Source organism: Flammeovirga yaeyamensis, assembly GCF_018736045.1.
GTDB lineage: Bacteria > Bacteroidota > Bacteroidia > Cytophagales > Flammeovirgaceae > Flammeovirga > Flammeovirga yaeyamensis.
On the sequence record NZ_CP076132.1, the window covers coordinates 1,092,844 to 1,208,186 of the forward strand.

General features: G+C 35.2%; 93 protein-coding genes (2 of these 93 only partly in view). 49 read left to right on the forward strand and 44 right to left on the reverse strand.

Annotation, left to right across the window (positions count from 1 at the left end; genetic code table 11):
- From KMW28_RS04220 to KMW28_RS04240, 5 genes are all read left to right on the forward strand, one after another.
- On the forward strand, positions 1-2,268 hold the final stretch of the coding sequence (locus tag KMW28_RS04220) for a starch-binding protein (RefSeq protein ID WP_169664285.1). The gene continues 3,747 nt to the left of window position 1, outside the view; the window shows 2,268 of its 6,015 coding nt (coding positions 3,748-6,015); its start codon lies off the left edge, out of view; it ends in the stop codon at positions 2,266-2,268.
- Positions 2,269-2,467: 199 nt separating this feature from the next.
- The gene (locus tag KMW28_RS04225; RefSeq protein WP_169664286.1) at positions 2,468-4,372 is read left to right on the forward strand and encodes a helix-turn-helix domain-containing protein; all 1,905 of its coding nucleotides are present in this window, start codon (positions 2,468-2,470) and stop codon (positions 4,370-4,372) included.
- A 212-nt stretch (positions 4,373-4,584) separates the two neighbouring features.
- Positions 4,585-5,688, forward strand: a complete 1,104-nt coding sequence (locus tag KMW28_RS04230; protein WP_169664287.1) for an Mrp/NBP35 family ATP-binding protein — start codon at positions 4,585-4,587, stop codon at positions 5,686-5,688.
- Positions 5,689-5,719: 31 nt separating this feature from the next.
- The gene (locus KMW28_RS04235) at positions 5,720-5,980 is read left to right on the forward strand and encodes a NifU family protein (protein WP_066210010.1); all 261 of its coding nucleotides are present in this window, start codon (positions 5,720-5,722) and stop codon (positions 5,978-5,980) included.
- A gap of 115 nt (positions 5,981-6,095) precedes the next feature.
- Positions 6,096-6,842, forward strand: coding sequence for a class I SAM-dependent methyltransferase (locus KMW28_RS04240; protein WP_169664288.1), 747 nt, complete (start codon positions 6,096-6,098; stop codon positions 6,840-6,842).
- Between the two features lie 165 nt (positions 6,843-7,007).
- Here KMW28_RS04240 and KMW28_RS04245 read toward each other — a convergent pair whose 3' ends face one another.
- Positions 7,008-8,300 (reverse strand): aminopeptidase P family protein, encoded by a 1,293-nt coding sequence (locus KMW28_RS04245; RefSeq protein WP_169664289.1) that lies wholly within the window; start codon positions 8,298-8,300, stop codon positions 7,008-7,010.
- Between the two features lie 138 nt (positions 8,301-8,438).
- Between KMW28_RS04245 and KMW28_RS04250 the strand changes: the two genes are divergently transcribed.
- From KMW28_RS04250 to KMW28_RS04290, 9 genes are all read left to right on the forward strand, one after another.
- A complete protein-coding gene (locus KMW28_RS04250) occupies positions 8,439-9,983 on the forward strand; it encodes a S8 family serine peptidase (protein ID WP_169664290.1) in 1,545 nt (514 codons plus the stop codon).
- Between the two features lie 17 nt (positions 9,984-10,000).
- On the forward strand, positions 10,001-10,573 hold the full coding sequence (locus KMW28_RS04255; RefSeq protein ID WP_169664291.1) for a hypothetical protein: 573 nt from the start codon (positions 10,001-10,003) through the stop codon (positions 10,571-10,573).
- Between the two features lie 230 nt (positions 10,574-10,803).
- Positions 10,804-11,082: a hypothetical protein gene (locus KMW28_RS04260; protein WP_066210004.1), complete on the forward strand. Its 279-nt coding sequence runs from the start codon at positions 10,804-10,806 to the stop codon at positions 11,080-11,082.
- 420 nt (positions 11,083-11,502) lie between these two features.
- The gene (locus KMW28_RS04265) at positions 11,503-13,317 is read left to right on the forward strand and encodes a DEAD/DEAH box helicase (RefSeq protein WP_169664292.1); all 1,815 of its coding nucleotides are present in this window, start codon (positions 11,503-11,505) and stop codon (positions 13,315-13,317) included.
- A gap of 175 nt (positions 13,318-13,492) precedes the next feature.
- A complete protein-coding gene (locus KMW28_RS04270) occupies positions 13,493-13,879 on the forward strand; it encodes a GtrA family protein (RefSeq protein ID WP_169664293.1) in 387 nt (128 codons plus the stop codon).
- Between the two features lie 401 nt (positions 13,880-14,280).
- A complete protein-coding gene (locus KMW28_RS04275) occupies positions 14,281-14,670 on the forward strand; it encodes a hypothetical protein (protein WP_066210001.1) in 390 nt (129 codons plus the stop codon).
- Positions 14,671-14,810: 140 nt separating this feature from the next.
- On the forward strand, positions 14,811-16,655 hold the full coding sequence (locus tag KMW28_RS04280; RefSeq protein WP_169664294.1) for a M1 family metallopeptidase: 1,845 nt from the start codon (positions 14,811-14,813) through the stop codon (positions 16,653-16,655).
- Between the two features lie 10 nt (positions 16,656-16,665).
- Complete coding sequence (locus KMW28_RS04285) at positions 16,666-16,977, forward strand: FtsB family cell division protein (protein ID WP_169664295.1); 312 nt, start codon at positions 16,666-16,668, stop codon at positions 16,975-16,977.
- A 146-nt stretch (positions 16,978-17,123) separates the two neighbouring features.
- Positions 17,124-17,966: a hypothetical protein gene (locus tag KMW28_RS04290; protein ID WP_169664296.1), complete on the forward strand. Its 843-nt coding sequence runs from the start codon at positions 17,124-17,126 to the stop codon at positions 17,964-17,966.
- Here KMW28_RS04290 and KMW28_RS04295 read toward each other — a convergent pair.
- Positions 17,963-19,150, reverse strand: a complete 1,188-nt coding sequence (locus tag KMW28_RS04295; RefSeq protein ID WP_169664297.1) for a DUF6786 family protein — start codon at positions 19,148-19,150, stop codon at positions 17,963-17,965. The genes KMW28_RS04290 and KMW28_RS04295 overlap by 4 nt on opposite strands.
- A 645-nt stretch (positions 19,151-19,795) precedes the next feature.
- Between KMW28_RS04295 and KMW28_RS04300 the strand changes: the two genes are divergently transcribed.
- The 11 genes from KMW28_RS04300 to KMW28_RS04350 all read left to right on the forward strand — a co-directional run bounded on the left by KMW28_RS04300 (position 19,796) and on the right by KMW28_RS04350 (position 31,014).
- Positions 19,796-20,587, forward strand: coding sequence for an enoyl-CoA hydratase/isomerase family protein (locus KMW28_RS04300; protein WP_169664298.1), 792 nt, complete (start codon positions 19,796-19,798; stop codon positions 20,585-20,587).
- A gap of 9 nt (positions 20,588-20,596) precedes the next feature.
- Positions 20,597-22,060, forward strand: a complete 1,464-nt coding sequence (aldA, locus tag KMW28_RS04305) for an aldehyde dehydrogenase (RefSeq protein WP_169664299.1) — start codon at positions 20,597-20,599, stop codon at positions 22,058-22,060.
- Positions 22,061-22,170: 110 nt separating this feature from the next.
- Positions 22,171-23,319: an extracellular solute-binding protein gene (locus KMW28_RS04310; RefSeq protein ID WP_169664300.1), complete on the forward strand. Its 1,149-nt coding sequence runs from the start codon at positions 22,171-22,173 to the stop codon at positions 23,317-23,319.
- 24 nt (positions 23,320-23,343) lie between these two features.
- A complete protein-coding gene (locus KMW28_RS04315; RefSeq protein WP_169664301.1) occupies positions 23,344-24,486 on the forward strand; it encodes a CaiB/BaiF CoA transferase family protein in 1,143 nt (380 codons plus the stop codon).
- 2 nt (positions 24,487-24,488) lie between these two features.
- Positions 24,489-25,628, forward strand: a complete 1,140-nt coding sequence (locus KMW28_RS04320; RefSeq protein ID WP_169664302.1) for a CaiB/BaiF CoA transferase family protein — start codon at positions 24,489-24,491, stop codon at positions 25,626-25,628.
- Positions 25,629-25,849: 221 nt separating this feature from the next.
- Positions 25,850-26,683 carry a hypothetical protein gene (locus tag KMW28_RS04325; protein ID WP_169664303.1) on the forward strand — a complete coding sequence of 278 codons (834 nt, stop codon included), beginning with the start codon at positions 25,850-25,852 and terminating at the stop codon, positions 26,681-26,683.
- A gap of 107 nt (positions 26,684-26,790) precedes the next feature.
- Positions 26,791-27,444 carry a thiaminase II gene (gene tenA / locus KMW28_RS04330; RefSeq protein WP_169664304.1) on the forward strand — a complete coding sequence of 218 codons (654 nt, stop codon included), beginning with the start codon at positions 26,791-26,793 and terminating at the stop codon, positions 27,442-27,444.
- On the forward strand, positions 27,432-28,247 hold the full coding sequence (gene thiD, locus KMW28_RS04335) for a bifunctional hydroxymethylpyrimidine kinase/phosphomethylpyrimidine kinase (protein ID WP_169664305.1): 816 nt from the start codon (positions 27,432-27,434) through the stop codon (positions 28,245-28,247). Before tenA ends, thiD begins: the two co-directional genes overlap by 13 nt.
- A gap of 54 nt (positions 28,248-28,301) precedes the next feature.
- Positions 28,302-28,802, forward strand: coding sequence for a lysozyme inhibitor LprI family protein (locus KMW28_RS04340; RefSeq protein WP_169664306.1), 501 nt, complete (start codon positions 28,302-28,304; stop codon positions 28,800-28,802).
- 72 nt (positions 28,803-28,874) lie between these two features.
- Entirely contained in the window at positions 28,875-30,407 is a 1,533-nt protein-coding gene (locus KMW28_RS04345) for a YARHG domain-containing protein (RefSeq protein ID WP_169664307.1), read from the forward strand.
- A gap of 55 nt (positions 30,408-30,462) precedes the next feature.
- On the forward strand, positions 30,463-31,014 hold the full coding sequence (locus KMW28_RS04350; RefSeq protein WP_183363903.1) for a DUF2306 domain-containing protein: 552 nt from the start codon (positions 30,463-30,465) through the stop codon (positions 31,012-31,014).
- A 73-nt stretch (positions 31,015-31,087) separates the two neighbouring features.
- Here the strand turns inward: KMW28_RS04350 and KMW28_RS04355 are convergent, their stop codons facing one another.
- Positions 31,088-32,338, reverse strand: coding sequence for a bile acid:sodium symporter family protein (locus KMW28_RS04355; protein WP_240972754.1), 1,251 nt, complete (start codon positions 32,336-32,338; stop codon positions 31,088-31,090).
- A 213-nt stretch (positions 32,339-32,551) separates the two neighbouring features.
- On the opposite strand from KMW28_RS04355, the gene KMW28_RS04360 reads away from it, so the two are divergent.
- The gene (locus tag KMW28_RS04360) at positions 32,552-33,037 is read left to right on the forward strand and encodes a hypothetical protein (RefSeq protein WP_169664309.1); all 486 of its coding nucleotides are present in this window, start codon (positions 32,552-32,554) and stop codon (positions 33,035-33,037) included.
- A 1-nt stretch (position 33,038) separates the two neighbouring features.
- Positions 33,039-33,527, forward strand: coding sequence for a helix-turn-helix transcriptional regulator (locus KMW28_RS04365; RefSeq protein ID WP_169664310.1), 489 nt, complete (start codon positions 33,039-33,041; stop codon positions 33,525-33,527).
- Between the two features lie 72 nt (positions 33,528-33,599).
- On the opposite strand, the gene eno is transcribed toward KMW28_RS04365, so the two are convergent.
- The 5 genes from eno to KMW28_RS04390 all read right to left on the reverse strand — a co-directional run bounded on the left by eno (position 33,600) and on the right by KMW28_RS04390 (position 39,750).
- Positions 33,600-34,895, reverse strand: a complete 1,296-nt coding sequence (gene eno / locus KMW28_RS04370) for a phosphopyruvate hydratase (protein ID WP_169664311.1) — start codon at positions 34,893-34,895, stop codon at positions 33,600-33,602.
- Positions 34,885-35,886: a phosphotransferase family protein gene (locus tag KMW28_RS04375; protein ID WP_169664312.1), complete on the reverse strand. Its 1,002-nt coding sequence runs from the start codon at positions 35,884-35,886 to the stop codon at positions 34,885-34,887. The genes eno and KMW28_RS04375 overlap by 11 nt, the downstream gene beginning before the upstream one ends.
- 3 nt (positions 35,887-35,889) lie before the next feature.
- Positions 35,890-37,362 (reverse strand): aldehyde dehydrogenase family protein, encoded by a 1,473-nt coding sequence (locus KMW28_RS04380; RefSeq protein WP_169664313.1) that lies wholly within the window; start codon positions 37,360-37,362, stop codon positions 35,890-35,892.
- A 457-nt stretch (positions 37,363-37,819) separates the two neighbouring features.
- Complete coding sequence (locus KMW28_RS04385; RefSeq protein ID WP_169664314.1) at positions 37,820-39,046, reverse strand: hypothetical protein; 1,227 nt, start codon at positions 39,044-39,046, stop codon at positions 37,820-37,822.
- A 140-nt stretch (positions 39,047-39,186) separates the two neighbouring features.
- Complete coding sequence (locus KMW28_RS04390; protein ID WP_169664315.1) at positions 39,187-39,750, reverse strand: YceI family protein; 564 nt, start codon at positions 39,748-39,750, stop codon at positions 39,187-39,189.
- 915 nt (positions 39,751-40,665) lie between these two features.
- Between KMW28_RS04390 and KMW28_RS04395 the strand changes: the two genes are divergently transcribed.
- The 3 genes from KMW28_RS04395 (at position 40,666) to mltG (ending at position 45,334) form a co-directional block, all read left to right on the forward strand.
- A complete protein-coding gene (locus KMW28_RS04395) occupies positions 40,666-42,717 on the forward strand; it encodes an FG-GAP repeat domain-containing protein (protein WP_169664316.1) in 2,052 nt (683 codons plus the stop codon).
- Positions 42,718-42,984: 267 nt separating this feature from the next.
- Positions 42,985-44,229, forward strand: a complete 1,245-nt coding sequence (locus KMW28_RS04400) for a M16 family metallopeptidase (RefSeq protein ID WP_169664317.1) — start codon at positions 42,985-42,987, stop codon at positions 44,227-44,229.
- A 43-nt stretch (positions 44,230-44,272) separates the two neighbouring features.
- The gene (gene mltG, locus KMW28_RS04405; RefSeq protein ID WP_169664318.1) at positions 44,273-45,334 is read left to right on the forward strand and encodes an endolytic transglycosylase MltG; all 1,062 of its coding nucleotides are present in this window, start codon (positions 44,273-44,275) and stop codon (positions 45,332-45,334) included.
- 119 nt (positions 45,335-45,453) lie between these two features.
- Here the strand turns inward: mltG and KMW28_RS04410 are convergent, their stop codons facing one another.
- Positions 45,454-46,500 carry a lactonase family protein gene (locus tag KMW28_RS04410; protein WP_169664319.1) on the reverse strand — a complete coding sequence of 349 codons (1,047 nt, stop codon included), beginning with the start codon at positions 46,498-46,500 and terminating at the stop codon, positions 45,454-45,456.
- 137 nt (positions 46,501-46,637) lie between these two features.
- Between KMW28_RS04410 and KMW28_RS04415 the strand changes: the two genes are divergently transcribed.
- Positions 46,638-47,408: an IclR family transcriptional regulator gene (locus KMW28_RS04415; RefSeq protein WP_169664320.1), complete on the forward strand. Its 771-nt coding sequence runs from the start codon at positions 46,638-46,640 to the stop codon at positions 47,406-47,408.
- A 161-nt stretch (positions 47,409-47,569) separates the two neighbouring features.
- Here the strand turns inward: KMW28_RS04415 and KMW28_RS04420 are convergent, their stop codons facing one another.
- The 9 genes from KMW28_RS04420 to KMW28_RS04460 all read right to left on the reverse strand — a co-directional run bounded on the left by KMW28_RS04420 (position 47,570) and on the right by KMW28_RS04460 (position 57,026).
- Positions 47,570-48,013 (reverse strand): MaoC family dehydratase, encoded by a 444-nt coding sequence (locus KMW28_RS04420; RefSeq protein WP_169664321.1) that lies wholly within the window; start codon positions 48,011-48,013, stop codon positions 47,570-47,572.
- A gap of 271 nt (positions 48,014-48,284) precedes the next feature.
- On the reverse strand, positions 48,285-49,055 hold the full coding sequence (locus tag KMW28_RS04425) for an SDR family oxidoreductase (RefSeq protein WP_169664322.1): 771 nt from the start codon (positions 49,053-49,055) through the stop codon (positions 48,285-48,287).
- Positions 49,056-49,086: 31 nt separating this feature from the next.
- Positions 49,087-50,100 (reverse strand): zinc-dependent alcohol dehydrogenase, encoded by a 1,014-nt coding sequence (locus KMW28_RS04430; protein ID WP_169664323.1) that lies wholly within the window; start codon positions 50,098-50,100, stop codon positions 49,087-49,089.
- A 52-nt stretch (positions 50,101-50,152) separates the two neighbouring features.
- A complete protein-coding gene (locus KMW28_RS04435; protein ID WP_169664324.1) occupies positions 50,153-51,226 on the reverse strand; it encodes a Gfo/Idh/MocA family protein in 1,074 nt (357 codons plus the stop codon).
- Between the two features lie 12 nt (positions 51,227-51,238).
- On the reverse strand, positions 51,239-52,474 hold the full coding sequence (locus KMW28_RS04440) for an ABC transporter substrate-binding protein (protein WP_205958185.1): 1,236 nt from the start codon (positions 52,472-52,474) through the stop codon (positions 51,239-51,241).
- Complete coding sequence (locus KMW28_RS04445; RefSeq protein WP_169664325.1) at positions 52,443-53,621, reverse strand: CaiB/BaiF CoA transferase family protein; 1,179 nt, start codon at positions 53,619-53,621, stop codon at positions 52,443-52,445. The genes KMW28_RS04440 and KMW28_RS04445 overlap by 32 nt, the downstream gene beginning before the upstream one ends.
- Positions 53,622-53,631: 10 nt before the next feature.
- Positions 53,632-54,780 (reverse strand): CaiB/BaiF CoA transferase family protein, encoded by a 1,149-nt coding sequence (locus tag KMW28_RS04450; protein WP_169664326.1) that lies wholly within the window; start codon positions 54,778-54,780, stop codon positions 53,632-53,634.
- Positions 54,773-55,918 (reverse strand): extracellular solute-binding protein, encoded by a 1,146-nt coding sequence (locus tag KMW28_RS04455; protein WP_169664327.1) that lies wholly within the window; start codon positions 55,916-55,918, stop codon positions 54,773-54,775. The genes KMW28_RS04450 and KMW28_RS04455 overlap by 8 nt, the downstream gene beginning before the upstream one ends.
- A 37-nt stretch (positions 55,919-55,955) precedes the next feature.
- Positions 55,956-57,026: an L-rhamnose/proton symporter RhaT gene (locus KMW28_RS04460; protein ID WP_169664328.1), complete on the reverse strand. Its 1,071-nt coding sequence runs from the start codon at positions 57,024-57,026 to the stop codon at positions 55,956-55,958.
- 227 nt (positions 57,027-57,253) lie between these two features.
- Between KMW28_RS04460 and KMW28_RS04465 the strand changes: the two genes are divergently transcribed.
- Both KMW28_RS04465 and KMW28_RS04470 read left to right on the forward strand, forming a co-directional pair.
- A complete protein-coding gene (locus KMW28_RS04465; RefSeq protein ID WP_169664329.1) occupies positions 57,254-57,949 on the forward strand; it encodes an endonuclease V in 696 nt (231 codons plus the stop codon).
- 157 nt (positions 57,950-58,106) lie between these two features.
- The gene (locus KMW28_RS04470; protein ID WP_169664330.1) at positions 58,107-59,363 is read left to right on the forward strand and encodes a hypothetical protein; all 1,257 of its coding nucleotides are present in this window, start codon (positions 58,107-58,109) and stop codon (positions 59,361-59,363) included.
- Positions 59,364-59,426: 63 nt separating this feature from the next.
- Here the strand turns inward: KMW28_RS04470 and KMW28_RS04475 are convergent, their stop codons facing one another.
- Complete coding sequence (locus KMW28_RS04475) at positions 59,427-59,714, reverse strand: hypothetical protein (RefSeq protein ID WP_169664331.1); 288 nt, start codon at positions 59,712-59,714, stop codon at positions 59,427-59,429.
- Between the two features lie 241 nt (positions 59,715-59,955).
- Here KMW28_RS04475 and KMW28_RS04480 point away from each other — a divergent pair, with 241 nt between their 5' ends.
- Both KMW28_RS04480 and KMW28_RS04485 read left to right on the forward strand, forming a co-directional pair.
- Complete coding sequence (locus KMW28_RS04480) at positions 59,956-60,930, forward strand: alpha/beta fold hydrolase (RefSeq protein ID WP_169664332.1); 975 nt, start codon at positions 59,956-59,958, stop codon at positions 60,928-60,930.
- Between the two features lie 297 nt (positions 60,931-61,227).
- Complete coding sequence (locus tag KMW28_RS04485; protein WP_169664333.1) at positions 61,228-61,569, forward strand: cupin domain-containing protein; 342 nt, start codon at positions 61,228-61,230, stop codon at positions 61,567-61,569.
- A 45-nt stretch (positions 61,570-61,614) separates the two neighbouring features.
- On the opposite strand, the gene glgX is transcribed toward KMW28_RS04485, so the two are convergent.
- The 4 genes from glgX to KMW28_RS04505 all read right to left on the reverse strand — a co-directional run bounded on the left by glgX (position 61,615) and on the right by KMW28_RS04505 (position 67,393).
- Complete coding sequence (gene glgX / locus KMW28_RS04490) at positions 61,615-63,693, reverse strand: glycogen debranching protein GlgX (protein WP_169664334.1); 2,079 nt, start codon at positions 63,691-63,693, stop codon at positions 61,615-61,617.
- Positions 63,694-63,833: 140 nt separating this feature from the next.
- Positions 63,834-65,147, reverse strand: coding sequence for a UDP-N-acetylglucosamine 1-carboxyvinyltransferase (murA, locus tag KMW28_RS04495; RefSeq protein WP_066209915.1), 1,314 nt, complete (start codon positions 65,145-65,147; stop codon positions 63,834-63,836).
- A 312-nt stretch (positions 65,148-65,459) separates the two neighbouring features.
- A complete protein-coding gene (locus KMW28_RS04500; protein WP_169664335.1) occupies positions 65,460-66,098 on the reverse strand; it encodes a peroxiredoxin family protein in 639 nt (212 codons plus the stop codon).
- An 89-nt stretch (positions 66,099-66,187) separates the two neighbouring features.
- Positions 66,188-67,393: a chorismate-binding protein gene (locus KMW28_RS04505; protein WP_169664336.1), complete on the reverse strand. Its 1,206-nt coding sequence runs from the start codon at positions 67,391-67,393 to the stop codon at positions 66,188-66,190.
- A gap of 360 nt (positions 67,394-67,753) precedes the next feature.
- Between KMW28_RS04505 and KMW28_RS04510 the strand changes: the two genes are divergently transcribed.
- The 5 genes from KMW28_RS04510 to KMW28_RS04530 all read left to right on the forward strand — a co-directional run bounded on the left by KMW28_RS04510 (position 67,754) and on the right by KMW28_RS04530 (position 74,395).
- A complete protein-coding gene (locus tag KMW28_RS04510; protein ID WP_169664337.1) occupies positions 67,754-69,541 on the forward strand; it encodes a DUF885 family protein in 1,788 nt (595 codons plus the stop codon).
- Between the two features lie 96 nt (positions 69,542-69,637).
- Positions 69,638-70,393, forward strand: a complete 756-nt coding sequence (locus KMW28_RS04515) for an alpha/beta fold hydrolase (RefSeq protein ID WP_066209907.1) — start codon at positions 69,638-69,640, stop codon at positions 70,391-70,393.
- Positions 70,394-70,567: 174 nt separating this feature from the next.
- A complete protein-coding gene (locus tag KMW28_RS04520) occupies positions 70,568-71,239 on the forward strand; it encodes a CBS domain-containing protein (RefSeq protein ID WP_066209905.1) in 672 nt (223 codons plus the stop codon).
- Between the two features lie 2 nt (positions 71,240-71,241).
- Positions 71,242-72,138, forward strand: a complete 897-nt coding sequence (locus KMW28_RS04525) for an NAD kinase (RefSeq protein ID WP_169664338.1) — start codon at positions 71,242-71,244, stop codon at positions 72,136-72,138.
- 124 nt (positions 72,139-72,262) lie between these two features.
- A complete protein-coding gene (locus tag KMW28_RS04530; RefSeq protein ID WP_169664339.1) occupies positions 72,263-74,395 on the forward strand; it encodes a M3 family metallopeptidase in 2,133 nt (710 codons plus the stop codon).
- Between the two features lie 198 nt (positions 74,396-74,593).
- Here KMW28_RS04530 and recQ read toward each other — a convergent pair whose 3' ends face one another.
- From recQ to miaA, 6 genes are all read right to left on the reverse strand, one after another.
- A complete protein-coding gene (recQ, locus tag KMW28_RS04535) occupies positions 74,594-76,768 on the reverse strand; it encodes a DNA helicase RecQ (RefSeq protein ID WP_169664340.1) in 2,175 nt (724 codons plus the stop codon).
- A gap of 264 nt (positions 76,769-77,032) precedes the next feature.
- Positions 77,033-78,085: a response regulator gene (locus KMW28_RS04540; RefSeq protein ID WP_066209898.1), complete on the reverse strand. Its 1,053-nt coding sequence runs from the start codon at positions 78,083-78,085 to the stop codon at positions 77,033-77,035.
- A gap of 9 nt (positions 78,086-78,094) precedes the next feature.
- Positions 78,095-79,750 carry a sensor histidine kinase gene (locus tag KMW28_RS04545; protein WP_169664341.1) on the reverse strand — a complete coding sequence of 552 codons (1,656 nt, stop codon included), beginning with the start codon at positions 79,748-79,750 and terminating at the stop codon, positions 78,095-78,097.
- A gap of 15 nt (positions 79,751-79,765) precedes the next feature.
- Positions 79,766-80,215 carry a response regulator gene (locus KMW28_RS04550; protein WP_169664342.1) on the reverse strand — a complete coding sequence of 150 codons (450 nt, stop codon included), beginning with the start codon at positions 80,213-80,215 and terminating at the stop codon, positions 79,766-79,768.
- A gap of 50 nt (positions 80,216-80,265) precedes the next feature.
- The gene (locus KMW28_RS04555) at positions 80,266-81,789 is read right to left on the reverse strand and encodes a PAS domain-containing sensor histidine kinase (protein ID WP_169664343.1); all 1,524 of its coding nucleotides are present in this window, start codon (positions 81,787-81,789) and stop codon (positions 80,266-80,268) included.
- A complete protein-coding gene (gene miaA, locus KMW28_RS04560; protein WP_169664344.1) occupies positions 81,770-82,684 on the reverse strand; it encodes a tRNA (adenosine(37)-N6)-dimethylallyltransferase MiaA in 915 nt (304 codons plus the stop codon). The genes KMW28_RS04555 and miaA overlap by 20 nt, the downstream gene beginning before the upstream one ends.
- A 116-nt stretch (positions 82,685-82,800) precedes the next feature.
- Between miaA and KMW28_RS04565 the strand changes: the two genes are divergently transcribed.
- The 5 genes from KMW28_RS04565 (at position 82,801) to KMW28_RS04585 (ending at position 89,278) form a co-directional block, all read left to right on the forward strand.
- Positions 82,801-83,403 (forward strand): thymidine kinase, encoded by a 603-nt coding sequence (locus tag KMW28_RS04565; RefSeq protein ID WP_066209887.1) that lies wholly within the window; start codon positions 82,801-82,803, stop codon positions 83,401-83,403.
- 62 nt (positions 83,404-83,465) lie between these two features.
- Positions 83,466-86,708, forward strand: coding sequence for a PAS domain-containing protein (locus KMW28_RS04570; RefSeq protein WP_169664345.1), 3,243 nt, complete (start codon positions 83,466-83,468; stop codon positions 86,706-86,708).
- 57 nt (positions 86,709-86,765) lie between these two features.
- On the forward strand, positions 86,766-87,236 hold the full coding sequence (locus KMW28_RS04575) for a peptidylprolyl isomerase (RefSeq protein ID WP_066209884.1): 471 nt from the start codon (positions 86,766-86,768) through the stop codon (positions 87,234-87,236).
- 106 nt (positions 87,237-87,342) lie between these two features.
- On the forward strand, positions 87,343-88,290 hold the full coding sequence (locus tag KMW28_RS04580) for a hypothetical protein (RefSeq protein WP_169664346.1): 948 nt from the start codon (positions 87,343-87,345) through the stop codon (positions 88,288-88,290).
- A 25-nt stretch (positions 88,291-88,315) separates the two neighbouring features.
- Entirely contained in the window at positions 88,316-89,278 is a 963-nt protein-coding gene (locus KMW28_RS04585) for an energy transducer TonB (protein ID WP_169664347.1), read from the forward strand.
- Between the two features lie 89 nt (positions 89,279-89,367).
- On the opposite strand, the gene KMW28_RS04590 is transcribed toward KMW28_RS04585, so the two are convergent.
- From KMW28_RS04590 to KMW28_RS04605, 4 genes are all read right to left on the reverse strand, one after another.
- Positions 89,368-90,657, reverse strand: a complete 1,290-nt coding sequence (locus KMW28_RS04590; protein WP_169664348.1) for a glucoamylase family protein — start codon at positions 90,655-90,657, stop codon at positions 89,368-89,370.
- Between the two features lie 227 nt (positions 90,658-90,884).
- The gene (locus KMW28_RS04595) at positions 90,885-91,247 is read right to left on the reverse strand and encodes a hypothetical protein (RefSeq protein WP_205958186.1); all 363 of its coding nucleotides are present in this window, start codon (positions 91,245-91,247) and stop codon (positions 90,885-90,887) included.
- Positions 91,248-91,428: 181 nt separating this feature from the next.
- Positions 91,429-93,087 carry an alpha-glucan family phosphorylase gene (glgP, locus tag KMW28_RS04600; protein WP_066209876.1) on the reverse strand — a complete coding sequence of 553 codons (1,659 nt, stop codon included), beginning with the start codon at positions 93,085-93,087 and terminating at the stop codon, positions 91,429-91,431.
- 303 nt (positions 93,088-93,390) lie between these two features.
- A complete protein-coding gene (locus KMW28_RS04605; protein WP_215585803.1) occupies positions 93,391-93,612 on the reverse strand; it encodes a hypothetical protein in 222 nt (73 codons plus the stop codon).
- Positions 93,613-93,777: 165 nt separating this feature from the next.
- Here KMW28_RS04605 and KMW28_RS04610 point away from each other — a divergent pair, with 165 nt between their 5' ends.
- Both KMW28_RS04610 and KMW28_RS04615 read left to right on the forward strand, forming a co-directional pair.
- Entirely contained in the window at positions 93,778-96,819 is a 3,042-nt protein-coding gene (locus tag KMW28_RS04610) for a PD-(D/E)XK nuclease family protein (protein WP_169664349.1), read from the forward strand.
- 174 nt (positions 96,820-96,993) lie between these two features.
- A complete protein-coding gene (locus KMW28_RS04615) occupies positions 96,994-98,196 on the forward strand; it encodes a tetratricopeptide repeat protein (protein ID WP_169664350.1) in 1,203 nt (400 codons plus the stop codon).
- A 32-nt stretch (positions 98,197-98,228) separates the two neighbouring features.
- On the opposite strand, the gene KMW28_RS04620 is transcribed toward KMW28_RS04615, so the two are convergent.
- The 8 genes from KMW28_RS04620 to KMW28_RS04655 form a co-directional block, all read right to left on the reverse strand.
- The gene (locus KMW28_RS04620; protein WP_169664351.1) at positions 98,229-98,993 is read right to left on the reverse strand and encodes a LytR/AlgR family response regulator transcription factor; all 765 of its coding nucleotides are present in this window, start codon (positions 98,991-98,993) and stop codon (positions 98,229-98,231) included.
- A gap of 9 nt (positions 98,994-99,002) precedes the next feature.
- On the reverse strand, positions 99,003-99,968 hold the full coding sequence (locus tag KMW28_RS04625; RefSeq protein ID WP_215585805.1) for a sensor histidine kinase: 966 nt from the start codon (positions 99,966-99,968) through the stop codon (positions 99,003-99,005).
- 164 nt (positions 99,969-100,132) lie between these two features.
- Entirely contained in the window at positions 100,133-101,464 is a 1,332-nt protein-coding gene (locus KMW28_RS04630; RefSeq protein WP_169664353.1) for a TolC family protein, read from the reverse strand.
- Between the two features lie 11 nt (positions 101,465-101,475).
- Complete coding sequence (locus KMW28_RS04635; protein ID WP_169664354.1) at positions 101,476-104,511, reverse strand: efflux RND transporter permease subunit; 3,036 nt, start codon at positions 104,509-104,511, stop codon at positions 101,476-101,478.
- Positions 104,511-105,566: an efflux RND transporter periplasmic adaptor subunit gene (locus KMW28_RS04640; RefSeq protein ID WP_169664355.1), complete on the reverse strand. Its 1,056-nt coding sequence runs from the start codon at positions 105,564-105,566 to the stop codon at positions 104,511-104,513. Before KMW28_RS04640 ends, KMW28_RS04635 begins: the two co-directional genes overlap by 1 nt.
- Before the next feature lie 180 nt (positions 105,567-105,746).
- Positions 105,747-106,550, reverse strand: coding sequence for a polyphosphate kinase 2 (ppk2, locus tag KMW28_RS04645; protein ID WP_066209868.1), 804 nt, complete (start codon positions 106,548-106,550; stop codon positions 105,747-105,749).
- Positions 106,551-106,581: 31 nt separating this feature from the next.
- Entirely contained in the window at positions 106,582-107,226 is a 645-nt protein-coding gene (locus KMW28_RS04650; protein WP_066209867.1) for a ribonuclease H1 domain-containing protein, read from the reverse strand.
- 97 nt (positions 107,227-107,323) lie between these two features.
- Positions 107,324-107,824, reverse strand: a complete 501-nt coding sequence (locus KMW28_RS04655; RefSeq protein ID WP_169664356.1) for a GNAT family N-acetyltransferase — start codon at positions 107,822-107,824, stop codon at positions 107,324-107,326.
- A 226-nt stretch (positions 107,825-108,050) separates the two neighbouring features.
- Between KMW28_RS04655 and KMW28_RS04660 the strand changes: the two genes are divergently transcribed.
- Positions 108,051-108,197 carry a hypothetical protein gene (locus tag KMW28_RS04660; RefSeq protein ID WP_169055531.1) on the forward strand — a complete coding sequence of 49 codons (147 nt, stop codon included), beginning with the start codon at positions 108,051-108,053 and terminating at the stop codon, positions 108,195-108,197.
- 74 nt (positions 108,198-108,271) lie between these two features.
- Here the strand turns inward: KMW28_RS04660 and KMW28_RS04665 are convergent, their stop codons facing one another.
- Positions 108,272-108,895: a response regulator transcription factor gene (locus tag KMW28_RS04665; protein WP_169664357.1), complete on the reverse strand. Its 624-nt coding sequence runs from the start codon at positions 108,893-108,895 to the stop codon at positions 108,272-108,274.
- 188 nt (positions 108,896-109,083) lie between these two features.
- Entirely contained in the window at positions 109,084-112,041 is a 2,958-nt protein-coding gene (locus KMW28_RS04670) for a sensor histidine kinase (protein WP_169664358.1), read from the reverse strand.
- A gap of 221 nt (positions 112,042-112,262) precedes the next feature.
- On the opposite strand from KMW28_RS04670, the gene KMW28_RS04675 reads away from it, so the two are divergent.
- On the forward strand, positions 112,263-113,750 hold the full coding sequence (locus tag KMW28_RS04675) for an MFS transporter (protein ID WP_169664359.1): 1,488 nt from the start codon (positions 112,263-112,265) through the stop codon (positions 113,748-113,750).
- A 66-nt stretch (positions 113,751-113,816) separates the two neighbouring features.
- Here the strand turns inward: KMW28_RS04675 and KMW28_RS04680 are convergent, their stop codons facing one another.
- Positions 113,817-115,343, reverse strand: partial view of a M43 family zinc metalloprotease gene (locus KMW28_RS04680; protein ID WP_169664360.1) — the 3' portion only. 117 nt of this gene lie beyond the right edge of the window; 1,527 of the gene's 1,644 nt are visible here — the last part of the coding sequence; its start codon lies beyond the right edge, outside the window; the stop codon is at positions 113,817-113,819.

Genomic DNA, 115,343 nt, shown 5'->3' on the forward strand with positions numbered 1-115,343 from the left:
AACGGAAGTGTTTCATTCACAGCAGATAGTGAGGGAATCATCTTACTAGAAGATATTAATTACCAACCAATCATCTCTCCTAAGATTTCTATGACTGCAGGTGTGTATGATCCGAATAGTGTTGCAGTGACTATCACAGTAACAGATAAAGAAGATCCAAACCCTGTGGTGTATCTTACTAAAGATGCAAATGAAACGAAGGACAATTACTTGAACTGGACAAAATTATCGGCTCAAGATACTAGCTTTACAGTGACAACAACTACAACTGTAAAAGTGGTTGCTATAAATGCAAATGGAATCATGTCAACGGGGGAAGAGAAGTACCAAGTCGGCGCTATAGATCCCATTAATATCTGGGTTTACAGACCAAGTACTTGGGGTTCTCCCTATATTCATTTGTTTGATGCTACTCCTACTGGTATTACCGAAGATACTGTTTGGCCAGGGCAAGAAATGAATTTAGTGAGTGGAGAATGGTATCATGTTGCTGTTGAAGCATTATCTGTTGGTGTGGTTGCAAATAACAACGGTGGAGAACAGTTAGAAGATTACACTGTCACGAAAGATAGTTGGTACAAAGACGGACAATGGTATAGTCAATGTCCTGGCGAATGTCCAGGTGAACAAGGTCCAACAGTTAGCATTAACCCTAGCACAGGAAATTACCCTATAGGCGATTTAAATGTGACCATGACAGCTACATTTGATGGTGTGATTTATTATACAACAGACGGTACAGCTGCTGATACGACAAGTACTCCATACAGCGGAGGGTTTGTAGTGAGTGGTCAAGATGGGGACATAGTAACTGTTCGTGCAATTGCAAAAAATGAAGCTGGAGTATCTGATGAAGTAACAGCTACATATACTTTCAAAGATGAAGCAACATTTGTGTTTTATGCAAAAGGTTATTCTCATGCTTATTATTGGGAAGTACAAGAAAATGGAGTGATAACAATCGAAAACCCAGTTTCTTGGCCTGGAGTTGCCATGGAAGATGCTTCAGAAATTGGCTCAGGTTGGAAAAAAATTACTGTTACTGGAGGTACTTGTTCGAATGTCATCTTCTCTAATGGAGGTGGAGGTCAAACAGGAGATCTTACTACTTGTGGAAACGAGGGTATGGGTTACGAAAATGGGCAATGGATTGAAATTGGTCCAGATACGGTTAAGCCAACTTTAGGTTTGACTCCTGCTGCTGAATTCCAAGGATCAGGAACAGTAACAATTACTGCTACAGATAATAAGACTGCTTCTCCTAAAATTTATTACACAACTGATGGTTCTACACCAACAGAGTCATCATTAAGTGGATCGGGGGCAGTAAATATTGAACTGAATACACCGGGAACATATACAGTAAAAGCATTTGCAAAAGATGAAGCTGGTAATGTTAGCGATGTCGCAATGGAAACGTATACAGTTGTTGAAGTAACAGCAGGATTTAGAGTTTATTTCCAAGGAGTAAGTAATCCACTAATTCATTATTGGGGGGCATCTCCTGCAGGATCTTACCCAAGTACAAGTTGGCCTGGAGTAAGCCTAATGGAGGCAAACGGTGAAGATGCTGGATGGTATTATTATGAATTCCCATCAAGTGTGAATTCCATAAACCTATTATTTCATAACAATGCAGGGTATAAATCTCCTGACTTAACTAGAGATAAAGAAGGTTGGTATAAAAACGGAGTCTGGTACGATGCTAAACCTCCTCAACCAACAGGCTTAACCGTACATTTCAAGAGCCCTTGGGGAAATAGTACTAGAATTCACTATTGGAATGCTTCTAATGGAAGTGCTTCAGCTTGGCCAGGAGAGTTGATGGAGAATGAAGGAAATGCATGGTATTCTTATACTATAGAAGGAGCAAGCTCATCGAATCTACTTTTCCATAATGGAAGTGGAGAACAAACATCCGATATGTCTAGAGATAGAGAGGGGTGGTATAAAGATGGTGTTTGGTATGATTCCAATCCAGAATCAAGTGGAACTAGGTTAATCAATCTAGAAGAGAGAATCGATTTATCGGTATATCCAACTATGGTTCAGCATAAATTTACAGTTCAACTTACTGCTGATAATCAAATGAGAGCACAATTTAGTTTGTACGATCTAAATGGTAGACTTCAGTACTCTGAACAAAGAGAATTATTATACGGAAATCAGAAAATTGAAATGAATGCACAAAACCTATCCACAGGTATGTATATTCTAAAAGTACAAATTGATGATGAAGTAATGATTCGGAAAATTTATAAAAACTAATTGATTTACAAGAGTGTACAATGTTTTCGTTGTACACTCTTTTTCATACATCGAAATCATAATTTTATTCTTATTTCTTGAATATTAGATAAAATTGAGTTAAAATTAGATACTTTTTATATCTACACGATTTATACTATACAAGTATGAACGATTTATTACTGTCTACACTTAATTTTTAATTACTATCACTACTCACATGAGCATTTTTACCAGCTTTGGTACGACAAAAAGAACAATATTTCTGTCCACTTTATTATTGATTTTTGGGGTATCTGCTTATTCATCAGATCATATAACAATTACGATAAAACATCTACCAGATTACACACCAAAGGAAACCGAAATATTTTTAGTGACTTCTTATAATAATTGGAATCCTAGAGATGAAAATTTCCAACTAAAAAAGAATAGTCAAGGAGAGTTTTTTATTACTCTTCCTAAAAGAGATAAACCATTTCAATATAAGTTTACAAGAGGGACTTGGTTGCAAGTAGAAGGAAATGATATTGGGGAAATAAAACAGAACAGGTGGTATGACCCAAAAGGTCCTGAACAAATTGATGTAGTGATTATGTCATGGCAAGACATGGCAAAAAAATATTTAAATAGGGTGAAAATCATCGTGAATGAAACTCCAGATGAAACGCCTTATGATGCCACTCTTTTTATTGCAGGTGATTTTAATAATTGGAATCCTAGAGACCCTGAAAGTAAGATGTCTAAACACCCAGATGGTAAGTACTATTTATCTTTACCTCTTGGATTGAAGAAATTTCAATATAAAATAACAAGAGGTAGTTGGGAGTCTGTAGAAGGTAGAGATAACGGTAGAGCCATTCATAATAGAAAATACGATATTGATGTTGATGGATGGAAAACAGAAATTAAGGTCAATTCATGGGAAGATTTATCGGGAAATACGATGACCCCATATATGTTCTTACTTCTTTTAGGAGCATTTCAGGGTTTATTATTGATCCTTTCTATTTTTGGTATTCAAGAAAATAACAGAAAAGCCAATGTTGTATTAATTACTCTCATTTTATTAACCTCAATTGCAATTATATGTAGAGTAGGGACATTCTACAGAGATATTTTTAATGCAGCACCTAAGCTGTACTTGTTCCCAGAAATGTTACTTTTCTTATACGGTCCTTTATTCTATTTATACATCAAATCTTTGACGATCAAAGAGAGTATAGATGCAAAGGATTATTTTAAAAGATTGGCTCCTTTCATGATCCAACTTTTAATTTATACACCGATGATAGCGATGCCTAAAGATGCATTTATCGATTCGGTCATCAATTTTAAATATGCGTGGTTTTATCAAACAGTAGGTGGGATTGGATTACTATTCTCTGCTTATTATTGGTGGAGATGTAGAGCAATATTAAAAAGTCAAGAAGAAGAAAGTGCAGCATTATTATCAGAAGATAGAAATTTAAATTATCTCAATGTTGTATTAACCGTTTATATGGTCTGCTTAGTCATTTGGGCTGTTTTATACATTGGAGGAGGAGCAGGGTTTATTTTTGATTTTGAATCACTGCCATTAATAGAGTTTTTGGTAGATGTGATGTGGTTTATTATTGCATGTGTATCTTTTATGATGGGTTACTATGCCATGAACCAACCAGAAATATTGAGAGTATCAGAATTAAAATCGACTCACAAAATTCCAGAAGAGGAAATGATATCCGAAGCGAATATTGGGAATTCAGAGGAACCTTCTGAAGGGTTGTCGAAAGAACTGTTGCTCATTAAAGATAAGCTAGGGGAGATGATGAAATCACAATTCTTATTCACCAATCCTAGGTTGACGTTGCCTGAATTGGCTAAAGCTTTAGAGACCAATACACACGATTTATCTAAAGTGATCAACGAAGGATATAACAAGAACTTTTATGATTTTGTCAATGCATACAGAGTAGAGGCATTTATCAAAGAAGTATTATCCGATCAGAGACAAGAGTTAACTTATCTTGGACACGCTTATAATGTTGGATTTAATTCTAAAACAGCCTTCAATAGAGCATTTAAAAAAGAAACGGGTCAAACCCCAACACAGTATTTTAATCAGAAAAAACAGTTGATGTAGTTCATCAAATATTCAATAAAAAAACACTTACTTTGACATTGGTTTAAGGTAGGTGTTTTTTGTTACACAAGAAATTAAGCCAAAACAACAACTATTTTGGTTAATTGTTGTTTAAACAGATACAAATTCAAAATTAATCCAAATAAAGATAAGGATTAATTTAGCTTTTGTATTAATTTTGCTTTTCAACATAAATGGAATAGACAAACATCATGAGTTTCACTCCAGAAAATATATTAAAGGCGCTTTCTACAGTAGAAGAGCCCGATTTAAAAAAAGACTTGGTTACCTTAAACATGATTCGAGATGTTGAGGTAGATGGCAATAAAGTTTCTTTTACTGTTGTTTTAACAACACCTGCATGTCCTCTTAAAGAGTTGATTAGACAACGTTGTGAGGATGCAATTAAAAGAGATGTTTCTGAAGATCTTGAAATTACGGTTAATATGACTGCTGAGGTGACTTCAATTCAGCAAAAAGGTCCTGTTTTACCGGGAGTGAAAAACGTAATTGCTATTTCATCTGGTAAAGGTGGTGTTGGTAAATCTACTGTAACCGCAAATCTTGCATTAGCATTAGCAGAAACTGGAGCAAAAGTAGGTGTAATGGATGCCGATATTTACGGTCCATCTATTCCTACCATGTTTAACTGTGAAAACGCTCAGCCAGGTGTGGTGGTAAGAAATGGTAAGAATGTGATTATTCCTATTGAAAAATACGGAGTAAAATTACTTTCAATCGGATTCTTAACTCCTCCAGATAATGCAGTGGTTTGGAGAGGTCCAATGGCATCATCTGCCATCAGACAATTCTTTATGGATACGGATTGGGGAGATTTAGATTACTTACTAATTGATTTACCTCCAGGAACAGGAGATATCCATTTATCTTTAGTTCAAACAGCAAAGGTAACTGGAGCAGTAATCGTAACTACTCCACAAAAAGTAGCTTTAGCTGATGCGGTTAGAGGATACAAAATGTTTGCATCTAAGGATGTTAACGTTCCAATTTTGGGGGTTGTAGAAAATATGGCTTACTTTACACCTGCCGAACTACCTGATAATAAGTATTATCTGTTTGGTCAAGATGGTGGTAAAACTTTTGCTAGAAGATATGAAGTGCCTTTCTTAGGTGAAGTACCTTTAGTACAAAGTGTAAGAGAAGGTGGCGATGATGGTGTTCCTGTTGTTATGGAAGCGAACAATCCTGCGGGAGAAGCATTTATGACAATAGCAGAAGAGTTAGCAAGAAATATTGCGATCAGAAATGCTGAATTGCCAGAAACAGATAGAGTCGAAATAAAGACTTGGGAATAAATAAGAAATTAACCTTTAGGGGAATAAAAATATGAGTCAGACATTAATTGCAAGAGTAGAAGAGGCGTTGGATACAATCCGTCCTTATTTAGAAGCAGATGGAGGAAACGCCAAAATTGTTGACGTGACAGAGGATGGAATTGCCAAAGTTGAATTACTTGGAGCATGTGGATCTTGTCCAATGTCTGCAATGACACTTAAAGCTGGAATTGAACAAGCAATTATTAATGCTGTTCCAGAAGTGAAAAAAGTGGAAGCTATCAATATGGAAGAGTTCGAGGGAAATAATTAATTTCCTATTCGATATTTCTAATTGATAGGATAATATCATATCCTAAAAACACCTAACTCAAACTAATGGGCTAGGTGTTTTTTATTTTAAAGCCTAAATCAATAAAAAAATACATATGAACTTTGAATTACTAGTTGATTTACACATCAACGAATATAGACAAGGACCGGGGTCGGATGCTGAAACATTAAAAGCATTATCTTTTGTGGACTTCGCTCAAAAAGAAAACTTAAAAGTAGCAGATATTGGATGTGGTACAGGTGCATCAACGATCTGTTTAGCGAAGAAATTAAACGCAAAAATTACTGCTGTAGACCTTTTTTCTCAGTTTTTAGATATCCTGAAAAACAATGCTGAAAAAGCAGGTTTAGATAATATTGAAACACTTGAAGCCTCAATGACTGAACTTCCATTAGAAGAAGATTCATTTGATATCCTTTGGTCAGAAGGAGCTATTTACAATATGGGTTTTACAGAAGGTGTAAAACAATGGAAAAAGTACCTTAAAAAAGGTGGTTACTTATGTGTAAGCGAGATTACTTGGACCACTGCTGAACGTTCTAAAGAAATAAATGATTATTGGAATGAGGCCTACCCTGAAGTAGGTACGGCAGGGGAAAAAATCAAAGTATTGGAAGCTAATGGATATTCTCCTGTGGGATATTTTTACTTGAATCAAAATAGTTGGATTGAGGAGTATTATAAACCACTAATCAATAGTTTTCCAACCTTCCTAGAGAAGCATAATCACAGTGAAGATGCTAAGTTAATTGTGGCAGAAACTCAGGCTGAAATTGACTTGTACATGAAGCACAAGGAAGAGTATAGTTATGGGTTTTATGTGGCGAAGAGAGTTTTATAAGCTTGTCTTAACTAGCTACCTATTTGTCAGAAATCTCCAAAAAGCAAGATAAAAAAAACACCTAGCCCGACTTCAGTCGGACTAGGTGTACATTTGTTTCAACCCATGATTTCAATCATGGGATCACAACTATAAGGGCATATACAACCCCAAAGGGATAAATGCTTATTTTTGCATAATCGCCTCAATCTCCTCAATCTCGATAGGAATATTTTTCATCAAGTCGAAAGGCTCACCAGATTCTTGGATCACAAAATCGTTTTCGATTCTGATACCCATATTTTCTTCTCTGATATAAATACCGGGCTCTACAGTAAATACCATACCTGCTTCGAAAGTCTTATAACGATGTCCGTAATCGTGAACATCAACACCGATATGGTGAGAAGTACCGTGCATGAAATACTTTTTGTATGCAGGCCATTTTGGATCTTCGTTGTCTACATCTTCTTGAGTGATTAAACCTAAACCAATCAATTCTTCAGTCATAAGTTTACCCACTTCAACATGGTAATCCATTAAGTTATTGCCAGGAACGAGCATTTTTGCTGCTGCTTTGTGTACTCTAAGTACAGCTGAATATACTGCAGCCTGACGCTCCGTAAACTTACCGTTAACAGGAATAGTACGAGTTAAGTCAGATGCATAATTACCGTATTCACAGCCAAAGTCCATCAATAATAAATCGCCATCCTGACATACTTGGTCATTATCAATATAATGTAAGACACAAGCGTTAAATCCAGAAGCAATAATTGGAGTGTATGCATGTCTTCTAGAACCGTTACGAACGAACTCATGAGTGATTTCTGCTTCGATTTCGTATTCTTTAACACCCGGTTTTACAAAGTCTAACACTCTTCTAAAACCTTTTTCTGTAATATTACATGCCTTTTGCATCACATCAGTCTCGTACTTAGATTTTACGGTTCTGAGGTCGTGCATAATTGGAGATAGACGCTCTAATTTATGAAGAGGGAAGTTTCTTTTACATTCCTCAATAAAACGGTCATCTGGAGTCTGAACAGTGGTGTCTGCTCTTAGGTGTTCGTTGGTGTTTAAATAGATATATTCGCTATCGAAAACAAGGCTTTTGAATACATTATTGAATTCTGATAACCAATAAACAGTTTCTATTCCTGAAACCTCAGTTGCTTGTTCTTTGGTAAGTTTTGCACCTTCCCAAATAGCAATTTCATCGTTAGTTTCGATAAGGAATAATATCTCTTTATGTGCTGGATCTTTAGCATCTGGATTGATCACCAAGATACTTTTTTCTTGGTCTATACCACTCATCCAAAAAATGTCTGTATGTTGGATGAAAGGCATTGTTCCATCAGCACTTGTTGGCATGATATCGTTAGAATTGAAAACTGCTACTGAATTAGGTTGTAAACGTTCAACAAAACGTTTACGGTTTTCAATGAATAAGTTTTGATCGATTTTCTCGTATCTCATTAGAATTGATGTGTTTATATAAATTATTTAAGTATCTTACTCGATGAGTAGGAATTGATACCATTTTATCCAAGATAATAGGTATTCATTCTTACTTCCAATTCGAATTTACTTCTTCCGTTGATTTTTCAAAACTACATGACGATAAGACTAGCAAAACAATTGAAAAAAAATTACACTACGGCCAAAAATCACATACTTCTACTTTCACTATTGGCTTGTTTTGTAGTTAGTTATCCATCTTTTTCTTCTAATAAAGAAAGAGTGTGGGTGGTTTTTCACGATAAATGTGAAAATTCACCTTTAGATTTTTTTAACCAAAAAGTATGTAATGAGTATCTAAATCAATTAAAATTGATGGGGTTTGAACCTCAGACAGTGTCCAATTGGTTAAATGCCGCTACCATCGAATTATCTGATAAAAGAGATAGAGAATTACTCGAAAACTCATCATTTATTCAAGATATCAAAACAGTAAGGACAGACTGGGAACTAGGTACCTGTCAATGGCTTGCTGATGAAAATGATAAACAGCAATCTGCTTATGTGATTCATCAATTAAATACCAGGGAATTGGTAGATAATGGGGTACATGGGCATAATATACGAATTGGAGTAATTGATGCCGGATTTTGGAATGCACAAAAGAACGATTATCTCAAAGGGTTGTTTCAAAACAATCAGATCAAAGGGTATAAAGATTTTTTTATTGATGATAGATCCGAAACTTCATTTTTTAATGAGAAGCTAACAGGAAGTGATTCCCATGGTACTACCGTGTTAAGAATGATAGCTGGTAATCATGAAAATATGCGTTATGGTTTAGCTCATAAAAGTGAATTTTATCTAGCGAGGTCCGATCATGGCGATAAGGAAAATAAAACTGATGAGGAAAATTGGATTGCTGCCTTAGAGTGGATGGTGGATTCTTTAGATATAAAATTAATTAATAGTTCCCTGGGGTATTCTATTGGCTTTGATTCATCAAAAGATAATTACAAAAAAGATGAAATGGATGGGAAGACCAGTATGGTCACCTTGGCCGCTGAAGTAGCTTCACAAAAAGGAGCATTAATAATTGTATCAGCAGGAAATGAAGGCGATAATGAGCGATGGAGGATAGTAAGTGCACCTGCAGATGCGAAAAGTGTTCTAAGTGTTGGTGCAAATACAAAAAGTGGAAAGAAAGCAGGGTATAGCAGTATTGGACCAACCTACATTAATTATGTAAAACCAGAAGTAACGTGTTATTCTCTTTTTGGTACTTCTTTCTCCGCTCCGGTAATTACTGGTTTAGCCGCTTGTTTATGGGAGATGGATCCCTCTTTAACCGGTCAGGAATTAAAGGACATTATCATAAAGTCTTCTACTTTTTATCCTTATGGAAATAATTATACAGGTTATGGAGTGCCTGATGCTCAAAAAGCCATGAGTATATTAAAAGGAGGAGAAGTAAAGTCTTCGTCTATAATAATTGATGCTAAAGGGGAAAAGCGATTAAAAATTGATGCCCAAGATGGAGAACATAGTATGTCTGTCGCTTTTCATAAAAAAAATGATTTTGTCGTGATAAAACAGGAAGTTGTATATTTGGAAAAAGAAAAATTCAAGATAAAACGATTGAATAATGAAAGTTCAACAACCGTTTGGACTGGAAAACGTCATATCGAAATCATTTGGTAGTTCTATATTATTAATTCATGAAATCATTAAAATACATCACCTTTTATTTTCTAGCCTCAATCATTTTTTCATGTGATGTGATAACTTCAGAGGAAGAAAATCATCAATTATACAATTACGATATCAATGCTTTGATTCAGAAAACAGTGAAGGATATGGATCAAACAGAAGTTATTGTCAAGAAGAAAGTGAATTATGATGGAAAGACTTCTGAAATTTCTGTTAGTGATATTAATTGGGATTCAGAATTAGAAGTTTTCAATGATGCAGATATTAATCGCCCGATTTTTAAGGATAGTTATAAAAAAGTAGAGACAAAAGAAGGACAGGATATCAAAATAAAATATACCTCTCAATCTGATAAAAATGAGGTAAAGTGGCTAGAAATTACTCAAAACGATCAAGGGATAACAACGTCTATACAGTTTTTGATTAAGAGTAAAAATGCACTTTTTCAGAAAGAGAAAGTAGGTAAACTGACTTACAGTAACGATGGATTTTTAAATCAATATTCTATACAAGGTAATCAAGATGTGGTTATTTTGGGACAAAAAAATTATAATATAGAAGCATTCGTTTCTAGAAATTAATGCTTAACTTAATGACATTGATGCTGAGAATCAAAAAACTAATGTAGATATATGTAATGTATGTCTAAGATTAAAACTTACTCTAAAGAACATTCTTTGTGACTTAGTTAGGTGAACGGACAGACAATATTTTTTATATATATGATCAAGCTGGTCATTGTATTTTTAACTATTTTTTTATTATGCAAAACATATTAAAGTTCTCCCTTTTTTTACTATTACCATTATTAATGACGGGATGTCTTGATCTTGAAGATGAATCCCTTAACCCTGAGTATAAGTTGACTCTTGAAACTTGCTGGGACGATGGTACTACAATTTACTTCTACCTTGACGGGGAAGAGGTTGCAACAATGGGTTCTTACTCTATAACAACTATTAGAGTAGAAGAAGGAACCTACAAATACTACTGGAAAGATTCTTACGATACACGTTCTCCTTCAGAAACTATTACTATAGACTCCGATACTGAATTATCATGGGGTTGTGATAGTAACGCTAGGAAATAATAATATTAAGATTTAAAAGGATGCAGTTCAAAAATTATTGAGCTGCATTTTTATTTAAAATACGCTTATAAGTTGTATGACTATTTTATTCGTAATTTCTTTAACAACTTTAAAAACTGGTAATCAATTCTATAATACGTATAAATAACACTTTACAATTTTATTAAATAAATGTCTGTCTGATTAAAAAAGAACCATAGAAAAGCGTACTTTTTTTGTTAATAATCAGAAATTTAGCCAATAATTTCGCTGAATAACAAATGATTGTGAAGTAATGAGGTAAAACAAATAATAAAAGAGTTACCTTTGCATTTCCGTAAAAAAAGTAAGTTGGCGCTTTTATCCTCATCTCATTATAAAGAGCAGCTGTCCGCTGTTCTATCACTTTGTAAGAGGGGTAAGCGCTCTAAAAAACAAAACATGGCAAAATTTAGCGAATTAGGGCTTAAGCAAGAGCTGTTAGATGCAGTTTCTGAACTTGGTTTCGAAGAACCAACACCAATCCAAGGAGAAGTTATTCCAACTCTATTAACAGAAGACACTGATTTAGTGGGATTGGCACAAACAGGAACAGGTAAAACAGCAGCTTTCGGTTTACCACTTTTACATCGAGTAGATGTTTCAGATAAAAGAACTCAAGCACTTGTATTGTGTCCTGTAAGAGAGCTAGGATTACAAATTGCAAGAGACTTAGAAAACTTTTCCAAAAAAATCCCAGGTCTTAAAGTAGTAGCAGTATATGGTGGTGCTCCTATCGACCAACAAATCCGTCAAATCAAAAGAGGTGCTCACGTAATTGTAGCCACTCCAGGTAGAATGGACGACGTCTTAAAAAGAGGTAAAGCAGATATCACGCAAGTGGAAACTGTTGTTCTTGATGAGGCAGATGAAATGTTGAAAATGGGATTCAAAGATGAATTGGATTCAATTTTGGAAAATACACCAGAAGAGAAAAACGTTTGGTTATTCTCAGCAACAATGCCAAGAGAAGTGGCAAGAATTGCTTCTAACTACATGACAGAACCTTTAGAGGTGACTGTAGGTACTAAGAACACTGGTAACAAAAATGTAAAGCATTACTGCTACATGGTTCGTGCAAACGATAGATACGAAGCATTAAAACGTGTAGTAGATTACAATCCTAATATTTATGGTATCGTTTTCTGTAGAACAAGACAGGAAACTAAAGATGTAGCCGAGAAATTGATGATCGACGGTTACAACGCAGATGCCTTACATGGTGACTTATCTCAAGCTCAGCGTGATTACGTGATGGGTAAATTCCGTCAACGTTCACTTCAAATTCTAGTAGCGACAGACGTTGCCGCTCGTGGTTTGGACGTAAACGATTTATCTCACGTAATTAACTACAATCTTCCAGACGATATCGAAACATACAATCACCGTTCAGGCCGTACAGGTAGAGCAGGTAAAGAAGGTGTTTCTATTGCTATCATCCACATGAGAGAAAAGCATAGACTTAGAGCCATCGAAAGAGTGCTTAAGCAAAGCTTTATCATGGATCCAGTGCCAACAGGCCCTCAAATTTGTGAGCGTCAGTTGTTCCACTTGGTAGATAGAATCCACGATGTGGAGATGGAAGAGGATGAAATCGAACAATACCTTCCTAAAGTTTACGAGAAATTAGAAGACTTAAGCAGAGAAGAAATCATCAATAGATTTGTTGCTCTTGAGTTTAACCGTTTCTTAGATTATTACAGAGGTGCAAGAGATCTTAATGTACCAGATCGTAGAGATAACAGTAATAAGAGAGAAAGAGGAGAGAACAATAATAGAAGAAATGCTGAAAATGGTTTCACTCGTTTCTTCATTAACCTTGGTAAGCGTGATGAGGTAAGACCAAAAGATTTGATCGACCTAATCAACAAAGGTGTTAGAGGCGAACGTATCGAAATTGGACGTATTGACTTGAAACAAAACTTCTCATTCTTCGAATTAAAAGAAGGACGTGAGGATGAAGTAACTAAAGGAATGGGTAAATTAGATTTCAACGGAAGAAAAATTGATGTTGAAGTATCTAATGCTCCTGACCGTGGTGGCCGCAGAGGCGGTGGCGGAGGAGACCGTCGTCGTAGACCTTTTGGTGGCGGAGGAGACCGTGGTGGTGACCGTAGAGGCGGTGGCTACAGAGGCGGTGGAAACCGTGGTGGTGGAGATCGCGATCGTCGTAGTGGCGGTGGTGGTGACCGTAGAAGAAGAAGACCAAGCAACTAAGCTTGATACAAAATATAGAAACGCTCTTTCGAAAGGAAGAGCGTTTTTGTTTTTATATAGATTTCGTAAATGTAACTGATGCATTAAAAAATCATCAATTAGGGGCTATAGCACACAATCTTTCTCTATATTTACATTTGCGTAGAAATTGAAGTTGACTGATTAAAGAGGATAGATGAACTGGGAAGTTTTATTTTGGAAATTTTTAAAGTTTGGAGTAGTAGGTTTTTCCGGCTTGTTTGTAGATTTTGGTGTGACCTATCTCGTCAAAGAGATCATGAAAGGCCACAAGTATCTGGCCAACAGTTTAGGATTTATCTGTGCAGCTACCTCAAATTATATTCTAAATAGAATCTGGACTTTCGAAAGTCATACGGACCAAATAGGAGTCGAATATCTAAAATTTTTCGGTGTATCTGTAGTCGGTTTACTGTTCTCCAATGCTATTATCTGGGTACTTCATGAAAAAGTAAAAATGAATTTCTATGTAGCAAAAGTGATTTCTATTGGAGTTGTGGTTGTATGGAATTTCTTTGCTAACTTAATATTTACCTTCAACTAAACTAGTTTGAAATGAAAAATGAAGAATTAAAAATGAAAAACGTGAAATGTTAGGTGGTACGCAGGAGTTTAAATTCTGCACAAAGTGATAAAAAAATGAAAGATCTTTTAGATTAGTACTAGTTTCCTGACTCGCACTCACGTTATGAGAAGCGTAAATTCAGGACTTGTTAACTACTGTACAACTTAAAACGAGGTCGGGAGAACTCTAACGTTTATAGGCACAAATGTCGCTGCGCTTAACATTTGCACCAGTGTCCCCCAGATATAAAACGAGCGTTAGAATAACATTTCACGTTTTTCACTTTTCATTTTTAACTTTTAACTTACCCATCTCTCACTTACAATATAAATAAACCGTTCTCCACAATAATTATTCACATCAAAATCCCCCATAGATCCATGTTGCAAGATAAAAGAGATTATATCAAAAGGTTGATCAAAGATTTAGAGAAAATGATGCTTCGATTTACAGGAATGGACTGGGTGAAGTACAGAGAAGATATCTTAGAGTCTTTAGAGAAATATTTGACTGAAATAGTGAAGATTGATCCAGAAGATGATGCAAAAGAAATTGAGTTGAAAGTATTAGATTTATCCACCAAATTAAGATATAACGAGATAGAATTATTAGCAGATACTTTGATGATGAAGGGGAAAATCGAATCCGACCAAAAGTTTTTGATAGCGTCATTAGAAATTTTGAAGAAATTGGAAAAAGTAGATATAATGACTTTTTCTATGGCAAGACAACAAAAAATTGAGGAATTAGAGATTTTACTGTCCGAATAAGATTGTAAAATTTCTAAATAAACTCTTATTATTCTATCAAATATCCCCCTAAACCCACACCAATTCTCATAATAATTAAATTCTTTCGTACTTTGCGATTGCAAAATCAGATAAGAAGTATTAAAGAGGAACTTTCTTCCATGAGACAATTTTTTTTAACCGTTATTGGATGCATTTTTAGTTTCGTTGTTTATGGACAAGCCGATCGTTGGCAGCAACAGGCAAACTACAAAATGAATGTAGATCTTGATGTGGATACACATAAGTATTCGGGTATTCAAGAACTAGAGTATTTTAATAATTCACCAGATACGCTTACGCATGTATATTATCATTTATACATGAATGCCTTCCAGCCAGGTAGTATGATGGATGTGAGATCGCGTACTATCGATGATCCAGATCCAAGGGTAAGAGATCGTATCTCTAAACTAACTCCTGATGAGATCGGTTACCTAAAAGTGAATTCACTAAAACAAAACGGAAAGCCTCTTAAATATAAAACAGTTGGTACTATACTGGAAGTAGAACTATCAAAGCCAATTTTACCAAAATCTAAGGTGAAATTCAATATGCAGTTTGATGGTCAGGTACCTATTCAAATTCGTCGTAATGGACGTGATAACAAAGAAGGAGTGGCCTACTCAATGGCACAGTGGTATCCTAAATTAGCAGAATACGATTATGAAGGATGGCATCCAGATCCATATGTAGGACGTGAATTCTATGGTGTTTGGGGTAATTTTGATGTGAAGTTAACTTTAGATGCTAAATACGTTGTAGCTTCTACAGGCTATATCCAAAACGCTGAAGAAGTAGGTCATGGATACGGCGGATTCAAAAAAGGAAAACCTAAGAATGGAAAATTGACTTGGCATTTCAAAGCCCCAAAAGTACACGATTTTACATTCGCAGCAGATCCAGATTACAATCACAAAATTGTTCCTATGGAGAATGGACCTGAGTTACATTTCTTCTGGAAAAAGAATCAAGGTATTGATGAGAACTGGGAGAAATTACCAGATTACTTAATTAAAGCCATTGAATATACTAACGAAAGAGTGGGGAAATATCCATACAAAGTTTACAATGTAGTCCAAGGTGGCGACGGTGGAATGGAGTATGGAATGCTTACTTTAATCACGGGTAAAAGAAATCTAAATAGCTTAGTGGGTGTAACTATTCATGAAATGTTACACAGTTGGTTCCAATTTGTATTAGCATCCAACGAAAGCCTATATGCTTGGATGGATGAAGGTTTTAATAGTTACATCGGTAATGAGATAGAAAGATATGTGAACGGTAAAGAAAACGCTCACGCTAGCTCTTATAATTCTTATTTCTATGTGGTGAAACGTGGTATCGAAGAGCCTTTGATGACTCATGCAGATCACTTTGAACTAAACTCGGCTTATTCTATTGCAGCGTATTCTAAAGGTGCCGTGTACTTACATCAGTTAAGTTACATTATGGGACAAAAAACATTTGATAAGGCATTCAAAAGATATTATGAAGAATGGAAGTTCAAACATCCTAATGTACACGACTTCATTCGAGTAATGGAAAAAGAATCGGGAATGCAACTTCAGTGGTACAAAGAGTATTTTACTTATACGACCAAAACAATTGATTATGGCGTGAAAAACACTTTCGTTGAAGGAGATACAACTTATGTTACTCTGGAAAGAATCGGAAAAATGCCAATGCCAATGGAAGTTCAAGTTACTTTTGATAATGGCGATCAGACGACATATTATATGCCGCTTCGTATCATGAGAGGTGCCAAAGAAAAAGAAATTGAAGGGAATTGGGTACAATTGGAAGATTGGCCTTGGACTCACCCAGTGTATACCATTGCAGTTCCAACAAAAGGTATTAAATTGAAGAAAGTTGAAATTGATCCTTCAATGAAAGTGGCAGATGTTGATCGAAGTAATAATACTTTCGAGGTCAATTATGTCATAGAAAAAGGAGCAGGTTTATAATTTGATAAAAATGGCGATAACATCATCAAATAGTCCTTGGGTAAAGTATTTTAAGAATTTCTACATTCTAACAGGTGTAGTCTTCTTGGTATGGATGATATTTTTTGATAACGATAATTTCTTCAAACGTCATGCTCAAAAAAATAAAGAGCAAGATTTGAAAAATCAGGAACTCTACTACAAAGATGAAATCGTAGAATTAGAGTCTAAAATGAGGGAATTGAAATCTAATAATGAAGCATTAGAGAAGTTTGCAAGAGAGAAATATCTATTACACAAAAAAGGTGAAGATGTTTACGTGATTAAAGAAACCGAAGATTAAACAAACGAAGGAAAAAATTCGTTTAATAATATGTTGGTGGTTCATTCATGACCGCGAATCACCAATTTAAGCCAGTATTGTTTTACAATGCTGGCTTTCTTTTTAAATTAAGAGATCTAAAGCACTTCAAACGGTATACATCTAAAATGTCTAAAGTAAATAAAGCTATATTGATAGGTCAGTTAGTGATTAATCTTCCGGTATTAATTCTAATCTTGGTGATGCCTACTCTTATAGTACATTTATCAAATAGCGTCATTTACTTTTTCTTGAGTCTTGTTTTCGGGATTATTAGTGCTTGGTTGTATTGGGCAATGTCTACTCCTAGATGGAAACTTTGGGCCTTTAAATATGTTGGGGTAGAAAATAGTTTTTATCTAAATGAACAGGCAAAATTAAGATATTTGACTTGGTCCAATAGAGGTTTCCTAGAGTTTAGAAACAAGCGATTAACAGAAGAATTAAAAAAGTTTGAGAAGGAAAGTGCCGAATACGAACAAATCGAAAAAATAAAAATAGACTTATCAACAGGAGATTCATTAAGCTACAAATTCAATAAGAAAAGTATTTATGTAGAATTTATAGTAAGGTGCTTTCTTTTATTTGTTGGTAGCTATATGTTATCGCTCGATACTTGGGTTTTAGGATGTATACTGTTATTGATTGCCTTGTTTTATGGAAATCACTTTAAGGTGCTTCGACCAGTAGTTAAAAACGAAATAGGTCTAACCATCAATGAAAGATGGATTTATATTAGTTATCCAAGTAAGAGAATTATCGATTGGAATGATGCAAAAGCGTATTCAATAAATACAGAAACCATGGAATTAACGATAGAGTATTTCCATGATGGAATGCTAGAGTCAATTGATATTAAACTTGCTGTTTTTGATATCAGAGATATCAATATGTTTGCAAAACAATTGAATATTATGCTCGAAAGGCGTCAGTATAAAGACGGTAATCAATATCCATTTTCTGATAATTAATTAAAAGGTGCATCAAATAAGCTTACTCCTAATAATTGTTCTGCTATAGGGGTTAACTCTTCTTTTGAGCCTTCGAAATGATATACAGACTGTTTATGCTGAAGTTCTTCTCCAGGTTGTAACTCTTTGGCTGCAGAGAATGATTCAAATTCGTAGAAAGGCCAGTCGCGATCCAATGGTAAATTGATTTCTCCGTTGAAAATATTCATCACATCACCATCGTAGTTGTTTTCTTTTCCCCATTCAGAATTTACATAAAGTAGGTTAGGGTCTGAGTCAAAAGAATAAACGACAATGTTCAATAAATTCATTTCGGGCGAATAGCTTCCCATAATTGGTCGGATATGCTTTTGAGGTAATCCCATTTTATTTAGATAACCCGCATCCACCTTATAAAAAGCCACACCTTTTTTTATCATTACACGACCGGTCTGATCGGTGAAATAATTTGTAACAGTATCTAGTTCAGAGGAATTTGTCGGAACAATTGCCCATTGCTTTTCGGACGGATGAAAACAGCCCAATATCCATATTGGAAGTAAACCAGTATCCTTACTCCAAGTGGTATTTCCTGTATTTTTGATGATGGTATTCGTTTCAAACCCAATTGATTTTTTATCACCATTTTGAAGTTGAATCCCTAAGTTTTTCTCTATGGTTTTAACATCAAATAGTTCGATACTTCTTGAAGCATGAATAGTAAAACTCGTTCCGTAAGCATTTTCTATCACCATATCATTTGATGCTATCACTTGCTTATTTGACGTTTCATCAGTATTAAATTTTAGAGTATCTAGATCAGCACTTACTTTCATATTTTCTCCCACCTGTTCTACATTGGGAGGAAAGAAAATTGAAAAATCGCCCACCTCAGGACCAAACCACATTCTCGATTCCCCACCGGCTTTTGATAGTTGCTGATCTGCTTTTCCTACTTTAAACAGCTTCTGATTATAATACCCTAAACTTCTTCCGTTTTCGCCATCTAAAGAAGTAGTAAACACTCTTCCTTGCCAAGAAGGTGATACCGCCATTAAAGCCTCTCCTTTCTTGAGGACGGTAAGGTCATCCACATATTGACGAAGAAAATCTACATCATCCTGAAAAGAAGTAAATTCTTTTTGAGGTGACTGACAACTAAAAAGTAAAGTGAATAATAGAGAAGGTAGAATTAGTTTGTTCATTTCGTTTGCTTTAATGTTTCTGTAAATCTAATAAAATACTAGGAAACATATAGTCGTTTACTGGTGATAAAATACAGACTATTCATGTGTGTTTATAAATTATAAGTATAGTAATCTGAAATTTAGTATGTGTTCTTGTCTCATTTGTACTGTATTTTATCAAGCAGTTGTTTTGGAATAAAAGCTTCATTTAAATTAGAAAAAGAAGATAAAACAACTCTAATTGATGATGGAAAAGCAATCCTATTGAGATGAATAATATCAATAGAAAATTGACAATAGAATTCTGGAGGAATAGAGTGATTTTTATTTTTTGATTTGAAATATCAGTTTAAATAAGAAGCAAACCTTTCAATTTATTTAAACACAAGAGCATTGCAGTTCTAGATTTTATATAGACAATAGATGGTATGATGTTGATTTACTAGGTATTAAGTGAAAGTATTCTTTTGTTGAAGTTGAGTTTTTCAACATTTTGATGAAAACCGAAATGTTTAACTGTCTATGTTTACTATGAAGCAGACCATAGTGATGAATACAATCAGAAGTATAGACATATTATAGACAATCCTTTTTAGGGGTGTCAATTGTTTGAAGTTCCTACACTTAACGTGGATATTCGAATTGAATAAAACATACTTTGAAATGAATATTACGACGAACTTAAACCATTTTATTACACTTCAGATCATCAATAGAGTAGGTTACATTTTAATCGATAGACCGAAAGCAAATTGTTATGATATCCACTTTATGAAGCAGCTCATTTCTTGTTTAAAAGAAGCAGAGCAAAATTCAGAAGTAAAAGTGATTGTGATAAAAAGTGCTTTGGACAAATTTTTCTGTGCTGGGGCTGATGTCAAAGTTTTTCAGGCGAACACAACAGAAGAAAATAAGTTGATGGTGGATCATGCAAAACTATCGGCCCAACTTATTTCTGAGAGCAAAAAGGTAACAATTGCAGCTATTAATGGACATGCTTTAGGAGGTGGATTGGAATTAGCGATGGCCTGCGATTTACGCCTGGCAAAAGAAGGGAATTATTTGTTAGGTCTACCCGAAATAAAACTTGGATTAATGCCCGGCAATGGAGGATCACAGAGACTAATTCGATTAATCGGTAAAAGTAAAGCCTTGGAAATGTTGGTTACCGGAGATCCTGTTCAGCCTGAAGAAGCATTAAGGGTAGGTTTAGTCAATCATTTGTTTACGCAAGAAACCTTCGAAAATGAGGTGATTGCATTTGCTGAAAAATTATCAAAAGGTCCTTCTATGGCGATTACGGCCTCAAAAGAAAGCGTTTATAAAGGGTTAGAACTTTCAATGGAAGAAGGGTTGAAATTAGAAAGCCAACTGGTCGATCAACTTTATGAAACAGAAGATGCGAAAGAAGGAAATTTAGCTTTCGTTGAAAAGAGAGAACCAAATTTTAGATAAAGCAACAATATGAACACGACAACAACACAAGACATAAAAGTATACCCATGTTACATCAATGGTGAATGGGTAGAAACTAAAAAAGGAGAGTATATAGATGTAGAAAATCCAGCCAATAATCAGGTATTTGCAAGAGTGTATTGCAGTACGGAAACGGAAGTGCAATTGGCATTGGAAAGTGCTGATAAAGCACAATTTGCTTGGCAAATGCTTCCGGCAAACGATAGAGCAAATTACTTATATGCAATTTCTGAAAAGTTAAACGAGGAAAGAGATCATTTTGCTCGTTTATTGGTGATGGAACAAGGGAAAACATTGGCAGAAGCGTATGGAGAAGTAGATGATACCATCCGATATATCAATTACTCGGCAGAAGCAGGAAGAAGAATAGAAGGAAGTATTTTTCCCTCTGATATGTCCAACGAACAACTCAGTATTCATAAAGTACCTTATGGAGTGACTGTCGGTTTAATGGCATTTAATTATCCGTTAGCACTCATAGGTAGAAAGATTGGTCCAGCTTTAATTACTGGAAATACCATGGTGATAAAGCCTTCTGAGTTAACACCAATTACAGCCTCTGAATTTTGTCGTTTGGTACATGAAGCAGGTTTACCTAAAGGGGTAATTAGTATGGTGATGGGTTGGGGGCATACCGTAGGCACTCAACTTATCGAAAGCCCAATTACCAAACTCGTTTCTATGACAGGAAGCACAAGAGCAGGGCAAGCGATTTATAAAACAGCTTCTCAAAATGTAGCAGGTCTTGTATTAGAATTAGGAGGAAAGGCACCTTTTATTGTAATGGAAGATGCTGAAATTGATAAAGCCGTAGAGGCTGCTGTGGTCTCAAGATATGCCAATTGTGGACAAGTGTGTATTTGTAACGAAATGCTTTTCGTTCATGAAAAAATAGCCGATGAATTTACAGAGAAAGTCATTGAACGAACCAAACAAATTACGGTGGGAGATCCAATGACTCAGGTAAATATGGGACCAAATGTGAGCACGAAAGGTTTATCAAGAGTACACGATTTAGTGATGGAAAATATCTCTCAAGGAGCCGAATTGGTATTAGGAGGGAAACGACCAGAAGGGAGGTATTTTGAAGAAGGAAACTGGTACGATCCGACTATTCTGACCAATGTAAAAAGTGATGATGCGACCCTAAGGAATGAATTGTTTGGACCTGTTCTTCCTATCATGAAAGTGTCGGGATATGAAGAAGCAAAATCTTTATTAAACGATAGAGAAGAAGGATTATCGGCTTACTTGTTTACCCAAAACCATAAAACGATAATGAAGTCGATCAATGAGTTTCAAGTAGGTACCATTTTCATCAACAAAGGTATTGTAGGCTACATACAAGGTTTCCACTCTGGACATAAAACAAGTGGCATTGGAGGAGAAGACGGTATCTATGGTATCGAACAATATCTCCAAAAGAGAGCCATCTACTTGAACTACGAATAATCTATGAGCATTACTTTGGCTTCTGTCTGTACGGACGTTGCACTGCAACGTCCCACAAACTATTAACAAAAAAGATTGACATCAATACAATCATTAAAAAACAGCAAACAATGATACAATTAAAAGGCATCACATGGAATCACTCTAGAGGATTTACCTCTATTGTAGCCTGTGCACAACGATTTTCGGAACTCTACCCAGAGGTAGATATTCAATGGGAAAAACGATCGTTACAAGCTTTCGCCGACGAACCTATTGATCAATTAGCCGAGCGATTTGACTTCTTAATTATCGATCATCCTTGGGCAGGTTTTGCTGCTCGAACAAAAGTGATTCAACCCTTAAATACATTACTTTCAGAAGCTTTTTTAAAGGATCAAGAAGTGAATAGTGTAGGTCGATCTCACGAAAGTTACAGCTACGATAATCAGCAATGGGCATTGGCAATAGATGCTGCCACTCCAGTAGCTGCAAGTCGTCCCGATTTATTTGAGAAAGAAGGATTGAAGTTTCCTCAAACATGGGATGATCTTGTGGAATTATCAAAAACTGGAAAAGTAGCAATACCAGGTATTCCACAAGATACCTTGATGAGTTTCTATATGATTTGCTCGACTTTGGGAGAAGATGTTTGTACATCAAAAGAGCAAGTGATATCAGAAAAGATAGGATTGCAAGCCCTTAAAATGTTAAGAGCATTGGGAGAGAATATCAAAGAGGAAAGTTACGATTGGAATCCTATTAAAGTGTACGAGGCGATGACACTAACAGACGATTATGTGTATTCTCCTTTTGCTTATGGATATACCAATTATTCAAGAAGAGGATATGCTAGAAAGCACCTCAAGTTTCATGATATGGTCGCTATCGATGGTCAGAAATTGATATCTACTTTGGGTGGAACAGGTTTGGCCATTTCTTCAAAATGCAAAGCATCTGAATGGGCAAGTAAGTTTGCTGAATTTGCCGCATGTCCAGAAAATCAAAAAGGTATTTTCTTTGATAATGGTGGGCAACCCGGACATCGCACTGCGTGGGAAGATGACTACACTAATCAACAAACAGATCAATTTTTTAAAGCAACATTACCAGCTTTAGATAGAGCATTTTTACGTCCTCGATATCATGGACATATGTACTTCCAAGATCGTGCAGGAGCACCTATTCGAGAATACATGATGCATGGTGGAGACGAAGTAAAATTGCTACAACACCTAAATGATATCTACGAAGAATCATTATGTGTCACAAACGATTAGAACACTCATAACTTTAATTACGACATGCTTCCATTAGAGGGAATTTTAGTATTGGAATTCTGTCAGTTTATGGCAGGTCCATCAGCAGGTTTAAAACTTGCAGATTTAGGAGCTCGAGTGATAAAAATCGAGCGACCTAAACATGGGGAAGGAGGCCGACAAATTGCAATTAAGAATCTTTTTGTGGATAACAGTAGCTTGGTTTTTCATACTGTTAACCGCAATAAAGAATCTTATGCAGCAAATTTAAAAGATGCTGACGACTTAGAAAAAGTAAAGAAATTAATCCAACAAGCCGATGTGATGACACACAATTTCCGTCCTGGTGTAATGGAGAAAATTGGCTTAGACTACAAAACTGTTAAGGAGCTGAATCCTAAAATGATTTATGCTTCTGTGACAGGCTACGGAACTATTGGTCCTTGGGTCAAAAAGCCGGGACAAGATTTATTGGCTCAAAGTATTTCTGGTTTGACTCACCTCACAGGTGATAAAGATGATGCCCCTACACCAATGGGTTTAGCGGTAGCCGATATCTTTTGTGGTACACATCTTACACAAGGAATTTTAGCTGCTTTGGTCAGTAGAGGGAAGTCTGGAAAAGGAGCTTTAGTAGAGGTGAGCTTATTGGAATCTATGTTAGATTTTCAGTTTGAAGTAATCACTACTTATTTAAACGGTGGAAAAGACAAGCCTGTAAGAGCAAATAAAGGCAATGCTCATGCCTATTTAAGTGCTCCTTATGGAGTGTATAAAACATACGATGGATATATTGCTTTAGCCATGGGCTCGTTACTTGATTTGGGTAAAGCGTTGGGTTGTAAACCGCTTTTACGTTTCGAAAATCAAGAAGATTGGTTTACCGAACGTAATTTGATCATGAACATCATCAGAGACTTTTTGCTAGGAGAAGCATCAGAATATTGGATTGAAAAATTAGAAAAAGAAGGGATCTGGTGTGCAGAAGTTTTCAATTATGAGCAACTGATCAATCACGAAGGATATCAACTATTAAACTTCGATCAGGTACTGACTTTAACGAATGGAGAGAAAGTACACACTACAAGATGTCCAATTCAAGTGGATGATCAGAAACTATTTTCGAGGAAAGGAGCCCCAAGAGTTGGAGAGCATACCGATCAAATTTCTAAAGAATTTAATTTATAGCAATGAAGCCATTACAAGATATATTAGTGATCGATCTTAGTCAGTATTTATCGGGGCCTTGTTGCACGCTTAAATTAGCTGATTTAGGAGCGAGAGTGATCAAAATAGAAAGGCCAAATACAGGGGATTCTTGTCGATCGATGTATGTATCGAATCTTAATATGAATGGAGAATCTTCTATTTTTAGGGCAATCAATAGAAATAAAGAGAGCTTTTGTGCAGATCTGAAAAACTATTCTGATAAGAAGAAAATCTTAAAGTTAATTACCAAGGCAGATGTATTGGTGCATAATTTCAGGCCAGGTGTAATTAAGCGTTTAGGCTTGGATTATGATGCAGTAAAAGTCCTCAACCCATCTATTATTTACGGAGAAATTTCTGGATATGGAAAGGAAGGTCCATGGAAAAAGAAGCCAGGGCAAGATCTGTTAGTACAAGCGTTATCGGGGGTAACAATGTTAAGTGGTAATGCGAATAAAGGTCCTGTTCCATTAGGGTTAGCCATGGCAGATATGTTATCCGGCGGACATTTAGCACAAGGGATTTTGGCAGGGTTGGTTCAAAAAGGAAAAAGTGGAAAGGGCTGTAAAGTTTCTGTGAATATGTTGGAATCGATGTTGGATCTTCAGTTCGAAACTGTCACCACCTATTATCACGATGGAGGTCAACCTACTCAAAGAACAGAAAGTAATAACGCCCATGCGTATTTAGGTGCACCCTACGGTATTTATCAAACAGCCGATGGATATTTGGCTTTGGCGATGGGGGCTATTCCTCAGCTAGGAGAATTGTTACAATGCTTTGATTTGTTGGTGTATCAGGAAGTGAGTTCGTGGTACGATCAAAGAGATAAGATCAAGCAAACATTGGCCGATCATCTCAAAACAGAAACGACAGAACATTGGCTTTCCATTTTAGAACCTGCAGATATTTGGTGTGCCGATGTGATGGATTGGGAAAGGCTATTTGAACATGATGGTTTTAAGGTATTACAGATGCTTCAAACCGTAAAAATGTCGGATGGTTACAAGTATCAGACCACAAGATGCCCTATCAAAATTGATGGTCGATTGTTGACCTCAGAAAAAGGGTCTCCTGCATTGGGAGAAGATACTGATAAAATTGAAGATGAGTTTTTATAAGCTGATTGATATATTCATCTAATTTTCATTTATATTTTAAAAATCTCTAGAGTATCATTATTAGATCCTAGAGATTTTTTTATTCAGTATATCAAAAAGATGTTCTAGAGCAGGAATGAACAAAATTCTAAATGTGTGTGAAAAGCTTTTATCTGATTTAAAGATCAAATGTTTATTTTTAGGAATCAATTAAAGAATTGAACAACATACAAAACTTAAAAATGAGCAAACTGAAGAAAGTAAAAGCAGACTTACAATCCTTAAAAACAGATGCACAAATAGTGAATTATTGGGAACATAATCATTCGAGAGTTTTAGAAAGAATAAATAATTCAGAGAGTGATTGGGAAGAGGTTACTGATGTGATGTATCAGTTTGCAAAATCATTAAATGATAGAGAGCAATACTCTGCAGTTTATTATTTGTATAAAGTTGGTTATTTAAAAGTAGAAAATCATTTGATTCAGAGTAATGAATTAAACGAATTAAAGTATGAATTTGGAAAGGGACTACATCATAATAGAAAATATAAATATTCGAATCGTTTGTTTAATGAGTTAGGAGAAGTTGGTTTTGATATAAGTAGACTAGAAGGTTGGTGGGATCAGTCTGCGTTTGGAAGTTCCAGAGAAAAGTATTGGTACAAAGCTGAACTTTTACCTGGACTAATGACTTTATTGATTACCTTGATTTATATTTTTTTGGTGAGTAAAACAGAAGAGTTTATTATTTCGACGATCTGTTTTGTACTTCTTATGGAACTATTCGAGACATATCGTTACAAATACAAAATTTCTATTTATCTGAAAGAATACGAACATCAAAATGAAGTAAAAGAAATTGATAGGAAGATAAAAAAGAAGTTACTTCTTGAATTGTTGTTGTCATTAATTTTTTACCCTATTTATTTAATCAATCAAGATTGGCTCATCCCAGTTGTTATTGCTTTAGGGGCATATTTTCAGATCTTCAATTATTGGCTGAATGATCATTATTTACCACAATTAATTGGAGATTTAAATCGGAGAAAGCATCTATCAAAAGAAAATCAATGATTTTTGAATCACAAAAACTAAATTACATCCAAATTAGTTATCAGAAAGTGTGCTATCAAATAGTCGGTAGGCACAGCTAAACATTGTTATTACTAAATAAACTTCATATGTCTAATTGGTACGAAGAAATCAGTAGCAAAACGGATTCTATCTTAGAAGAAATCAAGAATCATTCATTTATAAAAGAATTAATGACAGGGACACTTCCGAAAGAAGTATTCTATTTTTATATCAATCAGGACACCATTTATTTATCTGAGTACAAAAAGATTTTGGCTCAAGTAGGTATAAAGTGTGATGACGAAAACGAAACTCAGTTCTTTTTAGGATCTGCAACAGGAATTATAAATGTAGAAGATGCATTGCATCAGAACTTTTTAAAAGATCAAGAAACGACGAAAGAGGCTTCGGTAACTTGCGAGTTATACATTAGTTATTTGTCGCGTATAGTGCATACCAAATCGGTAGAAGAAGGGTTGGCAGCAGTGCTTCCTTGTTTTACTATTTACAAAGATGTGGGAGATTATATATTGGCCAATCAGAGTAATAAGGGAGATAATCCATATCAGGATTGGATCAATACCTATGGTGGAGAAGCGTTTGCGAATTCAGTAAAAAAAGCCATTGATATTACGAATAAGTATGCAAGTAATGCATCTCCAGAAAGATTAGAGAAAATGAATGAGGCTTTTGAAAAGGCATCGAAGTTAGAGTGGATGTTTTGGGATAGCGCCTATAATAAAGAAGCATGGAAAATATAAAAACACCTTATCAGACGGTATTAACCATAGCAGGAAGTGATTCTGGAGGATGTGCGGGTATTCAAGCGGATATTAAAAGTATATCCGCTTGTGGAGCCTATGCTGCAAGTGTGATTACGGCAACAACAGCTCAAAATACACAAGGCGTAACCGATATTCATGCAATTCCAGTGGATCATCTCGAAAAACAATTGGAAGCGGTATTTAGTGATATTGAGTTTGATGCCATAAAAATCGGTATGCTTCATTCTTGTGAAGTGATCAATGCGATTGCATCAAAATTATCTACATACAAGGCTAAAAATATAGTACTTGATCCGGTGATGGTCGCTACCTCAGGTGATAAATTGATTACCGATGAAGCCATAGATTGTTTGAAGCAATTTTTGCCAAAAGCCACAGTGATCACTCCAAATAGAAAAGAGGCAGAAATATTAGTAGGTCATGCCATTGATAAAGACAATTGTGAGGTAACAGCTAGAGAAATTGGCACTCAGTTTAAAACTTCGGTAGTATTAAAAGGTGGTCATTTAGATCCAACGACCAACGATATGTTAGACATATTGTATGAGTATAAAACTGACCAACTTTTCGTTATCAAAAATCCTCTAATAGATACGAACAATACTCACGGAACAGGTTGTAGTCTATCGTCGAGTATCGCTACTTTTTTAGGAAAGGGAGATCAACTAGAAGAAGCGGTAAGGAAAGCTTGTCAATATGTTAATCAGTCGATCGCTAAAGGAAAAGATAAAGCCTTAGGGAGAGGGAATGGACCGATTAATCATTTTGGATTGAAGTAAAAAACGAATAATTTGCCTTTGGGATGTGGTGTCTCAAGGGCAAATTTTTAAACTATGACTAAACTTTTTAAACAACTCACCTTTCTATTCTTCATCACAATCTCTTGTTCACAAATTGAAGAAACAAATGAAGATAGTAATTCAAGTAGCAAGAGTATTGAATCAAAAAATCAATTTCAAAAAATTGATGAGAGATTTGATTGTTACAATGGATCACAATTAGAATTGAATATTTGTTCCCTCAAAGAGTTCGAATATTATGATAGTCTAATGAATAAGGTATACAATGAGTTAATAGTGAAATTAGATCATCAATCAGACATAGTTTCTCATTATGAAAATAAAAAAGAGTACAATGAACTTAAAAGTTATAAGCTTGCGATAATTGAATCTCAGAAAAATTGGATGCTTCAGAGGGAGTTAAATGCTTTGATATTGTCTAAAAAATATTCAGGAGGTACTATTGAAGTGCTGGAAATGAATAAACAGAGAATTAGTGATACCCAGGAGAGGATTCAATTTTTAGAAACATTGTATGAGTATGAAATAGAGTGAAAATTAAACAGGATTTGTATACTTTTATAACTGTATAATTCTTTAAAGATTAAATTAAAGCAAACCAACTTCATGAAAAACATTTACATACTATTATTCTTATTCTTCATCATTTCGTGTGGAGAAAAAAATAAACAAGAAACCACAACTAAACAAAAAACTGTAGAAATTAAAGAGGTAAAAGAAAAACCAACTTCTAGTCAACCATCGGAGAAAAATGAAGTAAGCCATGATCTGTTGATTGATGAGTTGTCTCTTTCAAAACTTACAAAAATTGATAGTAATTTCACTTCAGTACCCTTTTATGTAACACTAAATTCAGGTAAGTTATTTATTGTTTCGAACTGTAAAAGAGATGTAGAATATAATTTTTTTGACGGTAATTATAAATACGGGATTGCCAACGATTCATTGGATATTATTCTACCAATTACTTTTGATAAAATCTATACTCCGAATGTAACCATGTTGAATTGTTTTGAAATCAAAAATGATGATCAAGTTGGTTTATTTGATTACACAATTAATAAAGTCGTGTCACCTCAGTTTGATTTTATACTACCATCAGGATCTACAGCATCAAAAGTAGCCTATGGGTATAATTCTAAGGGATGGTTTAAGATTGAGCAAGGTGAATTTGATAAAAGTCCAGAATTGTTGGTAGGGTTTGATCCAAGTGAAATCATTGCTCAACTTAAATTCGACGCAGAAGAAACCATCGATAATTCTTTAGTAAAAAATTATTACACTTTTGAAGAAAATGATGCGAATGAAGGAAATGCAGTCTTAGTACTTCCCTCTTTTGCCGAGTATTTAAAACTGACTGACTCAAATGAATATGATGATTTTATAGCCTCTAGTGAATTAATGGATTTTGGTACCGAACATGTAGGGTATAATTTCCATACCATGAAAAAAGTAGCTAAGAATGTATTTACTTTCTTTACCACAGTACAAGAGGCAGGATTAGATGCTAGAGGATATGCAAATAAAGCAGAGAACCTAGTTACTTACAATACTCAAAGTGGTGCTTTCAATAAAGTAAAATTAGATGAATTAACTGAATATGATTATTTCTGTACCCAATCTGATTACAGATTAATAAATGATTCTATTGCTCAAAGTCTCCAAAATCAGTATGAAGGGGAATTATACAATTGGGAAACTAAATACGAGTTTTATAAAATTGATAAGGAAGGAAATATCATTTCATTAAAATCAAATAGATATTTTGACTTCACTAAATTTATCTTCATTGATGAAAGTTATTTTGAAGGTTGTTATGGATCTTATGTAAAAGATTATGATTATAAAAATGATAAGGAAGGGAATGTTTGGGTTAGAGATCATTTAACTATAGAAGACCTTGATATCATGAGGAATGAAATATTTGCCGAATACGGTTATTCTTTCAAATCAGAAAAATGGAAAAATCACTTCTCGAAATATAAATGGTATCAACCACAATTTGATAATGTCGATGATCAGCTCACTGAAATGGATAAACATAACATTAAAATTATTTTAGAAGTGAAGGAGAAGATGAAGGGAAAAGAAGAAGAGTTTACCAATTTAAGGAGAGTGATGTATGTGGCAGCTGGCTAGAAAATCATACTTTTTATTCGCTCTAATAGTCACTATTGGGGTAATAGGGTTTTCGTTGAAATATTTCACACCCAACTTTCAAAAAGGTTTCTTGATAGGGAAAGAAGATATATTCTCCTATTATCAATTTGCTCTTTATACACATATCGTATTTGCTCCAATCACTATATTATGTGCTTTATATCAAATGGTTTTCACAAAAAGTAAATTTCATTTGATAACAGGAAAAGTATATGTTTTCACCGTTTTATTTTTAGCTGCACCAAGTGGTTTAATCATGTCGTTTTATGCCATCGGAGGATTAACAGGAATAATACTATTTAGCACACTATCAATTCTCTGGTTCTTTTATACCTTGAAATCTTATGTCAGCATTCGAAATAACGACATAGTATCACATAAAAAATGGGCAATAGGAAGTTTCATATTGGCCAATTCAGCCATCCTATTAAGAGTAAATAATCTCATATTACATTACATAGATCACACCGAACCCGTATCAAATTATCTAATCGCTGGATTCTTATCATGGGTGCCTTTTTTGATTATTCATGAAATATTAGCCAACATCAAAAAGAGTCATTACTTCAAAAACTTAGTTCCTTAGTTCCTTAGTTCCTTAGTTTCTTAGTTAAAACGAGCGTCAACTTTGCTACCTGCTACCTGCTACCTGCTACCTGCTACCTGCTCTTCCACCAAGACGCCAACGTCGAACCCGTAATATTCATAATCGACCCAAACACTGCTGGAGCCAAACCAAGCGTTGCTAATTTTCCCATTTGATGTGCTAAACCAGAAGCCAATCCACCGTTTTGCATACCTACTTCAAAAGCGATGGTACGACAATCTTTTTCGTTTAAACGGAGCAGTTTACTCATTGAGTAACCAAGCACATAGCCAAGAGTGTTGTGTAGGAAACATGCGAGAATTAAGAAGAAACCGACATTCATCAGATGTTCTCTACCTGCAGCGATGATAACGATAATAATGACAGCAATTCCGATCAAAGAAACATTGGTGAGGGCATTATTAATAATGTCCTTTCTTTCTCCCCAAATTCTAACAAAAACAAGAGCAAGTAGGATGGGAGCAATCACAAAGATGAGGGTATCTAAAAGTGTACCGTATAGAAAATCGTGAAGCTGATGATCAGAATGGAAAGTATTGAGGAAAACCTTCAATAAGACAATTCCGATATAGGCAATTAATTGATATATCTTTGATTTAAAATCTTTATGATCAAAAGCGATGAGGTTGAAGATGAGTCCGGCGCAGATAGGCAAAATCACCATATTGAAAATATCTGCCATCATATTGACAAAATCGATCACAACCATTTCTGAAGCGAAAATTTTCATCATCAGAGGGGTCATGATAGGAGATAATAATGTTGCAAATGCCGTTAAAGTGACTGATAAAGCAAGATTTGCTTTAGAAATGAAGGCCATCACATTAGATGCTAATCCACTTGGTGATGAGCCAATAAGGATAATACCAGCGGCTACTTCTGAGGGAAATTGAAATAGATAAGCCAGAGAGAACCCAACGATGGGCATTATTGTAAACTGACAAACCACTCCAATGATCACTCCTTTAGGCATTTTCAAAACACCAGAAAAGTCTTTCAAACTCATCTGAGACCCCATTCCAAACATGATAATTTGAATTAAAGGGACGATTAATCTTTTTGTATTGAACTCGCCTATATTAGTGAAATACTGAGGATATGCCAACGAGGCAATCACTCCACTTAATATCCAAAATGAAAACGAAAAGCCTCCAAAACGCTTGGATTGCTTAGTGCCTACGGCCATTATTGCGATGCCACCTATTAATAATAGTGCTGCTTGATCTATAAATTCGGTAAATGAATATAACAGAATTGCTCCTGCTATAGATAAAATTGAAGTTGCAGTAAAGTATTTATTCATTTCAAAAAGTGTTGTTGAAGTAGTAGTGTAAATATAATTAAGTTTTTGGTATTTTGGTTGACCAATTTAATGTTTGTGATTGATTTTTGTATTTTTTAATTTCAATTGACTAAAGTTGAATTTAATATTGAAACTATACTTTGTGATCGTATATTGATATATTATTTTCAATAAATTATATAAAAATGATAACTTTTTAGTATTTTTGCTTAAATGATTTATATTTTAGATAAACTGAATAAACAATTAATACCCTCAGAAATTCAGTCTCTTAATGCTCATAATATTCCACTTAAAAAAGATGGTTGGAATTTTAATTGGAAGGATTTATCAAAAATTGGAAAGGTCTTTATTCTTAAGGTAAAAGATGAATCAATCTCTAAAATAGAGGGAGCTATTTGTTTGCGAATTGAAAACAAAATGTTAATCATGGAAGCTCTTGAAATCGCACCTGAAAATATCGGAAAAGTGAATAAAAGATATGATTATGTTGCTGGATGTTTGATAGCTTTTGCTTGTAGAGAAAGTTTTAAGATCGAAGGTGATTACAAAGGGTTTCTAACCTTTACTTCTAAGACGAAGCTTATTCATTGGTATATGAGTAGGTATGGTGCTGAGGTAGCTTTAGGCAATAGAATGTTTATAGATTGGGAGGCTGGGGAAAAATTAATTAAAGAATACTTAAAAAGATCTAAATAATATGAAAAAGAAAATAGAAGAACCTAATGAAAGCACACTAACTCAATCAATGGATGTTGGAACAGAGGGGTTTAATGAGTTTCAAGCGATTTTACTCAAAAAGGCTCAGGCTAGAAATAGTGAACAAAGAATGAATATTGAATTACTCAATATTAAATACCAAATGGAAGACTATCTAGCATCTAATGATAATGATATAATACCTGTGGGTAACTTTCTGAAAATCATTTTGAAAACCTTGAAAATCAAGCAAAAACAATTTGCAGAATATGTTGGATTAAAACCTTCGAATCTAAGTAAATTAATAAGTGGTGAACGTCCAGTAAACTATGACTTAGCACTAATTTTTGGCAAAATTTTTAATCATAGCCCTATGTTATGGATTGAAATACAAGCCAAAAACGAACTAGAGAAACTTAGAAGAACATCTCAAAACAAATATTCATCATATTCAATTAACGATCTAGTTGAATACAAAAAAGTGATTTAAGGTATATCCTCTTAAATAAAAAAGGTCCGAGCACAAAAAGTACCCGAACCTCTTACCTTTTACTTCTTACTTTTAAACCGTTTCTTTAGCAAAAATTCTATCATAAATCTTACCACCAATAAACGCTGCTTTATCACCAAGTTTACGTTGGATTCTAAGATTTTCGTTCCATTTTACCATACGTTCACTTCTTGCAAAGGAACCTACTTTTAGCTGACCAGCATTGGTGGCAACAGCAAGATGAGATATGAATGCATCTTCTGTTTCGCCAGATCGAGCAGAAACTACCGGAAGCCAACCAGCATTTTGCGTCAGTTCAATCGCTTTAAGTGTCTCGGAAACCGAACCAATTTGATTCAGCTTGATAAGTACCGAATTGGCCAAACCTTTGTCGATTCCTTCTTTTATACGTTTGATGTTTGTAGTGAATAAATCGTCACCAATAATCTGTACACGATCTCCGAATTCATCGGTGAATTTTTTCCAATAATCGAAGGCTGTATCTGCGAAAGGATCTTCGATAGATACAATCGGATACTTTTCACACCAAAGCTTCATCATATCGTAGAATTCGTCTGGGGTGAGTTTTCTATCTTCTAATCGTAAGTGATAGTTTTCTCCATCGAACAAGTCGCTTGCGGCTATATCAAGTGATATGGCAACGTCTCTTCCTGCCTCGTAACCTGCTCTTTTGATAGCCTCCATAAACACCTCAAATGGTTCTTCATTATCAATGTAATCTGGCCACCAGCCACCTTCATCAGCAATACCTACGCATTTCCCTTTTTCTTTCATCACCTCACCAGCAGCGTGATAGATATTGTGCGTCATTTCAAGGGTTTCTTCATATGTTTTTGCACCAACAGCAATGACCAAGAAATCCTGAATATCAGTTGCCCAATCGGCGTGTGCCCCACCTCCTAAAATTTGAATTTCGTTAAGTGGAATCAGATAGCCTTTTCCATTACCTAAATACTCAAAAAGAGGAATGTTTTTCGCTTTAGCAGCTGCATAAGCCACAGCCATTGATGTACCTAAAATGGCATTGGCTCCTAATCTCGATTTGTTTGGAGTGCCATCTAATGCAATCATTTTCTGATCGATTGCTTCTTGTTCGAAGACCGACTGACCGATAATAGCATTGGCGATTTCTCCTCGAACATTTTCAATGGCTTTATAGACCGATTTACCTCTGAATTTTGATTTATCACCATCTCTCAACTCCCAAGCTTCGAACTGTCCAGTTGATGCACCCGAAGGCACCAATCCACGCCCAGTTGTTCCATCTTCTAAAGTGACTTCGACTTCTAGAGTTGGATACCCTCTAGAGTCGTATATCTGATAGGCATCTATGTGTTTAATATTCATATTTTAGTTGCGTTGTTTTGTTCCAAAGTGATATAAACTCGTCTAATTTTTTGATCTCCTTAGGAAGAGTTTCATAAACAAATGATCGTATTATTTCCTGTTGATCTGTATTTAAATATTCAACAGGCGATTTTCCATCCACTCTTGCTAACATCAATAATAAAAGAAGATGAATGCTTTGTCGTTCCAAGTGATCCACAGGAAATGAAGTGGCTTTTTCCTTATAGGCAGTAAAAAACTGTGTTGCCAAATGCATTAATTGATGTGATTTTTCAGGCATCAAGAGTCCTTTGAGCGTAAAGTGATTGATCAAGAAAGCAAGATCGAATACGGGGTCTCCATACCAAGCGACTTCACAATCTAAAACCACTAATCGATGGGGGGAAACCATGATGTTCTTAGGACTGAAATCGCCATGAACAAGACACTTATGAGTCTTATTTAAACGTAATGCTTCCTCATTAAAATAATGAGCAATTTTAGGATGTTTTTTAGCAGTACTTAATAAATAAGGATCGAGTCTAAGCTCAAAGAAATTCTGTGTTGTATCAAACTGTTTTGCTAACGCTTCATTATCAAATGAGGTGTTGTGAATGATTCCTAGAATATGACCTGCTTCTCTTGCATAGGCATTATTACATGTTCCCGCGAGCAGTTCTTTTTTCCAATTTTCAAAATCACCTTCAATCATCTCCATACAGAAAAAGTGATGTTCTTTATCTTGGTAAATGATTTTTGGGACAGCATCAGGTAGTAGGCTGCCGACGTATTTTAGGTACTCCTGTTCCGTAACGTTTCTACCAATATCAGCAAACCAATCTTCTTTGACTTTTAGTTTCTTCAGCGCACGTTTGACAACTAAACGTTGCAGGCCATCTTCAATGAGAAGAATTTCGCAAGAGACCCCACCATTAAGTGGGGTGATCTCGACTGCATTGGTATTTATTATTCCTTGGGTTCGGAGATACTTTATTAATTCATTTTGATCCATAACTTATGCGATAGGTTCTGCAATAGTTAATCCTCTAGTATAGTCGAATAACGTTTCGATGCTGTTTACACCTCCACCGTTTCCACTTCCGTTTACTCCACCGTAAGGTAAACCGTAAGCAAAGACGTTGTGAGCATTCACCCAACTGTTGCCCGATACCATTTCTAGAGCTACTCTTTGTGCCTTTTCGGGTGATTTTGTCCAAACGCTATTGGCTAAACCATAGTCCAAACTGTTTACTTGACGGATGGCATCTTCTTCCGTTTTGAAAGTAGTGATGAAAGCCACAGGTCCGAAGATTTCTTCTTTGAAACAGATATTATCTTCTCCGCCCATCAATAATGTTGGTGGAACGTAATATCCCTCGCTTTCCATCAATTGATCGCTTCCGAGGATAAGTTTTGCTCCTTCTTTTATACCCTTCTGAATGTAATCGATGATACTGTCTTGTTGCTTTTTACTTACGACAGGTCCCATTTCACTTTCTTCCATCATCCCTGCTTTAATGACTGTTTTTTGAAGCTGTGCCTTCACTTTTTCCACAAATTTATCAGCAACATCTTCTTGTACAATCCAGCGTGTTGCCGTACAGCAAACCTGACCCGTATTTAGAGTAATTGCACCTGCTAAACCTCCAGCAGCATGATCAATATCTGCATCGTTAAATACGATTGCACCACCTTTACCGCCAAGTTCTAACTTCGCAGGTTTTAGGTTCATTCCGCAATTCTGACCAATATGTTTACCAACTGAAGATGACCCAGTAAAGGATACACATTTCACTTTCGGATGGGAAGTAATGGTCTCTCCAACTACAGATCCTCTACCCGGAACAATGTTGATAACACCTTCTGGAATACCCGCCTCTTGTGCCAAAATACCTAGATATAGCGTACTCAAAGGTGTAATTTCAGCAGGTTTAATAACTACTGTATTGCCTGCAGCCAATGCTGGCCCGATTCCCCACATACAAAGTGTTAGTGGGAAATTCCAAGGGAAGATAAACCCTACAACACCATAAGGAATACGTACTTGTTTGCCATTGATACCTTCGATTTCTAAGTTCTTTTCAAAATCTTTTTCAAGAATTAGATTAGAGAAATATCGTATACATTCGATTCCGAAAGGAACATCAAATCCTCTGGCATTATTGATGGCTTTCCCTACATCAAGTGCTTCGAGTTGTGCCAGTTCCTCAGCATCGCGTTCACATAAATCAGCAAAACGATTTAAAATTTCAGCACGCTGTTTTGGAGAGTAGTTTTTCCATTGAAGAAATGCGGCATCTGCTGCATTGATGGCATCTTCGACATCGGCAACACTACCTTGGGCAACTTTAGTGAGTACCTCCTTGTTTGCAGGATTTTCTATAGCTGATGCTTGATCAAATTCGCTTTTTTTCCATTGTCCATTGATAAATGATGGAATCGGATCTTGAGATAAAAAAGCCTTTACTTTATTCGTTAATTGGTTCATAAGTGAGTTAGGTTAAGTAATAATTCGTGTTTGATTTCTTGATACAAAATTAGACTAGAGGAGTCGGGGAGGTTAAATGCTTTATTATCTGATTTGTGTACTATATTTCCAAATCTAGGGGAGAAGTAAGGGGGAAGAGGTGAAAAAGTAAGAAGTAAGAAGTAAGAGGTAGGGACGATGAGTTTAAATTAGGAGTTAGGAGTTAGGAGTTAGGAGTTAGGAGTTAGGAGTTAGGAGTTAGGAGTTAGGAGTTGGCTAAGTTAACGCTCGTATTTTGAACTAAGGAACTAAGGAACTAAGGAACTAAGAGGGCATGTTAATTTAACGAGAGAGAGGTGGTGCAACCCCTCGTTACATGGACTATTAGTAAGGAGTTAGCCTAAAACAAAAAAGGTGACCTCAAATTAAATTGAGATCACCTCTTCTTTATATATATAGCTTTTTAGAAAGCGTTGGATTAGAAGTAAAGGTTAAGACCTACTAATAAACCGTTTACGTTACCATTTTCGATACCAACGAAGTCGTTAGTCATGTCTTGGTTGAAGTAAGAAGCTTTCATCAAGATACCTTTAGTCATTTCGTAACCAGCACCGATTTCGATTTTTTGACCTTCGTATTTCTCACCGTTTTCTACTTCTAATTTAGAACCAACAGAGTTGAAACGACCTGCTAAGTAAACTTTAGATGAGATGTCGTAAGTTACGTCAAAAGTGAATTGAGAAACATCACCTTCTCTCCAACCACCAAGGTTATGCTCACCCATTAAGTGTTGGTAAGAAGCTCTAGCTTGTAAACCTTTCCAGTTGAAAGTTGCATCAACAGAGATGTTGTTTTCGTTTCTTTGTTGAAGACCCATATCACCACCGAAGTCGCCTTGGTTGAAGATTTGAGCTAATTCAGAACCTGCTCTGTTGTTTTTGAACTGTTGAGAAGAAGTACCATCTTCTAAAGCTGTAACATAACCAGCTTGAAGAGCTAATTTAGTGTCTTCGTTAAAGTTGAATACTTTGTTACCAACTAATGATAATCTTGGAAGTCTACCTTTGTCTTGTCCTTGAGGAACTACTGAGTTACCAAACTTAGAAGCGAAGTCATGAAGACCGAACATTAAGAATGATTCTTTGTCGTTAGCGAAGAAGTAAGCCTCACCGAATAACGCAGTACCGAAGTCATCAATCAAAGTGTTTGAGATGAACGGGTTGTTTTTCGCGTTTGCGTTGGTAGTTCTGTAGTATTGGTTAGTCGAGAACATTGAGTTACCAATACCAGCTTTAATCATAATGTGGTTGTTTAAGAAATCAGTTGCACCTGAACCAAGACCTAAAACATCAAATTTTTGAACTTCTAAGTAACCAAAACCGAAGTAAGTATCAGTGTGATGGTGAGAAGCTAACCATACTGAAGTATGTAAGTTAACACCGTCAGCAATTCTTACTCTAAAGTCTAAGTCACCTGCAGGAAGACGGAACCAATCTGTTACTTGTGCTTCTTGGATGTCTGGAGTTGTTTCATCTCCGAAGTTTTTATAAACACCAGTTTGGTTAAGACCTTGGTAGATTAGGTTTAAACCACCACCGATTTGAACTCTTTTTGTAGTATCCGCTTCAGTAACTTTAACCGGTGCTTGAGCGAAAGCAGACATTGCGAACAATGCAGCTACGATAGATAATAAAACTTTTTTCATTGTTTGTTGCTATTTTAAAATAGGTTGTATTTTGTTGGGAGTACTTTTATCAAGAGGATAATTTCAGATAAAAACTCCAAAGAAAAATTTATGAATAGAAATTTTGCTGTTGCAAAAGTTTATGCGAAATATGGGGAGGATTAACCACCAAATACTGCAGAATAAACGATAGTTACTTCGTCGCCTGTAGTAATTGTACCAAACATTGCTGTTGGAGGTTCTACAGAATATTCTGTCATGTTAAATGTAGTTTTTCCTTCGAAAGTCACTTTAGAACCATTCACTGCAGAGTTTGCAGTTAATGTTACTTCTTTAGTAGCACCTGCAATAGTCAAGTTACCTTTAGCAGTAACTACACCGTTAGCATCTACAGTAGCAGAAGTGGATTTAAAAGTGATATTAGGATTTTTATCTTCTTTTAATGCTTTGAAGATATTTTTGTTCATTGCACTTTTTCCAGACTCAATACTTTTTACTACAAAAGTAAGATCTAATTGATCGATGGATGTAACTTTATTACCATCAGTGGCTAATTGAGCAGATCCAGAAACTTGTTTTACATCTGAATGCCAATCGTGTAAAGAAGATGTACCTTCGATTGTAATTTTACTATCGTTTGATAGTTTTTTTTGGTCTTGAGCATTTGCGAATAACGAAATGAACAAAACGAAGTTTAGCGTAATTATAGTGGATAACCCTTTCATGGATAATTGATACGTTTAGGTTTATAAGTTTATCTTAAAACAGATTTAAATATCTTTTTGTGTTTTGTTTGTGATTCAAAGATTGACACTAAAAATTGAAATCAAATACTTTTATTGTAAACAAAATCTAACAAACGCAACGCCGTTTCTTAATCATCTAAAGAAGGTTGTGATGATCAATATATTTTAGTGATGCAAGTCATTAAATCACCTATTTGAGTATAAAATCAATTTTTTGTTTAACATTCTTAATTGAAAAAATCTTCATTTGTGAATGATTATTCATTTAAAGATTAAAAGGTATTTTTGTGTTTTTTGATTATTTATAAAATATTGATATAAAATTAATTATATGGTAAATTTTCGTTGATTGATTATGAAATTTATAAAGATGATGAATGTTACTTAATTAATTGTTAATTGAAAAATAGATTGTTTTGTCTTTTAATTTAAAAAACTGATATATGTCATGAATTAACAATTAAACGATAGCTGTTTTTGAATTTATGGACCTAAAAAACTTTTAGCATTAACATTATATTCAAAATCTAATCAAAAAGTTTTATCAATTTCTTCTAAAGAAAAATTCTCTATGAAAAGATAATTTGCACATACATATCTGTTTTTGTCTATCTAAAATCATGTTATAGGCATTAAGATTATCACTTTTTATTGTACTTGTCAATTTATTGTCTAGTAGCGTTTTTTTTAATTTCCCTCCTGATACATCTTCTTGCAGTAGAAATGAAATGACATATTATGACTAGACGAAGTATCTTACATATAATTTTTTTATGTCTGGTGTTTTTTGGGTGTATAACTTCAACAAATCAGATAATTAACCAATCGATTCGGGTAGGGCTTACAATAGAAGAGGTAAAAGTAGAAGTTTTATCATCTCCTGTAAAAAACCTAATGCTTGATGTTCATTGCTTAGGGAATTATGCTAACCTTACCATTAAATCAGATACTATTGTTTTAGTAGATAATCTCGATATACCTCATCAGGGTAATCATCAATTTAAAGTGTTAGTTGACTTTAAAACAACAGGTGCTAAAACTTTAAAGTTCTATAATCAGGGAAGTGAGATTCAAGTGAATCAAATTGCTTTACGTGAAAGCGATGCTCAAATACCTTCTTTTGATGATATTTCAGAATCCTCAGGGTTTAAAACAGAAACAACATGGAAATATGGAGGGCCATCAATAGGAGACGTCAATAACAACGGGTATTATGATTTTGTATTGAATAATCATGATAAAGTACCTGCAAAACTATTTTGGAATAATGGAGATGGTACCGTAACACAACACACAGAAGAATTAAGAAGATGGGATATTCATGGTTCAGCACTAGGCGACTATGATAATGATGGTGATTTGGATATTCTTATTTCTCAAGGAGGCGGTAACGGAACCAACCCTCAACCACCTCATTTATTGAGGAATGATGGAGACCACTTTACTGTAGTTACTAAAGAAGCAGGGATAACATTAGGATCTAGAGGACGATCTGTTCGTTGGATTGATATGGATAAGGATGGCGATTTAGATTTGATATTTATCAATGCTGAAGGACTAAATACTTCTGATGGATTAAGACATATCCTTTATAAAAATAATGGCGATGGTACTTTTACTCATATAAGAAGTGAAGGAATAGAAAGTGCAGATGCCGAAAGAATTTTAGTGACAGATCTAAACAACGACAATATTGAAGATTTAGTTCTTTTTGAACCTCTTTCGATATGGATTGGTAATGGTGATTTTGCATTTACAGATCAAAGTGAAAAATGGCTTCCCCAACATGTTCAAGGTTTAGATTTTGTGACAGGTGCTACTGATATAGATCTCGATAATGATGGTTTATTAGACCTCTATTTAGCTAGAGGAAAAACCTATTATCAAACCGCTAACAAGTCTTATGATTTTAACCCGCTTACCAACAGGTTGGATATTAGAGATGAAGGTAATAAAGCAATAACTGCCCTCGAATTTGTAGCAGAAGGTGACATTACAATCTCTGGTATTTTCCTTTGGTACCGTCTTTATGATGACGGTTTCCCCATTCACTTAGGCAAACAATTGCATACGATTCCTTCTCTTGATGAGAATGACAAATTAACTATCGACCAAAAAATGGCAGAAGGATGGCCGGATGATCGTTCTGCCAATGGTTGGTACTTTGGTTATGTAGGGAATGGAAAGTGGAAAATGGAATGGGTGAGAAATATGAACATTTATTGGGATGTCAGAATTTCTGTAGATGGTGTTTCTAATGTTACTTCTACTTGGGATCCACAAAACAGAAATGTTCAAGATATTTTACTTAAAAATCAAGGTGGTAAATTTATGGATGTAACCCAAAAGTACAATTTACCAAAAGGTGGAAGCCACCAAGGAGTCACGGTAGGTGATTTCAATAACAATGGCTATCAAGATTTATTTGTTTACCGATTCGGATTTTTAAAATCTAGAGTAACCGATTGGTTATTACTGAATAATGGAAAAGGAAGTTTTGATATCACAACATCTCACAAAGCAGTGGACATAAACGACAAAGGTCACGGTGATATGGGACAAGCTTTTGATTATAATTTAGACGGCAAAGTAGATTTGTTGAGTGGTAGTGATAACTATGGAAAATGGTATTTGTATAAAAACACTACAACTAATAAAAATAACTATTTACAAGTACGCGTAGGGTACAGTCCAAAAGACAACGTAGATCCAATGTCTGCGGTAGTCGAAGTATATACTGCTACTACAAAATATAAAAGAAGAGTGGCTTCAGCAGGTGAAATACATTCTCAAAGTTTGTTGAATACAGTTCATTTTGGTTTAAGAAATGAAATTCCAACGAAAGTAATTGTTCGATGGAGAAACGGAGAAGTAGAAGAACTAAACCATAAATCGGTCAACGAAGTAATTGTAGTTGGAAGTAGAGGTACCACAAAAATCAATTAAGAAAAAAAGAAAATTAACTAGAGGAAGCAAAAGTTTCCTAGGTTGTTGTGTGTTTATAGTATTTCAAGGCATCATACTCGTGATGTTTACCATACCTATAAGTAGAGATATTTATACGGTATGGTATTTTTATATAAATAAATATTGTTCACTAAAAAACAGGACTTTATTCATAATTCTTCAAGCAGATTGATTAATTTTGCGAGCTAATTAAATTTTGGTGAATTCGTTTATTGTAGCGTGTTCATTTGGAGGGGATTACAACTCATGGATAAAAGATTTCAGATACATCGTTTAGAGAACGGTATAAGAATAATACATAGACAGGTAAAAAGTACTAAACTAGCACATTGCGGGGTAGTGTTAAATGTCGGAAGTAGAGACGAAACTTTGGAGCAACAAGGTATCGCACACTTTTGGGAACATATGGCATTTAAAGGTACTAATAAAAGAAAAGCCTATCATATATTAAATAGTATTGATGCCGTTGGAGGTGAGTTGAATGCCTATACTTCAAAGGAAAAAATAAATTTCTATGCTTCTACTTTGGTAGAACATTTCGAAAAATCAGTAGATATATTATCAGACTTAACGTTTAATTCGAGTTTCCCTGTAAAGGAAATTGATAAAGAACGTTCTGTTATTCTGGAAGAAATGTCTCTTTACAGAGATGATCCAACTGATGCGATTGGAGATGAATTTGATGAAATGATTTTCCCAAATCATCCGCTAGGAAGAAATATATTAGGAACAATAGACAGTGTCAACAGTTTTCAACAACAAGATTTCTTTGATTTTATCAATCAGAATGTGGATACGCATGAAGTAGTTTTTGCTTCTGTTTCTAATCTTGATTTTGAAAAAGTAGTGGCATTAGGAGAAAAGTATTTTTCACACATTCCTGAACGCAGAGTAGAAAGAAGCAGAATTCCTTTCACAGGTTATACTCCTATGCATGTCGAAAGAAAAAAGCCTATAACTCAATGTCATGTCATGATGGGATCGGATGCTTACGAGTTGCATCACCAAAAACGCATGTCATTCTTCTTATTGACCAACCTACTAGGTGGTCCAGCAATGAATTCTAGATTAAACTTAGGTATTAGAGAAAAATACGGTTATGTCTATGATATTACTGCAGGATCTTCAGCCTTTTTAGATAGCGGTCAGTTTAGTATTTATTTTGCCACAGAAGAGAAAAGCTTGAATAAGTGTATAAAACTTGTGGATAGAGAATTGGCAAAATTAAGAGATAAGAAGTTAGGTGTTCAGCAATTACGTGCAGCCAAACAACAAATTATGGGACAAATAGCCATGTCTGGAGAATCGAATCTTTCGATTATGTTAGGTATGGGGAAAGCCCTTTTGGATAAAGAAAAATTTGAAACCTTAGAAGAGGTTTTCCAACAAATTAGGGATATCACTTCGGAAGATTTACTTGAAGTTGCGAACGAAATGTTTGCAAAAGACCGTTTATCTACGTTGATTTACCGTCCTGAACATAAACTTTAACCTCAAGAACCGATTCAATAATTTTGAGGCAAATTTAAACACAATGGTAAAGAAGAACTTACGCGTTTTTTTATTTATTGGTATATCAGTTTTATCGATTAGCTTAATCGTTTACTTCTACCAAGTTTTTTATACTAAAAATATTCTTCCAGGGAAAAATGCACAGCCTGCTGTTATAAGAATCCCTCATGGAGCAACAATTCAAAATGTATCAGACACTTTACAAAAGTATGATATCATTTCTGAGTTGGTTCCTTTTAGATTTGTAAGTAAGGCACTAAAATATAACGAGAATGTGAAGCCAGGTTTGTATGTTTTACAGCCAGGTATGACCAATATCGAAGCAGTTCGCTATTTAAGATCTGGAGCACAGTCTCCGACTAAAATCACGTTCAATAATGCAAGAACATTAGAAGACGTAGCACAAAGAATAACACCTCGTTTAGAAATTACTCCAGACGAAGTTTTAGATGCCATCCATGATAAAGAGTTATTAAACGCCTTAGGATTGGACAGCATGACCGTAAAAGCTATCTTCATTCCTAATACCTACGAAGTATATTGGACCTTATCTGCAAAAGGTTTGGTCACAAGAATGAAAAAGGAGTATGATAACTTCTGGAACGATTCTAGAAAACAAAAAGCAGAGAAATTAGGCTTAACTCCTTACCAAGTAACTGTTTTAGCTTCTATTGTAGAATCGGAAACCATTAAGGTAGACGAGATGCCAAAAGTAGCTGGTTTGTATGTAAACCGTCTAAATAAAGGATGGGCATTACAATCAGATCCGACTGTTGTTTTTGGTTGCGTTGAAGAAGGAGTAGTGGCTGAGTTTACTGATGTAAAAAGAGTGTTGAACAAGCACCTAGAAGTAGACTCACCTTACAATACGTATAAGTATTCAGGTTTACCTCCGGGACCAATTAGAATTCCATCTACACAAGCTTTAAACGCGGTATTGAATGCAGAAAAGCACAGATACATGTACATGGTAGCCTCTGATGATTTCTCAGGATATCATCATTTTTCGAAGACATTAAGAGAGCATAATATTTATGCGGCTAAATATCAAAGAGCCTTAAACAAGGCGAGAGTGTACAAGTAAACACTGCTTGATATATAAGAGAAGAAAGGGAGCATTTGATGTTCCCTTTTTTGTTTGCCTATATTTCTATATCAGTTTTAATTAAGCTTCTAATTTGAAGAAGAAGAGCAAAAATTGAGTCACTCAAACTTCACACAACACACCGAACGAATCCCTTCCACTTTCTCAATCAACTCCAATTTTCCAGTAGTTTCTTGTATCGAAAAAGAAACCATAGAAGCAGAGTCTTGGTTGCCTACAATAAGCATGGAACCGTCTGGAGAAATTTCGAAATCTCTTGGTGTAATACCTAGGGTAGGTACTTCATCGATGAGAGTTAGATCTTCTTTTTTAACATCAAAATGTAGGATGGAAATACTATTGGTACTTCTTACTCCACAATAGATAAAACGACCATCTTTAGATAATTTGATAGCGGACGCTGATGCTACATTATTGTGATCTTGAGTCATCACTGAGACATTCTTGATCCATTGCCAAGCTTCATTTTCCCATTTTAGAATACTGATATTGCCAGTCATTTCATTGGAAACAAAACAGTAGTTGTTATTTGGATGTTGTACCAAATGCCTTGGGCCTCCACCTGCAGGGATACTTACTTCAGCTACCTGTTCGAACCGGGCATTTTGATATTTTAGACTATAGATTTTATCGTTTCCTAGATCAGTAAGAAGTAAAAGATCATGGGCCTCATCATAATGAGCTAAGTGGGCATGAGGACCTTCTTGTCGATCTTTATTGATACTCCCTCCACTGTATTTTATATTTTGTGAAAAGGGGAGAGGAACCCCATTTTCATCCAAATCGTATTTTAGAAAGTTACCAGTTTCGTAACAGCTAACTATTAAACAATCATACTTTTTGATGTGTAAAATATGACAAGGTAAACCACCATTAATTTCTAAAGAACCAACCAATTCCAAATGTCCTAAATTGGTTTGGAAACAAAGTAAACGAGGACCTAAAGCCTGTAAACGTTCTTGAAAAGTATAAAGTAATTGATGTCTTGGATTTAAAGTAAAATACCCAGGGTTGATGGTATCATGGCTATGAGCCAAAGTTATTTCAGAAGTCTCATTGTTGATATTGAAATACTGAATGCCGACACCGTTACCCGACAATCCAGGACCTACATGTTCCGTATATGATGATGTGTAAAAATTCATTTCATTAAGTTTGTTTCTTTGATTTTAACGAAATATTTGATGAGATAAAATTCAAAGCAAAACTTTAGAAAATACTGAACGATTTACACCCTATAATTTGACCAATTTCTTATTTTTGTTGAAACTAAATTGAGCTTATGCCTACTTATAACTCTCCTGCCCTAGATAAGGGATTAGACATCTTAGAATTTTTATCGTCTCAGTCGGTTCCACAATCTCAAGCAGAAATTGGAACGGGAATTAACCGTAAACCCAACGAGATTTACCGTATGTTGGTATGTCTTGAGGAGAGAGGTTATATCAACAAAGAACCGATCTCAGGAAAGTATCAACTGACCTTAAGGTTATTTCAATTATCCCACCATCACTCTTCGATAGATTACTTGGTGAAATCCTCTATGCCTTACTTGGAACAGTTGTCTCAGACCATCAAACAATCATGTCATCTTAGCTTTTTCTACCAAAATAAGTTATTGATCATTTGTCAGGCGAAGAGTATGACTCCAATTTCTTTATCCGTAGAAGTAGGCGGAGTTTTTCCAATCACCCAAACCAATTCTGGGAAGATTATTTTAGCCAATAAATCGACATCAGAAAGAAAGCAAATATTGAAAGCTTCTGACGATTATCAGATACTCTCTAAAGATGAGAAGGGAGCATTGGAGAAGGAGTTATCCGATTTAAAAGATCTCAAATGCTTTGTGCAGAAAAGTACCTTAACCGAAGGAGTAACCGATTTTGCAGCTCCAGTCTATGATATCAACAATGAAGTAATGGCTGTTTTAGTAGTATCTGGATTGACTTCTCAGTTAAAGAACGTATCTCAAGAAGATATTATCAAAGAGATATTAAATACTGTAGATGCCATTAATGTATCTATTGGAGGCGTTCCAAAAGACAAAAAATAACCCCGAAATGATGCAAGCACCAAATCGAGGTCTAGATAGTGTAACGTCGTAGATGAATCATTAGTCAAATAAGGTATATCTATAATGACGTTGATAACTATCAATTACAGCTTATGAAAAAGGGTTAAGTTGATATTGTTCCAATCCAAATAGAAGAATAGTTACCCTTTTTTCTTCGCAAGTAAAATGTGATCACAAACCAAAACCAATTCGTCTCTTTGATTGATCACTTCCACGTGTTCAATCACCTGACCCAATTCTGGCTTCTTCGATTCCGACTTCTCAGAAATCGTTACTTTCACATGAATTGTATCGCCTATATGTACCGGCTTTACAAAACGTAAACGATCATATCCTTTAGAAAACGCCTCCGGATTAATCTCCGTTGCCGTCATCCCAATAGCCACACTAAACGTTAGCGTGCCATGTGCAATACGCTCCTTAAAAGGCTGCGTCTTACACCACTCCGCGTCCATATGATGCGGAAAAAAATCTCCAGTCTGACCTGCATGTACTACAAAGTCAGTCTCTGTTATAGTTCTACCAAGAGTCTCTCTATAGTCTCCTAGTGTGTAATCTTCGAAAAATTGTGATTTTATATACAAGGTTGTTGTAATTTAAATAAGTTGAATATTAACCCTTTGATGGGAGGGGAAATGAAAGATTGAAAATGAAAAATTAAGAATGAAAAATGAAAAACGTGAAATGTGAAGGTAACGTTCGTATTAGCTCTCCAAATCAAAATGATTCTCTCAAACATTAAAACCACGTTATTGTCACTAACTACGTTTTTAATTTTTCACTTTTCATTTTTAATTTAAAAAGTGTCTAGAAAAACAATCCCTAAATCCCCCAAAATCTCACTACAATAAGAGACTACCTCCCCATCCATCCGCCATCAACGAGCATTACTGCTCCTTGCATATAGGCGCTAGCTTCTGAGCAAAGGAAGACTACTGGGCCGGCAAAATCTGTTGGTTTACCCCAGCGTCCTGAAGGGATACGTGCTAGGATTTGCTCTGATCTTACTGGGTCATTACGAAGTGCTTCCGTGTTGTCAGTGTCGATGTAACCAGGTGCAATAGCATTAACGTTAACGCCTTTTGATGCCCATTCGTTAGCAAAAGCCATGGTCATTTGTCCGATGGCACCTTTTGATGCAGCATAGCCAGGAACGGTGATACCGCCTTGGAAAGTTAGAAGTGATGCTGTGAATACCACTTTACCAGAACCACGAGCCACCATTTCTTTACCGATTTCTCTGGTTAAAATGAACTGTGCATTTTGGTTTACTTCGATAACTTTATCCCACATTTCGTCGGGATGTTCTACAGCTGGTGCTCTAAGGATTGTACCCGCATTGTTGATTAGAATATCGATAACTGGGTGATCTGCTTTTACTTCTTTGATGAAAGCATAAAGAGAGGAACGGTCGGAGAAATCGCATGTATATGCAGAGAACTTACGACCGACTGCGGTAACTGCTTTTTCTACGTTACTACCTGATTTTTCCAAAGAGGCACTTACTCCAATGATGTCTGCTCCAGCTTCTGCTAAAGCGACAGCCATACCCATACCGATACCTCTTTTACAACCTGTAACTAAAGCTACTTTTCTTTCTAAGCTAAATGTATTTAAAACGCTCATTGCTTAATTTTTTTATCTAATGATGTGAGAATTATTGACAGTCGATTAAGAATTTCATACCTGTTGGATTCTTATCGATGTCTTCGAATATTTGTTGGATATCATCAATTGGTTTTGTGGCAGTGATGATCTTATCGAAATTGTATTTGTTTTCTGTAATCAATTGAATCGACTCTTCGTAGTCTTCTTTTTCGTATACACGAGCGCCAATCAATTCCAATTCTTTCCAGAAGAACTTGAATAGATCCACTGGTTTTTTCTCTCCATGAATGGCCACCATCACGATACGCCCTCTGATGCCTGCGACCTCTGTCATTACATCTAAAGAGGCTTGTACGCCTGCAACCTCGAAAACGACATCAGCTAGTCCGCCCTCTGTTTGTTGGTCGACATATGCGACTAGGTCGGTGTTGATGGGGTTCACAACTTCGAATCCCATTCCTTCAGCCATTTTAATTCGGGCATCATTCACTTCTGAAATAATGACATGGGCTCCTTTACTTTTTGCAACCATTGCAACAAGTAATCCGATGGGACCTCCACCTAAGACCACTGCTACTTCGTCTTTCTTCAGTCTACTCATGCGTACATCATGACAAGCAACTGATAGTGGCTCGATAAGTGCGGCTAATTTAAGGTCGGTTTCTTCTTTTAATTTATGTAATGTGAAAGCAGGAACATTCCAGTATTGTTGCATGGCACCTGGGCTATCAATGCCTATAAACTTTAAAGCTTTGGCGATATGGCTATGACCTTTATCTGCTGCTGTTTCACCTCTGTTATCTAATGGACGAACTGTGATTTTCTCACCTACTTTATATCCTTCAACTCCTTCTCCAACTGCATCTACAGTACCCGACATTTCGTGACCGATAGTTAAGGGAATGTTTACACGTTTGTCCATCATACCATGATAAATGTGTACATCTGTACCGCAAACTCCACAGTAAGCTACTTTAATTCTAACTTCACCTGCAGCGGGTGCTTCTATATCTTTTTCAACAACAGTGAAGGTTTGATTTCCTTCGTATAATGATGCTTTCATTGTTATATTTTTATTGCTTTTTGATCAGAATAATTTAATCGATTGGTGTTCCCTAAATGGATCCGTATTCAGGCTTCACTCCACCCATATCGCTTGATTTATACGCGGCTTCTACCACATGCATGGTCTTTAGAATATCTTCAATAGAAGTATCTAAGTGATCCGATTCTCCGTTGGCATAACAGATTAAAGAAGACATCGTACCGATAAATGCGTCTGGGAACCAAGAACCTTCCAATTGCTTGGTTTTCCATTCTGGCTTTTTGCCTTCCTCAAGAATACAGTACTCGAAAGAGTCGGGCATACCGTCTGGGTAGTTCATCAAAAGGCCCATTTTTGCGTATATTGCACCTTTTGTACCTTCCCATTTCACATAGCTTTCTTGATGATCGAACCCGAAAACATGGTCGTGGTTTGTACTTACTAATGCTCGAACATCATCATCATATTCCATGATTACATTGGTACGGGTAGACGACATTTCTTTAGAAGGATGCTTTAAAGTTTTCGCCATAATTCCTTTTGGATCTCCCAGGAACGATCTCACTAAATCGATATGGTGAATACTGTGTTGTTGGATTTCTAATCTAGGATGATACATCACGTTAGGGAAGATTTCCCATGGAGTATACACCGAAACCTTAACTTCCATATCGTAGATTTTACCAATGGCTTCTTTATTGATTAAATCACGAGCCGCCATGATATAAGGAGCAAAACGCAACTGACAATTGACTGCCGCGATAAGCTTTTTTCTTCTACATACTTCGATGATTTCCTTCGTTTGCTCAAAGTAATCACCCAAAGGTTTTTGAATCAGAACTGCAGCACCATCAGGTAATTTTTCTAAGGTAGCTACAAACTGATTCGGCATTAATGTTAAGTCGAAAACGGCATTCTCCGGAGCTTGGGCGATAGCATCATCGATGCTATCAAATACTCTGGGGATATCGAATTTTGCCGCAATTTTTTCTGCACGTTCTTTTGTTCTGTTGGTGATGCCATATACTTCAAATCCAGCTTTTCTATAAGCGGGCATATGTGCATCGTTGACAATACCTCCTGCTCCGATAATAATGATCGGGCGAGCTATTTTTGGTAAGGTATATTGATAATTTATTTCCATTTCATTATTGATTTAACTGTTCACAAGCTCAAGCTGATCCACTTTTTCTTGTGCATTGGCTAAGATGTTTTCTATGTCTTCTTCTGTGTTGATTACCTTTATCACTAACTCATCGATGATGTCGGCTACTTGAGACCAATTGTTCATTCGAGGCAATGATTCTGTGTTTTTATGTAGTTCTTCTAGTTTATGATAATAAGGGATTTCTTGATTTACTTTAGGACTTCTCCAAGTCGAAACACGGCATCCGATACCGCCCTCTAAAGTCAGGAGTTCGTCGTTTTTAACTGATGTAGCATACTTGATAAAGTCGTAAGCCAATTGTTGTTTTTTACTACCTGCACCAATCACGTACATCCAATACGCATTTAGAGAAACGCCTTCTCCACCTTCACCGGCAGGGATGTAAGCCACATCAACTTTGCCTTTTACTTTTGAATCTGGGCTCACTTCGCAGTTGGCTGCAAATCCAAACCAATTCACACTTAAAGCCAATTCGCCATTGGCAAAAGCTAAGCCTGCATCTACAGAATCAAATTCTCTGGATTTAGGATGGATTGCTTCTTTATTTTGAAGTGCTTTTCTGTAGAACTTCATTCCTTCTACTGTCGCTTTTGAATGAAGGACCACTTTATCCTCTTCAGTGATTAATTGTCCTCCTCTTGTCCATAGCTGAAGACAGAAATCGAAGACGGTATTGTGTCCATCAGGATAAGCCGCGAAAGTGGTTCCGTACAAGTTCATGAGAGGACGGTGAAAGAAAGAAGCTACCTCCATCAGTTCGTCCCATGTTTTAGGTACAGAAAGTTCTCTGTTATATTTTTTCTGGAATAATCTTCTTTCAATAGGATCTTCGAAAAGATCAGTTCTGTACATCAAGCACTCGGGGCCGTTGTGAAAAGGAAGACCCATAACTGCATCTCCGAAACGTTGTTTACCAAGAAGTGATTCGCTCCAAGCAGCTTCAATTGCAGAAGGATCGTCACCAATAAATGGCATAAGATCGATGATGGATTTAGTGCTGTAGGCTTCCGTAATCCAATCGGTATTCATTAATGCAATGTCCCATTCTCCATTTTTTAGACCGTATTCTTTTAAGGTCGTATCGTAGAGAGGGTGCAAGTCCATTGGAATAGCTTCTAATTCAACATCACATGATCTTTGCGTGCAGAAGTCGTCCCAAATCTTTTGGAGAGCACTTTCAAAAGGTCCGAATTTACGAACAGCAATTCTCAACTTTTCCTTCATGATCCATAGCGTTTAATTCTTTCAAAATTTCCTGAGTATGTTCTCCAATTGATGGAGATCCTAAAGTTGATGTGAGGTATTCTCCATCAATTTTAATAGGACAACGAGTGGTTTTGTACTCGAATCCATCGCCCATTTTTACATTCTGAATCATGTTGAGGGCTTTGAAACCATCGTGCTTGAAAAGGGTATCCCAATTCAAAACATCTGCACACCAGATATCGGCAGGTTCTAGAATAGAAAGCCAATGTTCTGTGGTTGCAGTAAGTAAATGTTCAGCCAGAATATTCTTGATTTCATCTCTTTGTGTAAACCAAGTATCAGGTTCAGGATAGTTGGTTAAAGACGGACAACTAAGTAGTTCTCCCAATACTGGGATAGCACCCATAGCTAGGGCTAAATGTCCATTTTTAGTAGCATAAACCCCATAAGGAGCGCCTAAATAAGCGTGTGCATTATTGCTTGCGGTTCTTACAGTAGGTTCACCACCATCGTGATAATAGGTCGTGATCGTTTCGAATTGGAAATCTAAAATCGACTCCAACATGCTTACCGATACTTTACTTCCTTGATTGGTTTTGAATCTTTTGATTAATGAAGCGATGATACCTTGAGCCAAGTGAGCTCCCGCCAAAATATCAACAATGGCAATACCCATAGGTACCGGCCCTTTATCGGCATTACCACTTAACCACGTAACACCTGATAACGATTGAAGCAATAGATCTTGCCCAGGCTTAGCTGACCATGGACCTTCGGAACCATATCCAGAAATATCACCGTAAACAATCGAAGGATTTATTTCTTTAACCGTATCATAATCCAACCCTAAACGTTCGATGACTCCCGGTCTGAAATTGTGGACCAAAACATCTGCTTTAGCAATTAGTTTCAGTACTTTTTCTTTATCGATATCCGATTTTAAATCGGCTTGAAAACTCTCTTTATTTCTATTGATCGCTCTAAAAACGGAAGACTCACCATTGAGCATTACATTGGAAACATAAAGCTGACGGCAGATATCACCTGTTTCGGGGCGTTCTACTTTGATGACTCTCGCACCAAGATCTGCCAATCGAAGTGTAGCCGATGGAGCAGACAAAAACTGGCTTAGATCAACTACTAATATATCTTTTAATGGAAGCATATTTTTGTCTTTATAGGTTAAACTCTTTGGCAATCGCATCTGTATCTTGACCCACTCTAGGAGCCGGTTTCGACGCAAATATTCTCTCATCATTTAAGCGGATAGGGCAACGTGTAGTATGAATAAACTCACCTGTATCAAGCGATAGTTTTTGATCCATTTCTAAGACTTTATAAGCCTCGTGTTGTATCAATTGCTCGTAGTCGAGAACTGCTGAACACCAAATGCCAGTAGGTTCAAATAGGTCCAACCATTCTTGAGTGGTTTTCTCTGAAAGTATATCACGAAGCGTATTCATGATCTCATCACGCTTCGTAAAAGTTTCTTCTTCAGAATATCCTTTTAATAGGTTGGTATCAAGTAATTCAACTAGTTTATCGAAGCCGCCCATTGCTAAAGAAATATGACTATCTTTTGTAGCATACACTCCATAAGGAGCACTTAGGTAAGCATGTCCAGATCCTTTTTCTGCTCTTTGAGGAAGTTTATTTCCATCGTTTAGATAGGTAGTGATTACTTCAAATTGAAAATCAAGCATAGATTCCAATAAGCTAACTTCTACTAAAGCACCTTTATTGGTTTTGGCACTTCTAAGCAAAGCGGCTAAAATACCTTGTGCCATGTGCGATCCCGTGATGATGTCAGCGACAGCCAGCCCAAAAGGAGTAGGTCCATCGTTTTTATCTCCGGTAAGATGTGCCAATCCCGACATACATTGTACTAGAAGGTCCTGTCCGGGTTTAGCAGACCAAGGACCTTCAGTACCATATCCTGTAACCGTTGCGTACACTAATTGGGGATTAATTGCTTTCACAGTAGTATAATCCAACCCAATTTTTTCCATCACTCCGGGACGGAAATTATGAGTCATTACATCTGCTTTTGCAATTAGTTCTTTTACCTTTTGTAGATCTTCTGCATCCTTTAAATTGGCTGCGTAAGATTCTTTATTTCTATTGAGAGTATGGAAAACCAAGCTGCTTCCATCCACTCTTAAATTCTTTATGGCAATCTGACGTCCAGCTTCACCATGATTCGGACGCTCAATTTTGATGACACGAGCACCCAAATCTGCCAAACGCAATCCTGCTGATGGACCTGCCAAAAACTGACAGAACTCCAACACCAAAAGGCCCTCTAATGGTTTTGAATTAGTCATTTTGAGTAAGCGATTTGATGTATAATTCATTTAATTGAGTCAAGAGCACTTTAGAATCACCACCCTTCATCATGAACTCACGAATTGGGGCACCTGCTCTATCTTGGAAGTACATATGACCATTGTAGCGAGGTCTTAAGAACGCACGATCCAAAGCCGGAAGTGTATCTCTAAAGAAATCCATACATTTGCTGTTCACTCTCTGATCTGTCCATGCTTTTCTATGTCCCGGCTGTCCGCCATTATCAAAGAAAATTCCCTTTTGAACATCTAAAGAACCAGCAAACTCCAAGAACTTCGATGCCAATTCTTTTTCTTCACATTTAGAAGACAAAGCCAAGCCGGTTCCACCCAACGTACTAATCAGTTTTTGATTGTTGATGGCTACCAAATCATGATACTTTAATGGAACGCGAGCATAACCTTCTCTTGAGTAATTAGTATATCCATATCCGAAAGGAGCGTACACATAATCGTCAGTTTTGGTCATGGCCTCACAAACTTTAATAGGGTTCCAATCGTAACTTTCTTCTTTGATGTTTTCCCCTAGATCTCTAAGCATCTCGAGGGCTTTTAATCCAATTTCTTCTGAAACAACATAGTCTTTTGTCTCACATACATTTTCTCCTAAAGTAGAGCAAACCATGTAGAAACTCATTAATGTATCTTGAGGAATACCAGGAATAGCCACTTTTCCAGTTTTTGATAACTCCACTAAATCATCCCAAGTTTCTGGGAATTTTAGCCCTTCTTTCTCGAAAAGATCTGGACGGCTGGATGCGACAGGTGTTGCCGCATCTATAGCCAAAGCCCATTGATGATTATTGTAGGCATAACTTTCGTGAGATCGACCTACAGTATTTTCTTCCAGATCTTTCATAAAAGCTTGTGGAAGTAATGTATCAAGGGGCATGATCACTTGAGTACGGGCAGCAAAACCGGCCCAAGGATGATCGATGATAAGGAAGTCATATCTTTCTGCTAATTGATCTATAGGTTCATCAGCGAAAGCTTGAAGCGACCTTTTCTCCCAAGAAATTTGTACATCAGGATAAAGTTCTTCGAAACGTTGTGAAACCGCTACTATTGAAGTAAATCCACGGCTGTGGTTCCAAGTAATTCCTTTTAATTTTTTCATTTCAGTTCAATATTTTTAGTCAAATTGTATCTTTTGATTAATGTCCCATAGCAGCCGTTCCCATGCTACTTCCGTAAGTCATAGTGAGGAAAGAAATGATGAGTATGCCCAATGCAAAAAGCAAAGTATTGTAAGTACGCTTGCTTACCTGTGACCATTCTTTCATGATAATTCCCAAAATGTAACTGAAGAAGATGAGCATAGACATGTGGATTACCCAACTGGCGAATTTGAAATCGCCCATTCTCACATGTGCCATGTTGTAGAAGAAGAATTGTCCGTACCATAATGCACCACTTAAAATGGACATGAAAAAGTTGGTACTGATCGTTTTTGAGCCTAACCCTTTTACGTCGACAATTTCTTTTAGTGTCTTTTGTCTGATACCGACAACTACAAACCAAACAAGGTTAGTAGCAAATGCACCCATAGTCGACAACATCAGATTGGCATTGCCTTCGAAATAGCCAGCCCCGTGTTTTCCAGCGATTTCAGCAATTGGAGCACCTACTTCTAAAGAGATGCCAAATACGGCCGAAAGTACACCTGCAACTAAAGTGAGCATAAATCCCTTCTTCATATTAAAAGAAGGTTGATCAGCAGTATCGATATTTAATTCTTTAAGATCTTTTTCTTTACGATAACCCGAAACTCCACAAAGCCCGATGCCAATCAGAGAAATGAACATACCTAAATAAATAATGTTGCCACCTGGCTCGTAGAATTTCGAGATCAATTCGCCATGCATAATTAATGGAACGATTGTTCCTAAAATGGCGGATATTCCAATAGAAATAGTATACGTTAGAGAGTATCCAATTTCCTTAATCGCATATCCAAAACACATGCCTCCGAATCCGTAAATCGTACCCAATAGAAAAGCGTTGAAGATTACTTCTGTTGGAGATTCAGCGAATACTTCCCATAAATTAGGTACTGTAATGTAACCAATAACTAATGGGAAAATAAACCAAGCGAAAGCCGCTTGAATCAGCCAATAGGAATTCCAATTCCATTGCTTCACTTTCTGAAATGGTACATAACAAGTAGAAGCTGAAACGCCGCCTACTGCATGTAATAAGGTACCGATTATTGGATTTTGCTGCATTGTTTAGTTCAAATATGAATAAGTATTTTAAATATGAATGCAATTACTTGTTTTCTATTTAAAGCAGCAAGACAAATGTATTTGTTACACATTTACCCCCCGTAAAAGCATAAAAAGTTCAGCTTTATCCCCCCTAAAATGACTTGATATAACAAATGACTAAGAATTATTAATCCTATTTTTCTTTTATCTTTGCCCCACTAAATGACTTTAGTTTAACTTTTGAAATGAAAGAAGAAAGAGATAAGGAACAAGAGGCGATGGCCGCCCAAGTAAAGATTTTTCCTGATGGAGAGTTTAAGCTAAAGTTCAAAGATGAAGATGCAGTGTGTAGTATGGATGTGGCCTACACAGAAGATTGTGCTTTTGTATCCTGCGACATCATGAGGGGAAAAACTGGTGAATGGATCAATACGTTTGTGACCATGCACGAGTTACCAACCACCCCTTATCAATCTGGATATTTTGCCTATTACGAAGGTCCACTATTATTGGAGTGTCTTCAGATATTGAATAAAAAACTAAAACTAACACCTTCTTTAGTTATTGTTGATGGACATGGTTTAGCACATCCTAGAAAGTTTGGGATTGCCTGTTGGCTAGGATTAAAAATTGATATTCCAACTATCGGGGTAGCAAAGAAACCCATGATTCCACATCAAATAGAATTGGGTACGGGCAAGTTTAGCATTGCACCCTTACTACTTGATGAAGAAGTGGTAGGTGTAGCTTTCCGATCAAACAAAGGAGTAAAACCAATTTATATATCACCCGGACATTTAATTAGTTTGGATGCCAGTATTTATTGGATTAAGAAGTTCCATGGTGATTATAGAATTTTTGAGCCTATAAGAAGAGCCGATCAAGCCGTTAGGAAAGCAGCAAAAGGAGAGTTTGGAGACTACGAATTTATTGATGAATAACCGATTAATTACGTAAGATATATAACATTACTTAATCTAGTCTTCTGAATTAGTGAGACGGATGATTCGATAATATATTTGTATCATCTTAAATTATTATATGACTACTGTCTAATAACAACTGACTTCTATTTTTTTTTACAGCAAACCAATTAAAATGAAAAAGCTAAACCTAATTCTATGGATATTCTTATCCGTATTAACGCACACTATTTATGGACAAACCGTTTGGTTAGATGCCAAGGTGATTACGAATGAAATGGATACTTTATCAGGAAAAATTTTTGATAAAGGTATACCTAAAACCCCACAATCCGTTGATTTTGTATCAGACAAAGGAGTAGAGTTAGAACTAACTCCCCAAAACACCTATAAAATTATTAGTAGTGATCTCACACTATGGTCTCAAACAGTTGACCACGAAATTAGTGCTTCCCATAGTTTGGAAGCAATGTCAGATTCCTCGGGGGTGGAAACAAAAAATGAACAGCTTTTTGTTAAAAAAATTATTGGTGGTTCTAGACCTTTGTACATGTATAGATCCACAACAAAATCGAATTTTTATATTTTTGAAAATGAGAAATTAGTTCTATTAAAGTATAAGGTATATAAAAAAGATATCAGTAAAACGGAGAGCATACGATATGCTAAAGCCTATAATAAAATGTATTTAGGGCAGCTTTCTTATTACTTTAGAGGGCATCCAAAAACTATTTCTAAAATTAAATACACTAAACATCATATTTCCTCATTGCAAAGGTTATTCGAGGTGTATCAAAAGGAAGTTGGGGAGAGCGAAGTGATAGATGTTGTGAAAATGAAAGTGAAATTTGGTATTACTGCAGGCCAAACCTCTTCTTCAATTAATTTTGAAGGTCCCATGCAACCTGTGGTGAGAGTAGAAAATTATAGCAGGTCTTCTGCTTTTTACCCTGGAATCTCATTGGATATTATTTTACCAGTTAAAAATCAGAAATGGTCTATTTATAATGAGTTTGGTTTAATCAATTCAAAATATGAAGGTCAATATCAATCGTCTCATTATACGCATGATGTGATGTTGGATTTTAATTATTTTCAGATGATGAATATGGCTAGATATACTTTTTATCTATCAGAATCATCTAAACTGTTTTTGAATTTCGGTCTTACAAATTCATTTATGATGAATTCTAAAACAGAACGTTGGGTGAGTTATAATTTAGACAGTAATAGACCTCCAGATTTAAACGAGGCTTTTATTGGTTCAGACCCAAGAAGTCACTCAATGGGATTGATTGGAGGTTTAGGATTTAGATATAAAAAAATCGGAATTGAATATCGTTACGAAAGCAATGGAGGACCTTCCCCTTGGAGCTCAGTAAAGTCCACCATCAGCAGAAACTATTTCGTTGTCAATTTTCAAATCAACTAATTGATAATAAGTAAAAAGAGGAAAAATGTAACGAACATTTTTCCTCTTTTTTTTGTAAAACCATTATTTTAAAAAGCTCACTTTTACCGAAATCATCCACTCGTCTTCTGCAAGAGGATCGGGTGCACTATCAAATGGCTCTGAGAAAATAAGATGCTTACCAAGGGCAACCCTACATTCAAGTACTTTTCTTTCTTGTACCTCAAATAAGAACTCTACCTCTTTGTCAGAATTATCTGCTTTGTCGTTAATTCCAACTGTATAATTATTAATAATTTCTTCTAATGCTGGGTATGCTGATCCTTTGTCTTTTTTAGCCATACCTACCCAATTAATTTTCGAAAATTTCATGTCACTTTGCTTGTTAATTTTTCGTTTGTTTGCGGTGTTAGTTGTTATCAATTCAAAATGCGATTATCAAATTTGCTTTAGAATTTTAAAAAATGATGATAATAACGTAAATCGTTGAAAATTGTGAAATTTTACGGAAATTTAATGATAATTATTCAATAAATGTAAATGATTGTGATTAAATTTTTAATTAATATCATTTGATAGTTTTCACTTACTGCTTAACAAAAGAAATACACCTATGAAACTATGTCCACACCAACTGGTATTTGTGATCATTTTTTTATTTAGTGGAGTGTTATTTGGTCAGGATTATCGCCCAATAGATGAGGTGATTCATGTATCAAATAATCATGAGACCATGCCGGTAAAAGTACATGGAAATATGAATGCTAAAACACTGCTTTTAGTTGTACATGGAGGTCCTGGAAGTTCGGTAGATGACTACCGTACGTTTAATGGAAAAACAGGGCTTCAGTTAGTAGAGAAAAGCACCCTCGTGGCTTATTGGCAACAAAGAGGGGCAGGAGACTCCAAAGGAGTAGACGATAAAAAGTATTATACCATAGATCAATATGTATCTGATTTGGATCATGTAGTAGATGAGATGCACGAAGTATTTCCTCATAAAAAAATTGTTCTTTTTGGACATAGTTGGGGAGGGATGCTCAGTTCATCTTATTTGTCATTACCAGAACATAGAGCAAAGATTTCTGCATGGATAGATGCAGCGGGAGTTACCGACGGTACGAAGTTATTAGAATATGCTTTTGATGATGTTGATGCCGTAGTAAAGGAACATTTGACACAAGAAGAAAACTTAGATTTTTGGAAGGATGTAGCAAAGCAGAAAACACCTCAAAATTCTTCTCTTTTGGCATATTACATTTTAGATAAAATGCCTGATGCTCATCGTTATGTAAACATCGAAAAAATGCAATGGTCCGAGAGAGCAATTGCCTCAAACAATTCACTTATTCCTGAAGTGCTCCTAACGAACAATAATCAAAACATGGAAGCATTGGATTTCCCTATTTTATTGATTTGGGGTAAATACGATTATTGTGTATCTAAAAAACTGAGAGATGAATTAATTGAGCATTTAGATGCAGAAAAAATTACTTCTGTAGAACTTCCTCATTCGGGACATTATATGATGATGAATGAACCTGAATTATTTTCGAAGAAAGTAGGAGAGTTTCTAGATAAAATATAGTCTGGTTTTTCATCAAATACTATTTGATGTAAACAAGATTCGATTTCTACAAAGAACGGGTTGATTGATATTGACCCGATTTTTTTGTAATCACTTGAATTATAATGATTGTTAGTGGTTAAAATCACTGATTATTAATGATGTATATTCTTGAAAATGAATAAGTGCTACTCTAATTTTGAATCATTCTAAATAAAAGACTAATTTATCTTTTATTTAACTCAATAATAAATCAATTCCAATTGGGGGTTGATTTATTGAAATCAATAGATTATTTCACATTAAAATTTTAAGAAAATGCTAACATCATCTGTATTAAAAAACATAGAATTCAACTCACAAAGACCTGTTGTAAACGTATTGTTTGAAACGAATTTTACCAAAGAGATTCGTATTGCAATGGAGAGTGGGGTCGAAATGAAAGAACATAAAACACAATATCCTATTGTTGTAGAATTAGTAGATGGTAAGCTAGATTTTGGAGTAGAAGGAGAAATTCATCATTTAGAGAAAGGAGATATTTTAGCTTTAGATGGAGGTATTCCTCATAATTTAATTGCCAAAGAAAATAGCATAGTTCGTTTAACCCTTACAAAATACGATACATCGGATAGAGTAAAAGATGTAGCTTCTAAATAAAAAATAACCCCACAGACTAAATAAGAAGTCTGTGGGGTTATTGTCTTAATAAGATTGCAACACCACTACTGATCTCGGGTTCAGGGTCATTTTGCCTGCTGTTACAATTGGCGCCTCATCATATTCGTAAATATCTTCTGGAGCCTCTTTACTTGTATCAATCATACCTTTCCATTCTGTATGCTGTGCATAAATGGTAGGTTCAGGAATTTCAAATTCTAATTTCTCCCAATAGGTATTGACCATCACGTAAAGTTGTTCTCCTGTATTTGGAGAGGTCAACATATAAGCAATTGCGTGGGAATTATCATTCCAATCTGGATAATCAAATTCGCAGCCATGCCAAGTAATGATTGGTCTTCTTGCTCTTGCTTTAGAACTCCAGAAACGCTCTGTTTGGAAAACCTCGTGCTTTAGATTAAACTGAATTAGTTTTTTCACAAAGCGTAAAGTATCCTCATGTTGATTAGGATCGTTCCAGTTGAACCAACTTAGATCGTTATTCTGACAGTAAGCGTTATTGTTACCATGTTGGGTTCTTCTTACTTCATCACCCATTAAAATCATAGGTGTTCCTTGAGAAAGGAGTAGTAAAGTGAAGAAGTTTTTCATCTGCTTCTTACGAAGATGTTCGATTTCCCAATTATCAGTTCCTCCTTCGTGACCGTGGTTCCAGCTGAAGTTATCGTTGGATCCATCTCTATTGTCTTCGCCATTGGCTAAATTGTGCTTCTCGTTATAAGACAGCAAATCGTTCATGGTAAAGCCATCATGACAAGTAATAAAGTTGATACTACGGTTAGGATCTCTTTCTTCTTGATTTTGGAAAACGTGATGTGATCCTTCTACACAACCTGCAAAAGCACCTACCAGCTTATCATCTCCTTTGACAAAACGACGAAGTACATCTCTATACACTCCATTCCATTCTGACCAACGGTCGCCAACAAACGATCCTACTTGATATAAACCAGCAGCATCCCAAGCTTCGGCAATCATTTTAGTACCAGCAAGAATTGGATCGGACTCGATTTCCCAAAGAATTGGAGGGTTTTCTGATGGATTACCGTACTCGTCTCTCGAAAGTACTGAAGCCAAATCGAAACGGAAACCGTCAACGTGCATCTCCGATACCCAATAACGAAGGGAGTCCATAATCATTCTTCTTACGATGGAATGATTGGCGTTAAAGGAGTTACCACAACCAGAGAAATCTAAGAATTTATAGTTGTTGTGACGATCTAAAATATAATAAGTCGAAGCATCCAAACCTTTAAAGTTGATGGTTGGACCTTCTTCTGGATTAACCTCGGTTGTATGGTTGTACACTACATCAAGGATTACTTCGATTCCTGCTTTGTGTAATGCCTTTACCATGTCTTTGAATTCTCTCACAGGTGCTGTTGGATCTTTCTGATCCATGGCATATAAAGAGTGAGGAGCAAAGAAGTTAATTGGAGAATATCCCCAATAGTTGATGCGGTTTTTAGGCGCATCGTGTGGATCAAATTGATAAATTGGAAGTAATTCTACAGCCGTAATTCCTAACTCTTGTAAGTAAGGAATCTTTTCTATCAGACCTGCATAAGTACCTCGTTTTTCATCATTTAAACCTGAAGATGGATCTTTAGTAAATCCTTCTACATGCATTTCATAGATAATGGTCTTCGAATACGGACGAGATAAAGGTTTATCATCTTCCCAATCGTATTCTCTATCATCAATGACAATACTTTTTAATGCGTGCAAGCAATTGTCACCCGGACGGATGGCTGCTTTACGAGAATAGTTGTCGTTCATGCACACAGCTTTCGCATAGGGGTCGACCAATACTTTACTACCGTCGAACCAAGCCCCTTTTTCAGGAAGGAAGTCGCCAAATGCTCTATAGCCATACACCTGACCATGACCAATGCCTTCTACGAAAACGTGCCAATAATAGAATGTTTTGTTTGTTTGTGGATTTAATCGAATAACATGGAAAGGTCTTGGACTGTCCTTGTCATTAAATAAAAGTAATTCAATAGCTGTTGCACCCTTCGAATAAATACAAAAATTGGTTCCTTTATCGGTAACCGTAGCACCTAATGGGTAACTGCTACCTTTTGAGTGTTTTATACTCATCGCACAATAATATTTTGATAGTTATTTTATTTATATCGAAACTATGTAGGGACGTTGCACTGCAACGTCCGTACTAATTGTAGTCCGTACTGACCTTACAACGTCCCTACAATTTCAATAAGATGAGGGATTAGCCTCAATTAACGTCTTTCTATTTTAGCACCAAGTGCCTTTAAACGACCTTCGATATCTTGATATCCACGATCGATCTGATCAATGTTGGAAATCACAGAAGTTCCTTCGGCAGATAAGGCAGCGATTAATAATGCTACACCTGCTCTAATATCAGGAGAACTCATTCTGATTCCTTTTAAATTCGACTGTCTGTTCATACCAATAACAGTAGCTCTATGCGGATCGTTCAGGATGATTTGTGCACCCATATCAATAAGCTTATCCACGAAGAACAAACGACTTTCGAACATTTTCTGATGTACTAGCACTGTACCTTTTGCTTGAATAGCAGTTACCAATACAATACTTAATAAATCGGGAGTGAATAATGGCCAAGGGCCGTCGGCCACTGTAAGGATAGAACCATCGATAAAACGGTCTAATTGATAAGAATCCTGAGCAGGGATAAAGATATCATCTCCTCTAAATTCCATTTGGATACCTAAACGCTTAAATACCGTTGGAATTTGTCCAAGCTCATCAATACGACAGTTTTTGATGGTGATTTCAGATTGAGTCATGGCTGCTAAACCAATGAAACTACCAATTTCAATCATATCCGGAAGCATTGTGTGAGTTGTTCCACCCAATCTTTCTACTCCTTCAATAGTTAGTAAATTCGATCCATGTCCAGTAATGTTAGCCCCCATACGGTTCAACATTTTACATAATTGTTGGATGTATGGTTCACAAGCAGCGTTGTAAAGAGTGGTTTTCCCTTTTGCCATTACAGCTGCCATAATTACATTGGCAGTACCTGTTACAGAGGGTTCGTCTAGTAAGATGTATGAACCATGAAGGTCCGTAGCATCAATTTTGAAGAAACCGTCTTTTGTATAATCGAATTTTGCTCCTAAAGTTTTGAAACCTAAGAAGTGAGTATCTAATCTTCTACGTCCAATTTTATCTCCACCCGGCTTAGGAATTTTACCTTTACCAAAACGAGCTAATAATGGTCCTAATACCATGATAGAACCACGTAGTTTAGAAGCTTTTTGAGAATATTCTTCAGTTTGTAAATGATCAATATTTACATCCTTAGCGATAAACTCAAAAGATCCTTCTCCTATTTTTTTCACTTTTACCCCGAAATCTTTTAAGATGTCAATCAGTTTCATGACATCAATAATATTGGGGATGTTGTGTATAGTTACTTTTTCTTCCGTTAAGAGTACGGCACACAAAATCTGTAGTGCCTCATTTTTTGCACCTTGAGGTGTAATTTCGCCTTTTAAGCGGTGACCACCTTCAACTATAAATTCTCCTTGTCCTGTTGACATAGTAGTGGGATAATAATTCAGAGATAATACCGATTTCTGATGGTTAAAATTTAATAGATCTATCCTACAGAAACCATCAAAGCAAACTTTATCAGAAAGCCTTTAAAACTTGATCTTACCAAAGATTTCCTTTGATAAAACCACGTTTAAAAAATATGAGATACTTTATTAAAAAGTATCTCACATCAATATTAATCATTTATAGTAAAAAACACTATGTACAACAGTGATTTCGTTGCTTTTTTTAGTAATAATTTTCATTCTGAACGATCATTCAAATTATCCGTATCAAAAAGTAAGGATAAGAGGGAATTATTGTTCAGCATTTATAGCTTCTATCATCGCTGTAGGGGACATACGAATACTGTATTGAGGATTGTATTGTTTGGCGATAATTTTCATGTTTTTATCGACAATATATGTGGCAGGAACAGGCAGGGAAGCATTATGTAATGCGTTATTTGCTGCAATGTCTGTCATTAAAAAGGTTTTGATTTTTTTCTGATACTTTTCTGTCACTTCAAAAGTTACTTTGTAGTTGTTCATTACACTCATATCAGTATCTGATATCATAGGGAAAGTAAACTTTTTCTTTACCGCAAATTTGTCTAAACTTTCTTTTTCTTCAGGGCTTACCATGACGATTTTAGCACCTGTATCATAAATGTAATCTAAAGAATCTCTGATGGATTTAAGATGTTTGTAACAAGACGGACACCAACTTCCTCTAAAGAAATTCACGATAACAGGACCGTCTTTTACCATTTCTGAAAGCATAATTTTCTCCCCATTTTGGTCAGTGCCACTAAAATCCGGGGCAGTATCACCTACATTTAATCCAGGCTGTAAAGTCTCTACTTTAATTCCGTATTTAGCGTAAATATCTTTTTCTTGGGCGTAACTGTAAACTTGTAGGGTCATCAATAAGATGAAAGTGATAATCTTTTTCATAAGTGTAGATAAGAAAGGGTATAAAAAAAGTGTTTTCAGTTTATTAGACAATTGAAAACACTTTTCCTTACAAAAATAGGGGTTTATTTTTATGAATTTAGATGTTTAAGCATCGTATCCATCTTTATTTCAGTTTCGTTCCATTCTTTTTCAGGATCTGAATCGGCTGTTATTCCGGCACCTGCATACAGAAGGGCATGATCATTAAAAAGCTGTAGACATCTTAAATTAACGAATAAATGATGTCTATTTTCCAAGCCAATTGGACCAATGTAACCACTGTAAATAGAACGGTTATATTGTTCGTTCCGAAGAATAAAATCGGTAGCAATTTCTTTTGGCATTCCGCATACAGCAGAAGTAGGATGAAGTAAATCTAACATCACAGTGCCTAATTGTGGAAAATTAGTTGTTTTAGTATCTACTTTAAACTCTGTACATAAGTGTAAAAGGTGAGCGGCTGCAACTGTTCTAGGACCAATTTCTTCAAACTCTCTCAATCGAATCTTTTTAAAGCAATTGATGATATATCTACTAACTAAAGCCTGTTCCTCAATTTCTTTACTTTTCCATGAAGCTTCTTTAGGAGAGATGCCGTTACTCGCTTGAGTGCCAGCCAAGGCAACAGTTTTAAAAATACCGTGCTCATCTACGCTAATTAAAGTTTCTGGAGAAGCACCCAACCAAAGGCCAACATTTGGAATGTAACAGATAGATACAAATGCGGCAGGGTAAGATTCACTTAACTTCTGAAAGAACTCAAAAGGAGAAAAATCTTCTTTTAGTTTTGCCTCTTTTGTTCTTGATAACACTACTTTAGTAAACTCTTCGTTTTGCATTGCTTCTACGCTTTCTGCAACGATAGAAGTAAAGTGTTCTTTGGAAGTAGGAGGGAAATGTTCTTTCAACATATTACCTTTCCACCTTTTTAAAGGCTGGTCGGGATCAAAACTGTGTATTTCGTGTTCTACTCTTTCCTTAATGGATAAATCATATGAATTCGAAAAGTCAATATGATCCATTTCGGTGGTATAATAAATATCAGCAGGAATTAAATAAGCTTGCTTGTCTTTCGCTTGAAAAGGGTGGGCCAAGAAACCATTCGGTAATTCTTCAAGATCAGCAGATACTTTTAATGCCTCTTTTTGTAATGAGACCACAATGCTTTGTGTATTTTCAAAAGGCATTTTCCAAGCGGCAAATGGTTGTCCGCTTTCTAAAGCTACAGAAAAGAGATGTTCGAATGAAAGTGTCTCTAATACTATTTGATCTATTTTTTGCTCTTTATTTTTCAAATTTCAGGTGCGAAGTTTAATTAAATAACTTATTATCAATGAATAAGTTCTATTCTGTTAATATTTATTAGCCTAGTATTTGCAAATTTAGAAGTATTTCAACTTTTTTTGTTGAAGTTTTCTGCTAACATTTTAAAAATCAGCTTAAAATTACTTTAAAGTTGACTTCATAGAAAAGTAAGAATAAGGTTTTTTTATCAAAGAATGAAATTCAATAAAATATACCGAGATTATATCCTCCAAAAATTAACTCTTCATATTAAAAAAAGATGGGGATTATATCTACGTACCATAATCTTTTCTTTACTTTTTTATATGGTAGGCGATGTATTAAATAATTGGTATTTCCGCCCATCAAAAATGTATACCTTGCTCGATCGTTTTTTCTACGAATACACTTTAACTCACCCTGAGTTATTGACGAAAACGAAAGCATTTAAGTGGCCTTATGCTCCAGAAACCCTAGAAAGTCATTTAAATAATGAGTCCACCATTCAGAGCAAAAGAGATTTTGAATACCTGAAAGGAGAGTTGGAATTTTTGAATCGTTACGATCAACAAGGTCTAACGGAACAAGAAGAATTATCCAGGGAGACTTTTGAATTTATTATGGATGTAAGCATTCTGGATCGTTGGATTTATAAGAATGTAAAATATCCAATTGATCAGATTACAGGTATTCAGGTACAGTTACCATTGTTTATGGTGAACAACCATACCATTGACAATGTCAATCAAGCCTATAATTATGTGAGCAGATTAGAGGAAATTCAAAATAAAGTATCTGAATTGATCTCCGGAAAGAGTTTATATCCGAATGCTGCTGAAGATCAGATTACATCAAAAGGTATTTTATACCGAAGACCCTTTGAATCGTTAGAAGAGAGTATTCATCATTTTAATATTAATGATGGTCAAGCTTTGCCTCCAAAGAGTACTTTAAGACTCATCAATTTACAGCTAGAAGCATTTCTTTCTGCTCCATTAGAGGAGAATATTTTCTATGTTGATTTTATCAATAAGCTTGAAAAGATAGAGGATGAGAACCTCATTAGTCAGTTACCCGAATTAAAATATAGAGCTAAAAAGGCCATTGAAGGTGCCGTTATTCCATCTTTTGATGCACTTAAAAGAACTTTGGAAGAATTGGAATTTCAAGCAGAAGAAGAGATTACTTTGATGCGTTTTGGCAAGGAAGGCGACAATTATTACAGGCATTTACTCCAATATCATTTAGGTTTAAATAAAGAGGAAATAGAAGGAGAATACCGACCTAGAAACCTCAATTATATGGCCAAAAAGATGGTAAGAGTAGAGAAGCAAAAAGTAAATACGCTGTTAGATTCTTTAGGAATACCTGATGGTAAATTGCAAGACCGATTCCATCATTTTATAAAAAGATATCCTCTTCAAAAAACGAAAAACTCTATTGTTAACTTTTATGAGGCCTACAATCAGTCACCAAGAATGGTTGAGGGATCAAAATTGCCTATAGAAGTGAGCTACTTTCCAGAGTACGTTCGAAACTTTTCTTTTGAACCTTTTTATTGTGAGGGAAGTTTTGATAATAGTAGAAAGGGGCATGTTTATATCAATAAATCATTAAGTGATTATGAAACATACATGCTTGAGACGTATGCGGTATCTACTTATGCTTTGCATGAATGGTCTGATACTAAAATAAAAAATAGTACTATTCCTTTGTTTAGAAGAGAACTAAAACTCTCTTATACTTCCGAATTTTGGAAGAATATTTATGTATCTGCTTACTACAAAAATGCCTCTCAGGAAAAACAAGTACTATATGCTTTTTGGAGACTAAATAATGCCTTATTGATGTGGTGTGATATAGGTATTCATCACTTTTTATGGACAAAAAACGAAGCATTACGCTACGTTGAGGAGAACTCTGCGTTAAATTATGTTGATGTTGAACGCATAGTCGAGGAGACTACAGCACAGCCAGCGAAGTTTTCTTCCATGGGATTTGGAATGTATTTGTCCGATAAATTTCAAAAGGAATTAGAGATAAGTATTGATAATCAAGAAGGTAAGGGTAGATTATTGAATGTGTTTAAAGAAGGTGCTTTAACCTTATCTAGCTTTGAAGCACTTCTTTTTGGTAAAGAGAGTAACGTAAATGAATGAAATGTTAATAAACAACTCATAATAAGTTACTAAAGCTAAAAATATAATCGTATCTTTGCACGTATTTTTACAATGAATATTGCAATTATTTAAGAAATGAGTTTAACTGTCCGAGAAAAACACGGTTTTAAATACATAGATGAGGGTGAAGGAGAAGTACTAATTCTCTTACACGGATTATTCGGTGCTTTAAGTAACTGGTCTGATGTTCTTAGTTACTTTTCAGGGAGATATCGTGTATTAATTCCTATGTTGCCAATTTACGATTCACCAAGAAACGAATCGAATTTGGAAGGACTTGTTGCCTATACAGAAAAATTTGTCGCTGACTTTGAGCTTAACGAATTTTCTCTTTTAGGAAATAGTTTAGGTGGTCACGTAGCTTTATTGTACACATTAGCCAACCCTGAAAGAGTAAAGAAACTTATCCTTACAGGATCTTCTGGCTTGTACGAATCAGGTATGGGATTATCTTATCCAAAAAGAGGTTCTTATGACTTTATTAAAGATAGAGTTGCTTACACATTCTACGATCCTGCAGTAGCTTCTAAAGAATTAGTAGATGAGTGTTATGAAGTAACATCTGATAATGCGAAGTGTTTAAGAATTGTATATTACGCAAGATCTGCACAAAAGCATAACCTTCGTGAAGAATTAAAGAACATCAAATGCCCTACTCAATTGATTTGGGGCTTGAACGATACAATTACTCCTCCTTCAGCAGGACATGAGTTTAACCGATCGATACCAAATTCACAATTGCATTTTATCGACAAGTGTTGTCATGCACCAATGATGGAACATCCGAATAGATTTAACATGTTAGTGGACGATTTCTTGAGAAATAACTAACAATAATGTAAGTTTAGAGATACCTTTCTCATTTTCTCTAAATGTTATACATTTTTTTGGATGAGAATGTGCGAATGCACAACCAATTTGGGAGGTAAATGTTGATTTTTGTCAACACTTTTATCTCCCAAATTGTTTATATATACATATCTTTTCATCAAACACTAAGATGATATGCAATTAGCAAAAGATTTGTTGACAACTACATTGCCAACCATTCACCCAGATACCGCTTTAGAATGTGTGTTTTCTTATTACGAAGAAAATAACATTCTATCCTTGCCTGTCTTGAAAAAAGACAAGTATATAGGTATGGTTATGGAGCAAGACTTTTTTGACCTAGACCTAAGCCAAGGAGTAAAATCTGTAAAACTCCCATTATCAAACGAAGACGTTTCTGTTTTACCCTCAACACATTTATATGACTGCCTTAGAATTGTAGACGAATTCGATGTAGAAATAATTCCTGTTGTTGATAAAGAGGATAAATATCATGGAACCATTATCGTCAAGGATATGATGGATAAGGTGGCAAGACTACATGCGGATCAAATCGAAGGAAGTATTGTCGTGCTTAGAATAGAAGCTATACATTATTCTTTAGAAGATCTTAGTCGTTGGGTAGAAACAAATAATGTCAAAATATTAAGTTCTTTTGTAGAAGTGGATAATAACGACTCTAAAATGGTGATCGTTACCCTAAAGTTAAATACAATGAAAGTGGATGCTGTATTGGCTACATTCGAACGTTTTAGTCTTAACGTGATTTATTCTTCTGCTTCTGCCGAAGGAAAAGACGATTCTAAAGATCGATTGGACAATCTGATGCGCTACCTAGAACTCTAAAAATGAAATTAGCTTTACACAGTCGCAAACTTGAAAAAGAGAGAAGTGGTTTTTTAATAAATGCCATCAAAGAAATTCTCAATAGAAAAGAATTTGAATTGATGATTTCTGATGGTCTTGCACTTTATCTCGGAAATATAGATCCTGAAATTGGTAAGTCTCTACCTGTTTTTAACTCTACAGAACATCTTAGAGGGGTAGATTTTATGATTTCTATTGGAGGAGACGGAACTCTTTTAGAAGCGCTTACTTATGTGCAGGAGTTAGAGATACCTATCGTTGGTGTAAATGCTGGTAGATTAGGATTCCTAGCTTCTATACAAAGAGAGAATTTTACGCATACACTAGAAGCATTGATCAATGGGTTCTTTTCTATAGAAGAACGTACAATGCTCACTTTGGTAAGTGATAGAGAAGATTTATTTGGAGGAATTAAATTCGGATTAAACGAATTTACGATCCTTAAAAGAGATACTTCCTCTATGATTGTCGTTCATACTTATCTAAATGGAGAATACCTCAATTCTTATTGGGCAGATGGTTTAATTGTTTCCACACCATCTGGATCTACTGGATATTCTTTGAGTGTTGGAGGACCTGTCGTTATTCCTGGCTCAGAGAACTTTATTATCTCTCCGGTATGTCCACATAACTTAAATGTAAGACCTTTAATCATTTCAGACAAAAGCGTTATTTCTTTTGAGATTGAAGGTAGAAGTAAAAACTTTTTAGTGTCTTTAGATTCAAGATCTGAAGCAGTGGATGCATCTATTGAATTGGCAGTGAAAAAATGTCCATTTAAAGCCAAATTGGTGAACATTGGTGGTGGAGAAAAATTCTTAGATACACTTAGAAAAAAATTACATTGGGGATTGGATCGCAGAAATCCCGACGAATAAATTAGACTCTATACGAATACTATAAGATAGAGGTAAACATATATTTAAACTCGACTATGGCCTATTTTAGATAATCATTTATCTGATATAGGTCTATAATTTAATTAACCATATATTTTCAAAAATGAAAAACAATTTCCGTTCAATTATTGGAATAACTTCTTTATTCATCCTGCTTTTTGGGTGTGATAAAGCGTCTAACAACAAAGAAACAACATCGGATAATATGCTATTACAAGAGTGGGAAGGTCCTTATGGCGGAACCCCTGCGTTTGATAAAATGCAAGTGTCAGATTTAAAAGAAGCTATTGTTAAGGGCATTGAAATTCATCTTAATGAAATTGATGAAATTTCGAATAATACTGCCCCAGCTACTTTTGAAAACACGATTTTAGCTATGGAAAAAGCAGGGTCTGACTTAGATAGAGTATTTACTTATTATGGGATTTGGAGATCGAATATGTCTTCTCCTGAACTTCGTCAGATCGCAAAGGAATTGGCACCTATCATTTCTGATTATTCATCAAAAATTAATCAAAATGACAAGCTGTACCAAAGAATTAAAAAGGTGCATGCAGATAGTAAAACAACACCTCTAGAGCAAGAAGCACAAAGAATTACAGATTTATATTACATTGGTTTTGTAATGAAGGGTGCTGATTTAAATGCTGAGAAGAAAAAGCGTTATGCAGAAATCGATAAAGAATTATCTACTTTATATTCTGATTTTTCTAATAACGTTTTAGCTGATGAAGAAAGTTATGTTGTCTACCTTACTGACAAACAGTTGAGCGGTTTACCAGAATCTTTTGTAAAGTCTGCAGCTAAACAAGCAGAAGAAAGAGGTAAGAAAGGTCAGTATGCTGTATTGAATACAAGATCTTTTATGGAACCTTTCCTAACTTATTCTGATGAAAGAGAGTTAAGAAAGCAGGTTTGGACAAATTACATCAAGCGTGGAGATAACCGTGATGAGCACGATAACAATAAAATTATTGCTCAAATTCTTAAGTTAAGAGATGAAAGAGTGAAATTGATGGGTTATGCTAACTATGCGACTTGGCGTTTACAAGATCGTATGGCTAAGAATCCAGCAAATGCTATGGATTTGATGGAGAAGGTATGGGCTGCTTCAGTAAAGACAGTGCATAAAGAAGTAAAAGATATGCAATCTGTTGCTAACAAGAGAGGTGATAAAATAACTATTGAGCCTTGGGACTACAGATATTATGCAGAGAAAGTACGTAAAGCGAAATACGATCTAGATTCTGATGAGGTAAAACAATACCTTCAATTAGAAAAGTTAAGAGAAGGAATGTTTATGGTAGCAGGTGAACTTTTCGGTTTTGAATTCAAAGCATTACCAAAAGGTAAAGTTCCTGTATTCCATGAAGACGTTCGTGTTTGGGAAGTATTAAACAAAGAAAACGGAGAACTAATCGGTTTGTGGTATTTAGATCCATATGCAAGAAAAGGTAAACGTTCTGGTGCTTGGGCAACTACATACAGAAGCTTTACATCTTTCGAAGGAAAGAAAATCGTGCTAGCATCAAACAATTCTAACTTTATTAAGCCTGCTCCAGGAGAAGTATCGTTAGTATCTTGGTCAGATGCTGAAACGTTCTTCCATGAATTTGGGCACGCACTTCACTTCTTATCAGCCAATGTAAAATATCCAAAGTCGAATAGCGGCGTAAGAGATTATACAGAATTTCAATCTCAGTTATTGGAAAGATGGTTGCCAACTGATAAAGTAATCAATGGCTTCTTAACTCATGTGAAGACAGGTGAGCCAATGCCACAAGCATTAGTGAAGAAAATTAAAGCTGCAGCGACGTTTAATCAAGGATTCTCTACAACAGAATACTTAGCGTCAGCTTTGATGGATATGAAATATCACACTACTGATGTTTCGAATATTGATCCGATCACATTTGAGAAAGAGACATTAGACAAATTAGGTTTACCAAAAGAAATCGTAATGCGTCATAGATCAACTCAATTTGGTCACGTATTCTCAGGCGAAGGCTATGCTGCCGCTTACTATGGTTACCTATGGGCTGATGTATTAACTTCTGATGCTGCAGAGTTATTTGAAGAATCGCCAAAAGGATATTATGATAAAGAAATTGCAGAGAAATTAGTGAAATATCTATTTGCTCCTAGAAACGCCATAGATCCAGCAGAAGCTTATAGAATGTTTAGAGGTCGTGATGCAGATTATAAAGCATTAATGAGAGATAGAGGGTTTATGTAGGCAGAATTTCTTGTAAACAAAGAGCTCCTGAAATTTACATAATTTCAGGAGCTCTTTGTTTACAACTAATAAGTGATAACTAATAATTATTAAAATGACATTACAAATAAGACTGAACCAACGCTTTATATTGAAGTTTAAATCAGTTATTTCTTACCTTTTACCTATTAGTTATTCCTTATTACCTAATCCTTCATCCTAATTCGCCACCTCAGACAAGAACTTCACTCTCACCAAACGAATCTCATCCTCACCAATTTCTTCATCAAGTTCATCAAACGCATCGTCTAAAGAATCGGAGTCAGCATTCATGAAATAATCATAGATTTCGTCAATACGGTCTTCGTCCATGATAGTTTCAATGTAATAATCAAGATTAAGTTTGGTGCCGGAGTCACAGATATTTTCGATTTCATCCAAAACATCATCAAAAGATATTTTGAGTGTCTCGGCAATATCTTCAATATCTTGTTTTCTATCAATATGTTGAATGATAGTGATTTTTGACTTCGATTTATTGACGGTTGATTTCACTACTACATCTTTAGCTGTAGTGATTTCATTTTGTTCAACATAATCAGCAATGATATCGACAAATGGTTTCCCGAACTTTTTGGCTTTACCTGCACCAACGCCATTAATTTGCATTAATTCTTCGGTATTGGTAGGGTAGGTTGTGGCCATTTCTTCTAGAGAAGGTTCTTGGAAGATCGCATATGGTGGAATACCTTTTTGATGGGCAAGTTTCTTTCTTTTTGCTTTTAGAATATCAAAAAGCTCTTTATCAAAAGCATTGGTGACAACAGTTTCTTCGTTGAGTGCTTCTAATTCACTTGGCCATTGGTAATCTTGTGTGAATTCGATATCAAAAGGTGTTTTTTGGAATTCTTTTCCCTTTTCTGTCACTTTGATGATCGTGACGTTATCCACATCTTTAGTCAAGAATCCATGAATCATGGATTGTCTGATAATGGACTCCCAATATTGATTGTCTTCATCCTTACCTTTACCATAACAGTTTAACTCATTATGGTGATAGCTATCTACATAGTCGGAAGGAGTAGCCGTAATCACATCGCAAATGTGATTGATGCCAAATCTCTCTTCTGTTTCAAATGTAGCTTCTAAAGCAAGTAGAATTTTATCTTTCGCATTAAAACGTGTGTGCTTTGTTTTACAGTTGTCGCAATGTCCACAATTGTGATCTACTTTTTCTCCAAAGTAATGGAGTAGTTGTCGAGTTCTACAAACAGAAGAATTCGCATAATAGCTTATTTCCTGTAGTAGTATGTGTACATTTTCTCTTTCTGTTACTGATTTGTCCTTGTGGAATTTTTCTAGTTTTGCAACATCCTCAGGACTGTAAAGCATCATACAGTAAGATTCAAGACCATCACGTCCAGCACGGCCAGTTTCTTGATAATAACCCTCTAATGATTTTGGTGCATCATAGTGCACAACAAAACGCACATCAGGCTTATCGATACCCATACCAAAAGCAATAGTGGCTACAATAACATCACAATCCTCATTAAGGAAGGCATCTTGATTGGCCATACGAGTGCCCGATTCCATTCCAGCATGATAAGGTTGTGCATTGATACCATTGATACGTAAAAACTCGGCTACTTCCTCTACTTTTTTACGGCTAAGGCAGTATACAATACCCGATTTATTTTGATGCTGACGAATAAATTTAATCAGCTGTACTTTTGGATCTTTTTTAGGATGAACTTCATAATACAGATTATCTCTATGGAAAGAAGACAAGAATATATTCGCATCTTCCATCTTTAAGTTTTTCTGTATATCAGCTCTTACTTTAGGAGTCGCTGTTGCTGTTAAGGCAATAATTGGTAGATCTCCAATAGCTTCTATAATCTGCTTAATTCTCCTATATTCAGGACGGAAATCGTGTCCCCATTCAGAAATACAGTGGGCCTCATCAATAGCGATAAAGGATATATTCGATTTCTGAAGTAATTCGATGTTTGCTTCTTTAGTTAATGATTCTGGTGCCACATAAAGTAGCTTGGTTTTACCTTCAAGAGTTTCCTTTTTTACTTTATTCGCTTCACTTTTAGAAAGCGTAGAATTTAGAAAACTAGCATTCACCCCAAGGGCCTGTAATTGGTCGACTTGGTTTTTCATCAATGCAATTAAAGGAGAAATTACAATAGCTGTTCCTTCCTGCATTAAGGCGGGAAGCTGATAGCATAGAGATTTTCCCGCTCCTGTTGGCATGATGACAAACGTATTTTTTCTTTCAAGAATATGAGTAATAATCACTTCTTGGTTGCCCCTAAACTGATTATATCCAAATACCTCTTTTAGTTTGTCTTTTAATGCAAATTGTACCTTAGTACTTGTCATATAACAATTATATAAATAGTTATCTGATCAAAAGTTGATTTGATAACAGTTTTTTTATCGTGTTTAAGTTGGAAGAGAGGTGAATAATTCATCTTCTTTCTTACCGTTTATGAATATACTAAATCACGGTTAGTTTTCATAACAGAATTTAAAATGCAAAGTTAATAACTGCATCTTAAAATGTTAACAAATTGAAATTTAATGATATAAAAAAGGTCTAAAAAAGAAGTTTTTTTAGACCTTTTAAATAATTGAGGCTTAAAATTAGTTACTCAAACGCTCTAATTTTGCTAAGTCAATTATAGTAATATTCTTATCCTTGATTTCAATTAAACGCTCATCTTTAAAGTCAGAAAGCGTACGGATAAGTGTTTCTTTAGCTGTACCAACGATTTTAGCCAAATCATCTCTAGTGATCGACATTCTTTCGTTTGGTCCTTGCTGATATCTCTTATCTAATTGAAGTAATACCTCTGCCACACGTTGTCTTACAGAACCATAAGCAAGTTTCAATAACTTCTCTTCTTGCTCGATTACCTCTTTTGTTAATAACTTGATGAAAGAGTGAGAAACGTCTCTATTATTATGAATCAATGAGAAGAAATCTTCTTTAGGAATCATAGTAATTTCACATTCTTCCAATACCATTGCCGATTCAGGGTAAGGTACGTCTTTCAATAAGGCTACATAGCCTAAGAAATCGCCAGCACCATGAATACCAGTGATGTATTCTTTACCGTCCTCGTTAGTTTTATATGTTTTTACTTTTCCGCTGACAACTTGAAGTAAAGCATTTGGATGATCACCTTCGTAGAAAAGAACACTTTTCTTTTTGTAAGCACGAGATTTTCTATTTTCTGACAACTTTTCCAAGTTATTCATTCCTCTTGCATCACTAATGAATGTATCAAACCCATCGGCAGATTGCTCGTAGCGTTTTTTTACAGTATCACTTTTTTTCAAGCGACTTTCAATAGCGTCTAGAAGTTCAACATCATCAAATGGTTTAGAAATGTAATCATCGGCACCGTGACTCATTCCTTTTCTGAAGTCTGATTTTTCTGCCTTTGCAGTTAAGAAAATAAACGGAATACTAGCAGTATTAGGGTCTTTACTTAAAGCAAACAAAACACCGTAACCGTCAAGTTCAGGCATCATGATATCACAAATGATTAAGTCAGGATTGTTTGCTCTAGCCTTTTCTACACCAAGCTTCCCGTTTTCAGCTGTAATAACTTCGTAATTTGATAATTCTAAGATTTCTGAGGTATTCTCTCTCATCTCAGGATTGTCTTCGATCAGAAGTATCTTTTTCATATTTATAAACTAATTTTTCGGTATTGTTACAGTAAATGTTGTGCCCTGTTCCTCTTTCGAAACAAAGTCAATCGCACCTTTTAACATCTCAAGGTACTTACTAACAATGTTTAGTCCTAGTCCAGTACCCTGTATATTTATAGCATTCTCAGCACGGAAGAATCGGTCGAATAGGTGAACTTGTTCCTTTTCAGGAATACCCATTCCTTCATCTCTTATGCTAATAGAAAATGTTTCTTCGTTTACTTCAGAATCTACCCAAATACGATCACCAATCCTCGAATATTTTATAGCATTTGATAGTAAATTGATGATGATGTTTTTTAAAATCTGAGGATCAGATTTAATCTTTTCCTCTCCATTATGAGAAATGATAATTTTTTGTCCCTGCTTCTTTACAGGAATCATTTCATCACAGATATTTTCTATAAAATCGTAAATCTGAATAGTGGAAATATGCACTTTTGCCTTTCCTTCCTCCAATTTACTAATAGAAAGGAAATCATTCAAAATTTGTGTAAGATTGTTAACGGAAGATTTGATTCTTTTAATATGTTTTTCCCTTTTTTCGGCTTGTTCTAGAGATGTGTATCTAGAAATCAAAGAAACAGAGGATAATATCGTGCTAAGAGGCGTTCTAAATTCATGAGAAGCCATAGAAACAAATCGACTTTTTAACTCGTTTAGTTGTCTTTCTTTTTTGAGTGATTTTAGGATTTCTTTTTCTGCTTTTCTTTGCTGGGTAATGTTCAACATTACCACTAAAAGTTGTTTGGTTTGCTGTCGACTATTCTTAATAGGGACAATAATCACAGAGTACTTGATGTCCTTGTAATCAAACTCAAATATTATTTCCTCGCCAGAATCAATGACCTGTTTTGTGAGCTCAAATTTTTGAGTATAAACATCAGCCATTGCAGGGTCATTTCTTGATAAAAATTCAAAGAAACGAGCTCCAATTATTTTTTTAGAGTCAAGTTCAAGGTCTTTAAAACCTTTACCGTCTGCAAATATATAATGTAAATTTTCGTCGAGTACAGCAACAATACCATAAGGGAAGTTGTGGGCAATTACTTTATAGATCGCCTGACTCCTTACGAGTTCCTCTTCCGCTTTTTTTCTCTCATTTATTTGGAGTTCAAGATCCTCGTTAGAACGTTGTAAAGTTTTAATAGCTTTATCCAGCTGTCTTGTTCTGTCTTGAACACGTTGTTCTAATTGTTCGTTTAGTTCTTTAATATGGTTGATGTTCGAACTATGTAGAATACTATGTCTTATCGCTCTTTCAAGTTGTTGATAAGTCATTTTTCCTTTTACCAAATAATCAGATGCACCGGCAGTCATCGCTTGTTCATCGACTTTTACATCACCTTGTCCTGTAAGTAGAATAAAAGGTAGATGTCTTCCGGTTCTATCAAGTGATTCGATAATTAAATCAAGACCACTTTTAGCTCCAAGAAGGTAATCGACTATATAAACATCATAATCACCACTCATCACTTTTTCAAGTGCCTTGTCATAATTAGGCTCCCATTCTAATGAATAATTACGAAAGGGTATTTCTTCTAAAATATCTTCGGTAATGATGTAGTCGTCTTCATCATCATCGATTAAAAGTACTTTTATGGTAGCACTTGGTTGTTCTAATATATTAGAGAAGGGCATTTAATAAATGGTTTTTTAATTTTTTGGTAAACGGACAGTGTTGAACCAATATTGATGAATGGTTTTAAAGATATCCACCATGGCATCAAACTGTACCGGTTTAGTAATATACGAACTAACCCCTAAGTTATAAGTTTTTAGGATATCATCCTCATCGTTTGAAGTTGTTAAAACCACTATTGGGATTTTTTTTAATGTTGGGTCTTTTTTGATCTCACTAATGCAGTCTTTGCCATCTTTTTTAGGCATGTTGAGGTCAAGTAAAATTAAATCAGGTAAACATTGGTTTTCAAGTTCTTGAAATTGTTTATTCCGATTTAAATAACTCATTAATTCCTCTCCATTTTCGACAAAAGTAAGATCACCTTTTAATTCACATTCATCAAAAGCTTCTTGTGTCATCATACGATCATCAGGATCGTCTTCAGCACAAATAATATTCATGGGCGTTAGATAATTGTTCATAAAATGAAAGTTATGTTTGGTAAGTCTATGTAAAAAATAAACTAAATAGTTTAGTAAGTTCCGTTCTCAATATTTGTTTGCATACTAATAGTAAATACCGTCCCTTTATTAATCACACTTTCTGCTGTAATATCCCCTCCATGTCGTTGAGCAATTTTTTTACAGATCGCAAGACCAATTCCAGAACCATTGTATTTTCTACCTTCTAGTCGTTGAAAAATCTGAAATATTCTATCACTGTATTTTTGATCGAATCCGATTCCATTATCTTCTACCGAAATATAAATAAAGTTAGGTTGATTTTCATCTTCTTTAAACGTGATTTTCACAACCGGGTCAAGATCATCTTGTTTAAATTTGATGGCATTTGAAATTAAATTTTGAAACAGTTGTCTCAGCTGAGTTTCGTCCCCTTTTATTGTTGGTAAATCAGGAAGGTTAATTTCTGCATTCGAATCAGTAATTGATATTTCCAAGTCAGATAAAACGTCCTCCAGGATCTTATTCAAGTCAATTTCTCCAAACGGTTTAGCCTTTGATGATATCCTCGAGAAGCGTAATAAATCAGAAATTAATTGTTGCATTCTTTCCGCAGAGCTCAACATTCTATCGATGTAATCTTTTCCTTTATCAGAAAGATTTTCTTTTTCTTTCTTTTGAAGTCGATCCCCAAAAGCACGAATTTTTCTTAAAGGCTCCTGTAAGTCATGTGAACTCACATAAGCAAAGTCTTCCAATTCTCTATTTTTAGAAATCAATTCTTGTAGATATTGCTGTACTTTATTCTCGTTTTCAATTCGAGTAGTTACATCCTCTGCAAAAATGATGATTCCACTAATTTCTCTGTCGTTGTTGTACCAAGGGTGGGCTTCCCATTCAATACAAACCGTATCCCCATTGAATTTTTGAATATGATCGAGTTGGATGCCTGTTTTTTGACCCAATAAAACATTTTGGAAAATATTTTTCCAATCTTCCTTAAAGTAATAGTCTTCCGTAATACTATGGCCTATTACATCAGACAAATCTTGTCTAGAATCTAAAATTGTTTTTTTCCAACGAGCACTTGCTACTAGATATTTTAATTCTAAATCCAACATAGCAATGGCAGCTGGAGCATAATCAGCATAATATTCCAAAAGTTGACGCTGTTCGATGACTTCTTTTTCTGCAATTTTTCTCTTTGTAATATCATTTACAAAGGCCGTATAATAATGTTCTCCTTCAATTTCTAGAGGACTAATCGATATCTCTACAATAAAAGTAGACCCGTCTTTTTTCTGAGCCTGAAATTCTTTTCCATCACCTTTAGTACGCATTTTAGGTTGTTCAAAAGAGCTGTTTCTAAACGATACGTGTGTTTTTTTTAAGCTATCAGGAACGAGTGTTTCTATAGGTTGATCGATGAGTTCGTTTTGGCCATAACCAAATGTTTTTTCGGCCATCGGGTTCACACCTATAATGATTCCTTTTCTGTTGATAATTACAATTCCTTCGGATGCGGCTGTAAATAAAGCGGATAACGGGTCTCCTTCTTTTAGGAAAAATGGAGCGTTATTGGTTAATTTTTTCATTCAAGTACTCTATTACTTCTTTTAATTGATCTGGGTGTGCCCAATGGGTGTTAGGGTTTCTTCGGAACCAACTTAACTGTTTCTTAGCATATCTTCTGCTATTTCTTTTAAGTAGTTCAACCGTTTCTTTCCAATCGTGTTTTTGATCCCAAAAATCAAAAATTTCTTTGTACCCTACAGTCTGTAAGGCGTTGTGTGTTTTGTATTCTTTAAGTCGTTCAACTTCTTCGACCAAACCATTTTTTAGCATCAAATCCATTCTAAAATTGATTCTATCATACAATTCTTGTCGGTCTCTGTCTAATCCAATAGTGATAATATCAAAAGGTCGTTGTACTGAAGCTTTGTTTCTTTGACTTGTATAGGTTTTACCTGTAATTTCAATGACCTCTAGAGCTCTAATCACACGCTGTGTATTTGCTCTATCGACCACTTCATAATATTCAGGATCTTTGATTTTTAATTGATCGAGCAAAGGTTGAATACCTTCGTCTTTGAATTGTTGATTAAGCTTATTTCGAATTTCGGGTTGAGACGTAGGCATTGGGTCGATCCCTTTGCATACAGCATCCACATACATGCCCGATCCTCCGGAAAGAATGACTGTTTGATGTTTTTGAAAAAGATCCTCTAATAAAGCAAGTGTATCTTTTTCATAATGTCCGAAACTATATTCTTGATTGATACTTAGATGCCCAACAAAATGATGGGGAATGTCTTGCATTTCCTCTTCTGTTGGTCGAGCAGTACCAATTTGCATTTCTTTGAAAAATTGACGGGAATCGGCATACACCACTTCTGTTTTTAATTCTTGTGCTAATTTTACACAAAAATCTGTCTTACCAACTGCTGTTGGCCCAACCACCACAATTAATACTTTTTTATCTTCTTTCATATCGAATGCCCATCCTTAATCTTACTTTGCAAAGTTAACAAATGAATTGATACATTAATAGTTATTGGTTCAGACAAAATTGTACCTTTGCAAACTAATAATTCAACTGTATCAAAATGTTTGTAGAACCTAGATTTAACGACCGATCAGACGAGAAGGCAATTGGCTGGATAGAAGTAGTGTGTGGCTCCATGTTTTCAGGTAAAACTGAAGAACTTATTAGAAGAGTAAATAGAGCAACAATTGCAAAACAAACAGTACATATTTTTAAACCTGCTGTGGATACAAGATATCACGAAGAAAACGTAGTATCTCATAATTCTAACTCAATTATTTCTACTCCAGTGAAAACTGCAGGGGAGATTACACAATATGTTGGCAAAAATGAAGTTATAGCTATTGACGAAGCACAGTTTTTTGATCAGACTTTAGTCGATGTTTGTGTTGACTTAGCCAACAAAGGGCATCGTATTATTGTATGTGGTTTAGACATGGATTTTCAAGGGAATCCGTTCGAACCTATGCCACAATTAATGGCAATTGCTGAATATGTTACAAAGTTGCACGCTATTTGTGTGAAATGTGGTGAACCGGCATTATATTCCTACCGATTATCTGCATCAAAGGATCAGGTTCTTCTAGGAGAAACAGATTCCTATGAAGCAAGATGTAGAAAATGCTATCAAAAAGGAATGAGTGACCGTAGTTCAGATTCTTGATTATCAGGGAGTCAGGTACAGCTGATATCTCTGTGTTATCTAGCTGAAAAATAGACTTCTCGATGAGAAATAGAATTGATACAGATAATTTTAAACGTCAATTAATACGTTACTTTAGTTTTAGAACTATTCAGGGTAGGAACGTTCTCCTAACGACTTCTTACCTTTTGATTTTGATTGCCTTCACAATTTTTGTGGTCTATCAAAATAAATTAGTAAGTGATGTTGGTGATAGGGTAATCCAAACTAGAAATCCTATCACCGTCATGACTTCTAGAATTAATGCAGGTCTCGATAGGGTATCTGCAGCACAAAGAGGCTACTTTTTGACAAAAGACGACAGTTACAAAGACGAAAGAAACTCGCTTTGGGATACTGATATTTTACCAGCCTTAGAAAAACTAGAAATTTTAGGCAAACAACTGACCTCTCAAGACAGACGTTCCATAGATGCATTAGGTATTCTTTTGAAGGAGTATAAACACGGTCAGGACGATCTAGAACTCTACTTTGAGCAACATCTTACCGATTTTGCAGCAATTCAAGAAGATATAGAAGAACTCGATTCCCTCACATTACGATTAAAGCTCGAAAGTTTTAAAAAGAAAGTAGAGGTAGACGAATATATTGTCGATTATTTATTGAACAATATATCACCACTTAAAGCAGAAATTAGAGAATATTTAGGCCCATTATCTCAACAGCAACAAAAAGCCATGTTGGATGATGTAAAGAGAATCAACGAAGATATTGATAGTGCTAACTCATCAATTGCCTTTGTTACAGCATTCTTTGCCATCTTGGCCATTGGTTCATCACTACTTGTAATTCGAACATTAAATACCTCATTACAACGGCCAATTAATCAATTGGACCGTTTATCAGTGGGTGATCTCGGTGAAAATATCGAAGAAACCAATGATGAGATGAACGATATCATTACCTCGTCCAACCGACTCCGACAAAACTTGGATAAAGCATCTGCTTTTGCCTTAAACATTGGTGAAGGGAACTTTGAAGCAGATTTCTTGCCGGCAGGTAATCACGATATGTTAGGTAATGCATTGGTTCAAATGAGAGATCGTTTGAAAAATGTGGCAGATGAGGATGAAAAACGAAACTGGATTACTAAGGGTATGGCCCATTTTGGAGATATTCTTAGACAGTACAGTGATATCAAAGAGTTATCAAATTCTATTGTGACCGAATTGGTTCGTTACTTAAATGCTAACCAAGGAGAGCTATTCTTTATTGAAGAAGATGAAGATGGAGAAAGATATCTTAATCTAGAAGCAACGTATGCTTTTGAGAGAAAAAGAATCATAGAGAAGAAGATACATGTCGATGGTCGCTTTGCTGAAGGATTACTTGGGCAATCTTACTTGCTAGGAGAGACCATTTATCTTAATGACGTTCCTTCGGGATATATTGAAATTACTTCAGGTTTAGGTGATTCTACACCGAGAGCAGTTTTAATTGTTCCTTTAAAGATTAATGATGCTGTTGAAGGTGTTTTAGAAATTGCAAGTTTTAAAGAAATAGCAAGCTTTGAAGTAGAATTTGTAGAGAAAGTAGCTGAATCTATTGCCTCTACTCTGAGAACGGCAAAAAATAACGAAAGAACCAAAGAACTATTAATGTCATCTCAAGAACAAAGAGATCACTTAAGAAGCCAAGAAGAAGAGATGCGTCAGAATTATGAGGAGCTGCAAGCGACTCAAGAGGAAATGGAAAGACGTCAGATCGAATTAGAAAACTTAAAGAAAACACTTCAAAATCAAGTAAAAGAAAGAACGAACGAATTAGAAAAAACACTAGAAAGGTTCGATCTAGCATTGCAAGGTACTACTGAAGGTATTTGGGATGCAGCCTTAAAAGATGGAGAATTGGATAGTTCTACCATTTTCTGGTGGTCTCCTCGTTTCGAAGAGTTACTTGGTTATGAAGAAGGTGAATTAGAAAATTCTTTAGATTCATTCTTACAAAATATACACCCAACTCAAAGAGAAGAATCAACTAAAATATTCAATGGTCTTATTAATGATCATTTAGGTATTGCACCAAATCAAACAGATGTACAACTGAGACTAAAAGATGGTACTTACAAATGGTTCCATGTTTCAGGAGCAGTAAAACATAATGAAAATGGTAAAGCTGTTCGATTTGCGGGAGCGATTAATGATATTTCTTCTAATGTAGACTTAAAAGTATCCCAAGAATTATTATCTCTTAGAGAAGCGAACTTAAAAGCTTTCCTAGATGTAACACAAGATTTTGTCATCGCTATCGATACAAAAATGATGGTTACTCTAGCCAACAATGCGATCAAGGAAGCATTAAAAACTAGAGGTTTAGATATCATTGAAGGAGAAACAGTGATCTTGGATATGGTACGACCAGAAAACAGGGATCATTATCATAAAAACATTAGAAGAGTATTGGACGGAGAAGTATTTAATGATGAGATGAGTTTCCAATTCGGAAATTTAAAACGCATCATGGATACGAGATACTACCCAATTATATCAGACGATAATCAAATTGTTGGTGCAACAGTAATGTTCCATGATATTACCAATCGTAAGCAAAGAGAAATAGATCTTATCGAGTCAAGAAGACAAATGAAAGCTATTTTTGATACTTACGATGCAGAGGTGTACATGAAAGATCTTGATGGTAAGTATATCATGGCCGATCAGACATTTATATCTTCATTGGATGTTGACTTTGATATTATCGGTAAAACCGATGTAGAAATCTATGGTCCTGAAAAAGGAGAAGAAATTTGGGAACTGGATGAGGCTATTTCTGAACAAGAAACAGAAATTTCTTATTTAGACACAAGAGAGGATGGTAGCAAATTCAAATGTGTAAAATTCCCTATGGTGAATTCTTCGGGTAAGGTATATGCTATTTGTAGTATTGCTTCCAAATTAGAATTTGAGGGTGAATTGGATAGTGGTGTTGATAAAGTACCTAACCCAGTAATCTATAGAAGTGGCAGTAATCCAAAAGAAATAGTGCATCAAAGTGGAACTTGGAAAAATTACTTTGGTGAAGATATTTCTTTAGATAGATATATATCAGAAAAGGATCAGGATCGATATGATAATGCCATCGCAGTTATCACTGATGCTGTAAATCAAGGGAAAGCCTATTACGAGACATATGTGGTTACTTTGGATAATGGAAATAAATTATTGATGTTGGAAAAAGGAAATGCCGTAGAAAGAGATTACGATGGAGAAAAGGTAATAGTTTCTTCTCTAATTAATCTGACTCCATTACGTCCTAATCATGCATAAATCGATAATTTAATTACCTTTGCATCACTTTAATTTAATTATTCAAAAATTATTGATATGAAAGCGATCATTAAAACAGATAAAGGAGATATGAAAGTAGATTTCTACTTAAACGATGCTCCTAATACAGTGGCTAACTTCGTAGACCTTGCAGAACACAACTACTACGATGGTTTAACTTTCCACAGAGTGATCCCTAACTTCGTAATCCAAGGTGGATGTCCTGACGGTACTGGTGCTGGTGGACCTGGTTACAGAATTGCATGTGAATTGGATGGCGACAACCAATACCATGACCGTGGTGTTTTATCTATGGCTCACGCTGGTAGAAACACAGGTGGTTCACAATTCTTTATTTGCCACAGCCGTGCACAAACTTCTCACCTAGACCGTAACCATACTTGTTTTGGTAAAGTAATCGAAGGTGTTGAAGTAGTAGATGATATTCGTCCAAACGATAAAATCGTATCTGTTCAGATTATCAGAGAAGAAGGTGATCCTGAATTAGGTGAGGTGAAAAAATTATAATTTCTAATTTAGAAATAGTAACTTTAAAAAAGCAATTAATGTAAATGCATTAATTGCTTTTTTATTTTTATACAAACTTTACTTTTTAAAACTACTTCAATTAAAAATGAAACATCAAAAAACTATTACAACGGTACTAGGGTACCTTTTATTCATCACAACTTCTGTTTTTGGCCAAGAAAAAATGTATCTCAACAAATGGAAGGCTGAATGTCAGAAGAGCGAAGCTGAATTTTATCAAACTATTGAGAATGTAGGTACTGAAACTCCATTATATCAAATAAAAACATTTTCAATTGATGGAGTATTACTAACAAATGGACTCAAAGAAGATGTAAAAAAAGGAAGGTACATCAACGAGTTTAAAGAGTACTATAAAAACGGAAATGTTAGCAGGATTTATCATTATAAAAAGTCTGAAAAAGATGTATTTGTAGAAACATTTTTCCCTGAAGGCCAGAAAAGATCAGAGTTGATACTAATTGGTGGTTATGATGAAGAAAAATTTTTAAATGCCTGGAATGAAGAAGGAGAACAAATCTGTACGAATGGAGAGGGTGAATATTTTTGGAAGTCAGAAAAAAACGGAAAGCTTTACGGGGGGAAAATGACAAAGTTCCATAAAATAGGAGAATGGACAGGGTATGTTGAAGACCTTGATATTACATTTACAGATACTTACAGAGCTGATGGTTCTTTGCAAAAAGGACAGGCTGTGCGACAATCTGATAAAAAGGTATTTACCTATAAAGATGAATATGTTTATCCCTATGTGTTGAATTATGTCCTTTATAAAAAGGTGAAATCCAAAATCAATAATTTACCAAAGGATATAAATTCAGATCATGTATATATCTCAGTCTATATAAACAAAGATGGTGAAGGAGAATATGCTAAAATGAGATTTACAGATGAACCTACATCAGAAAGCGAACGCCAAGCTTTAGCAATTGTAAGAAAGTATTTGAAGAAATTTAATTTTGAACCAACTAAAAATCGAGGCGTAGCTACCGACGGTAAAGCTTATTTTAAATTTAAGCTTAAAAAATCTTAGAGGTACTACTCCTGTATCTATTCTCATGAAACCAACTCTTCGACTATTACTATTTTCTTTACTTTTAACAAGTTATTCTGTAAATGCTCAATCTGATTATATCTCTATTTATTTGGATAAAAATGAATTAGAATGTACCAGAAAAACGGATGCGAAGTCAATTGCTAAAATTCGATTATCCACTGAAAGAAATGTTTTAGATTCTGTTTATGTCTATTATTTAGATGGAAACATAAAGTCTAAAGGAACATACCTTAAGTATGTTCGAGGTATAAAACACGGTGAAATGACCCATTATTATAAAAATGGAACGTTAGCAAAGAAAGAAACTTATAATAAAGGTGTCTTGATCGTGGAGGAAGTGGAGTATTACCCCAACGGTCAATTGAAATTGATTAAGATGCATCCTTTTAATTCTAAAAATGTCGAAATTAAAAATGCTTGGAATAAAGAAGGCAAACAAACAGTTCTAGATGGAAAGGGCGTTCTGGATTACATTTCTTGGGATGGAATTCATACTGCTAAAGGAAAAGTAAAAAATGGAAATAAGGTAGGTGAATGGATCGGAAAAAATAACCTATTGTCTTTTACATATACCGAAAAGTATGATGCTCATGGTAAATTGATGTCTGGAGTATCTATCAAAAACCAAAAAGAATTTACCTATTTCCAACTCACAGAAGAACCAAAGCATGAGAAAGGAAAGTATCATGTTTATCGTTCTATTGCTCATGTGATAAAATATCCAAGAGAAGCTAAAAATGGTGAGGTTAAAGGGAAGGTATATACAAGAATGTACATCAGTGAAAAAGGAGATGCCTATAACTTTAAAGTAGTAGAAGGTATTGGTCCAAGATGTGATAAAGAAGCTTTTAGAGTGATATCTCTAGTATTTAAAGATGCTAATATGATACCCGCTAAAACAAGAGGAGTAGCATTCGAAAGTGTTTACATTTTTCCTTTATCATTTAAAGTCGGTTTGGAGTAATATATTTTGAAATCTAATTGATTGATTAAATATCAAAAAGTGCTTTTCTAATTAAAGAGAAGCACTTTTTTGTTGATTAACAGAATAGATTATTGCTCAAAAGTCCAATTCAACCTTTGAATTCCTGTTTTTATATCCTCGTCCATCATAAAATATTTCCATAAAAGTCCAGTTCTGTAATTTTCAATCATAGTGATAATCGGTCCTTGATCAATGGCTAAATAAGATTCAGCATACCAATCGTTGTTGGATAGGTTGTAGGCATCTTTAAAGCCATATTCACCCCATAGTTTAGGTTTTGTCTCATATAAGTGTCGCATTACCTCAAGAGATTCTTTTGGAGTATAAACAATCGACGATAAAGCTGCCGTTGGAGAAATTGTACCATTATCTAAGTTGGTCGTTGGTTCATGTGCCATATACCCACGGAAAGGGTCATCACTAGCGGTTAAACCCCATTCTTTTTCTCCATAATTAGGGTATTTATCTTTCTGATTGATACACCAAAGTCTATTCTCTAAAGTTCTTTCTTTCATTAATTGAAAGTATGATTTTTCTGAATTTCCGTCTTTAAACTTAGGATCTAAACCAATATAAGAGTAATGTGCCCAGAACAACGGTTTGGCAGAATCTTTCTCTAAGCTTAATTGATATCGATCCGTACCATTTTCCCAGCACGATTTATAAATACTAGGATCAATTTGATGTGTTGGTGAGGCTGCTGCCAATAAATACACAATTTGCGTTTCGTTAAAACCATATAAAGGCATATTCATTTGGAAGTCATAGTTTGGAGACCAGTGCCAATATAAATTTTCAGTACCGTTTCTATACCAATCCCAATCGACACCTTCCCATAAAGAAGTTGCCAATTTTCTAAGTTCTTTTTCTTCCTCATTATTCTGATTGAAATAATTACGAGAGGTAATAATTCCTTGAACTAGAAATGCGGTTTCCACTAAATCTCCACCATTATCTTTTTTAGAAAATGAAAATGCTTTACCTGTAGATCCATCGTACCAATGTGGAAATGCACCATGAAACTGATCTGATTTGTTTAGAAACTCATAGATTTGAATCAATCGTTTTGTTCCTTCTTCTCGAGTAATATATCCACGTTCTATACCTACAATAATGGCCATAATCCCAAATCCAGAACCGCCTGTGGTAACAATATCGTCATTACCATTGCTACGTTCCCTTGCTAATCCCGCAAGCGGATGTCCATAATCCCAGAAATATTTAAAAGTTTGTTTTTGGACAGTTTCCATTAATTCTTCATCAGAAAGCTTTTCTTGATTTTGTTCATCTTCATTGCATCCCCATAATAGGAAAGATGTGAAGATGAAAAGGAGGGAAGTCCATAAGTATTTCTTCATTTCGTTTAGTTTTAGTTGAGTAGTTTGAATTTATGTTGTGGGTAAAAGTTGCTGATTATTTTTGAGCTAATAGAATATAAGAGTGATCATGATCTTATCAAAAAGTAATCTGATGATTAAGTTTTTGATGATCAGTAATCTATCGTGATTTTTATTGAGAGGAAAAGAAACCTTGGGGAGAATTTGATAAGAGAAAAACACATCAATTATCCAATCGAAGTGAATAACTACACTCTTTTTCTAAAATATTGAAAGTATTTACGCCAAGAAAAACGCTTACGTGTTGATAAGTAAGACTTGTTTTTTTCATTTTGATATGCTTCTTGTTCAAAACAGATCAATCGATAGGCTTTACTCACATTTTTGTGAATAAGTAATTGAAAAAGAAAGTCTAAAAAGTAGATAAAATAAAAAGTTATCAACAATAGTTCTTTTTGTTGAGCGAAATGAATTTTTTCATGTAAAATCATCCTTTTCCATTCCTCAGAATGTTGATAACTCTCAAATTCTTTTCGCACAAACACAAAAGGATAAACAGCCATTGCTGTATACCCCTTAAATGGAATAAATCTGTTGATAACTACTATCATACATATAATTTCCCTTTATTTTTTGATGATTCAAAATACAATAGAAAGTTTACTTCCCTTTGTGGTTCGAATTTCGGTTAAATAAAATGGGATTGCGAAGATAAAAAAAGCGAGCCTAATTTCATTAGACTCGCTTAGTAAATAACAATTGTATAGTAAATAGGCGTTAACCTACTAATTTTTACTCATTGTATAATTTTTCGTAGTACTGCAATGCCATACGGTTAGCATCGAAGTAAGGAAGAACGTCTCTCATAGAGTTTTTCACTCTTTCGTTCCACTCTTCTGGCTTGTCGTAGTATGTTGGGATGATCTCATTCTCCAAGATATCTAACAAGCTGTTCAAGTCTTGCTCATCTTGCTCGTGGATTGGAGCGTTCAAATCAGCTAGAGGAAGAACGTATGAGTTCTCACCGTTAGCAAATTCAGGAATCCAACCATCGTTTGTAGAAAGGTTAATACCACCATTCATTGCAGATGTCATACCTGATGTACCAGAAGCCTCACGAGGTACACGTGGGTTGTTCAACCATACGTCAGAACCTTGCTTCAACTTACGAGAAAGCTTCAATTCGTAACCTACTAAAACAGCCATGTTACCATAGTCTTTAGAAAGGTGAACTAGTTGGTTGAATACTGAAACCGCACCGTAATCCATTGGATAAGGCTTACCTGCCCAGATAATTTGAACTGGACGGTCTGGGTTGTTCATGATTCTGTTGAAACGCTCTTTGTTTCTAGTGATCAAGTCAGCACGCTTATATGCAGCGAAACGACGTGCCCAAACGATAGTCAAGACTTTAGGGTCCATCAACTTACCAGTTTGGTCAGCTACTGTTTCGAATAATTTCGATTTTAAGTATCTCTTACGATCTAATAATTTCTCGTCATCTTCTTTATGAAGTGCTGAGTACAATTGATCGTCTGCCCAATACGTTCTGTTTTGTGCGTTAGTGATTGATGTGATACGGCAAATGTTGTCGTATTTGTTCCACATATCATTTGATACCTCACCGTGTAATTTAGATACACCGTTAGCTACTCTCGATAGACGTAAACAAGCAAGAGAGTGATCGAAAGTATCGTTTTCGATACCTGTCATTTTTCTTACTTCGTCTAATGGAATACCATTGAAGTAACCTAATTTATTAAGGAAGTGGATATCGTGCTTCTCGTTACCAGCTTCTTCAGGTGTGTGAGTAGTGAAAACTAATTTTTCTTTCACTTTCTCCATGTCTTTACCATACTTGTTCGCTAAGTGGAACGCAGCAGGAAGGGCGTGAGCCTCGTTGAAGTGGTAAACTTCAGCGTTATATTCTAACTCATCTAATAATTTAGCACCACCTAAACCTAATAGCATGTACTGAGCAACTTTTGCAGAAGCGTCAGCGTCATATAGACGGTGAGAAATTGATTGTGACAAGTAATCATTTTCAGGTAGGTCAGTCGTCAAGAAGAACATTGGTACTGTCTTGAATACGTCTGGACGCAAATACTTAGCAGTTACCCAAACTGGGTGACCGTTTACTTCGATAGTAAATTTGATATTTGTGTCTTCCAAGAAGTTGTTGATCTTCTCTTGGAATAACGCATCCATTTCTTGGTTACCTTTACGTACTTGGTCATAGTAACCGTACTTCCAAAGAATACCAATACCGATGAAGTTTTGGTTAAGCTCGTAGCTTGAACGCATGTGAGAACCTGCTAAGAAACCTAAACCACCAGAATAGATTTTAAATGGTTGGTCGATAGCAAATTCCATACAGAAATAAGCAACACGCTTTTTGTATTTGGGGTCGTAAGCGTAAGGGTGTTTGAAGTTTTCTTCGAAACGTGACATATGATTAAAATTGATTTATTTTATTGTTTTATTTTCAGTTGAATACGAATTGACGTCAAATGGACAATTCTAAATTCTGATTGCAATTTTTAGAATTTATTTTTCTAATGTTATGATGTAGATCACCATTTTAAGAAACCTTTTCAGAAACCGATTGCGAAACCGTTGTAATGTTAAAGGTTAGACTTAAATATTTCGATTTTTTTGATTTTTAAACAAAAAAATTCATGAAATAGTAAATTTTAAATAACATTCTATGGGTTATTATCAATTTGTTACAAACATTTGATAGTAACTTTTTCTCTATTTTGAGGGTACAGGAACAGGATCAAGAACAAAAACTGCCTTCTTCAAACGTTGATATTGAAAATACATTCCAATCATCAAAGCTAAAGCGGTCATAAATATCCATGATACAGCTTTCCATATTAGGGAAAGAAGATATTGAAATCCTTTAAATATTGGGAGAATGATAAATGTTGCAATTATCAATAAAATTGTTGTACAAAATGTATAGAAGTTCATATTTGGGCGGATTATTAAAGTGAATCTCTACTCAATTTACGAACAAATCTGCTATAGGTTTTACTTTTGGTGAAATTTATTTTGATACACCTTAAATATTATATTTTTTCCTCTTATTTTCGATGCTAGAAAAAGTTATTATCTACCCCCTTTTTTCCCTTAAGAATGAAAACCTATCCTTCACCATTTTTATTAGAAGTAGCAAGAAATGTCTATCAGCAACATAAAAATGAACTAACTAAAATTATTGTTGTACTGCCTTCTCGAAGAGCCTGTATGTACTTTAAACAATATTTTGGTAGTGTTATCGATCAATTAACCATCGCTCCTCAAATTATATCGATGGAAGGATTTGCAGAATTGTTCTCTCAATTATTGAAAGCGGATGATGTGACCTTATTGTTCGAACTATTTAAGGTGTATCGGGAAAAAGATAAGGATTTAAAAATTGAGGAATTTGTTCATTTAGGGAAGTCACTTCTTTCAGAATTCAAAATGATTGATAATAATCTGAATGAAAAGGAGGTAGACGAGATGTTCGAACATCTAAATGAAATAAAGCTTTTAGAAGATTGGGCACAAGGATTAGGTGATGAGGAAAAAGAAGATTTAAAAAACAATTGGAGGGAGGGGAAGACTTCCATGACTGAGTTCTTGATATTCTGGCAACGCCTTGCTGATTCTTATGCGACGTTTAAAAAATCGTTATTATCAAAAGGTTTGGCTTATGGCGGTATGCTTTTCAGAGAAGCACTTACAAATCTGGAAGCTAGAATGGAGGAACTTGAAATAGAGAAAGTCATTTTCGCAGGTTTCTCTCAAATGAGTGGGGTAGAACAAGAGATCGTTCAAAAATTAAACGATTTAGGAAAAGGACAAACCTATTTCGATGCTGATAAACGTTATTTAGATAAATCAATCAATCACGAAGCAGGTTACTATTTAAGAAAATATGTGAATGGTTTTGGCGCCCAACACCCTCATTTTGCTATAGACCAATTCAATACCCACGATAAAGTGGTAGGGTTTAAATCAGTGAGTTCAACGGTTGGAGAAGTAAAATTGGCAGGGGAGTGGCTTACTTCTTTATTATCGACTGAAAAAGATAAATTAGAGTTTAGTCAAACGCTAAATCATACTGCTATCTTATTACCCGATGAAAGCCTACTACCTGCTTTACTAAAATCATTGCCTGATATTACTTTTGAAGATGGGAAGACGTTGGCCGAATATACCAACATTACCATGGGTGTAAGTTTTGATACTACTCCACTTTTTGATCTTATCAAAGTGATTTTCAAAATGAAAGAAAGGGTAGAAGAAAAGGATAAAAAGGCCTATTTTTATTTCAAGGATGTTCAGAACATATTAAGACACCCTTTCTTCAATAGCAATTATAGAGAAATAGATCAGATTGCTAGCAGCATTTTAGATGATATTGTCAACAAAAATTTCATCAATATTCCTTTAGATTACCTGGTGGATGCATCGGGTGACATGGAAATATTCAAGGTGGTATTCCGACCTTGGAAAAATAACTACAAGGACATTATCAAAAACTTTATCGACTTGATCAATGCCTTATTGCGTATGATGAAATCGAGCATCAATTCGGTAGGAGAAGAGGAAGTAAAAATATCCGATTCTATTTATAGTTATGAACAGGAGCTGTTAAGTATATTATTCGAGCACTTAAAACATTTGAATAAGGTTATTGAAGATTCAAAAATTGAATTATCTACATCCCCGTTTAAAACATTGCTTTTAGAGTTGCTGAGAGGAACTAAAGTACCTTTTACAGGTGTACCTATCGCCCCGTTACAGATTATGGGTATGTTGGAAAGCCGTGCTTTGGATTTTAAAAACGTCTTGATTCTGACTTGTAATGAAGGAATGCTCCCAACAAAAAAATCTGTAGAAGCGATTATACCATTCGATATCCGATCGAATTATGGATTACCTACATACAAAGATAAAAACGCCGCTTTTGCTTATACTTTCTACCGCTTATTCCACCGTTCGGAACATCTAATGTTTAGTTATTTGGATGCCAATTCTGGAAGTGATGTAGGCGAACAAAGTAGATACCTGCTTCAGGTAAAGGAGGAAATGATGGAAGACAGTGGATTTAGAGTAAAACAAATAGACGATCATCAAGAAGCTTGGTTATTGGCAAAAGCAGATAAAACAATGTCGGAACCAATTAAGGTATCGAAATCCGAAGAGTTAAAAGAAAGTATCATTACTCGATTGAAAAAAGGGGTCAGTCCATCATCCATAAGTTCATATATCAGAAATCCACTCACGTTTATAGATCAAAAAGTAATTGGGTTAGATGAGTCGGATGATATTGAAGAGGATTTGGATTCTAGAAGCTTTGGTAATGTAGTGCACACTGCTATGGAATGGGGTTTTAGAAGAATGGCAGGTTTAAAAGATGAGTATGATCCTAAGAAAAAGGAAATTCAACCTTCTTTTGTTTTGAGGATAGATGATTTTAAGAAAGCTATAGATGACCGACCTTTTATCATTCAACTTATTGAAGACGCTGCCAAGAAAGAGAAGGTAGAGTTGGTGAAAGGTCAAAACCTTTTATTAAAATCGGTTGCTGAGAATATCATCGTACGCTTTTTCAAAAAACAGATCGTGGAATTGGAGGCATCCGAATCGAAAGCTTTTGGAATTGTTCGATTGGAGGAGTTTATCAATCACAATGTCACATTGGATATAAATGGAGAAAAAGTAGAGTTACGTTTGGCTGGTATGGCCGATAGAATAGACGTTTTAGATGGTAAACTAAGAATTGTAGATTATAAATCGGGAAGCTATGTGGAGGCGAAAATGAAGCCCAAAGATTGGGAGGTATTTATCGATGATGTGGATTATGCAAAAGCCTTACAGATTTCTTTGTATTCTTATTTGACTAAATCAGCTATGGGCGATCCATCAAATGCTCATTTTCATCAGATGATAAGGGCATGTAATGAAGTGCTCGCTAAGGAAAAAGTACCAACTATCGATTTCTCAAAAGATATTGATGCTGGATTTTATTTCTTCAGAAAAATCAATGATGGATTAATATCATGTAAATTGGATGGCACTTTTTACGGAGAAGAAATGGACTTTTTACCCAAAACAGAGAAATGGTTAGAACTTTGGGGTAAACACCTGCTTGACACAGAAACATTGCTTGAAGATGTAATTTGAATTGTAAAAAAACTTAAAATATCTTATAGAAAGGATAAAGACTGCCTAACATTGGTTTATTGAGTATAAATTGAGTTGTCTTTTTAAAGAGTAACGCAAAAACTACTCTGGGACTACTACCAAATTTGTTCTTCAATTGGAAACTACGCCTTGAGGTTTATTTATAAAAGCATATTGATATTAGTATTTTTCCTCACTAATAATGAAGTGAATGCACAGCAAAAACTTCCAAAATTAGATGAGGTAGATATGCTTATGACCAATCTTACGGTACAGCTCGAAATTACTTCTGGTATTGACGCCATGTATAACTTCGATTTTAAAGTGGCAGAAGGACAATTTCATTGGTTAAAAAGTCATTACCCCGAACATCCCTTACCTTATTTTTTAATGGGTCTATGCCAATGGTGGAAAATTGTTCCTAATATTGAAAATAATACTTACGACGATCAATTTTTTGCTTATATGGATTCTGCTATTTATTACGCAGAAGCGATGTACAAAGAGGATAAAAAGAATCAAGAAGCACTTTTCATTTTAGCAGGTACTTGGGCTTTTGAAGGGCGTTTACATGGTGAAAGACATCATTGGACAAAAGCTACTTTCTCGGTAAGAAAGGCATTGAACTATTTCGATAAGTTGAAAGAAATGCCTAAAACCGATCTTACTCCTGAGTTACTTTACGGAGATGGGCTTTACAATTACTATGTAGAGTGGATCAAGGAAAATTATAAAATGCTTCGTCCAGTTTTATGGGTATTTGATTCTGGAGATAAAGAATTAGGAATTGAACAGTTAGAAACATGTGGTAAAGAGGCTTTTTATACACGTATAGAAGCGATGTATTACCTGATGAAGGTACATTCTTCTAAAGGAGGAAAAATGATTCGTGCCCTTCAGATTTCTGACTATTTGCACACGAAGTATCCAAATAACCCTTACTTCCATAGATATTACGCTCGATTATTATACTATAGCGGACGCTACCCTCAATTATTTAAAGTCTGTAAATCGCTTTATGATAGAGTAGAAGAGAAACAGACGGGATACGAGGAAATGAGTGGTCGTTATGCTGCTTTCTTCTTAGGGTCTTATTATAGAGATTACCTTGGTGACAGAGATTCAGCTGAATTCTATTTCAAGAAAGCGGTGCAATATGTAGAAGAAATTAAAGATTTTGGATCGGGATATTATCATTACTCTTTAGCTGCTTTGGCAAGAGATGCTAAAAAGCAAAAGGATTATGAAGCTGCCGAAAACTACTACACCAAAATCCAATTGTATGCAGTAGGTAGAAAAGATTTACTTTCAGAAGCAAAAGCGTTTAGGAAGGAAAATAAGAAGAGGAAGAAACAAGAAAGGAAAAACCAAAAATAGTCATCATTCAGAAAGAAATGATGACTATTTTTTTATTGATCAATCCACATTTTGAAGGTGTTGGCCTTTAATCTGCTGATCATGATTTCCGGTTGTTCATTTGTGGTAAGAAAGACGGCTAACTTTCCTCCAAAGTGATTTTCAAAACTCTTAATACTTTGAATACTCACAATACAACTTCTATTTACTCTAAAGAAATCTTTTGGATCTAATTGAGATTCCAAGCTTTCCATCGTATGGTTAAGTATGTATTCTTTCCCGCTAAATAAAACGGCTGTGGTGATATTAGATTCACTTTTTAAATAAGCAATCTCGTTGACATCCAATTTGTAATAGGCCTGTGTTCCTTGTATCAAAAAGCGTTTTCTATATTCTTTCTTTTCCCCCTGAATAGCTGATAAGATCAATTGGTAATCGATGTCTTCTGATTTACTAGGGGTAATTGTCGCTTCAAGTTTTTCAATCGCTTTACTTAATTTGTTTTCATCAATTGGCTTTAGAAGATAATCCACACTGTTTACTTCGAATGCTTGGATGGCATATTGATTAAAAGCAGTGGTAAAAATTATCGGTTGGTTGATCTGTGTTTTATCAAAAATAGAAAATGAAATACCATCTTTTAATTGAATATCCATAAAGATAACATCACATGCATTGGGTTGATTTGAGAACCACTCTATAGCTGTGCTTACTTTATCAATTTTATCTACTAATTGCCAATCTGGACGAAGCGTTTGAACCATTAATTCTAACATTTCGGCATTATACATTTCATCTTCGATAATTAAATACTTCATTTCCTTGGTTTATACTAATGGTAATTTTACAGTAAAATGTGTGGTTGATTTATCTATCAATATAGGTTTATCTACTAAGATGCCAAAGCGCTTTTTTAAGTTTTCTAGGCCCTTCTTAGTGGAGTAAGCTGATTGTTTCTCGTTTAGTGTATTTCGAACTATCAATTGATTTCCTTCATCAAATATTTCAATTTTGAGTGGATTTTCTTTATCTGCTATATTGTGTTTTATGGCATTTTCAATAAGTAATTGTAAAGTCATTGGAGGGATCTCTTTATTTAAGTTTTCCTCAGATAATTTGATATCAAGAAATATGCTATCCTTCGCTCTTTCTTGATGAATGGAAGTGTATTGATTCACAAACTCTACCTCTTCTTTTACTTGGATCGTCACCCAATCAGAATGTTGCAAAGCGTATCTACTTATATTGGAAAAGTTAGTGATAAATGTCTTTGCTTCTTCTTCTTTCTTCAAGACTATCAAAGACTTTAATATACTTAGGTTATTAAAGAAAAAGTGTGGGTTTAATTGATCCTGAAGTGCTTTGTAGCTCATTTCAACTTTATCTCTTTTTAGTTTCTCTACTTCAGAAATCATTTCGATTCCTTTATTGATGATTCTAAATAGAATGAATATAAAGCTGATGGAAATGAAAATAATAATAGAGACCAAAAAGAATAAAACAGTTGCTATGATGGTGTCCCTCTCATAATTAGGAAATTGAATCAATAACATCAAACCACATAGAATGATTAAGGCAGATACTGATGAATATCCTAGCTGACTTAAGATTCTTCTTCTAAAGTTCTTTGGTGTAAAGGGGATCTTTTTTTCTAGTTGTTTATCAATCCAAATTACGGATTCTACTAACAAAACATAGAAGAATGTTCCAGCAATAAATGGAGTTAAAATATTTACACCTTTTGGCGGCCCACCCATTAATTCTAATAATCCATAATTTGATGCTAACCCCAATATTATCGTAAGTAATATTCTTTGGATGATAGACTTCCGGGTATATATGTTATCTGGCTGGTGGATCATATTCTCTAATTTAAAAACACTATACCAAAAGTAGAAAAACTTTCGATATAGTGTAATTTACTTGGATACAACGACTATCTAAAACTCAATTAAAACTAATTAATAGGAGGGTTTTCTATCTGACCTGTGGCACGAAGCCACTTTGTTTTTAATACTTCATGATTTTTTAAAGCGAGGATCAACTCAAACTGCATTTTTAATAACTCAGATTGTGATTGTAAAACATCAGTAGTAGTATTTAAACCTGATGAAAAACTCACTTTGGTTTCTTCTAAACTTTCTTCTGCCTGCTCGATGTTCTCTTGAGCAATGGCGATCGATCTTTTATTTTCATCTAATTGATACCCAATCTGACGTATCTCAATAGATATCATTTCTGTAGCATTGTCTTTTTGATGAATGGCCTCTTGTGTTTTTAAACGTGCTACAGTCATTTTTTCTTTACTTTCTTTGAAGTGGAAAATCGGAATTTTAACGGCTCCACCAACCACACCAATGGGGTCGATATTATCTAAACCATTGTTGCCATAGATATAAGCACCACCAGCCATAACACCCACTTGTGGTAAATAATCTGCTTTTGTCGACTTCTGTTCCAATACACTAATTTGAACTTGATTCTCTAAAAGCTTTATTTCTGATCTTTGCGATAATCCAGTTTCTACTCCTTCTTGAATATTGTATTGCTGTTCGTTAAAATCTAATTGATCAAAGAAATCAAATTGACTTTCATCTTCTACACCAATAATCTGACTTAAAAAGAGTTTAGCCAATTTTACTTGATTTTCGGCTTTTACTTGCTCTAATTCAGCTTGATTTTTTTGTACACTTACTTTTAGTTTTTCACTTAAAGGAAGAAGACCTTCCGAATACATCAAGTCCATTTGAGATTCCAAACTGTCCAACATTTCCACATAGGTTTTTGTCAGCTTTACACCTTCTTTGGCTGCAATTACATTCCAATAGGCTTCATCTGTTTTCTCTACCAATTGAGCATAGGTTAACTTATAGTTTTCCTGACTCATCTCTTTTCCCAATTTGGCTTGGGCATTTACCGCTTTTATTTTACCGCCAGTGTATACAGGTTGTACCGCAAATACGCCAGCAGTAAGAATACTTGGCTTGTCTACTCCAATAGCAGGGATACTTGGTCCTCCAGGAATAGACATTCCAGGGAATAAATCCAATTCTAAAGTAGGCATCATAATACCAGTTGCAGAACCTTCAATACTCGGTAAATAAGCTTTCTTTGCCAACTTGTAATTGGCTTCTGCTTCTTGAATCTTTAAAGCAGCTGTCTTTAGGTCTCTATTATGAGATAAGGCCATTGCTCTACAATCCTCTAAAGACAAAGTTTCTTGTGCTTGAACGTTTGAGGTGATCATTAACCACCCCAAAACGTAAAGCATTAATTTATAATTACTCATTGTGTTTCTAATTATTTTACCTCAATTCGATACATGAAAGCATAGAGTACTGGGATCACCATAAGAGTGATTAGTGTACCTACTAATAAACCTGACATGATTGTTAAAGCGAGTGCCCCAAACATTGGATCGGAAAGCAATGGAATCATACCTAAAATAGTAGTCATCGAAGCCATCATCACTGGACGCATTCTAGACATAGCTGCATCCACAGTAGCATCCAACCTACTTTTTCCTTCTTCTAAACCAATGTTGATTTCGTCCAAAAGCACGATCGCATTTTTGATAATCATACCAATCAAACCTAAGGCACCGATAATGGCCATAAAGTCGAAGAACATACCAGTGATGTTGAAACCGATACTCACACCAACAAAGGCAAATGGAATCATCATGAATACAATCAAAGACTGCTTTAGGTTATTGAACAACGCAATAGTGATGATAACAATAAGTCCTATGGCTAATGGGAAGTATTTGAATAAAGCTTTATTGGCATCGTCTTGAACACCTACCATACCACCATAAGTAATACTATATCCGTGAGGTAAGTGAATCGCTTCAATATCCTCTTTGATATCACTCATTAACTCTACACCCGTGAATCCCTCTTTTACATCACTTTCTACGCTAAGGCATCTTGTTCCATCTTTTCTTTTGATGGCATAATCTTCTAAATCGACTTTGATAGAATCAGTCACTTGGGCCAAAGGAACACTAAACTGAGATCGTTCACCCCAAACAGGAACACTGCCAATATTCTCGATGTTTTCATCCAGAGTCGATTTACTTTTCAAGACAATAGGTACTTGATTTTTACCCTCGTAAAGTGCACCGATTGGAATTCCTTCAGTCTGTATTTGTAGAGAACGACCCATGTCTAATCTTGTAATGCCTAATCTTTGTGCATGTTCTAAAGAATACTCAGGAGTGATTTTTTTCGATTTATTTCCCCAGTTATCTGTAACATTTTTCGACTTTTCACTATTCAGTAAAATCACTTTTGCTTGGTTGCCAAGCTCTCTTAATACCGCCGGGTCTGGGCCTCTAAATTCAACGGATAACTCAGAACCTTCGAATGAAGCACCATACTCTAATAATCTATAATGTGCATGCGGGTAGTGATCATCAAGATATTGTTGTACTTGAGGGATGACCTCATGAACACTTTCCACTGTTTTTGTTTCAATAATGAATTCTCCATAGTTAGAACCACCATTTGACATTGGTCGCATCAATGTAAAACGTGCTGGAGGACGGCCTAAAGAAAGCGTGATGTTCTTGATATCATCAATTAGTTTTAGATCTCCTTCGATCTCCAACATTTCCTTTTCTACAGCATTTAGATTACTTCCTTCAGGTAATTCGTATTCAACAACAAACTGATCGTATGGGATTTTCGGCATGAAATCAATTCTCATATATTTCATTCCATATAAAGACCCAATTAATATTATTGAGATTCCAATTAAGAAAGCACTATTGTGTTTTAAAGCATACAATAAGGATCCTCTAAACGTTTTGTAGATTCTGTTATCATATGGTGTAGGTTGACCTTCTTGTCTCTTATTTCCTTCTTTTCTGTAGAAGAATTTAGCCATGAATGGGGTTTGTATCATGGCAAATACCCAACTCAATAATAGTGAGATGACTAATACGGTGAATAATGAACTCAAGAATTCACCTGCCGAGTGGGGGGCCATGGCCAATGGGAAGAAAGCTAAAATGGCAATCAAAGTTGCACCAAGAAGTGGCATTGCTGTTTTCTTAGCCGTACTCACAAAAGCCAATTTAGGGTTGATTCCTTTTTTTAGGTCAACTAAAATACCATCGGCAACCACAATAGAGTTATCCACCAGCATGCCCATTGCTAAGATAATAGCCGCCAAAGTGACTCTATGTAATGGCAAGTTGATGGTCAACATAACGATTAGTGTACCCAAAATTGTGAACAATAATCCACTCGATATCAAAAGGCCAGAACGATAACCCATTGCTAGCAATAGAATAACTATTACAATAGCGATAGAAATGACTAAGTTGAAGACGAAATCGTTTACCGCCACTTCTACTCTTTGAGGCTGAGAATAAATCTCTTTAATCTGAATTCCTGCAGGAAGTTCTTCTTGTAGTTCTTGCATTCTTTGATCCAATCGATCACCTAATTCAACTACATTAATTCCCGATTCGTTTGAGAAACCTAATGCTAAAGCTTGTTTTCCATTAAAGTAAACACCCTCACGTTTTGGAGCGAAGAAACCTCTTTTTACGGTCGCAATATCTCCCAATCGGAAAGATCCACCTTGTGGAATCTGAATGATGAGATTTTCAACATCAGCGATATCATTAAACTTGCTTTCAACATTGATACGCATCGACAATGCATCAACATCTAGGTTTCCAGCATTGGCAATTTCACTTTGGTTTTTCATTGCCATAGCAATAAACATGGGATTGATCTTCATACCTGCCAACTTCTCTTGGTTGAAAAGTATTTCGATCGATTCCGTTTGTGTACCAAAGATCTGAGAACGTCGAACGCCTTCTACTTTTAAGATTTCTCTCTCAATAAGTTCAGTGTATTTCTGAAGTTTCGGCAGGGTATAACCTTCAGAAGTAATAGCATACAACATTCCATAAGTATCCGCAAAGTCGTCGTTTACAATTGGAGTGTAAGCCCCCTGAGGAAGCATCATTTCCACATCTTTCACCTTTCTTCTCAAGTGATCCCAAAGCTGAGGAAGATCGTCTGTATCTACATTTTGTTGGATATCAATTTGTATTACTGACAATCCTGCTGATGATGTAGAAGTGACTTTATCTATATGTTCTAATTTCATGATGCCTCTTTCCAAGACATCAGTCACTTCTAGTTCTACTTCGTGCTGAGTTGCACCAGGATAAGCTGTAATAACAATCGCCGATTTGATAGGAATTTCAGCATCCTCTAATTTCCCGATATTGAGGTAAGAAAATACCCCTCCAATAAGCACTGCTACTAATAATGAAGTGATCAGTGCTTTTTGGTCTAATAATTTTTCTAACATTATAGCAGCCCTCCGATATTCGTTTTAGATGGTTTTTGAATAGGTGCTACTTTTTGATTTTCGATTAAATCATATACACCTGCCACAACAATTTTCTCTTCTGTTTGTAAACCTGAAAGCACTTCTACTCTTCCATCTTTTAATGGTTTTCCAAGTACTACATTTCTTTTCTTCAGTTTATTTCCGTTTTGAATGACCCAAACCGAAGTTTTTTGATTTCCATCAAATACAGCAGACAATGGAACAGATAGGGGAGTGTCTTTACTTTCTAAAGTCACCGAAGTGATACCCAACATTCCAGACTTGATTCGTTTGTCTTGGCTATCCAATAAGAAAGTCAGTTCATATAAATCGTCAGGACCAGCTTTCTTACTTATCGTTTTAAACTCCAATGGTAAGTCTGCTAATTGAAGGCTTTGAATATCCAACTTTGCTTCCTTAATATACTGTACCAAGTAAAGCTGAGAAGAAGGGACTTTTGTACTCACTTCTAAAGAGGATACATCGATCATAGAAACCACAGGAACTCCTGGTCCAACAGTAGTATGATCATTTATAAATTTTGAAGAGATATAACCCGAAATTGGAGCTCTTAAATCTGTATCGTATAATTGATTTTGAGCATTCTCGTAAGCAATTTTAGCAAGTGTCACTCCCGATTTAATCTTGTCATAGGTATTTTCCGGAAGCTTATTTTTATCGTATAATTTTTGATAACGATCTAACTCCTTCTTGGCTTGTTGATATTGTGTTTTTGTTTGTTCTAACTGCAGTAAATAATCACGTTGATCGATTTGTGCAATGATCTGACCTTTCTTTACATAATCCCCTTGCTTCACTCTCACCTTTTGAACGGGGCCACCCACTCTAAAAGACATCACAATTTCAGTTTTCTCTTTTACCTGACTGTTGAAAGTGACATCAGATGATAAGTGATGATTGGAGACAGTCTCCGTTTTTACATATTTAATTTTTTCCTGAGATGTATCGTTCGCCGTTTGAGTACAGCTGATCATTAGTCCTCCCATTAATAGTAATCCAAGTATTTTTTTCATGATTGATGATTTTTGATTTGTCTTAATGACGCCTCAAAAGTATTTCAATGGGAGAGGGTATTTATTTTAAAATGACTGAAGTGATAGAATTAAGAAGTGAAGTGATCAAATTGATAGGTGAAAAAAACAGGTGAAATAAAAAATCCTGTAAATATGCTACGATATCTACAGGATCTTCTTTTAGTATTTATCCGGAACAAACGTCTGTTCATCCAGCGGAGGTCTAACATACCCTTCCTTATTAATTGGAGGGAGGTCGATTTTCTTATACTTGATTTCTTTATAAGGGACTTTCGATAAAAAGTGACTGATACAGTTCAATCTAGCTTTCTTCTTGTCGTCTGCTTTGACCACAAACCAAGGCGATTGTTTGGTATCGGTGTAAGCAAACATATTGTCTTTTGCTTTAGAATATTCTACCCACTTTGCCCTAGACTCTAAATCCATTTCCGAGAACTTCCATCGTTTTATAGAAGAATTGATACGTTCTGCGAAACGCTTTTCTTGCTCTTCATCAGAAACAGAGAACCAGTATTTAATTAAAATGATGCCGGAACGAATCAACATTCTTTCGAATTCAGGACAAGTTCTTAAGAATTCTTGATATTGATCGGGAGTACAGAAGCCCATGACATGTTCTACACCGGCTCTGTTGTACCAACTTCTATCGAATAAAACAATTTCTCCTGCCGCAGGAAGATGAGGCACATATCTTTGGAAATACCACTGAGATTTTTCTTTTTCGGTAGGAACGCCAAGGGCCACAATTTTCGCCACACGCGGATTTAGTTTTTCTGTAATTCTTTTAATTACACCACCTTTTCCAGCGGCATCTCTACCTTCAAAAATAACGACTACTTTTAACCCTTCTTTCTTTACCCACTCTTGCATTTTAACCAATTCGGTCTGCAATTTTTCTAACTCACCTTCGTAATAGTCTTTTTGTAGTTTTCCTTTCTTGGTGTATTTCTCTTCTTTGCTCATCTATGCGGTATTTTAGGTTAAATTTTGATGTCTACTTTCTACCAAAATCAGCAGGAATTTCCCCCCAATGCTTGGTTTCCCATTTTCGAATAGGATTCATATATGTATTCGTCTCCAACCATTTGATAGCTCTGTCGATCATATCAAATAATTGAGCGTTTTTATTATTCTTTTCTAATGTTGTTTTGATCTTCTTTTCTCTGACCCACTTCATCGCTGTACGACTATCAGTATATACTATTGTCTGATCGTACTTATGTTGTTTTAGGTAAGCCAATGCGTGAACAATACCTAAAAACTCACCTATATTATTTGTACCATCCTCATAGGGTCCCTGAATAAATAGTTGCTGACCATTCTCTAACCAAACCCCTCTATATTCCATGGGGCCTCTTGCTCCAGAACAAGCAGCATCAACGGCTAAGCTATTGTTCATAATAGGTAACCCTACTGTTGGATCATAAATCTGCTTCGGTTTTTCTCCTGCTTTTTTCTTTACAATATATTCTGCAGGATTCCCTTTAAAAGCAATTTCAGCCTCTCTTAAAGAATCAAAAGATTTATATTTCGCACCTTTTACTCCTTGCACATGTTTTTGGCATTCTGCCCATGTCTTATACACACCGGGAGTTCCACCCGACCACACTACATAAAACTTTTGTTTCTTATTCGCCATTGTTTTTACTTAATTAACCTATGAATTTAAGCATTACTTTTTGGATGAAAAAGAAACTAAGAAAGGAGATTTGAATAATTCTTTCAGTTTGATGATTTTACAATTCCAATTCATGCTGATGCCATTCGACCTCATCTTCCTTAAAAGAATGCGTAAAGGCAAAGCCTAGCTTTTCAATCACTCTTTTTGATGCTGAATTGTGTATCATACATCTAGCCACCACTTTTTTCACCTCTTTCTTTTTTGCCCATTCTAAACAAGCAATAGCCGCTTCAGTAGCAAACCCTTTATTCCAAGCATTGTGCATCAAGCGAAAACCAATATCCACTTCTTGGGTATCAGGATGATATTTTAAACCACACCATCCAATGTATTTATCAGTTGATTTGAGTCGAATGGTCCAGCGACCCATTCCATGAAGTTCATAATCATTATACTTTCTGATAAAAGACAGCGTTTCTTCTAGATTTTTAAATGCTACATCACCTGTAAATCGCATGACTTCGGGATCCGAATTGAGAAGGAAAAAACCTTCAGCATCTCTCTTAGAGAATTCAGAAAAGGTCAATCTTGAGGTGTTTAAAGGTAGTTTTGTCATGTTTAGATGAAGAAAAAAAGTAGGATAAATAAGAATAACAATTATTTGAAATCAGTAAAATGTTGAAAAACAGATTCAATAACCGATTTTTTTTGAAAAAATGATCAACTTTTTAAAAGGTATCCTAGAAAAAACTTGAAGAATAAATAGATATAAGTTAAATTTGCACGCTCATAATTCTAGGATTGTGACCTTAATAATGTAATTGATTTAATTAAATATAATCATGGGATATACAAAACTTATTAGAAAGTCTAGAAGAAATAAGACAATCGCTCTTAAGCGTGTGAAAACTATCCAACGTTTGAGCGCTAAGCCAGTAATCAAAAAAGTTGACGTTGAAGCTATCAAAGCTGAATTCGCTGCTAAGTAATTTGAATTACTAAAGTTAAAAAAAGTCTAGAACCGAAATTCTAGACTTTTTTTATTGACTATATTTTTTGAGGCTTAAATAAAACCTTCGCTTTTGGCTTTCGTTACCGCCTCAATTTTATTAGAGACTTGTAATTTCAAGTAGATATTTTTGATGTGGAATTTGACGGTATCTTTCGACACAGAAATCTGATCGGCAATATCCATATATGATTTTCCTTCTGCTAATAGGTTAAGGACATCAGTTTCTCTGTTGGTAAGTGGAGATTCGCTTTCTCTTCTAAACGATTTAACTACCAATTTCGCGATCTGTGTACTCATTGGTGCTCCGCCTGCAGAAACTTCATCCAATGCTCTCAATAATTGAGTGTGATTACTATTCTTTGTGATATACCCAGTAGCTCCGGCACATAGTGCATCGAATACATACTGACTATTTTCGTGAACAGAAATAATTAAAATATCTGTTCTAGGTAAAGTCTGACGAATATTTCTTGTCCCTTCAATGCCATTCATTCCGGGTAAATCAATATCCATTAATACAATATCAGGTAAATCAGTTTCAAGTTTATTTAATGCATCTTCACAAGTGGTATAGGCATTGACAACTTCATAATTAGAAGTCTTTGTCTCTATAAGTAGTTGAAAAGCTTCTTGAACATCTTTATTATCCTCGACAATGATAATTTTCTTTTTCATAATATGCTAGGTACAAAAAAAAAAGAGATGATTCAATTTAAATTGTCACCTCTTTTTTGAATTTCAACAATAAGAATGAGTTCCCCAACTCAGTTGAGGGTTATAGTCCGGATTTGTACTGCTTAACGATTCATTAATTCAAAAGTACGTGATAAAGCAATATGACGTACTACCCTAAAGGGTAGTTTTTAGGGTAGTTGTTCTAGATTCTTATTGAAAGTAACTGATACTGTTGTTCCTATGCCAGGTTGTGATTCAACCGATATATGACTTTTTTTCATTTTTTTTGTACGAGAATGCATGTTTTGAATGCCGTTACCATAATTCGTAGTTTCTTTATCGAAGCCATTTCCATCATCTTTAATACTTATGGTAATGGTATCTGCTTGCTGAGTTAAAGAGAAGTGTACGTGTTTTGGTTGGGCATATTTAGCAATATTGGTCATAGCCTCTTTAAATATAAAAATCAATTGTAAACTCCATGAATGTGGAAGAATAAGCCTTTCGATTTTATCAGAAACTTCTTTTTGTGCATGAAAACGGATTTGTAGTTCTTCAAAGAATTCATCACCAAAGTCTTTGATGTGATCGAATACAATTCCTAAAACATCATTTTTAGCATCAATAGACCAAATAAAATCCCTTGTCCCGTTGTATAACGATTTCGATTGACTCTCTATTCGGTTTAAAATCTTTTCTGTATCTGCATCTTTTCCTTTAAGTTTCATAGAAGCAAGGTCAGCTAATACAGTAATTGAAGCTAGCTTGTTACCCATTTCATCGTGAAAATCTTGAGCAATTTCTTTTCTTACTATCTGTAACTTTTTCTCTGCTTTATTTTTAGAATCAAGAATTTCTTGTAATTCATCTGATTTCCCTTTCTCGGTTTTAATTCGAGAATAAGAGTAATACGAGATACCAATAATTAGAATAACCAAGGATCCTATTTTAAAAAGTATATGTTCCCAAAAATATCCTTTAATAATTAGAGTGGCTACACTGGGTTCACTCCAATCCGAACCAATAGTTTTTCCTCTTAATAGTAATTGATATTCACCCGGAGTACTCTTATTAATGTTCAGTAGATCGGTATATTGAAATTCTATCCATTCAGCATCTTCAGATATTTTATATTGAAGAATTAAAGATTCCATTTCACTTAAAACATCTGATTCCAAAGGGATTTTTACACTACTAAACTTACTATGTGAATAAAAAATAGGAGCTGACCATTTTACTGTTGGAGGAAGAATACTCTTACATGGAATTGAATTCGGCATGGACATAATTCCTTGATAAGTACCAATCCATAATTGATGATTCGAACTTTCAAAAATAGTAGTGATGTAGTTACTAATTAGTCCCGAGGAAATATTAAATCTTCGAATCACTTTTTTGTTTCTGAGAACTATTAAACCTTCTGATGTTCCCACCCATAACTGCCCTAAATGATCAATAAATAGCTTAGTACAACGTATATTATTCATTTGATCAACAACTTTTATAGATGCATCTAAGTCACCCAAAACTAATTGATGCAGATTATAATTGGTGGCGATCCAAATACAGTTGTTTTCATTATCAAAGAGAATATCCTGAATTCTTTCTCCCGATGTAAACTCATCTACCCAAACTTTTCTTTTGGTTAGTTTCGTGTTTTTATCATGGTCATATAAACTTAAAGCACCTTTAGTGGCCACCCAAACTGTAGTATCTGAGATAATCGCATTGACAATTTTAGGTTGCGTAATTTTACCTTCAGGAAACTTATGGAAAGCTCTTTTAAGCTTCATATTATCTTCAAAAATCTTCAGAGTATCTTCTTCACTAAACCAAATTCCACTGTAATTTCTACCTACAAAAGTACTGTAGGAAATATCTAATGAATCTTTGTTTTCGAAAAATGTCCCATCATCAGAAGTATATAAAACTCTGTTATTGATCTTGTTGATATATACTCTAATATTTTTGTAACGTTCATAAGTATTACGGTTATCTAAATTGTATTCTATTACTTGGTTGGTGGTAGAAAAAAGTAGACTACTATCGTTTTCCTGATTGATGGATAGAATATGAGGAATAGATAATTCTTCGATACCAATGTAGTTGAAATCAAGGTTATTGACCATAAATAATCCATCTCCTTGAGTAGAAATCCATAATCGATCGTTGGAATCTACCATAATCGAGGAATTAGAAGATTTAGACTGGATATATTTATCAAGGTTAATTCTTCTACTGTTATCTTTTTTTACGTAATAACTTACTTGATGATGAAGTGATTCATTAATAGAGTATACAATATCTCCATTTTGTAAATCGTATATATTAGAAACAAAACATTCCTCACCAATAGGGTAGGTTTGTAAAATTGTTCCATTATCAGATACTTTTAGAATTTTACCCTTACAACCCACTAATAATCCGCCATCTTTAGATGGGTAAGCACAGGAAATGTATTCTTTACCTAAAGTCTTCTCGAAAAAGTTATCCGTCAGTTTAGTTCCTTCTATCACTCTGAACCCTTGGGAGTCTCTACCCATTGCCAACACTTTGTCTTTATATAGTGTGAGGCTGAAGGGAATGAATTTATCAATATCCAACATATAAGGTGGCAAACCTTTGTTTACTGAAAGGAACAGTTCTGTTTTACCATTTTTCTGTTTGGTATATGGGATGATGGTATCACCTCTTTTATTTTTTTCATCTGTAACATAACCTTTGGTCCATTGCCACCCATAAACTCTACCCTTATGTACGATTCCTTTATGAAGTTTATTTGCTCCAGGAGTTTGTAAATGTGGATAAGTATGTATGCTATCACTTTCTTGATTGTAAACATGAATCCCTCCTTTCCAACTGAAGATGTAGACAGAATCAGCATCGTTTTTATTGAACCCAATAATGAATGGTGATTGTAAACCATCTTTAGTACTGTAGGTCTTAAAATTTTTGCCATTAAAAGTACACATGCCATCATCTGTGCCTATCCATATTTTATCATCTTCCTCTAATAAATTATAAATAAAATTATGAGGTAAACCATCCTTGGTCGTCCAATGATGCACGTTTGGCTTCTGCCCAAAAACTTGATAAGTTATTAGAAATAAAAGAAGTAAGAAGTTGTATTTATAGTTATATGGCATAAGACCCATATTTTTTTCTAATTTTTTTTGATTCAGCAACCCGTTGAAAAAATAAATTTATGTATTTATACTTTATTAAGTGCTAAAAATCACCTAATTCATTCATTTTCCCGTTTATATTTGATGGTTATCAAAAGCATATTACAAATATTTTTCTGTATATTTTGATAACGAATAAAGTTAATAATGAAAATGAAATAAATGATTAAATCACTATAAGTATGCTGGAAATTCAAAAGAAACTAAAGTCCTCATTTTATACTATCTTAAGTTTACCCGCTACAGCTATGGGGTTTGCACTTTCCATCCAAATTTCTGCTTTGAGTTGGATTCTAAGTGAGAAATATGGATTCCACCTTGAAGAAATTGGTATTGTTTGGGCAGCAGGTCCATTAGCGGGAATAATAGCACAACCAATAGCAGGACTATTATCTGATAATGTATGGCTTTGGGGTGGGCGAAGAAGACCATTCATTTTAATAGGAGGTGTTTTGACTTCAATCATGTTACTTGCAATTCCTAATATGGATATAATAGGTAAGGCATTGGGGCAAGAAGGTGCAACTGTTGGTATCGCTATTGCCATTGCTTTAACCTTTGATTTAGCAATAAATGTAAGTTTTAACCCTACAAGATCAATCATTGCAGACGTTACTCCAGAAGGAGAAAAAAGAACAAGTGGATATACTTGGATGCAAACAATCTCTGGTACATTTGGTGTTTTAGCATATGCTATAGGTGCATTTTTTGATAACTATGTGTTAATTTATTCTGGTATTTTTATAGTGTTTGCATTTTCTGTTTTTCCATTATTTTTTATTGAAGAACCAAAACAATTAACTTCTACGAGCGAAGGTGAAGAACAATCTAAAGTATCGTTCTCAGAAATTATGGATGTGATTAAGCCACTTTATGGATTTCTTATCTATGCTTTTTATGTTATTGTAGCTAAAGTGTTAGACTTACCAACATCCAATATTTATATTGAGATAGGGTGCTTGGTAATTACTCTAATAGCAGGAATTCAAGTAATATTAGTTTCTAGAAATGTTGAAAAAGACAAACTTGAATTTCAAAAAATATTATTTGCACATTCGTTTACTTGGATAGGAGTTCAATCAATGTTTGTTTATATGTTGGCTTTTGCAAAAGTTAATGTAATGGGCTTTGAAATGGATCAGGAAGTAGCAGAAGTATTAAAAAATAATATTGGTAAAATTGTAGCTATATCCTTTCTGGTATTAAACCTAGTAGGTGCAATTTTCCCTTCTTTGATTATCAATCCACTAGTTAAAAAAATTGGTCAGGTAAAAACTCATACTATTTCTTTAGCAATAATGACTTTAGGGTACTTCGGAGTTTATAGTTTAGTAGGAAAAGATAGTGAATACTTGCTATATTTCTTTATGGTTGTGATTGGAGTTGGTTGGGCTTCAATTATTTCAATTTCATTTGCAATCATGTCCGAAAGAGTGGATAAATCAAAAATGGGATTATACATGGGCATTTTTAATTTGTCTGTTGTAGCACCGCAGTTAGTTTCCAGTTTTAAAATTGGACAACTAGTTAATTCTTATGATGATAAAGCTATACTATTCCTTATTTGTACAATTACATTACTTGTTTCAACTGTTTTATGGTTGACTGTTAGAGAAAAGAAAGGGATTGATAATACCCCTTCAGCAAGCACAGGTGGAGGCCATCATTAATATAAATGATAACAAAAAAGGGAAGTAATTTTGGTTACTTCCCTTTTTTGTTGTATCAGATAATCTTTATTGCTTAATCACTCTTTGATTGAAAACCCCAAAATCACTATTTAAGCGAACGAAATAAGTACCTCTAGGAAGGTTACCCAAATCAATATCAACCACTTCTTGATGTTGGCTAAGATCGAATGTTTTCACAACTTGACCTGTCGAAGAGATAACTTCAATTAGACCAACATGAGAAATAAAATCACCTATTGCTAAATGGAAAATACCATTGGATGGGTTGGGATAAATACTAAATGTTCTTGGAGAATTAGGCTTTAAACCAACAACACCATTATCAATATTAATTACATTGGATTCTAATGAAAAACCATCTTTATTTACTGCAAAAACTCTATAGGATACTTTTTTTTCAGCATCTTCAGAAGATGGTAGATAGTCGGTATAGCTTCTTGTACTGGGATCTAGAATTGGGCTACAATATGTAAAACCTTTGTCTTCTAGAGATCTCTCGATAATATAACCAGTAATTTCTCTAGTGCCTTCATCTGGTACTTCCCAAACGATTTTATTTATACCGTTTTCTTTATCGGAAATAATATCATCTACGTCCATTGTAACTGTTGCATTTGGTGCATTTTGATTGATGGTTTTTCTAGCTGTAGAAGCAACCAATACAGTATCTACTCTAGACTTTTGATCATTCGTAAATAATGTCATGCATGAATCATTGGTATAATCCATAAAGTTCTGATACATCGACGAGGAATAATTAACGGTATCGCATAAATATTTTGTATGGAACTCCGTGCTTTGATCACAATATGAAGTAGTATTTGTATCAGAGTGAGTTCCTTTAATTGCTGGGGTATCTTCACAATAATCAGATTTGGAACAATCAGAAGAAGCACTTCCCACACCCCAAGGGTGAAGTATCCCTAAATAATGCCCCAATTCGTGAGTCAATGTTCTTCCCATATGATAAGGACGTTTTAACCCAAAGTCATCTACTAATTCAGATCCAAAGTATCTATAATCGATTACAACGCCATCTTTTGATGTTGTTGCTATTTCAGAGGAATTGACTTCGTCCAAACCAGAAAGTGTTAGAATATTAGGAAAAAATGCATAGCCTAGATAATTGGAAGGTAGGGCGGTCACCCAAATATTTACATACCTATTGGGATCCCAAATATTTTGTTCGATAATGTCTTCGATTTCACCTGTACTAAAATATCCTTTAGAACCAGGGTCTTTATACATTCGGTTTATTCCTTCTTCTTGAAGCACATTACCCTGTGGATCATACAATGCTCTTTTTATTTCAACATTTAAAGCTGTAGCATCAAATTGAAATTCTTCGAGAGTTTGAAATCTATTTATATTCTTTTTATTTAAATCATTATTAGTCGCTTGAAATTGAGAGGCAATTTGATCGTAGCTTAAATTATTACCTGTCCCAATGCTAAAACCAGGATTGGTGTAAATAATATGTACAATGGTAGGTAAATTAGATTTTTGACTTCTATTTATAGTTTGAGAAAGACGAAGTGCAGAAGTTGTTCTAGGTAAAGATGGGTCATAACT

Excerpts from the sequence above, each read along its gene's own strand:
- KMW28_RS04225 (WP_169664286.1), top strand. The coding sequence starts at position 2,468 with ATGAGCATTTTTACCAGCTTTGGTACGACAAAAAGAACAATATTTCTG.
- KMW28_RS04230 (WP_169664287.1), top strand. The coding sequence starts at position 4,585 with ATGAGTTTCACTCCAGAAAATATATTAAAGGCGCTTTCTACAGTAGAA.
- KMW28_RS04235 (WP_066210010.1), top strand. The coding sequence starts at position 5,720 with ATGAGTCAGACATTAATTGCAAGAGTAGAAGAGGCGTTGGATACAATC.
- KMW28_RS04240 (WP_169664288.1), top strand. The coding sequence starts at position 6,096 with ATGAACTTTGAATTACTAGTTGATTTACACATCAACGAATATAGACAA.
- KMW28_RS04245 (WP_169664289.1), bottom strand. The coding sequence starts at position 8,300 with ATGAGATACGAGAAAATCGATCAAAACTTATTCATTGAAAACCGTAAA.
- KMW28_RS04250 (WP_169664290.1), top strand. The coding sequence starts at position 8,439 with ATGACGATAAGACTAGCAAAACAATTGAAAAAAAATTACACTACGGCC.
- KMW28_RS04255 (WP_169664291.1), top strand. The coding sequence starts at position 10,001 with ATGAAATCATTAAAATACATCACCTTTTATTTTCTAGCCTCAATCATT.
- KMW28_RS04260 (WP_066210004.1), top strand. The coding sequence starts at position 10,804 with ATGACGGGATGTCTTGATCTTGAAGATGAATCCCTTAACCCTGAGTAT.
- KMW28_RS04265 (WP_169664292.1), top strand. The coding sequence starts at position 11,503 with ATGGCAAAATTTAGCGAATTAGGGCTTAAGCAAGAGCTGTTAGATGCA.
- KMW28_RS04270 (WP_169664293.1), top strand. The coding sequence starts at position 13,493 with ATGAACTGGGAAGTTTTATTTTGGAAATTTTTAAAGTTTGGAGTAGTA.
- KMW28_RS04275 (WP_066210001.1), top strand. The coding sequence starts at position 14,281 with ATGTTGCAAGATAAAAGAGATTATATCAAAAGGTTGATCAAAGATTTA.
- KMW28_RS04280 (WP_169664294.1), top strand. The coding sequence starts at position 14,811 with ATGAGACAATTTTTTTTAACCGTTATTGGATGCATTTTTAGTTTCGTT.
- KMW28_RS04285 (WP_169664295.1), top strand. The coding sequence starts at position 16,666 with ATGGCGATAACATCATCAAATAGTCCTTGGGTAAAGTATTTTAAGAAT.
- KMW28_RS04290 (WP_169664296.1), top strand. The coding sequence starts at position 17,124 with ATGTCTAAAGTAAATAAAGCTATATTGATAGGTCAGTTAGTGATTAAT.
- KMW28_RS04295 (WP_169664297.1), bottom strand. The coding sequence starts at position 19,150 with ATGAACAAACTAATTCTACCTTCTCTATTATTCACTTTACTTTTTAGT.
- KMW28_RS04300 (WP_169664298.1), top strand. The coding sequence starts at position 19,796 with ATGAATATTACGACGAACTTAAACCATTTTATTACACTTCAGATCATC.
- aldA (WP_169664299.1), top strand. The coding sequence starts at position 20,597 with ATGAACACGACAACAACACAAGACATAAAAGTATACCCATGTTACATC.
- KMW28_RS04310 (WP_169664300.1), top strand. The coding sequence starts at position 22,171 with ATGATACAATTAAAAGGCATCACATGGAATCACTCTAGAGGATTTACC.
- KMW28_RS04315 (WP_169664301.1), top strand. The coding sequence starts at position 23,344 with ATGCTTCCATTAGAGGGAATTTTAGTATTGGAATTCTGTCAGTTTATG.
- KMW28_RS04320 (WP_169664302.1), top strand. The coding sequence starts at position 24,489 with ATGAAGCCATTACAAGATATATTAGTGATCGATCTTAGTCAGTATTTA.
- KMW28_RS04325 (WP_169664303.1), top strand. The coding sequence starts at position 25,850 with ATGAGCAAACTGAAGAAAGTAAAAGCAGACTTACAATCCTTAAAAACA.
- tenA (WP_169664304.1), top strand. The coding sequence starts at position 26,791 with ATGTCTAATTGGTACGAAGAAATCAGTAGCAAAACGGATTCTATCTTA.
- thiD (WP_169664305.1), top strand. The coding sequence starts at position 27,432 with ATGGAAAATATAAAAACACCTTATCAGACGGTATTAACCATAGCAGGA.
- KMW28_RS04340 (WP_169664306.1), top strand. The coding sequence starts at position 28,302 with ATGACTAAACTTTTTAAACAACTCACCTTTCTATTCTTCATCACAATC.
- KMW28_RS04345 (WP_169664307.1), top strand. The coding sequence starts at position 28,875 with ATGAAAAACATTTACATACTATTATTCTTATTCTTCATCATTTCGTGT.
- KMW28_RS04355 (WP_240972754.1), bottom strand. The coding sequence starts at position 32,338 with ATGAATAAATACTTTACTGCAACTTCAATTTTATCTATAGCAGGAGCA.
- KMW28_RS04360 (WP_169664309.1), top strand. The coding sequence starts at position 32,552 with ATGATTTATATTTTAGATAAACTGAATAAACAATTAATACCCTCAGAA.
- KMW28_RS04365 (WP_169664310.1), top strand. The coding sequence starts at position 33,039 with ATGAAAAAGAAAATAGAAGAACCTAATGAAAGCACACTAACTCAATCA.
- eno (WP_169664311.1), bottom strand. The coding sequence starts at position 34,895 with ATGAATATTAAACACATAGATGCCTATCAGATATACGACTCTAGAGGG.
- KMW28_RS04375 (WP_169664312.1), bottom strand. The coding sequence starts at position 35,886 with ATGGATCAAAATGAATTAATAAAGTATCTCCGAACCCAAGGAATAATA.
- KMW28_RS04380 (WP_169664313.1), bottom strand. The coding sequence starts at position 37,362 with ATGAACCAATTAACGAATAAAGTAAAGGCTTTTTTATCTCAAGATCCG.
- KMW28_RS04385 (WP_169664314.1), bottom strand. The coding sequence starts at position 39,046 with ATGAAAAAAGTTTTATTATCTATCGTAGCTGCATTGTTCGCAATGTCT.
- KMW28_RS04390 (WP_169664315.1), bottom strand. The coding sequence starts at position 39,750 with ATGAAAGGGTTATCCACTATAATTACGCTAAACTTCGTTTTGTTCATT.
- KMW28_RS04395 (WP_169664316.1), top strand. The coding sequence starts at position 40,666 with ATGCTTGATGTTCATTGCTTAGGGAATTATGCTAACCTTACCATTAAA.
- KMW28_RS04400 (WP_169664317.1), top strand. The coding sequence starts at position 42,985 with ATGGATAAAAGATTTCAGATACATCGTTTAGAGAACGGTATAAGAATA.
- mltG (WP_169664318.1), top strand. The coding sequence starts at position 44,273 with ATGGTAAAGAAGAACTTACGCGTTTTTTTATTTATTGGTATATCAGTT.
- KMW28_RS04410 (WP_169664319.1), bottom strand. The coding sequence starts at position 46,500 with ATGAATTTTTACACATCATCATATACGGAACATGTAGGTCCTGGATTG.
- KMW28_RS04415 (WP_169664320.1), top strand. The coding sequence starts at position 46,638 with ATGCCTACTTATAACTCTCCTGCCCTAGATAAGGGATTAGACATCTTA.
- KMW28_RS04425 (WP_169664322.1), bottom strand. The coding sequence starts at position 49,055 with ATGAGCGTTTTAAATACATTTAGCTTAGAAAGAAAAGTAGCTTTAGTT.
- KMW28_RS04430 (WP_169664323.1), bottom strand. The coding sequence starts at position 50,100 with ATGAAAGCATCATTATACGAAGGAAATCAAACCTTCACTGTTGTTGAA.
- KMW28_RS04435 (WP_169664324.1), bottom strand. The coding sequence starts at position 51,226 with ATGGAAATAAATTATCAATATACCTTACCAAAAATAGCTCGCCCGATC.
- KMW28_RS04440 (WP_205958185.1), bottom strand. The coding sequence starts at position 52,474 with ATGAAGGAAAAGTTGAGAATTGCTGTTCGTAAATTCGGACCTTTTGAA.
- KMW28_RS04445 (WP_169664325.1), bottom strand. The coding sequence starts at position 53,621 with ATGCTTCCATTAAAAGATATATTAGTAGTTGATCTAAGCCAGTTTTTG.
- KMW28_RS04450 (WP_169664326.1), bottom strand. The coding sequence starts at position 54,780 with ATGACTAATTCAAAACCATTAGAGGGCCTTTTGGTGTTGGAGTTCTGT.
- KMW28_RS04455 (WP_169664327.1), bottom strand. The coding sequence starts at position 55,918 with ATGAAAAAATTAAAAGGAATTACTTGGAACCACAGCCGTGGATTTACT.
- KMW28_RS04460 (WP_169664328.1), bottom strand. The coding sequence starts at position 57,026 with ATGCAGCAAAATCCAATAATCGGTACCTTATTACATGCAGTAGGCGGC.
- KMW28_RS04465 (WP_169664329.1), top strand. The coding sequence starts at position 57,254 with ATGAAAGAAGAAAGAGATAAGGAACAAGAGGCGATGGCCGCCCAAGTA.
- KMW28_RS04470 (WP_169664330.1), top strand. The coding sequence starts at position 58,107 with ATGAAAAAGCTAAACCTAATTCTATGGATATTCTTATCCGTATTAACG.
- KMW28_RS04475 (WP_169664331.1), bottom strand. The coding sequence starts at position 59,714 with ATGAAATTTTCGAAAATTAATTGGGTAGGTATGGCTAAAAAAGACAAA.
- KMW28_RS04480 (WP_169664332.1), top strand. The coding sequence starts at position 59,956 with ATGAAACTATGTCCACACCAACTGGTATTTGTGATCATTTTTTTATTT.
- KMW28_RS04485 (WP_169664333.1), top strand. The coding sequence starts at position 61,228 with ATGCTAACATCATCTGTATTAAAAAACATAGAATTCAACTCACAAAGA.
- glgX (WP_169664334.1), bottom strand. The coding sequence starts at position 63,693 with ATGAGTATAAAACACTCAAAAGGTAGCAGTTACCCATTAGGTGCTACG.
- murA (WP_066209915.1), bottom strand. The coding sequence starts at position 65,147 with ATGTCAACAGGACAAGGAGAATTTATAGTTGAAGGTGGTCACCGCTTA.
- KMW28_RS04500 (WP_169664335.1), bottom strand. The coding sequence starts at position 66,098 with ATGAAAAAGATTATCACTTTCATCTTATTGATGACCCTACAAGTTTAC.
- KMW28_RS04510 (WP_169664337.1), top strand. The coding sequence starts at position 67,754 with ATGTATACCTTGCTCGATCGTTTTTTCTACGAATACACTTTAACTCAC.
- KMW28_RS04515 (WP_066209907.1), top strand. The coding sequence starts at position 69,638 with ATGAGTTTAACTGTCCGAGAAAAACACGGTTTTAAATACATAGATGAG.
- KMW28_RS04520 (WP_066209905.1), top strand. The coding sequence starts at position 70,568 with ATGCAATTAGCAAAAGATTTGTTGACAACTACATTGCCAACCATTCAC.
- KMW28_RS04525 (WP_169664338.1), top strand. The coding sequence starts at position 71,242 with ATGAAATTAGCTTTACACAGTCGCAAACTTGAAAAAGAGAGAAGTGGT.
- KMW28_RS04530 (WP_169664339.1), top strand. The coding sequence starts at position 72,263 with ATGAAAAACAATTTCCGTTCAATTATTGGAATAACTTCTTTATTCATC.
- recQ (WP_169664340.1), bottom strand. The coding sequence starts at position 76,768 with ATGACAAGTACTAAGGTACAATTTGCATTAAAAGACAAACTAAAAGAG.
- KMW28_RS04540 (WP_066209898.1), bottom strand. The coding sequence starts at position 78,085 with ATGAAAAAGATACTTCTGATCGAAGACAATCCTGAGATGAGAGAGAAT.
- KMW28_RS04545 (WP_169664341.1), bottom strand. The coding sequence starts at position 79,750 with ATGCCCTTCTCTAATATATTAGAACAACCAAGTGCTACCATAAAAGTA.
- KMW28_RS04550 (WP_169664342.1), bottom strand. The coding sequence starts at position 80,215 with ATGAACAATTATCTAACGCCCATGAATATTATTTGTGCTGAAGACGAT.
- KMW28_RS04555 (WP_169664343.1), bottom strand. The coding sequence starts at position 81,789 with ATGAAAAAATTAACCAATAACGCTCCATTTTTCCTAAAAGAAGGAGAC.
- miaA (WP_169664344.1), bottom strand. The coding sequence starts at position 82,684 with ATGAAAGAAGATAAAAAAGTATTAATTGTGGTGGTTGGGCCAACAGCA.
- KMW28_RS04565 (WP_066209887.1), top strand. The coding sequence starts at position 82,801 with ATGTTTGTAGAACCTAGATTTAACGACCGATCAGACGAGAAGGCAATT.
- KMW28_RS04570 (WP_169664345.1), top strand. The coding sequence starts at position 83,466 with ATGAGAAATAGAATTGATACAGATAATTTTAAACGTCAATTAATACGT.
- KMW28_RS04575 (WP_066209884.1), top strand. The coding sequence starts at position 86,766 with ATGAAAGCGATCATTAAAACAGATAAAGGAGATATGAAAGTAGATTTC.
- KMW28_RS04580 (WP_169664346.1), top strand. The coding sequence starts at position 87,343 with ATGAAACATCAAAAAACTATTACAACGGTACTAGGGTACCTTTTATTC.
- KMW28_RS04585 (WP_169664347.1), top strand. The coding sequence starts at position 88,316 with ATGAAACCAACTCTTCGACTATTACTATTTTCTTTACTTTTAACAAGT.
- KMW28_RS04590 (WP_169664348.1), bottom strand. The coding sequence starts at position 90,657 with ATGAAGAAATACTTATGGACTTCCCTCCTTTTCATCTTCACATCTTTC.
- KMW28_RS04595 (WP_205958186.1), bottom strand. The coding sequence starts at position 91,247 with ATGATAGTAGTTATCAACAGATTTATTCCATTTAAGGGGTATACAGCA.
- glgP (WP_066209876.1), bottom strand. The coding sequence starts at position 93,087 with ATGTCACGTTTCGAAGAAAACTTCAAACACCCTTACGCTTACGACCCC.
- KMW28_RS04605 (WP_215585803.1), bottom strand. The coding sequence starts at position 93,612 with ATGAACTTCTATACATTTTGTACAACAATTTTATTGATAATTGCAACA.
- KMW28_RS04610 (WP_169664349.1), top strand. The coding sequence starts at position 93,778 with ATGAAAACCTATCCTTCACCATTTTTATTAGAAGTAGCAAGAAATGTC.
- KMW28_RS04620 (WP_169664351.1), bottom strand. The coding sequence starts at position 98,993 with ATGAAGTATTTAATTATCGAAGATGAAATGTATAATGCCGAAATGTTA.
- KMW28_RS04630 (WP_169664353.1), bottom strand. The coding sequence starts at position 101,464 with ATGAGTAATTATAAATTAATGCTTTACGTTTTGGGGTGGTTAATGATC.
- KMW28_RS04635 (WP_169664354.1), bottom strand. The coding sequence starts at position 104,511 with ATGTTAGAAAAATTATTAGACCAAAAAGCACTGATCACTTCATTATTA.
- KMW28_RS04640 (WP_169664355.1), bottom strand. The coding sequence starts at position 105,566 with ATGAAAAAAATACTTGGATTACTATTAATGGGAGGACTAATGATCAGC.
- ppk2 (WP_066209868.1), bottom strand. The coding sequence starts at position 106,550 with ATGAGCAAAGAAGAGAAATACACCAAGAAAGGAAAACTACAAAAAGAC.
- KMW28_RS04650 (WP_066209867.1), bottom strand. The coding sequence starts at position 107,226 with ATGGCGAATAAGAAACAAAAGTTTTATGTAGTGTGGTCGGGTGGAACT.
- KMW28_RS04655 (WP_169664356.1), bottom strand. The coding sequence starts at position 107,824 with ATGACAAAACTACCTTTAAACACCTCAAGATTGACCTTTTCTGAATTC.
- KMW28_RS04660 (WP_169055531.1), top strand. The coding sequence starts at position 108,051 with ATGGGATATACAAAACTTATTAGAAAGTCTAGAAGAAATAAGACAATC.
- KMW28_RS04665 (WP_169664357.1), bottom strand. The coding sequence starts at position 108,895 with ATGAAAAAGAAAATTATCATTGTCGAGGATAATAAAGATGTTCAAGAA.
- KMW28_RS04670 (WP_169664358.1), bottom strand. The coding sequence starts at position 112,041 with ATGCCATATAACTATAAATACAACTTCTTACTTCTTTTATTTCTAATA.
- KMW28_RS04675 (WP_169664359.1), top strand. The coding sequence starts at position 112,263 with ATGCTGGAAATTCAAAAGAAACTAAAGTCCTCATTTTATACTATCTTA.